Genomic DNA, 113,714 nt, shown 5'->3' on the forward strand with positions numbered 1-113,714 from the left:
GGTGTGCTGCATGCACGGAAAACCGGCATCGGCTGCGATATCGATGCGAGCCTTTTCGATGTTGCGCTGCATCAGCTGACCTATCCGGGAACGTGGCACCTGAACGAGGGCGACGTCCCCACTCGCCTGTCGCGCGGCTCGCATCTTTCGGTCGCGCCCGTGCAGACGTTCCCGACCAGCGATGGCTGGATTTTCGTGGCCTGCATGATGGAGAAGTTCTGGCAGGTGCTGCTGAAGCTGAGCGGCAACGAAGCGATCGGCGCCGATCCGCGTTTTGCGACGCCAGCCGCGCGCCACGCTCATCGCGATGCCTTGACCGACGCGCTCGATCCGATCTTCGCCAGCCGCTCGACTGCGGACTGGCTCGCGTTGTTGTCGGGACATCTGCCCGTGGCGCCTGTCTATGACGTCACTCAGGCGCTCGCCAATCCGTTCGTCGAAGAGGTCGGCATGATCAATCGGGTGCCGCATCCGTCGAAGCAGGATTTTCGGATTCTGTCGAACCCGCTCAAGGTGAACGGCCAGCGCCTCGCGCAGCAGGTCTGTGCGCCGCTGGGGCATGACGACGCTGATCTGCTCGGTCCGGTCTTGTCGCACGATGCGGCGCGGTAGGAGGCACGCATGAAACTCGAGGGTCTGCGCGTCATCGATCTTTCGATGTTCCTCCCCGGCCCGTATCTCACGCTGGCAATGGCCGACCACGGCGCCGAGGTCGTGAAGATCGAGCCGCCGGGCATCGGCGATCCGGGCCGCGAGATCGGCCCGGTGGAAGGAAGCTCGACCGTATTTTTCCGCAATCTCAATCGAGGCAAGCGCAGCGTCACGCTGGATCTGAAAACGGCAGCGGGGCGCGAAGCACTGTTGAAGTTGTGCGAGACCGCGGACGTTTTTGTCGAAGGTTTCCGGCCGGGCGTAATGGCACGGCTCGGCATCGATTACGCAGCCGTGAGCGCGCGCAATCCTCGCATCGTCTATTGCTCGATCAGCGCATTCGGCCAGGACGGACCGTACGTGCAGCGGCCGGCCCACGATCTCGCCGTGGAAGCACTCAGCGGCGCGCTCTCGATCAATCTGGGCAACGACGGCCAGCCGGCGATTCCCGGCTTGCCGGTCGCGGACATCGTCAGTTCGCTTCAGGCCTTGTCGGGCGTGCTGATGGCGCTGTACCGGCGCGAGACCACCGGCCGCGGCGACTACCTGGATATCTCGATGCACGAATGCATCCTGGCCGCGAGCCCCAACGTGGCCGGCAGCGTGTTCGCCGAGAAACGCGACTACGTCGCGAAGGATCAGCGCAGTCTCGGCGGTTCGGCGTTCTATCAGATCTACCAGACGAAGGACGACCGGCACCTGGTGCTGGGCGGTCAGGAGATCAAGTTCGTGCGCAATCTGCTCGGGCGTCTCGAGCGCATGGATTTCGTGCCGTTGTGCGAGGCGGGCCCGGGACCGCATCAGAAACCGTTGATCGACTTTCTGCGCGAGACCTTTCGCAGCAAAACGCTCGCGCAATGGGAGCAATGGTTCGACGGCATGGATGTGTGCTTCGCGCCGGTGAAAACCTTGCGCGAAGGCTACGACGACGATCACGCGCAGGCGCGCGCAATGGTTCTGACCGACGAACACGGACGCGAGCAGCTCGCGCCCGCGATCCGTTTCAGCAATGAGCCGGCCCGGCCGAATCTTCGGGAACCCGCCCTCGGCGGCGACACCGAAGCGGTGCTCGAATCGGGCTGGCTCGCCGACAGGAAGAAACCACGATGAGCGACTTATTCGATCTGGCAGGCTATGGCGAGAACCCGGTCGGCTTCGGCAGCACGCCGGCGGTGCTGGTGGTCGACTTTCAGCGTGCGTTCACCGATCCGGCCATGCCGGCGGGCAAGTCCCCGCACATTCACGCGGCCGTCGAACGAACCGTTCCGCTTCTGGCGGCGGCGCGCAAGGCCGGTGTGCTGGTGGCGTCGTGTTACACGGCGTGGAGCAACGAGCGCGGCATGATCCCGTGGAAAACGACCGCGGTCCGCACGGGCATGTTTCACGGCGATCCGGCCACCGAGATGGACCCGCGCGTCTATGACCGCAGCTACGACGTCAATCTCGTCAAGGCTGGTCCGTCGATTTTCTTCGGCACGCCGCTCAGCAGCATCCTGCAGCGCAACGGCGTCGATACGGTCGTGATCACCGGCTGCACGACTTCGGGCTGCGTGCGCGCGTCGATCATCGATGCGTTCTCGCACGGCTTTCGCACCATCGTCGCCGCCGACTGCTGCGGCGACATGGAGGCGGGACCGCATGAAGCCAACCTGCTCGACGTAGGACGCCGGTACGCCGACATCGTCGATTCCCAGACCTGTATCGCGCGCTTCGAGCAGATCGCGCGTGCGGCCGCTTAACGATCCCGGACGAGGACTCCTATGCCAGTAGCAAAAATCAACGATCACAGCATGTACTACGAGGTGCAAGGCGAGGGCGAGCCGATCATCCTCGCGGGCGGCTGGGGCACGTTCTGCCACGGCGGCGAGAAGCAGCTGCCGTGGGGCCTCACCGAGCGCTACAAGGTCATCATCTTCGATCATCGCGGCATCGGCGAAAGCGGCGACGACCATGCGGTTCCGCCTACCACCGCGCTCTATGCGCAGGACGTGATCGGCCTCGCGGCGCACCTCGGCGTCGAACGCGCGCATCTGGTCGGGCTGATCGGCATGGGCGCCTGCATCATGCAGGAAGTCGCGGTGGCGAAGCCGTCGCTCGCGCGCTCGATGGTCAATACCGGCTGCTGGCTGTACTGCGATCGCTATCTCGCCGATCAACTGAAGATGCTGTTGTGGACGCATCGGGATTTCGGCTTCCTGCCGTTCCAGAAGATCGTTTCGCTGCTGTCGTTCGAGCCCGAGTACTACGCGAAGAACGTCGATCGTCTGCTGGGCGAGGACGGCGTGTGGGGCGAGCTGAATGGCCGGATCGACACGCATCGACGGCTGATCGAAGCCTGTCTCGATCACGATATGCGCGGGCGCGCCGATCAGATTCGCGTGCCGACGCTCGTGCAGCACGCGGGGCTCGATCCGGTCACCGGACCGCGCACCACCAAACCGATCGAACACGCGATCCCCGGCGCCGTGGGTCTCGACATGCCGGAGGCGAGCCACGTGATCGCGGGAAGCAAACGGAAGAAGGAGTTCGCCGAAGCATTACTGGACTTTCTCGGCCGTCATTAACGTCCCCGACGAAGATCGGAGCGACACCTGGAGGAGCACAAGGAAATGGCAACTATCGTCAATTCTGGAGCCCGGCTCGATCGGCTCCCTATCTCGCGGTTTCACTGGCGAATGCTCATGTTGATCGCCGCGGGCGGGTTCGTCGATGCGTTCGACGTCTATCTGCCTTCCAGTGTCGTCGCGGCCGCCGTCAAGGACGGCTTCACGGACCTCGCGCACGGCGCGATGTTCATATCCGCCGGCTTCTTCGGCATGTTGATCGGTGCGGCCAGCTCGGGCTGGATCGGTGACCGTTACGGGCGCCGGGCGTCGTATCAGATCAATCTCGCGATCTTCGGTATCGCATCGTTCGCTGCGTGTTTCGTGCCGAACATGTGGTGGCTGATCGTTTGCCGCTTCGTCATGGGACTCGGTCTTGGCGCGGAGCTGGTGGTCGCCGCCGGCACGCTGTGCGAGTTCATTCCGCCGAAATACCGCGGCCGCTGGGGCGCGCTGCTCGGCATGCTGATCAACATCGGCCTGCCGGCCGCGAATGCCGCGGGCTATTTCATCATCCCGCACAGTTCGTGGCGCGCCATGTTCCTGCTGGTCGCGGTGGGCGGCGTGCTGGTGTGGATCATGCGGCGGCACATGCCCGAGTCGCCTCGCTGGCTCGAATCGCGCGGACGCACGGAAGAAGCCGAGGCGACGCTCGCGGCGATCGAAGCCGAGGTGATCGCGCAGCACGGCAGCTTGCCGCCCGTTGGCGTGGTGCAGGATCTCACGACCACCTACGTGCCGCTGCGCGCGCTGTTCTCGCGAGCGCTGCTCGGACGCACCGTGGTCGCCTCGCTGGTGCAGGTGGCGGTGAACGTCTCGGTGTACGGAATGATCGCGTGGATTCCGACGTTCCTCGTCAAGCAGGGCATGTCGGTGGTTTCGTCGCTCGGCTACACGACTTTGATGACGGCGGGCGGACCGACCGGCGCGCTGCTCGCTTTCTTCATCTCGGACCGCATTCCGCGCAAGGTCTCGATGATCGGCTCGGCAGTGGCGATCATCGTTTTCGGCACTATTTATCCGACGCTCACCAATCCGACGCTGCTGACTTTTATCGGCTTCTGCCTCGTCAGTTCGATCTACTACCTGGTGGCGGTCGGCTTCTACTCCTATGCCCCCGAACTGTTTCCCACTGCGTTGCGGCTGCGTGGCGGCGGTTTCGCCAACGTGTGCGGCCGCTTCGCTTCGATCCTGATGCCGTACGTCATCGTGATGCTGTTCGAGCATTTCGGCGTGAAGGGCATCGTCGCGATGGTCGTATCGGTGGCGGTCTTGCTGATCATCGGTGTGGCGCTGTTGCGCGTCGAAATGCGCGACGTGTCGCTGGATGCATCGGATCGGGCGATCAACGATGCGAGCGACCTGATCCCCACGTCGCCCGCGCAATTCCAGCGCTGAAGACGATGGTCCGACGATGCGCGGAGCAGGCCGTTCGACTCGAACTCGAACAACGTGGGAGCGTGGCATGACAACGACGCAACTGAATTCACCGCGCGGCGCGCTCGGTGATATTCGCGTGGTGGAGATGGGACAACTGCTGGCCGGCCCGTTCTGCGGCCAGTTGATGGCGGATTTCGGGGCCGAGGTCGTGAAGATCGAGGCGCCCGGCGTCGGCGATCCGATGCGCGACTGGGGGCAAGAAAAGCTCAAGGGCGGATCGCTGTGGTGGCCGATCATCGCGCGCGGCAAGAAATCGGTGGAGATCGACGCGCGGCAGCCCGAAGGACAGGCGATCATTCGCAGCCTGATCGAACAGGCCGACATTTTCATCGAGAATTTCCGGCCCGGCACGATGGAACGTTGGGGTCTGGGCTACGACGAACTGTCGAAGATCAACCCGCGCCTCATCATGATTCGCGTGTCGGGCTACGGACAGACCGGGCCGTATTCGCAGCGGGCGGGCTATGGCTCGATCGGCGAGGCGATGGGCGGCTTGCGCTACGTGGTCGGCGATCCGTCCACGCCGCCGTCGCGCATGGGCATCTCGATCGGCGATACGCTGGCCGCCACCTTCGCCTGTATCGGAGGCTTGATGGCGCTTCACGCGCGCGAGCGTACCGGCCGCGGGCAGATGGTCGACAGCGCGATCTACGAAGCCGTGCTGGCAGTGATGGAGTCGCTGGTGACCGAATACGACAAGAGCGGCTACGTGCGGGAGCGAACGGGCGCGATCCTGCCGAACGTCGCGCCATCGAACGTGTATCCGACCAGGGACGGCACCTTCGTGCTGATCGCGGCCAATCAGGACGGCGTGTTCAGGCGGCTGGTCGCCGCGATGGGACAGCCCGAACTGTCCACCGACCCGGCCTACGCGACGCACACCGCGCGCGGATCGAATCAGGCCGCGCTCGACCAGATCATTGCCGACTGGACCGCCACCTTCGATCGCGAAGCACTCGGCCGCGTGCTCGATGAAGCGGGCGTGCCGCGCGGCGACATTTTCCGCGCGGCTGAGATGCTGGAGGATACGCATTTCAAGGCGCGCGAGGCGATCATCGAAATCGTCCATCCACGCTTTGGCACGTTGAAAATGCAGAACGTGGCGCCGCGCCTTTCGGATACGCCCGGGAGCATCCGAAGCGTTGGTCCCGAACTCGGTGAGCACAACCACGAAATGCTGGTCGAGCGACTCAGACTCGATGTAGATACCGTGCGCGAGTTGCAAGAGAAGCGGGTGATCGGCCGGGTCATGATCGAACAGGCGAAGGTGAGTTGAACGTCGGCTGTGGATTGGGCGCTTCTGGCGCGGATTGCATTGACTCGCGCTGAACGGATGACACTTTTCATCTATCGTTACGCGGGTACGATACTGGATGAGGCTGGTGATCGAACACGCCGGGAGAGGTTGATCGCTTCGTTCGAATGCAGGGTGTTGCGGGTGTCGCGATGCGGCCACGATGCGTCATTCGCAGAGACCGTCGCGCAGACGTTCGGACGTTCGGTCCACCCGGCAAGCGGACATTTAATTCGCGAGGACTAGCGGGTGGGGATTAAGGCTTCCGGGCATCCTGTCTCAGTCCCGCACTCGACGACGTGTGCCTGGAGAGCGGCACCCCGGTCAATACAATATTGGCGTACTGGACGTTGCGAAGACACCGCGTCGGATCGTCCGGCGCGACGTTGAACCATTGGAGGCGCGCGGTGGCTTAGACCGAGCCGGGAGTAGCCGGGAGGAGTGACCCCGCAACGTGCGGAAACGCACCTATGTAGAGGAGAGTCGTCACGAGAAGCACTCCTTTTTACTTCAAAGGGCCGGTCGCATTCTTCAGTTGGCCCTAGTAAGGAGAAGGCGCGACTGTATCCAATGGACGAACAGGCGGTGATCGACTCAGAGCCGCATCTCGAGCGGTTTCTGCGCGAAATTTTGGCTAAATCGGACGCGGAGAAGATCTATTTGGTTGCTCACAGCATGGGGAATCGTGTGTTGACCCGCGCTCTCGTGAACATCGCGATTTCCAATCCAGAGGGCGCTGGACGTATAAAGCGAATTATTCTCGCTGCGCCCGATATATCAACCCGCGAATTTACGCAGCAAATCGCACCGGCTGTATTCAAGCTCCGAGCGCCCATCACGCTTTATGCGTCCTCGAACGACGAAGCTCTAAGGCATCCCAGGAATGGAATGGTGGTGGTGCTCGCGCGGGTCAATCCGGTAAGGACCTAGTGGTACTGAGAGGTATTGAGACGATAGATGCCTCAAATATCACTACTGATTTCATGGGGCATTCCTACTATGCCGAGGAACGAAGCATTATCACGGACATGCATTACACCGTAAACTATGGAATGGACTCGTCGAGGAGATGTTGCTTGCGACCAATGCCTAATGCCTCGTCGCCAGAATATTGGCTTTTCAAAAGATGATTAAGGACCTGGGAACTCACTCCGACTATGGGACGGCGCCGGTGTTTAGTAGCGTGTCGCGACGTGGACCAGTTCGCTAAAGTGGGCACGTCTTGAGGAAGGGAGTGCTATGGCTAGATGTATGACCCTCACCCGACGACGGCCTTTCGGGCAACATGACTCGTATCGGCGACACGCCAAATTCAGGCGCAAAGGTAGACGCGATTCATCCTTGCGCGCAGCGCCTGTGGAAGTGAGTAACTATAGGAATGAACGATGGCGACGAAGACAATGGACAGCCACGGCGTCGATGCGTTCAGAGGGTATGTGGACATCGAAGACCTCAACCGCAATCTTCAAGCTCGATCGGATCTTTTGCTAACTTAATGCTCGAAAAGCGGCGAAATCGGGGAAGGTTTTGTCCGCACAACACGACTGCACGAATGGCTGGCATACCGTGAAAGCTGCCACCGTCGTCTGAAACGATCCGGCGGACCGCTCTGGGCCGTCATGAGGCATTGAAGAGCATCGTTGAAAAGCAACAGCTCGGGGATTTCAAAGCAACAGCCGCCTGACACAGCCTTGCTGACGAGCCTTTGAACGGCAACACACGGTAAGGTGCCTACTTCAACTTGAGTTCCTGCATTTCAGGTGCGGATGGTCGAGGTTGGTCGGCCCGAGGTCCGCATCACCCCGCCGAACGACTCCGTCAACGTGAGCTGCGGGAGTTTGGCGGCGTTTGGGCGCCGCTGAGCACGTTCGTCGCTGCCGCGCTCTCAGAAAGAACCTGGTTTGGTCGCCCGTGTCCGAAGGCTTGGTCAGAACCAGGGCTGCTTGACCGAAATAGTTCAGGACCAGGGCGGGGAAGACGAGCAGGAGCGCCACGACACCGGACGGTGATCGCTTTCATGCACTTTGATCCGATTCGCGCGCTGTACTGGAGCGCGGTTATCAATGGCGTCACTGCCGTGCCAATCATGTTGATCCTGACGCTCATGGCGTGCAGTAGGCGCGTAATGGGCGAGTTCGCCGTGAAAGGAATTCTGTCCTGGGGCGGATGGCTCGCTACGCTCGCCATGGCGATAGCGGCGGTCGGGGCCTGTGTGCCGGGCTAGGCTCAATGCCACCTTTAAAAGGCGACGTTCGCAGCGGCCAGGTTGGTCGCGAACCCATTCGGCCCTGCGACCTGCTTGAAGCGGGCAGATGACTTTCCTAGTTACGCAGTCGTTCCTTCTGCGGCCGGTCGCGCAGGAGCAGTGGCATCAAACGCCGGTTGGCTGTTTGCGCCGCCCACTCGCAATATGCGGCGCTGCCGAGCACCCAGCCCTTCAGGGTCGATTGCATCAGGTTATCGACCTCGCGTTCGTCAGGAGGTTGTGCGCCCAAAGCCCGGTATGCCCGGTAGCGCTCGAGCGGCGTATTGCCGAGCGCGCCGTAAAGTGGATGGTCCTTGATAAAGCTATCGACACGCAGCCCGATATGGTGCGTATAGCTCGACCACCGGTAGCTTCCCGGGTCGGCTACAAGTCGGCTACGCACCGGCGCATGATCGATAGCTTGGCTCGCGAGCAGGAAGTACCGCTCGGGCTCAATCACTGCTGCGCCGTACCCGCCGCCCCATACCGCACCGCGGCGCCCATGGCGGCGGTTGAAGGTCTCGACATACCGACGGCTGACGGCCTGCATCGTAATGGCCACGCTCGACTGATATGAAGGGGTGACGAGGAACTGTACCGCCTCAGGCATCAGCACCCACGCGTGCACGGCCAGATCGGCGACGCGCGCTGCGTCTGCCAGGCAGGAGAGGAAGTACAGATAGTCTCCTTCGTCCAGGAAGGCGGGGCCGGTGAACCCCTGCAAGATAACGTGCTGTGGTTGTGCTGGGACGTAGTGGCGTGCGAGCCGTGTCATGCTGGATGAACCGGAAATCCGATATGGAAAAGCGATCTGACAGATATCAGATGCGTGACGGTGCGTAACGTGGATACAGGACGAAATTCTATCGATCACCTGCATATGTTGGCGTCGCGAAAAGACCTTTTTTCTGGCCTCTTTTCGCTGATTTGGCCGGCGCAGCCAGTGTTGCAGAACAGGATGCGCGGAGGATGGGCCGAAGCCTTCGGCCTAAACGCAGTGGACGTCCAGGACATGGGTTACCGCCAGTTCTCGACAGGGGGGGCGACGGATCAGTGCCCGGAAGGCTCAGCCTCGATCCGCGCCGCCATCCGCCGTGACCGAAGGGCCCGCGCATTCCATCTCTGCACCACAGGCCGCGAAGGCGCTCAGAAAGCGGTCGACGACTTGCCGATCCCGCATGAACGACAGAAATTCTCTCAGGCTTCCGAGCCAGTCCGGATCGATCCGGCGCAGTCGCGCCAGCGCTTCCTTCGCTTCGTCCATCCGTCCCAGTTCGGCGGCAGCGACGACCGTGGAACGCAAACAAGGCGGAAAATCGGGCAGATGCGCGGCGGCGCGTCGCAATTCGGCCGAGGCCTCTTCGCGACGGCCCGTTAGCAGCAGGATGGTACCGAGCGCGGAGCGCGGTCCTGCCGCGCTGAAGGGGTCGAGCACGATCGCTGGCTGCAATGCCAGGAGCCCTTCGACGGCCTCGCCGCTGACCAGCAGCGCTACCGCGGCCATCGTACGTGTGCCGATGGCTGACAGGGTACTGAGCCGCACCGCCAGCCGGGCATTCTCGACCGCCGTATCCCATTGCTTCGAACGGGCCAGTGCATAGGCGAATGCAGCCAAACAAAAGCCGGACCGTGGCTTCAACTCGACCGCCTGGCGCGCGGAATCCAGCGCCCTTCGGCGTTCGGAGGCTCGGTCCTGCCCCTGCGCGACGTGCAGGCGATTCATTAGGATCATGGCGACGAAGGCATGCGCGATCGCGATCCCGGAATCCATCGCAATAGCCCGCAGGAAGTGCCGTTCCGCCTCGTGTTTCTCTTCCTCGCCGCCACGGCCGTAGAGCGCGGCGCCCAGCCGGACGAAGTCATAGGATCTGAGCGCGTGTGCCGGTTTCTGCCGGGCGCGGCGCAATCCTTCTCCCATAACCAGCGTTTCCAGCCGGGCGGCGAGGGCGGCCAGTGCCGTCTCTCGTTGGTCCGGCGGGGGCAAGGTCAACTGATCGGCCCACAAGACGCGGTCGTTATCCGCCTCCTCCAGCAGCAGGGAAAGCTGCGCTTCCTCCCCGCTGCGCCGCACCGCGCCCGACAGGCGAAAGCTCTCGGGTGGCAAGGGCTGCGTCATCCGTGTCTGGACCAGAATCGTCTCGGACCGGCTGAAGGTCATCAGCAACTCCGCGCCGAGGGCACGGGCGAAGCGCTGGGCCTCGACATCGTCCGATGCCGGCTCGAGCGCCTCGAATAACAGCAGATCGCCATCCGGCGGCACTGCGCCTGAAATCGGCAAAAGGGTCGTGGATGCCGAGGCGGGAACGTCGGCGGCGGCAGTCTCTCGCAGCACAGCCGTCGTCAGCAGGTAACCGCGCCGGGGTACGGTACGCAGCACGACGGTTGCGCGATCGCCCAGCGCACGCCGCAGATCGCCCACGCATTGCGTCAGACTGTCATCGGTCACGGCGAGGTTGGGCCAAAGGGTGTCGAGCAGTGCCTCACGCGGATGCAACACGCACGGGCGTTCGAGAAGATAGAGCAGCAGCGCGAACGCCTTCGGGCGCAGCATGATCTCGGCGCCGCGCGCATCGTGCAGCGTACCGCTCGCCGTGTTCAGGGCGAATTCGTCAAACCGGATAACTGCGCGATCATCGGCACCCATGGCTGAGTTGCTCCCGTTCGTCTCGGCAAATCATATCCGAACGCGACCAGGCCGCGATCTCGGCAAAAGTTCGGCTGATGTTCGGGACTTTCATCCCCCCGGAACCTAGCCTTGCTCCATTCGGGAAGGCCGCGCGCGGGCTATCCAGTCATGCTTGGCATCACGAAGTTCAGGGCGCAGTCGAGAGCCTTGCTTACGTGTGCGGCCACATGCCGGGCAAGCTCGGCCGGGATGACTTGAGCCGGCAATTTTCGTACGTAAATTGACGGCTACTCGATCGAAACGCCGCGCTGCACGGGCCTTGCCGTCGCCTACAATGACATCGCCCCCCCGCGTTAGGCGGTTGCCTGCAGGCGCCGGGTTGCGATGGCTGGATCAGCGCGCGTGAGCGCCCGTGGGGAGCTGGATGCCGTGATGGACCGCGCGGTGGTTACCGATGCGTATGGTCTCGAAGCTGTCCGTGAACCTGCATGACGCGGTGAAGACGTCCTACGAATCCTGACGCCGGCATGCCGGCTTTGCCTTGGAACTCACCATGACGCCCATGTCACGCCGTCAGGCGCTCCAGACCGTTGCCGCGTTCGGCGCGCTGGCGGCGCTCCCCAGCTGGGCCAGCGATGCCCGGGTTAGTCTGCCCATCCCGCCGGAACGCAGGCCGGACGCGCAGGGCGTCATCGCCTTCGACGCCCGCAGCGGCAGCCGCCGCTTCCTGTCGGGCCGGAACACGCCGACCTACGGCTATGACGGCGACTTCCTGGGCCCGGCGCTGCGCGTGCGGCGCGGCCAGGCGGTGACAATCGACTTCACCAACCGCCTGCCCGAGCCGACGACCGTGCATTGGCACGGGCTGGTCATCCCTGGCGATGTCGATGGCGGTCCGCACCGGCCCGTGGCACCCGGCGAGCGCTGGCGGCCGACGCTGCCGATCGACCAGCCCGCCGCCACGCTCTGGTTCCACCCGCATTTCTATCCGACCACCGCAGCGCAGGTGATCAAGGGCCTGGCCGGCCTGTTGATCGTCGACGACGAGGAGGCGGACCGGCTGGCGCTACCTTCGCGCTGGGGCATCGACGACATTCCGCTGATCATCCAGGATCGCCGCTTTCGCAGCGACGGCGCCTTCTTCGATGCGATGAACATCATCACGGCGATCAACGGCTATGTCGGCACGCGGCCGCTGGTCAACGGCGCAAACTATCCGGAGGCACGCACCGCGCGCGGCTGGGTGCGACTGCGCGTGCTGGACGGGTCCAATGCGCGCAGCTACCGGCTGAGCGCCTCGGACGGTCGCGCGCTCTTCGTCATAGGGTCGGACGGTGGACTGCTGGAGCGTCCGGTGAAAGTGAACGAGCTCGTCCTGCACGCGGGCGAGCGCTTCGAACTGATGGTGGATTGCCGCTCCGGCAAGCCGTTCGACCTGGTCGCGCAGCCCGAGAGTGAAGCCATCATGCGGCTGCCGCCCTTCGATGCGCCGCTGCGCCTGCTGACGATCCGGCCGACGGGAGCGGAAGGAAAGGGCAGGCTTCCCGACGTGCTGGCGAGCTTGCCGTCATTGCCGGCGGAGCCGCCCGCTGTCAGCCAGGCGCTGGTCATGAACATGTTCCGCGATGAGGCCGGCATGATGCCGCTGATGAAGGTCGGGCTGATGATGGGCATGACGATGCCGGGCCCCGTCGCACCTGAGGTGGTCGCCCGCGTTACCCGGCTCATCGAGGGCGATCCTGCCTTGCCGATGGCCGAGCAGCTTGCGCTCAACGGCGTCAACGGCAAGCCCTTCGCCCTGAAAGAGCCGGGCTTCACGGCCGGCCGCGGCGACCTGCTGCGCTGGCGGGTTTCCGAAGGCGACGACAAGATGCTGCATCCGGTGCACATCCATGGCTGCCAGTTCCGCATCCTCTCCGAGAACGGGCGACCGCCGCAGCCGCATCGGGCCGGGTGGAAGGACATCGCACCGATCACGAATGCGGGCGTGAGCGAGCTGCTGCTGAGCTTTCCTCACCCGGCCGCTGCCGACGCGCCCTACATGGCGCACTGCCACATCCTGGAACATGAGGACTCCGGCATGATGGCGCAGTTCACGGTGGCGTAGAGCGCGCGGGGCGGTCTGGCTATCATCCACGACGTCCACCCGGCGCTTCCCGATGTCCGACGGCTTCACGCTGCGATGGTGCGTGCTGGCGTCGTAGTCGGTGATTTTCGGGGCTTAAGAGCCGTCTGTGCCCAGATTGCCTCACCCGACGTTCGCTAGCATCGGCCGGCTCGACTCCACGCGCGCTTCGCATCAGTAGCGGCACGCTGCTGCCACCGTCAGCCTGCCTTCTTCCGCTATGTCGATTAACTATCGCCAGCGGCAAAACGCCATCTCCCGTCCATGCCTCGCAGGTATGGAGACCAGCCTATAAAGTCTTTCTCGCGACGGCCTGCACAGCCTATCTTTCGTGTCCATCGGCGGCGCAACCCTACGCGCCGCCACCGCAAAGACAGGCCGAAAGGAAGACGACATGAATGCCCTCGCAGGAAAGACCGCTGTCGTCACGGGCGCCTCGCGCGGCAGCGGCCGCGCCGCCGCTCTGGCGCTTGCGAGAGCCGGGGCGCAGGTCATCGTTCACGACGGTCGCGGCGCGGGCGAGGCCGAGACCGTCGTGCGCGAGATCCGCGGCATTGGCAGCAGGTCCGGTGCGATCGTCGCAGACCTGACGACGCGTGAGGGACCGTATCGGCTCGCGAGGCAGGTCCGCGCTATCGTGGGCGACCGACTCGACATCCTCGTCGCGAACGCGGGAATGTCGACGAGCGACGTCATCGGCGACATGTCCGCCGACGATTTCGATCATCAGATCGCGCTCAACGTCCGCGCGCCGTTTTTTCTCGTCCAGCAGTTGCTTCCCATCATGTGCATGCGAAGCAACGTCACGTTTCTTCTTCTGCCAGCGCGTCAAGCCGCGGGTGGACGTCACGCAGTCGACGCGGCGATCGGCGGCGCCATTCAGACATTGGTCGGGCATTTCGCCTTCGCTCTGGGCGGCCGCGGCATTCGCGTCAACGGAGTCGCGGAAAGCCTCGTAGAGGGGGATAAGCCAGCGTTGGCTGAACAGACACGCGAGGGCGGCGCCAATGACGTTGGCAGCGTCGTCACATTCCTCGCATCCGACGCGGCGCGCTGGGTCACTGGTGAAGTTGTGCGAGTCAATGACCGAACCACTGGCTGAAGAAAGCTATCGATATTCCATCACATCCAAAAGGAAAAGGATCATGAACCCGTCCGAAAATTGTCGATCCACCCAGTCACCGGAATGGTTTGCAGTCCTCTCGGTTGCCTTGAGCGCGACTGTATTCTGCACGACCGAGTTTCTTCCCGTAGGCCTCCTGCGCTACATCAGCCAAGGACTCGCCGTCAGCGAGGGCGCTGCCGGCATCATGGTCAGCGCGCCCGGACTGCTGGCCGCCATCGCCGCGCCTGCGGTGACGGTCGCGGTGCGGCGCGTCGATCGCCGGCGCGTGCTTCAGGGCCTGGGACTCATCCTGGTCGCATCGAACCTGATCGCCATGCTTGCGCCGAATTTTCCCGTTCTCGTTTTCGCGCGCGCGTTGTTCGGTATCGGGATCGGGGGATTCTGGGCCATCGGGGCGGGCCTGGGTGCGAGGCTGGTGGCCGAACGGCATATCGGGCGCGCGACCTCGCTGATATTCGCCGGCGTATCGCTCGGCATGCTGATCGGCGGTCCCGCTGGCGCACTGATCGGAGAGCTTGCCGGCTGGCGCGCGGCATTCGGGGCCGCGCTGGCGATGTCGCTCCTCGCGTTGCTTGTACAAATGGCGGTGCTGCCCGAGCTTCGCGTGATACAGCGCATCAGCGGGCGCGACTTGCTGGGCATTCTGGCAACGCGGCCGGGGCGAGTCGGGCTCGTGGCGATGATGCTCGCGCTCTGCGGCCAGTTCGCGACCTACACCTACGTGACGCCGTTCCTGGCGACGGTCTCGGGGTTCGACGGCAAGACGATCTCGTCGCTGCTGCTCGGCTACACGCTGATCGGCCTGTTCGGCAATTTCATCGGCGGCGCAGGGGCGCAACGCGATGTGCGTACGACCTTGCTCGCTACGATCCTGTTCATCGCGCTCCCGGTGGCGGTGCTCCCTGCGCTCGGCATCCATCGCATCTCGGCGATCGCGGCTCTCGCGGTGTGGGGCGTGTCTTACGGTGCGATGCCAGTCGCGTTGCAAATGTGGATGGCGCAAGCCACTCCCGACATGCGCGAGGGCGGCATGGCGCTGTTCGTCGCGGTCTTCCAGATCTCGATCGCGCTCGGCTCGTTCGCGGGCGGCGTGATCGTCGACCGTTACGGACTGTTCGACGCGATGTACTCGGGCGCCGCGCTGTGTGTGCTTGCGATGCTCGCCATCATGCTTTTCGGCCGGTCGGCGCGCACCGCCGCGGAAACAGCCGCTGCGAACTGACTGCCTGAACGAGCGACGATCGTCAAGCCGATCTATGGAGACTGACATGACCAACACATCTTCGGAGCGCAACAAGGCGCTGTTGCTGGAAGCCTTCGACACGCTCTTCAACAAGCGGGACTACGCAGCCGCAAACCGTTTCTGGTCCGAGCACTATATCCAGCACAGCGCGCACATCGCGCCCGGACGCGACGGCCTGTTCGATCTGATCCGCACGTTGCCCGATACCTTGCGCTACGAAAACCAGCTCGTGGTGGCGGAAGGCGACTATGTCATCGCGCATGGTCGCTTCTCCGGCAACGGGCGTGCGGCGGCGTGGATCGCGGCCGACATCGTACGCTTTGAAAACGGAAAGCTGGCCGAGCACTGGGACGTTTTGCAGGAGGAGGCAACCGAATCCCAAGCCGTCAGCGGACTTCCGATGTTCGGCGACCGGTTTCCAGACTGATCCCACGCGCGGCAGCACGTTGTTAGCCATGCCTGTCACGCATGGGGCGCTGCCTCAAAAGTCTTTTTCAAGCGTGCGCGATGCGCCTACATTGAGCATCAGCAGGCAACGCATCAGCGGATGCCCCATACGTTCCAGATATGAGTCACCTGACTTTTTCCCGAACTCAAAGGATGACAGCCATGACCCGCCATACCCATCACACAGCACCCACGCAGTACGTCGAAGCGAACGGCATCCGTTTCGCATACCGCCGGTTCGGGAATCCGCAAGGCGTGCCGCTCATCATGAACATTCACTTCACCGGCACGATGGATCACTGGGATCCGGCCGTCACCGACGGTCTCGCCCAAGGCCGCGAAGTGATCCTGTTCAACAACGCGGGCATCTCCAGCAGCTCGGGCAAGGTGCCGGAATCGATCGAGGAAATGGCGGCGAACGCGGCGGCTTTCATCGATGCACTGGAATTGAAACAGGTCGACGTGCTCGGCTTCTCGATGGGCGGTCTTATCGCGCAGCAACTCGCAATCACGAGACCTCCGCTGGTGCGCAGGCTGATTCTCGTGGGTACCGGCCCGCGCAGCGGTGAAGGCATGGCTTCGCTGACTCCGGAGGCACAGGAGATCTTCGGCGTGAGTTATGACGAGCCCGACCACCTCTGGCTACGCGTGCACTTCGCGCCGTCTGCCTCGAGCCAGACAGCGGGGCGCGCTTTCCTCGAACGGTTTCGTCTGCGCAAGGAAAACCGCGATCCCGAAGCGAACGACAAGGTCGCGCCGGCTCAGCTCGCCGCGCTCGCCAAGTGGGGCGCCGCGCGCGAAAACCCGTATGCCTATCTGGAGGCCATCACGCAGCCGACACTCGTCGTGAACGGCGACAACGACGTGATCATCTATTCGATCAACTCGTGGATCCTGCAGCAGCACATACCCGATGCCCAACTGATCATCTATCCCGATGCGAATCACGGCTCGCTGTATCAGTATCCCGAGCGCTTCGTCACGCACGTTGCGCAGTTTCTCTCGGAACGCCCGTACGCCTGAGCACAACCGCCGACGTCCTCGCCAATCATCCTCAGGAGTTTGATCATGACCAGTCTGACCGGAAAAACCGCGCTCGTCACGGGCGCTTCCCGCGGCATCGGCCGGGCCATCGCCCTGGCACTGGCCAAGGCCGGTGCGCGCGTACTCGTTCATTTCGGTAGCGCTGAAGACGCCGCGGATTCAGTCGTCGAAGCGATTCGCGCCGCGGGTGGCAATGCCGACAAGGTAGCGGCGGATTTGCGCGCCGCGGATGGCCCGCACGAGCTTGCAAAACGGGTGCGCGCGCTGGCCGGCGACCGGCTGGATGTTCTGATCGCGAACGCGGGCATCTCCAAGGCGGCGGCCATCGAAGAGACGACCGTCGAAGATTTCGACAACCTCTTCGCGGTCAACGTGCGCGCGCCGTACTTTCTCGTACAGCAATTGCTGCCGATGTTCGGCGAGGGCAGCAGCGTCGTGTTGCTGTCGTCGCTCGCGGCACGCAGCGCCGTGAACAATCTGTCCGCCTACGCAGCGACCAAGGGCGCGATCGATACGCTCGTGCGGCACTTCGCATCCGCGCTCGGCGAGCGCGGCATTCGTGTCAATGCGATTGCGCCGGGTGTCGTCGAGACGGACATGTCGAACTTCGCGAAAACCGATGCGGGCCGCAACTTCACGCTCGGCATGCAGGCGCTCAAGCGTGTGGCCCAGCCCGACGACATCGCCGGGGCCGCGGTTTTCCTGGCATCCGATTTAGCCCGCTGGGTCACAGGCGATACGCTGCGCGTCGACGGCGGCTCGAAACTCTGACATCTGCGTGATGCGGTCCTGTACGCGCTGAAACGCGCTGAAATGTGCTGATGTCACGGCAGCAGGAAGTCACGCCCATCGTGGCATCGCAGGCCCGGCGGTACAATCGGATGCGCGCTGAACCGGTGAATGAAGAGAGCGCCCCGGATTCACGCTCGATCCCGGTTGTCCGCACCTCGTCACGAGGAGGCCCGCATGAACGCGTGCATGCCGCATCACGATGACTTCGCTTTCGGGACGACGATCGTCGCGCCGCGCCGCCGAGAGGTGTTGCATCGCGGAATCAGAGTCGACATCGGCGAGCGAGCGTTCGACCTGCTCCTCGTTCTGGTGGAGTCGCGTGGTTCCGTTGTGAGCAAGGACGAGATCATCGCGAGCGTGTGGCACGACCGCGTCGTCGAGAACAATACCGTCGAAGCTCAGGTTTCCGCGCTTCGCCGTGCGCTCGGAGACGATCGGGCGGCAATACGTACGGTGACGGGGCGCGGATACCAGTTCACCGCGGAACCGCTCGCGCCAGCGAGGGAATCGGACCAGTCAACTGCCATGCGAGCGGACGGTCCGTTTTTTCCGGGCTCGCGGCTGCCTGCCGCGATCAGTCCTCTCATTGGTCAGGAAGCGGCCGTGCGCGAGATTTGCCGTGGCCTGCAAACGCATCGTCTGGTCACGCTCGTGGGTACCGGCGGTGTGGGAAAGACGCGGCTGGCGCTCGAAGCTGCGCGTCAGGCGGCGCCTCTCTTTGCCGATGGCGCGTTCATGGCCGAACTCGCCGCAACCACATCTGCGGACCATATCCCGACGACCGTCGCCGTCGCGCTCGGTTTTCCCCCGGGCGATGGAACGCCTTCGCTCGACCGGCTCGCGCCGGGCCTGATCTCGCGGCATCTGCTGCTCGTTCTGGACAACTGCGAGCATCTGATCAATGGTGCCGCGAGGATCGCCGAGCGGCTGCTGCATATCGCCCCGCGAGCGACCGTGCTGGCGACGAGCCGCGAGCCGTTGCGCATCGATGGGGAACTGCTTTATCGCGTTCCTTCGCTCGACGTGCCGCCGGACGACGATTGCGACGGTGCGCTCCATTACAGCGCGGTGCGTCTCTTCGACGAACGCGTGAGTTCGCGCGCCGTCAGTCTGGATACACGTGCGGCGTTGCGGCTGAAATCGCAAATTTGCCGACAGCTCGACGGCATTCCGCTCGCGCTGGAACTTGCCGCTGCCTGCGTGCCGGCGTTCGGTCTGCAGGGTGTGGCCGACCGGCTCGGGAATCGCTTCCAGATCCTCACGCACGGCGCGCGCACGGCGCTCCCGAGGCAGCAGACGCAGCGCGCCACGCTCGACTGGAGCTATGGCCTTTTGTCCGACGATCAGCGATCGGTGCTGAATCGGCTGAGTCTTTTCTCGGGAACGTTCACGCTGGCATCAGCGCAGGAAATGGCGAGTTGCGCGGCGCTTTCCCCGGACGCCGTTGTGGCGGCTTTGATGCAGCTCGTCGACAAATCGCTTGTTTCAGTGGTTCCTGGCAGCGGCTATGTCCGGTATCGGTTGCTGGAATCGACGCGTGCGTACGCGCGGGACGCGCTACGCGAGAGCGGTGCGATGCGTGAATGGTCGAGGCGGCACGCAAGCTACTTCCTCGAAATCTTCCGGGCCGCCGAGCGGCAGACAGAGGTGCGCGCCGATGTCGACTGGAAAAATGGCTATGCGCCGCATCTGGACGACCTTCGCGCCGCGATGCTGTGGGGCTTCAGCGCCGAAGGGGACATGCCGCTGGCAATCGAACTCACGGTCGCCGGCATTCCGTTTCTGATGCATCTGGCGCTGCTTCAAGAGTGTCTCGAGAAAGTCGACGTGGCCTTGGAATGGCTGTCGGTCGAAGGCGGTCCGGTTGACGAGCGGCAAATGAAGCTTCACGCGGCGCGCGGGATGTGTCTGCTTTGTCATACCGTCGCAGCCAGCACCAGTGATGCCTTCGAATCAGTCGTGGAAATCGCGGCGCGGGTCGGTAACCCGGATTATCAACTGCTGGGCATGTGGGGGCGCTGGATGTGCCACTACCTGAATGGCGAATACGCGCGGGCCATCCCGCTTGCTCATCGGTTCAGTGACCTCGCATCGACGTCGGCTTGCAAATGCGATCAGCTCGCAGCCTGTCGTCTGAATGGCATGTCGCATCTATTCGGCGGCGATCTTCAGGGCGCGCTCGTGAACCTGGAACGCGCATCGAATGATCCTTCGCCGCTGACGCGCGCGCAACGGATGCGCTTCCTGTACGACGAGAAGATGCTGTCTCACGCATCGCTCGCACTCACGCTGTGGTTCATGGGGAATGTGGATCAGGCGCGGCAGGCAGCACGACAATCGCTCGATGATGCGCGAGAGTTCGACCATCCCGTCTCGATCTGTTACGCGCTGAGCGAAGCCGTTTGCACGCTGGCCGTATTGTGTGGTGACGATGCCGCGCTCGAGGAGGCCGTCGCGCCTCTCGTGGTGGAAACGCGGCGTCACAGTATTTCGACCTGGCGCGCCCGTGCGCGGATGTGGCAAGGACTGCTCGACCTGCGCGCGGGCGACACGGCCGCGTTCGGCCGGACCATCTCCCCGGCGATGACGAACATCGGTTCGAAGCGCTTCTACGTGTCGCTCTCGCCTTACATCACGGCGCTGGCCGAGTCGTTGTGCAGGCGGGGCATGATTGCCGAGGCGGCCGAGGTCATCGACGCGTCGCTGACACGCGCGGTTCGCACCGACGACCGGTGCGCTCTGCCCGAGCTGTGGAGAGCGAAGGCGGAGATACTGGTCGCCAGCCGGGGCGACGAGGCGATACCGGCGGCCGAATCGATTCTGTGCGAAGCCCTTCAGATGGCGGGGGAACTCGGCTTCGTCGCGTGGCAGTCGCGTTGCGCGATGAGTCTCGCGAGGCTCCGGCACATGAAAGGCGACGCGCAAGCCGCGCTGGAGGCCATCTTTCCCGCGACGCGGCAGTCCGCGGACGCGGGCGCGACACGGGCCGGCGCAGCGCTTACCGGCGCTGAGGCCAAGCACCGAAGCCGCGCGCACGGGCACTGAGCGCGCGGCATCGGTCATGCCTTCGACGATGAACGCGCCGACACCTTGTCATACCACGCCTGCAGCGCGTCGAACCCCGCGGGAATGGCGAGCTTCATGCCGCCCGCCGCGAAGTCGATCGTCACCAGCGTCGTGATGTCCGCCACTGAAAACGCATCGCCCGCGACGAACGGTATTGTCTTGAGCCGGTCATTGAAATCGCCGAAGAAGTTCGCGACGCGCAGCTTGCTGCGCTCGACGATTTCGGGAATCTGCTCATACCCATGCGGACCCGACAGCGCCCGGCCGTTCAACCCGGGGACGGCATTCCTGACGCCCTCCATCACTGCCGAGAATCCGTCCAGTTCAGCACGTCGTTCCCACATGGCGACGAGCGCCTTCGTCGTTGGCGTCGTGCCCAGCAGCGCGGGCGTCTCGGGGTAGGCCTCTTCGATGTAGCGCCAGATTGCCGGGACTTCGCCAATCGCAGTGCCGTCTCGGAGCACGAGCGTGGGAACCTGCCGGCGCGGGTTGATTGCGACGTAGGCATCAGAAAATTGCTCCTTCGCGCCGAGGTCCACCGGTTTAATTGGAAATTCGATGCCTTTCTCGGCGAGGAAGATACGGACCCTGCGAGAGTTGGGGGAGGCCTTGGATTCGAAGAAGGTGAGATCGGTGTTCATTGTCTGTTATCCAGAAACGTCGCTTATATGGTGTTTTGCCGGCTGAGCAGGAAGGCGAATACGCGCTGAGCGTTCAGCCTGCGGTCTTGCCGCCGTCGACGGTGAGAATCTGTCCCGTGACGAACGCAGCACCTTCATTTGCCAGGTAGAGCACGGCCGCGGCGATGTCGTCGGGCCTGCCGATTCGCGCGAGCGGCACCGTTGCGGCGAGCGCTGCCTTGTTCTCCGGCGTGCTCGTGAAACGGTCCAGCATGCCTGTGTCAGTGGGACCGGGCGCGACAGCATTGACACGAACGCCCGCCGATGCGGCCTCGAGCGCGGCCGATTTCGTAATGCCTTCCACTGCGTGCTTGCTGCCCGCATACACCGAGGCGAACGCGGCGCCCTCGTGACCATAAGTCGAAGATATGTTGACGATACTTCCGGCTTGCTGCGCGGTCATCACGCGCAGTTCGTGCTTGAGACTCAGCAACGTGCCGAGCACGTTGGTGTCGAAGGTATCGGCATAACTCTCGGCGGTCTGCTCGACCACTGGCCCCGGCCGGCCTTCCGTGCCGGCATTGTTGACTGCGATGTCGAGCCGGCCAAAGCGGGCAACGGTTTCATCGACTAGGCGACGCACGTCTTCGTCGCGGCGTACGTCGGCCTGTACAAAGAACGCTTCTGCGCCTGATTCGCGGAGTTCTGCCTCGAGCGCCTCACCCTGTGAGACGCGGCGGCCCGACACGACGAGGCGTGCGCCCGAGCGGGCAAACGCAAAAGCGGTTGCGCGGCCGATGCCGGTGAGGGCGCCAGTGATAAGGACTACGGATTGGGTCATTTGTGGCTCCGATAGAGTAGATCATGACAAATGCAAGTCGCCAGAGCTATGGCACCCAGGTGCGCGCGTCGAATTCATCGCCCGATTTGCAGCGTGCGTCGACGGGAAACGAGAAAAACTGGAAGACCGCGATCTGTTCAGGTCCGCCGGAATGCTCTGGCTCCTGCACGCAGATTAGCGGTTAGGCCTTCAGACGAGAAAGACTTTCGAGGCTCGTCTCCATGCCTGAAAAGCATAGGCTTAAAGGCGTGAGGAGCCCGCAAAGCATGAAATGGTTGCACGGCGGGTTGGTACGAACTCACCGTCGCGATCATCCACAGGCACTATCAACTTTGCTGCATCCTGCTCGGGTCGACATCGATGAAGGCGCGATCGCTGCGAATCTCGCGGTGGCGCGCGACTCGCGGGCGATGCGAATGCCTGGTTCGTCGGCCGGCGGGGAACGCGTCGCTATCCGGGAGTTGACCGATGCAGTACGCGTGCCGGTCACGGAGTTGCTTCCGCGCCTCGTCCGAATGTTGCCTCAGATCGCCCACGTTTGATTTGGAAAGAGCGACCGAACGCGGTGCGGCTTTTAAAGCGCCTGAATCTGCACCACCGCACCCGGCTTACCCGATACTAGCGGAGCGATCACAAGATAGCGGCGTCTGTCGCGATCCGTGGCGTCCCCCGGTGCGACGACCTGGCGAATCTGGCCCAGCGCATTGACAATTGCAGCGCCGGCCGGGTTCGTCGTGAAGTTGGCGAGCGGCTCTACGTTGCCGGTGCCGTCGAGCTTGTCCGAAAAACCCAGCACGTAGGACTGCTTCGGCTGCAACCCGGTGACGGCAGCCTGGAGAACCTGAACCAGTCCCTGATCGAACAGAGTGACGGTGGTGGGGGCGTTCGCGGCGCCCCCCGGTTTGCCCGTGGCAGCGGGCATCAGCGCGAGATGGATGGTTTGCCCAGCCAATCCGAGCGCTTGTATATTCTGGGTGCCATCGCCGTCCGGCACGGCATTCGGCACATAGGCGACCGCCTGTGGCGCCTGCCCGATCGCTACATTGGCGATGACCTTGTTCGTTAGCGTATCGATGGCAGTCATCATATCGGCGTTCTCGAGCCCAACGTAGACGCGGCTGCCATCGCCTGACGGCCAGATGCCATGCGGCAAGTTGCCGACCGGAATCGTCGCGACCTGCGAGAAATCGTCGGTCCGGAAAACCTTCACCTGATTAAGCCCACCCACGGTCACGTAGGCAAACATCCCATTTGCGTTGTGTACGATGTTGACGTGATTGGTGATCGGACCGGTGTCGATCGTTTTCAGCAATGCGAAGGGCGGGTGCGCATCGAACACCTGGGTCTTTCCTATATCCTTCAGCGTGAACCAGACCTGCTTGCCGTCCGGCGTCGCCGCGAGGTCGGGACAGAAGGGGCTTGCCTGCATGACCTTGCCAACAATCTGGTGGTCGGCCACTGAGATCACCTCGGTCTCGGGATTGAACGACGAACACACATATCCATACTTGCCGTCCGGAGAAAAGATCTGCATGCCGGGCCCCGCGGGAACGGTGATGCGCATCTTTTCTTCAAAAGTCTTGCCGTCAAGGACGTCGACATAGTTTTCACCGCGCACGGTCACCCAGACTTCCTTGCCGTCCGGCGTGAAGAACGCCTCGTGCGGGGAGCGGCCGACGTAGGTGACATGCCTGATCGCGTTCGTCTGCGTGTCGATGAACGTGACGGAATTGGAACCGATCGACACGACTGCGAGTGTGTGGTGGTCCGGCGAGAAGCCCATGCCGTGCACGAGCACCTGCCCACGGTACAGCGGGCTGAAGCTGGCGGGCGCCGGATCGCCGAGGCGAATGACCCCGACCAGGTGGTTATCCGCAGGGTCGGTCACGGAGACTGTGTTGGAGAACTGCTCGGCCGCATACACGCGGTCATGGTGGCTGACCGGGATGTCCGGATCGGCCAGCAAACCTGGCGCCTGGCCAGCCAGCACGGACTGCGCTGCGGCGAGGGCGAAGACCGCCAGGGCGGTCACGACACTGGACGTGGTTTTCATCGAGACTCCTTCTGCATGTTCATGTGAGCCGTGTCATGAGACATCGAATGCGACGCTGCCGGGGCGGATGCGTGCGTCGGCTGGTCGGATGCAGGAGCGCGCGCCGGCAGCGGCTGACCCAGCCCGAGCCGCATCGCGACGATTTCCTGCTGTTGCTCGACCACGATCTCCTGGGCAATGCGGCGCAGTTGTTCGTTGCGTCCATAGCGCAGCTCGGCCTGCGCCATGTCAATCGCGCCCTGATGGTGCGGAACCATCATCGCCACGAAGTCCTGATCGACGTCGCCTGTCGGCTTGATGGACATGTCGTCCATCATCTTTGTCATCGCCTTGTCGTTTTCGGCGAGGAAGGGTGCCTCTTCGACGCTCGTATAGGAGGGATCGGCCGCAAACGCGACAGCAGATGTGCCCACTGTCGCGGCGAGGACAACGAGTACGAACGACGAGCGTTTGAGCGGGCGAAGGAAGGAACGCATGGGCGGAACTCCTTTACGCGGATGGGCATCGCCTGGGCGTGGCTACTGTCCAGTATCGACACGTCGAATGAAACGTTTTGAGCCAGCTTTTGACGCCGAGCGAACGTCCGGACGGCGCGGGCACCCGGACGCCCGCGACCGTCTGCACCGTCGCAGGCGTGCTTTGCAAAGCTTAGTGCGAAATCGACTCCAGCGACTTCCCGCGCGTCGCCGGTCCCAGAACGGCAATCACCAGGGCATCGATGCCCATGCATGCGGCGATCAACAGAAGCGCTGCCGACACACCGCCGCCGCGCAACGCATAGGCGACCAGAAAGCCGCTGAAGATGCCGGAGAGCCGGCTCCACGCATAGACGAAGCCGATCGCCCGAGCCCGCACGCGCGTCGGATAGAGCTCCGACTGATAGGCATGGAAGTTGTACGACAGTGTCGTTGCGCCGAGCGTCACCAGCGCGCCGGCCAGCACCGTCAGGCCGGGCGTGCGCGATTGCGCAAAGCAGAGTCCGGCGATGGCCACCAGCAGCGCCGAGCCGACGATCTGCCATTTACGCTCGACACGATCTCCGTACCACATCGCAATGAGCGGCCCGCAAGGCATGACGAGCGTGATACCGAGCGTGTACGCGAGGCTCGCGGTCACTTCGATTCCCTGATGCATCAGGAAGGTCGGCACCCAGTTCGAGAAACCGTAGAGCCCGACCGTCTGGAACACGTGGAAGATGGACAGCATCAGCGTGCGCGAACGATACGGCGGACGGAATATCTCGCTGAGGCGGCCCTGTTCGACCACCTCTCCGGTCTCCGCAGCAGGCGAGGGCAGCGAAGCGCCCGATTCGCGCGCGACCCGTGCTTCGAGCGCTTCCATTACCGCGTTCGCTTCCTCGTGGCGGCCACGCGCGGCGAGCCAGCGCGGGCTTTCCGGCACGCGCAACCGGACCACCCAGATCACGACTGCGCCCGCTGATCCCATCAATACGACCCAGCGCCAGCCGTCGAAGCCGAACGGTGCCAGCGGGACGAGCCGCCACGCGAGACACGCGATGACCGGGACTGCGAGATAACGTGACGAGCTGATTCAGCGCGAAAGCGCGGCCGCGCACGTGCTTCGGCACCAGCTCGCTCAGGTAACTATCGATCGTCACGAGCTCGACGCCCAGTCCGATGCCGACCATCAGACGCCAGAAGTTCAGGCCGAGCGGCGTGGTCTGGAATGCCATGATGGCGGCCGACGCGGTGTACCAGAGCAGCGACAGCGTGAACACCGAGCGGCGGCCGGGCCGGTCCGCAACGGTGCCGAACATCATCGTGCCGATCAGCAGGCCGAGAAACGAGGCGGCGATGAAGCTGGCCACGCTGTCGAAGCTCAAAAAGCCGCTCGACGTGACATGCAGCAGTCCTGAACGGATGATGCCCGGTGCGATGTACGCTGTCGCGAACAACTCGTAGAACTCGAAGAAACCACCGAGCGAGATGAGCACGACCAGCGACCAGATCGTGCGCGTCGCCGGCAGCCGGTCGAGCCGCGCGCCGATCTGTCCGGTGGTTTCCCGCGCGGCGTCGGTGGCGACGGCCGGCGCGCCCGCATAGCGGCGGTCGATGTCGCGCAAGGTGGATTGCGTCGATGACATGGCAGTACAACTCTTATCGTCGAGATTCCAGTTATCGGTGAGGCTGCGGCCAGCCGGTTCTTCTTGATAGCGGTCGTACAGACGACGCCGGCTCGAGCGGCCGGTAGGGGGTCGGTTTCGAGCGACCGCGTCTGGCGGTGACCGGCCAATGCGCGTTGTTCGACGCTCCGCCATCTGGTTCCGGCCGCATCCTTTAGCGGTCGCTCACGGATCGGCGCCGGCCAAATCAGAGCAGATGGCCTTCGCGATTTCCGGGGGCGAGATCACCGCAAGCGGATCTGACAAATTCACTCACTCGGCACTGGGAAAACGCCGCCGACGCGACAGGCGTCGCTTATCGTGGCTATGCGACAGACCATCTGCTGATAGCGAAGCGATTGAGCAGGCGAGTGCAGCACGGCGAGTTCGCCGAATTCCCGTCCCGACTCTGCTACAAGCATTCCTGCGCTTGCTCAGGTAACGCGCACGAACTCCCCTTCGGCGAAGAACCACGCCGACATCGTCCGTGCGAGTTCGAGCACGACCTCCGCGTCGGTCCGGCCGGGGGACGCGCGCACGTGGAACGAATGATCTGCGTCGTCTACCACATGCAGCGTGGCGCGTGGCCCCAGCGTCTCGACGACCGACCTCAGCAGGGGAAGCTCGGCCAGCTTGTCGCGCGTGCCCTGCAGGAAGAGAATCGGCACCGTGACGTCCGCCAAGTGCCGTGCCCGCTCCACGCCGGGCGTGCCCGCCGGGTGCAGCGGGAACGCGACGAAAGCGAGGCCACGCACGCCGTCGAGCGGGGAGATGGCTTGGGCTTGGGACGTCATGCGACCGCCGAACGACCTGCCGCCCGCGAAGAGCGGCAGGGCTGGCAGCCGCCAGCGGGCCTCTGCGACGGCTGCCTGCACGGCAGCATGTGCCACGGCTGGCGAGTCCACCCGCTTGGAGCCCCGCTCCATGTACGGAAACTGGTAGCGCAATGTGGCGACATTGGCCGCCGCAAGCGCGTCGGCCAACGACGACATGCCGGCGTGCTGCATGCCCGCCCCGGCACCGTGCGCGAAGACATATAAGGCTCGCGCGTCCTCCGGCACTCGGAGGAGCGCAGAGACCTGAGAGCCGTCGGGCAGTGCCAGGGAAAGCGATTCTGGGTCGTCCATTGTATTCAGGTCGTGTCGTTGTGGCCTTTGCGCCGATGCATCAATGAGGCATCGGGGAGCGTTTGTGGCGGCCTCCGCCAAGGCATTGCGCACGTGGAGTTTGCCGGCCGATCCGTGGAGCGCGCCCATCGTGAACGGCGCTGCAGTCGCGATGCGTCGGTTGACGACCGCAAGCCCGACCGCAACGTGATCCGCGCTTTAAGGGATTTGCGTAATAGCACGCCTGCATCATTGTCAGCGAGTTGTTACGACACTGCAATCAGCGTCAAAGGAAGTTCTCGAAGGGCAGTTCATTTATCTGGCTCTCTGGAAGAGCATGTCCGGCTGCAAAAAGTTCTGGGTTCGGCCACGGAGGGTCATTCGATGTCCAGCGCTGAATTGTCGACAATCGGTGGGTGGCAATAACAAGCCCGTTGACCAATCATGGAGAGATCTACCTTCGAATGTCGCGACCGAATCTCCAGCAACCGTAATCGCGGGCAGGGAAGCTCCGTTGCCTCGCGCGGACGAACAGTATGTGCCAAGCACACATCCAACAGATTCTCTGCTCTGCCCATTAAATCGCATATCATCGGCACGTCGACTCGACCTTGCGCGTCAAGAATAGGAAAGTCGCGGAACGTGGCGACGGTCATCGTCTTGCCGCTCCCAAACTTGGAAGGGCGAGTGGCTTCCAGTTCCAGGGAAGGAGCTAATGCGAGGATGACCTTATGCCATTTCTTCCGCAAGACCTTAAGATCCTCCTTGCGTGTTGTGTCGAGCTTGACGTAAAGACCGAGACGGGCCGTCGACGCCTCCACTTGTAAATAGAGCTTGACATCCTCTTCCGCTTTCTTTCCGCCCCAGAAGAATGCGAATAGCCCGCCGCCCTTGTTCGCCACATAGCGCCATCGCGCCGAAGGAAATGCCTGTTGCAACGCCATAAGGAAACCCATCCGCGCGTTGGCCGTCCAGTCTTTATAGGCGAGCTCCTTATAACTCTGAACCTCCGCCTCGATGCGTCGAAGACGTCGCGTGAAATCCAGTACGATATCGCTTCGATCCTGTGCAAAACTGCCGACTGGTCCTTCCAGAAGCGCGAGCAGGTCGAGACGACTGAATACGTGATAGCCGGCGTCCCGGACCTGTTTATAGGCACCTCATTACACATAAGTCGCGACGGTGGCACGCCGCGAAAAGTCGTTTACGGTCAATGACATAGCGGGTGGGGTTGTAAACTCTTTCGGACTGGCGTTAACTCTTGCATTTTGGGCGGCACATGACGCAAGAGAAATCGAGCTGGGCAGCGGCAGAACTCAAGGGCATCGATTTGGGCGACCAACGCCTGAACAAGCGTGCCGTGCTATTGGCTGAGCGGCTGGCGGAGAAGCCGACGGCGAGCATACCCAACGCATGCGGCGGCTGGGCGGAAACGGCAGCAGCGTACCGCTTCCTGTCGCAAGATGAGTTGGACTGGCGCGACATCATGGCGCCACATTGGCAGAGTTCGACCGAACGAATGCGGGCGTGCGAAGTAGTGCTATGCATCCAGGACACCACGCAGTTGGACTTTAACGGTCAGACCATCACAGGGTTGGGACCGCTGTCGTATGAGGCGCAACGCGGGCTGTATCTGCACCCGACTTACGCGGTGACGCCATCGCGCGAACCGCTGGGCGTGCTTGACGCGTACATGTGGGCGCGCGAGCCGAAGGGTGCGGACGGTGTGCGCCCCGGCATCAAGGAAAGCACCCGTTGGACCGAAGGATATGAGAGGGTTGCCGAACAAGCGGCCGCACTGCCTGCCACGCGACTGGTTTATGTGGCTGACCGGGAATCGGACATCATGGCGCTGATGGTCAAAGCAAAGGAGTTGGGCCACCCGGCGGATTGGTTACTGCGCTCGCAGCACAATCGCACCTTGCCTGACGGCGGCAAGCTGTGGGACCAAGTGACTGCGGGTGAGCCGGCGGGCAGGATTCACTTTACGCTGGCAGCCCGTCAGGCTCAGCCTGCGCGCGCGGTTCGGCAGCAGGTGTGGGCGCAGCGGGTTGCGTTGACTGATGCTGCAGGCGGCGTGGTGAGTGCTACTTGCATCGTCGCCCGCGAGGTCGACCCGCCGGCAGGCGTCAAGCCGATCGAATGGCGCCTGCTGAGTAACCGCGATGTGAACGACCTGGAGGCGGCAGCGCAGCTTATTGATTGGTACCGCGCGCGCTGGGAGGTGGAACTATTCTTTCATGTGCTCAAGAACGGCTGTCGGGTCGAGGCGTTGCAACTCGCATCGATGGCACGGCTTGAACGTGCCTTGGCGCTGTTCATGGTGGTGGCATGGCGCATTGCTCGGTTGATGCGACTCGGTCGAACTTGCCCGGACCTGGATGCAGCGCTCTTGTTCGAGCGAGATGAATGGCGCGCGGCATTCATTCTCAACAAGAAGAAACCGCCGAAGAACTCACCGCGTCTGAATGAGGTCGTGCGCTTGGTCGCCATGCTCGGCGGATTCCTGGCGCGCAAAGGCGACGGCGAACCCGGAGTCAAAACCATCTGGCAAGGCCTGCAGCGAGTGACGGATTTCGCCGCCGGCCTCAAGTACGCCCAAGAACTCGGCGAATGACTTATGTGTAATCAAATGGTTTATAGGTGCACTGGTTGCCGGTTTGAAGATAAATTAGAATGATCCGCTTGCCTTCCTCGCCGTAACCTCGCTTCGCGACAACCTTTCTATACCTTGCGAGTTGGTCGGAGTGCTCGGTGGTGCCAACCTTGTCTTCTAGAACAATCGCGATGCTCTCGTTCACCTCAACGAGGATATCAATGCTCTGGACCTGGCGTCGCACCTTGACGCTTCGAATCTGCGGTGGCGGCGAGGCCGTATCATCCTTAGCGAATATCGCACTAAGGAACGCGTGCCCAAGGGCCTGAATCTCCGAACGGTCCTTGCCGCGCTCCGGGTCCGCGTGGGCCAGAGCCCAGCACAAAAATGCATCCTGCGACAGTTCCGAGGGTGCGAAGTCAAACAGATTCGGCTGCATGCGGGTCCAATCCGTAGCAATGGAATTGAGTGGCACTAGCCCGACAGAGGCTGTGCTCCATGTCATAACGCGTCATTAGTACGTCGTCAGCTTCGTGCAGTCGGCCCGGCCATTGGAGCCCGCTCGCACATAGCACATCTGGCCCGTTTCCTTGTCAAAAAGAAGCCAGCCCTCGCTGTCCTGACGTTGGACGGTCCAGTTACCTTGAGTCGGCATGAATCGGAGCTTGTCCATTCCATCCTTGAAGGCTTCCGCTAGGATAATGCTGCAGATCACAGCCGAGATTGCATAGATAAATGCGACTTTCACGGATGACTACCCTTCGTATTCATTGGTCGGCGATGTTGACCGAGTTCTTTTTTGAGATGCGATTGTACGCCCAACGATCCGATGCAAAAAGTCGCGGCTGGGCATCTTCGGATCTTGCGGCGACGCTCGATGACGGGGAACTCGGCCATCCTTCCAATGTTTTTGGCTGAGTCAGAAGGTGGAGTAAGAAGGTGGAAGATGCCATGTAGTAACGCCTTGAAAAAAGCGCCGTTCTCCCCTCAGACAAATGAGGGGAGCCCGAGCTTCTCCCGGCGGTCAATCATCGACTGTACAAATCGAAATTGTGAGTTGGCGATTGCAGGAAACGGCCCATCCGCTGCGCGAGCTGTCAACGACGACAATCCGCCATATTGCCGACGCCAAGGAAAGCTCGTCGAGCGTCCGCAAAGGCCGACCTCCCGCCTTCCAATGCGACTCGACGAACGTCCGTTACGCCTTAAGAGCCGCCCAAATCGGCCCTAGTTGCCGCAACGAGTCGACAAGCGCCGCCCCCGCAAATCCGCGAACAACCACTAAACAACACGCGCAAAAAACCGAGCCCAAACTAACCCGACTGCCACCCTCCGATCATCCACATTCACCGCCCCTAATAACCCCTCTCCCACCCACCCCCAAGCGATTTACACAACGTAACGAGATTCTCCGCAGCCGTCGCCTTACTCCGCTCAAGATCACTTTGCGCCGCGAGCAATTGCTTCTGCACATTAAGCACGTCCAGATAATCAAGCGCCCCAGCCTTATATCGCTGTTGCGCGACCCCAAGCGCCCGTTCATTCAAACTCACCGCCGAAGCCAGCCGATCACGCCGCCGCTGCTCAGCGTCATACACGAGCAGCGCATCGTCCACCTCACGCCAAGCCTCAAGCACCGTGCGTTTATAGAGAATCGCCGCCTCCTGCTGCTGCGCTTCCCGAAGCTGCAACGTGCCCTTCAACCGCCCACCCTCAAAAATCGGAAACGTGATCGAAGGCCCGACAACAAATTGCCCCGACGCCCAATCGGCAAGACTGGAAAGCTGAAGACTCTGAAACCCCGCACTCCCGTTCAACGAAATACGTGGATAGAAATCGGCCTTCGCCATGCCGATCGACGCCGTGGCCGCGTGCAGTTGCGCATCGGCCTTCTTGATGTCCGGCCGGCGCTCCGCCAGCTCCGATGGAAACCCGATAGGCACCTGGGCAGGCAGCTTCGGCACATCGCGCGCATCGCTCAGCATGTCCCGCAGCGCGCCGGGCTGCTCGCCGAGCAACACGCCGATCGCGTTGATCGTCGTATCGCGGCGCGATTCGAGCGTCGGAATCAGGCTCTCGATCGTTTCCATTTGCGCCGAAGCATTGGCGACATCGAGGTCCGTCGTGACGCCTTCGCGCACGCGGATTTTCGTGAGCCTCACCGCATCGCGAGCGATATCGAGGTTCTGCTTCGTGATCTCGAGCAGCGACTGCGTATCGCGCAATTCGATATAGTCGCGCGCGAGTTCCGCACGCGCCGACAGCAGAATCGCATTGCGATCTTCGAACGAAGCATCCGACAACGCGCTCGCGGCTTCGACACCGCGCCGCACGCGACCCCAGATGTCGAGTTCCCAGGAGGCATCGAAGCCAGCCTGATACAGGTTGTAGGCGGGCGAGCCCTTCGAGCCCGGCATCCCCGATACACCGAGCGGCGCGTTCCCCGACGCCGATTGCGGCTGGCTTTGCGACGGCGTAACCCCGAGCAGCGAAAGAATGCCGTTCTCGCTGCCGCGCTCGCGGTTATACGACGCCGCGCCGTCAAGCGTCGGAAGCCCGGCCGCGCCCGCAACGCGCTGTTCCGCGCGGCTTTGACGCAAACGTGCGGACGCCGCGGCCACGTCGAGGTTATCGTCGGCGAGGCGCTTTTCCAGCGCGTTCAGCACGGGATCGTCGAACAGCGTCCACCAGTCCGGATTGAAGTCCGCTTCCACCGTCCTGCTCGATGCCTGCGCCGTCTGCGTGCGCTCGAAGACATCCGGTGTCGCGGTCTTCGGGTGCTCGAAGTCCGGCCCGACCGTGCAGCCCGCCATCGTCAGACAAGCCAGGATGGCGAGCGCGATCGCGCGCAGGGAAGTGTCGTTCTCGTTCATTTCGCACCTCCTTCTTGCGCAAGCGTCTCGCCGTGCCGGCCGACCGCCACTTCCGCCTCGACCGAAAGACCCACGCTCAACGCCGATGCGGCTTCCTGCCCGCGATCGATCGTGATCTTGACCGGCACGCGCTGGACGATCTTCGTGAAGTTGCCCGTCGCGTTGTCCGGCGCGATGGGCGCGAAGCTCACGCCGGTGGCGGGCGCGAGACTATCGACACGGCCTTTGATGACCACGCCGGGAAAGCTGTCGATCCTGATCCGCACGCTCTCTCCGGGCCGCATCTTCGTGATCTGGTTCTCCTGAAAGTTGGCGACGACATAAGCATCCGCGAGCGGAACGATGGCGAGCATCGGCGCGCCCGCCGTGACGAATGCGCCGACGCGCGCGGAGCGCCTTCCCACCTTGCCGTCGACGGGCGCGTGAATCTCCGTGTACGACAGGTTCAGCTTCGCCTGCGCGAGCGCCGCTTCGGCGCGTGCCAGCGCGCCTGCCGCCTTGTCTCGCTGGGTGCGCAGCACATCGAGGTTCTGCTCGGTCGTGGTCAGCGCGGCGCGGTCGTGGGCCTGTTGCGCGAGCTGCTGCGCGAGCGTGCTGGCCGCGCGCTGCTGCTCCTGCGCGGTGCCCGCGCCCGTGTCCGAAAGATTTTGATAGCGCGATGCGTTGGCCCGCGCGAACTCGATGGCGGCGTCGTCGGATCGCAGTGTCGCGCGCGCCTGATCGACGAGCGACGGATGCCGCGCGATTTCGGCATCGAAGTTCGCGACGGCAGCGCTCGCCGCGCTCACGTCGGCCTGCGCACTCATCAGCGCGGCGCGGAAATCGCTATCGTCGATACGCACGAGCACCTGGCCCGCCTTGACCGATTGATTGTCGTCGACGAGCACATCGGCAATCTGGCCGGCGACTCGCGGCGCGACGAGCGTGAAATCGGCCTGAACATAGGCATCGTTCGTGGATTGGCTGGTCGAATCGGAAAGAAGCTTGACGCCCGCCCACGCGACGACGGCGAGCGCGATCACCGGCGTTGCAATGCGAACGAGTCTGGAACGAGAGCGGAGGATGGATGACATGAAAGCCTCCCTTAATGGGAAGAGGGCGGCGTAGCGGTCCACGGCGGAAAGATCCGCACGGGCAACACCGGAACGAGGAGAAGAAGCGCGATGGCAACACACGCCATCACGCGATAAAGATCGGCGGACATCAGCACCAATGCCTGTTCATGCACGCGATGGGCGAGTTCGCTGAGACCACTGGCCGTATCGATACCCTGACTCGTGACGAGCGCCCGATTGCCGAGCTGATCCACGAGCATGGTCGAATGGAAACGCTCGCGAGCCGTGCCGAGTCCTTCGATCAACGCGGTCGCCGCAGCGGCGCTGAAGGTCTTGAGCGAGTTGAACATCGCGGAGGCGAAGGGGCCTTCGGTCGGCGGCAAACCTGTGGTAACGCCCATCAGGATGGCGAGAATCACCATCGGTTGCGCGGCGATCTGCAAGGACTGAAGCAGATAGAAGTTGTCGCGGATCCATTCGGACGTCATGAAGCTTCCCATCAGGCAGGTCGCGATCATCAGCGAGAGACCGCCCGCCATCACCCAGCGCGAATCGACGCGCTTCAGGTTCAGCAGCGCGGCCGTCAATGGCAGCGCAAGCAGGAGCGGAAGGGCGACCAGCAACGACAGCGGCGCCGTCTGCAGCGGCCGGTACGCGTGAATCCTCGCGAGATGCTGCCCCGGTATCGCGGCCACGCCGACCAGCAGGATCACGGCGCCCGCGAGCGTCGTGAGCCCATGCGCGAAGTTTCTTCGCGACAGCAACTGGAGCTTGAAGAACGGCATCGGATGAAACCATTCGTTGACGAGAAACACCGCCAGCAACGCTGTTCCGCCGATGAACATCACGCGTATGAAATCCGAATTCAGCCAGTCCAGACGATCGCCTTGCAATAGCCCGATCACGAGCATCGCGATGGCCGGGCCTCCGGTGAGAAACCCCGTCCAGTTGAAGGAGCGAATGCGTTCGAGCTTGAGCGGATCGTCGGGAAGGCCTTGCCGGATCGCGATGCAACTCACCACGCCGAGCGGCACGATCTGCCAGAAAGCCATCTTCCAGCTCGCATACTCGGTCCACAACGCGGCGAGGGGCGTTCCGAGCGCCGGCCCGAAGGTCGCGGTCATCGCGTATCCGGCAAGCCCGTATAGCTTGATCTTCGGCGGCAGATAACGCAGCGCCACGATGATGAGCATCGGCGGCAGACAACCGCCGGCGATGCCCTGCAACGCGCGCAACGCATAGAGCGCCGGAAGGTTCGGCGCGAACGGACACAGTACGCCGAAGAACATCGTGGCCAGTACGGCGCCGATAGTGAATCGCTTGAGCGTGAACGTGATGCCGAACCACGGCGCAAAGACCATCGTCGCGACGTTGGCCGCTTCGAACAAGGTGGTGAGCCAGGTCCCGTCGTCGTGTCCGATCGAGAGCGCGCCCTGAATGTCGGCCATCGCGAATGCGGTGACCTGCTCGTTCAGTATCGCGAGCAGCGACGCGAGCAGCATCCCGATCAGACCCGCGGCGAGTCGCCGCGAGAGCGCGGGCTGTTTCACGGGCGCACGTTCGGCGGTTGCTTCGCGAGGCGCGTCGAGAACGGATTCGGTCGTGTTCATATGCGTGCTCATCACATCCTGCGTTGTGCCTCTTCGAAGTATTGCGGCGCTTCGCGGCGATCGAACATGCCGTACTCGCGGATCACGCGAATGTGGCGCATGCGCACGTCGCTCGGCAGCGTCGCTTCGCGTGAGAACGCATCGGCGGCGGTTTGATCGCGCCATGTCGCCACGGCGATGACATTCCCCGGCGCGAGCAGCGCATCGAATACATCCCATGCGACGAGGCCGGGCGCTGCCAGATCGAGGCCCAGCGATTCAGCGACGCCTTGCGCGCCTGCCTGCTTTATCCACGCGGGCTTGCGGCTCGCATCGAGCAGCGTCACGGCCTTGCCTTCACCAATTTCCGTGGCATCCAGACGCTGTTCCAGCAACGCTTGTCCTTCGGGAATATGCGTGTCCGCGACGACCTGACCGATGCGCAGACGATAGTCCGCGAACACGCGGTCGCGCGCGGCCTGCATGGTCTTGTGATGCCGAGCCTCGGTACGCCAGCGCACGAGCGACTTCTCATCGCGCCAGCTCGATAACGACAGCAGCCAGCCGTCGCGGGTCAGGCTCGCGTAGCGCATGTTGTCGATGAACCCATCGATCTTTTCGAGCTCGGGCCGCAGCATCTTCGCCATGCCGAGGTAGGCGTCGAATTGCTCGGGAACGGGATTGACTTCCAGCATGGCAGAGAACATATGAGGCTCTTCGATTAGTTAGTGAAACGATGCAAATCGATGGGGCATATTCGCCGCGCATCGCGTAGCTTTATTGTCGGCGACGAAACTTCGATGTTGAAGGACGAGCGACAGCGCAATCGGGCCAATGAATGTGCCGATTCGGCCACGATCATCGAATCCGCACGCAACGGTTCGCCATCGGCCAAAGTGCGCCCGATTCGGGCCATGTCGATGCGCTGCTCACCGCTTCGCGGGACATGCTGCCTACAATCGCAACGCAAACAGCTTGTGAGCGAGATTCGGAATGGACAGATTGCGTGAGATGGAAGTGTTCGTCGCCATCGTCGATGGCGGCGGTTTCACGAGGGCATCGGAAAAGCTGGGCTTGTCGACGGCGGCGGTTTCGCGTGCGCTCAACTCGCTCGAAGCACGCATCGGCGCTCAACTCGTCGCGCGCACGACGCGTTCAGTGCGGCCAACCGATGCAGGCACGGTGTATCTGGACACCTGCCGGCAGGTGCTCGATGCCGTCGCGGATGCGGACGCGAGCATCGGCGCTTATCACGTCAAGCCGGTGGGAACGTTGACCATCTCGGCGCCCGTGCTCTTCGGCCAGCGATTCGTGGCGCCGCTCATCAATGCGTTCGCGTTGCGTTATCCGGATGTCGGCATCCATGCCGTGTATGTGGACCGGACCACGCGCTTGCTGGAGGAAGGCGTGGATGTCGCCATTCGCATCGGTCATCTCGGTGACTCGACGACGTTCGCGGTGCCGTTGGGTTTCGTGCGGCGTCGGACGTACGCCGCGCCGGCCTATCTCGAAGCGCGCGGCGAACCTGTTCATCCGAGGGAATTGACGCGGCATGACTGCGTGTCTTTCACCGGCGTCACGCATCCGCACGAATGGGTGTTCGCGGAGCGGGGTGCGAGGTTGCCGGTGCGGCTTCAGCCGCGCATGATCGTCGATCTCGCGCCTGCTGCGATCGCCGCGGCGCGCGATGGCGTCGGCATCACGCAGTTGCTTTCCTATCAGGCGGCGCCCGACGTGTTGAGACGCAGACTGAAGCCGATATTGACGGCATTCGAGACCGATCCGGTGCCCGTAAGCGTGCTGCATGTGGAGCGTCGCGGCGCAAGCGGAAAGGTTCGCGCGTTTCTGGAATTCGTGACCGAAACCTTGCGCAAGAACGCTCAGTTGCGATGCGGGCACAGAGAAAAGGCGCCGCGCGCTTACGCCGATCGCGCGGCGTGATCCTCATCTGCCGATGCAACGGTTGTGTGAAGCTCGCGATATGCACTCACCAATGCATCGAGGCTGAAGGAGCGATTCAGACCGCTCGGGTTCGGCAATACCCATGCATGGACGCCGCCGAACGGTTCGGCCTGAAGTCCCCATGCGATATCGCGCTTGCCGGTGATGGCCGACAGCGCCATCTTCCCCAGAAACGCGATATACCGCGGCGCGAGATGCGCGATCTTCTGCTCGAACGCCGAGGCCGCGGCCTCGATCTCGGACCGCGACAACTCATCGGCGCGCGCGGTCGCACGCGCGACTGCGGTGGTGAGGCCGTATCCGTATCGAAGGAACGTGCGATCTTCTTCGGGATGCAACTGCTCCGGCGTGAAGCCGGCGAGATGCACGACCCGCCAGAAGCGATTGCCTCGTCCCGCGAAGTGATGGCCCGTCGATGCGGCGAGCATCCCCGGATTGATGCCGCAGAAAATCACCGATAACTTCGGCGCGACGATATCCGCAAGAAAGGGCGAGGTGTCGGTCACAGGCGTCGTGCTCATGCAGGACTATGCGGCTTCCGCCAGTTCCTCCAGCACGAATTCCTCGGCGACGTCTTCATGAGCCAGCGGCATCGGCAGCGTGCTGATTTGCGCCGTGCCACGAAACCGCTCGCGATACTGCTTCGGCGTGACGTTCAAGCGCCGGGAGAAAGTCGTGCGCATGTGCGTGGCGTTATGAAAACCGCACTTGAATGCGACGGTCTTGAGCGGCGCATCGCTCGATTCGAGCAGCTTCCTCGCGGTATCGACGCGAACCTGTTCGACGAACGCCGATGGCGTCACCTGCGCGTACTTCGCGAACACTCTGGAGAACGTGCGACGGCTCACCGAAACGGCGCTGGCGAGCTGCTCGATGGAAAGCGCATCGCCGATATGATCCGTCACATACTGATGCACCTTGCCGATGATCGGCGCTTCTTCCTTGTCCGCCGCGACATAAGGGCTGTACTGCGACTGTCCGCCTTCGCGCTGAATGTAGACCACGAGGCGCTTGGCGACGCGAACCGCCTGTTCGTGTCCCCAGTCTTCCGCCACGAGCGACAGACACAGATCGATGCCCGCCGACACGCCGGCGGAGGTGAAAAGGCGGCCGTCGCGAATGAAGATTTTGTCGGGCTGCACGCATGCGCGCGGGAACGCCTTGCCGAGGCGGCCCGCATCGGCCCAGTGCGTCGTGACCTGCATGCCGTCGAGTAAGCCGGCATGGCCCAGCACGAACGCGCCGTTGCAGACCGAGCCGAACCGCGCGGCGCCGCGCACCTGCTTTTGCAGCCACGAGATGAATTCGTGCGGCGGGTTCCAGTCGGGCAGGTTCGGTCCGCCGGCCACCAGCAGCAAGTCGTATTGCGTATCGGAATCGAGATAGCCAACGGGAACGACGATCTGCATCCCGTTCGAGCACGTGACCATGCCCGCTTCGCGCCCGACGAGCGAGACTTCATAACGCTGATGATCGGGGAGATGCGTGTTGGCTTCCGCGAACACGTCGAGCGGGCCTGCAACGTCGAGTGCCTGCACGCCGTCGAACAGAACAATGGCGACTTTCATGCCGTGACCTTCGTTAAGTAGGAGCTTCAATCGCTGGGGACGGCCCAGTCTATCCCAACGCTCGCGCGCGAAGTACGCCTTGCCCGGTAATTGACTTTTGCTTCGATGTAACAAGCGAGCGCCTGATCGCGCCCAAGCGGGTGTGGCCCAAATCCGGCATCGACTGGCCAGACAACGCGCCAAATGCATGAGCCGCAGCGAGCGCGGCTGACTAGACTTCATCTCGAGAAAGCATTCGAAGGATAGTCATCATGTTGATCGAGACACATCAAAACTCATTTCTGTTCGGCGCCAACGCGCCGTATGTCGAAGAGCAGTACGAAGCCTATCTGGGCGATCCGGCTTCGGTCACCGATGAATGGCGCGCCTGGTTCGATGCGCTGAACGATATGCCCGCCATCGACGGAAGCGATCGCGATGACGAGCCGCACGCGCCCGTGGTGTCGAGCTTCATCGAGCTTGCCAAAGGGCGGCATGACACGCCGATGTCGCGCGATGGCGGACTTGCGCTTGCAAGAAAGCAGGTCGCGGTGCAGGCGCTCATCGCGGCGTTCAGGACGGTCGGCACGCGCACGGCGCGTCTGGACCCGCTGCAATGGGAGCCGCCGCGCGCGCTTGTCGAACTCACGCCCGCGTACTACGGTTTGACGGCGGCGGACATGACCACGCGATTCAGCACCGCCGACACGTATTTCTTCGACGAGGACGCGACGCTCAAAGAGATCGTCGCTGCGCTGGAGCAAACCTACACGGGCACGCTGGGCGCGGAATTCATGCATCTCACCGACGCGAACGAACGGCGCTGGTGGCAGATGAGACTCGAATCCACGCGGGCGAAGCCATCGTTTTCGACCGCGGACAAGCGCCGTTTTCTCGAACGCCTGAGCGCGGCCGAGGGACTCGAAAAGCATCTTCACACGCGCTATGTCGGACAGAAGCGTTTTTCGCTCGAAGGCGGCGAATCGCTGATCGTATTGCTCGATGAACTCGTGCGATACGGCGCGTCGAAGAAGGTGCGCTCCGTCGTGATGGGCATGGCGCATCGCGGACGCCTGAACGTGCTGGTCAACGTCGCGGGCAAGCCGCTCGACGCGCTCTTCGACGAGTTCGAAGGCAGGCACGCGGACACGCTTCCGGAAGGCGACGTCAAATATCACAAGGGCTTCAGCACCGTCACGCAAACCGCCGACGGACCGGTCGAGGTCGTGCTCGCGTTCAATCCGTCGCATCTGGAAATCGTGAATCCGGTCGTGCAGGGCATGGCGCGCGCGAAAGCGGATGCGATCATGTCCGACGATGCCGGCAGCGTGCTGCCCGTCGAAATTCACGGCGATGCCGCGATGTCCGGTCAGGGCGTCGTGATGGAAACGCTGAGCCTTTCCTACACGCGCGGGCATGGCACGGGCGGGACCGTGCATGTCGTCGTGAACAATCAGATCGGCTTCACGACCTCGGACCCGCGCGATACGCGCTCGTCGTTCTATGCGACCGATATCGTCAAGCTGATCGAGGCGCCGGTTCTGCACGTGAACGGCGACGATCCGGAAGCCGTGGCGATGGCCGTGCGCCTCGCGCTCGACTATCGCACGGAGTTCAGGCGCAGCGTGGTGATCGATCTCGTTTGCTTCCGCAAGCACGGGCATCAGGAGCAGGACACGCCCGCGATCACGCAGCCGTTAATGTATCGCGCGATCGCGGCGCATCCCGGCGTGCGCACGCTCTACGCGCGCAAGCTGATCGCGCAAGGCGCGATGACGGCGGAGCAGGTCGAGGCGCTGGTCGGCGCACGGCGCGAGGTCTTCGATCAGGCGCGCGGCAGCGAGGTTATCGAAGCATCGGGCGCAGCGGATGCGGCTATCTCGACGCGCTACGAGCCGCCCTCGCCGGAACAGGTGAGCGTATTGGCGCGACGCATCTCCAGCGTGCCCGATGGCTATGAGCTTCATCCGCTCGTCAACAAGCTGCTCAACTCACGCCGCGACATGGCGAGCGGAAAGAAGCCGCTCGACTGGGGCATGGCCGAACATCTCGCGTTCGCTTCGCTGCTCCACGCGGGCGTCGATGTGCGTCTGAGCGGACAGGACAGCGCGCGAGGCACGTTCAATCATCGGCATGCGATGCTGCATAACCAGAAGCGCGCGAGTCGTGCCGACGGCGTGTTCATTCCGCTCGATCACGTTCGCGACGTGCAGGGCCGCTTCACGGTGACAAATTCGATTCTCTCCGAGGCAGCCGTGCTCGCGTTCGAATACGGCTATTCCACGGTGAATCGCGATGCGCTCGTGATCTGGGAAGCGCAGTTCGGCGACTTCGCGAATGGCGCGCAGGTCGTCATCGATCAGTTCATCGCGGCGGGCGCCGCCAAGTGGGGACAGCGCAGCGCGTTGACCTTGCTGCTGCCGCACGGGCAGGAAGGCGCGGGACCGGAGCACGCATCGGCGCGGCTCGAACGATATCTGCAACTGAGCGCGCAGGACAACATGCGCGTGACGCAGCCGACGACGCCCGCGCAAATGTTCCATCTGCTGCGCATGCAGGCGCTTGCTTTCGATCGCCGTCCGCTCGTCGTGATGACGCCCAAGTCGCTGCTCAGGCACGCGGAAGCGGTCAGCACGCTGGACGACCTGGCTCACGGCGCGTTCCGTGAACTCCTGCCCGATGAAGCCCTGGACGCGGCGCGTGACGGCAACGTGGAGCGTGTCATCGTTACTTCAGGGAAGGCGTATTTCGAGCTGCTCGACTATCGCCGCAAGCACGGCATCGACGATACGCCGATCATCCGCGTCGAACAGCTTTATCCGTTTCCATCCGACGGACTCGCGGCGGTGCTCGCGCGCTATCCGAACGTGAAGCGCGTGATCTGGTGTCAGGAGGAAGCGCGCAATCAGGGCGCGTGGAGTTTCGTCGAGCCGCAGTTGCGTGAGATTCTGCCAGCGGGCGCGACGCTGTCGTATGTGGGACCCGCTGCTTCCGCATCGACGGCGCCGGGCTATCACGGCGAGCATATCGCGCGACAGAGCGATGTCATCACGCGTGCATTCGCGAAGTGAGGCGGCGATGACCCAGCACATCGACGAGGCGATTTCAGGCGCCGACATCATCCTGCGCGTGCTTGCCGAACAAGGTGTCGATACCTTGTTCGGATACAGCGGCGGCGCCATCCTGCCGACCTACGACGCGGTCTTCCGCTTCAACGAAATGCATGCGGACGAGCCGCAGAAGCAGATCCGCTTCGTCGTGCCGGCCAACGAGCAGGCGGCTGGCTTCATGGCGGCGGGCTATGCGAGAGCCAGCGGCAAGGTCGGCGTATTCATGGTGACGTCGGGTCCGGGCGCGACGAACGCGGTCACGCCTATCGCCGACTGCAACGGGGATTCGGTGCCCGTCGTGCTCATCTGCGGACAGGTGCCGCGCGCCGCGATCGGCAGCGATGCATTTCAGGAGGCCCCGGTCTTCAACATCATGTCGGCGTGCGCGAAACAGGTCTTTCTCGTGACCGATCCGGACAAGCTGGAACAGACGCTGCGCACCGCGTTCGAGATCGCGCGCACGGGACGGCCGGGGCCGGTTGTCGTGGACGTGCCGAAGGACATCCAGAACTGGAAGGGCGTGTATCGCGGGCAGGGCACGTTGCAGCTTCGCGGCTATTCGGAGCGTCTTCGTCAGATGGCGAAGGGCGATCGTCTCGATGAACGCAAATGCGCTGCATTTTTCGATCTGCTTGCACAAAGCAGGCGGCCGCTTCTGTACGTGGGCGGCGGAGTGATCGCGTCCGGTGCGACGGCCGAATTGCGCCGCTTCAGCGAACGCTACGAGATTCCTGTCGTGACGACGTTGATGGGACTCGGCGCGATGCCCGCCAAACATGAGCGTGTGCTCGGCATGCTGGGCATGCACGGCGCTGCGTGCGCGAACTACGCGGTGGAAGACTGCGACTTCCTGATCGCCGTGGGTGCGCGATTCGATGACCGCGTCGCCGGTGGCCGTCCCGATGCGTTCGCACCGGGAGCGCGCCATGTCGCGCATATCGACATCGACGAAGCGGAGATCGACAAGGTCAAACGGACGCACTGGAATCACGTAGGCGACGCGAAACGCGCGCTGCTTTCGCTGATGGAGCACGGTCCGGCATCGCGGGCGCCTTCCGACTGGATCGAGCGTGTGAACGATCTGAAGCGCACTCACGGCATGAACTACGATCGCGACAATCGCGCGATTCAGCCGCAATGGGTCATCGAGAAACTCAGCGACATCACCGGCGGGCGGGCGATCATCAGCACCGGCGTGGGCCAGCATCAGATGTGGGCCGCGCAGTTCTTCGATTTTGTCGAGCCTCGAAGCCTGCTGACGTCGGGAAGCATGGGAACGATGGGCTTCGGATTGCCCGCGGCGATCGGCGCGCAGTTCGCGCGGCCGGATGCGCTCGTGATCGATATCGATGGTGACGGCAGCATCCGCATGAATGTCGGCGAACTGGAAACGGCGAGCACCTACGGCGTGCCGGTCAAGGTGCTGCTGCTCAACAATTGCGGCGACGGGATGATCCGGCAGTGGCAACGGCTCTTCTACGACGGACGCATGTTCGTGAGCGACAAGGCGCTGCACCGCAAGGATTTCGTGCTGGCGGCGCAGGCCGATGGTTTCGAATTTGCCTGTCGCGTCCGGACGCCGGGCGAACTGGAAGACAAGCTGCGTGACTTCGTTGCGTTCGATGGTCCGGCCTTTCTCGAAGTGATGATCGATCAGAACGCCGACGTGTTTCCGATGGTCGGACCGGGGCAGAGCTATTCGAGCATGATCACGGGTCCGTTCATCGCATCGCGGTCCGGGCAGGAGACGGTTGTCCCGGCCGCGAAGGGCGAACCTGCGGCGGACATGTTCTGAAATGAACGCCGATCTCATCCACAAGGCGCTCGCGAATCCTTTGCGGCGCGAGATTCTTGCGTGGCTGAAAGCGCCGGAAGGTTTCACGCAGGCGCAACCCGCATTCGATGGCGGCGTGCCCCTGAGCGCGATTCAGGCACGCAGCGGGCTCTCGCAATCGACCGTTTCGGCGCATGTCGCGTCGATGGTCGAAGCGGGGCTGCTCGTGTCGAAACGGGTGGGATCGTTTCTGCTTCTGTCGAGGAACGAGGAGGTTATTGCGGCGTTTGTGAGGGAGGTGGTGCGTGGGCTGTGAGAATCGCGATTGCCGGCTTTCAAACTCCCAATATCCGGGACGACCCGAATTGCCGCGAACAACGACCCCGCCCTATTATCAAATCCCGCTGCTTTTCGCGGCCAGAGGTACCCCCGGGTCATGTGTCCTGAAGCGCGCGCTGAAATCATGCGCGCCCCTGCCTTCAACCGACGCCGACCTACATCAGTTATTCGAACGATCGGGAGACAGGTATGCTCAGCGCACACGAATTTGCAACCCTCATGCTAGTCAAGGACGCCGCCGATCAGATCGGCGACCGGCACGAACTCGACACGCTTCTCGAACGCCAGCTCATCGCAATGGAACAACTCGTGAGCGGCGCCCGCCTGCCTCGCATCACGGAAGACGGCGACCTGCTTCTGCGTGCGGTGCGGCGTCTTCATTGAATCGACCGGCGGGCTCGCCGCCACCTTTACGCTGCCAGCCGTTCCTTGTGCGCCGCGACGAGTTCCGCCTCGTCGCGTAACGCCTTGCGTACCGAGGCGCGCGTTTCGATGCGCTCGATATACGCCTTCAGGTTCGTCAGATGATCCAGATTGACGCCTGAGCGTTCGTGCCACATCGTCGCCCACACATACGCATCGGCGACGGTGAACTGCTCGCCCGTGAGATACGCGCGGCCATCGGCGAGACGCGCGTCGAGTTTGCCGTACGCCTTGAGCAGCTTGTTGCTGTGAAACGCGATGCCTTCCGGCCTCATCAGCTTGCGCATGAGCGGGATATGCTTCTGCGCGATCTCGGTTGCGATGAACGTCAGCAACTGATCCATGCGCGCGCGCTCGATCGTTCCGTGTTTCGGGATCAGTCCGGACTCCGGATGCTGGTCCGCGAGATATGACGCGATCGTGATCGTTTCCGTCAACGGTTCCGCTTCGCCGTCGATCTGGAGCGCGGGAACATAGAGGAGATCGTTCACTTCGGCGAAGTCGGACTGATCGGACGTCGTCTTGCCGAACACATCGAAGTGCACGAGTTCGGGCGCGAGACCCAGCTCGTTGGCGACGGCTTGCACCGCGAGCGAACAAGTGGCCTGAGCGATAAAGAGTTTCATGGTGTGCCTTGTATCGGTGAAGGAGTGCCGGGAGTGCTTCCCGTTGGAATGAAGTATCGCGGGAATCGTCGCGCCGATAAACGCCGCCGCGGGCGTCGCACAGTCGCTCGCGCGGAGACAATCGGCATGGCGGGCGACGTCCGGGCAACGCTGCTACAGTGCTTTGCACCAACAAAAGGGGCGAGCAATGAGCGAGCGCGTCGATGCACCGATCAACGAAATCGCCGTCTTCGTGGCGGTCGCGCAAACCGGCAGCTTCACGCGCGCCGCGGAAGAAATGGGCAACAGCAAGTCGAATGTGGGCAAGGCCGTGCAGCGGCTGGAAGCGCGGCTCGGCACGCGGCTCTTTCAGCGCACAACGCGCGCCGTGCGGCTCACCGAGGATGGCGAGACCTATCTGCAAGCCGCGCGCGATGCGCTCGACGGACTGCGCGAAGCCGAGCAGCAACTCGCGGCGCGTCGCTCGGAGCCGGCCGGACGTGTGAAGATCGACGTGCCCGCGGGCTTCGGCAGGCTGCTGCTGCCGAGCTTTCTCGAGTTTCGCGCGAAGCATCCGAAGGTGACGCTGGAGCTTGCGTTGACCGATCGCATGTCGGACCCGATCGGCGAGGGATGGGATGTCGTCGTGCGCATCGGCGCGCTGCCCGAGGACAGCGAACTGACGGTGCGCAAGCTCTGCGATCTGCGCAGCGGCCTGTATGCGTCGCCGGAGTATCTCGATCGCAAAGGCACGCCCGAGAACATCGATCAACTGGGTGATCACGACGCCGTCATTTTCCGTGGTCCGATGGGGCGGCTGCGCTCCTGGTCCTTGCGCGACGGCGAGTCGGCGAAAGAGTTCGCGCCGCAGCCGGTGCTCGTGCTCGCGGACGGTCAGGCGCTCGTCGAGGCGGCCGTCGCGGGCTTCGGCATCGCGCAAATTTTCGATCGCGTGGCGTTGCCGCATGTGCGCGCAGGCAGGCTCGTGCACGTGCTGCCCGAAGCCGATGTCGACGGACCGCCCGTGCACGCGATCATTTCGCTCGGCCAGAAGATGGCTGCCAAGACACGCGCGGTCGTCAATCATCTTGCCGAGACCTTGCAGCGCACGGCGTAATCGCGTCAGTCGAGCAACGCGGGTTCTCGCGCTTTCTCTTCGGCCTGCACGCGCGCTACGGGTGAAGCAGCCGGAGTCGACCGGTTGCGCCTGTCGCGCAGCGGCTTCGAACCGGACAGCTTGCGCAGGATCACATAGAACACGGGCGTGAGCATCAGGCCGAAGAACGTCACGCCCAGCATGCCGAAGAACACGGCGATGCCCATCGCGCGGCGCATTTCCGAGCCCGCGCCCGTCGACATCACGAGCGGCACGACGCCCATGATGAACGCGATCGACGTCATCAGGATAGGACGCAGGCGCAGCCGCGACGCCTCGATGGCCGCCTGCACGATCGAGCGCCCCTGCATCTCCAGTTCGCGTGCGAACTCGACGATGAGAATCGCGTTCTTTGCCGACAGCCCCACGAGCACCATCAGGCCGATCTGCGTGAAGATGTTGTTGTCGCCGCGCGTGAGCCACACGCCGGCGAGCGCGGACAGAATGCTCATCGGCACGATCAGCAGGATCGCGAGCGGCAGCGTGACGCTTTCGTACATCGCCGCGAGCACGAGGAACACGAGCAGCACGCTGATCGGAAACACCCAGAACGCGGCATTGCCGGTCAGGATCTGCTGATAGGTGAGATCGGTCCATTCGAAACGGATGCCGCGCGGAAGCGTTTCCTTAGCAATGCGCTCGACGGCCGCCATCGCCTGACCCGACGAGTAGCCGGGCGCCGGACCGCCGTTGATATCGGCGGCGAGAAAGCCGTTGTAGCGCACGACCATCTCCGGGCCATATGTCGGCGTGACTTTCACGAGCGACGACAGCGGCACCATCTCGCCGCGCTCGTTGCGCGTCTTCAGTTGCAGGATGCTGTCGGCGTTCGCGCGGAAGGGCGCATCGGCCTGGGCGCGCACCTGATAGACGCGGCCGAACTTGTTGAAGTCGTTCACGTAGAGCGAGCCGAGATAGATCTGCATCGTGTCGAACACATCGGTAACGGAGACGCCGAGTTGCTTCGCCTTCTCGCGGTCCAGCTCCACATTCAGTTGCGGCACGTTGATCTGGTAACTCGAGAACGCAGGTCCGAGCTCGGGCGCCTTCGCGGCCGCCGCGAGAAAGGCTTGCGTCGCCTTGTTCAACGCTTCGTAGCCGAGCGCGCCGCGATCCTCGATCTGCAGCTTGAATCCGCCGATGGTCCCGAGCCCCTGAACCGGCGGAGGCGGGAAGGTGGCGATGGCCGCATCCTTGATCGCGCTGTACTGCGCGTTCAGACCCGCGACGATATCCGCGCCCGTTTCTCCCTTGCCGCGTTCCTTCGAAGGTTTCGCGACCGAAAACACGAGACCGCTGCTCGACGAGTTCATGAGGCCCGTGACGGAAAGCCTCGGAAACTCGGGCGTGTGAATGACGCCGGGTTGCTGGCGCGCCATCCGGCCCATGTCGCTCACGACCTTCTCGGTGCGATCGAGCGATGCGCCCGCGGGCAGTTGCAGGATGCTCACGAAATAGTCCTTGTCCTGCGCGGGAACGAAGCCTCCGGGCACGATCTTGCCGAAGAGGACCGTGCCGCCGAGCAGCACGGCATAGATCACGCTCATCGCGAGCTTGCGGTTGATGATGCCGCGCACACCGCTGCCATAACGCTCCGAGCCGCGATTGAACACCTGGTTGAAGAGCTTGAAGAACGGTCCGAATACGCGATCCATCGCGCGTGTGAGCCAGTCCTTCGGCGCGTGATGATCCTTCAGCAGCAGCGCGGACAACGCGGGCGAGAGCGTGAGCGAATTGAACGCCGATATCACCGTCGAGATGGCGATGGTCATCGCGAACTGCTTGTAGAACTGTCCCGTCAGCCCCGACATGAACGCGAGCGGCACGAACACCGCGACGAGCGTCAACGCGATCGCGATGATCGGCCCGCTCACTTCGCGCATCGCTTCATACGACGCTTCGAGCGGAGACAGTCCGGACGCGATATTGCGCTCGACATTCTCCACGACCACGATCGCATCGTCGACGACGATGCCGATCGCGAGCACCATGCCGAACAGCGATAGCGCATTGATGGTGAAGCCGAACGCGAGCATCAGCGAGAACGTGCCGACGATCGACACCGGCACGGCGAGCAGCGGAATGAGCGATGCGCGCCATGTCTGCAAAAACACGATCACGACCAGCACGACGAGAATGACCGCTTCGAAGAGCGTATGCACCACCGCGTCGATGCTCTCGCGCACGAACTGCGTCGGGTCGTAGACGATCTCGGCCTTCACGCCTTCGGGCATGTCCTTCTGCAGCTCGGCGGTGATCTTGCGAATATCGTCGGAGATTTGCAGCGAGTTCGCATTGGGCTGCTGGAAGATGATGATCTGCACCGCCTTCTTCCCGTCCATGCCCGCGCGCAGCGCATATTCCGACGCGCCCAGCTCGACGCGCGCGACATCGCCGAGATGCGTGACGGCGCCATCGGGTGAAGTCTTCAGGATGATGCGGCGAAACTCGTCTTCCGATTTCAGACGCCCCTGCGCATTCACGCTCAGTTGCAGCGGAACGTGGGTCGTCATCGGCGCGCCGCCGACGATGCCCGCCGCGACCTGCACGTTCTGCTCGCGGATCGCTTTCACGACATCGGTCGCGGTCATGTTCTGGCGCGCGACTTTTGTCGGGTCGAGCCACACGCGCATCGAATAATCGCCCGAGCCCCACAGCACGACTTCACCGACGCCGGGCACCTGCGCGAAGCGGTCCTTGATATTGATGAGCGCATAGTTGCGCAGGTAGGTGAGATCGTAACGATCGTTCGGCGATACGAGATTCACGCCCATCGTGAGCGTGGGCGATGACTTCACCGTGGTCACGCCGAGCCGCTGCACGTCTTCGGGAAGGCGCGGCAACGCCTGCGACACGCGGTTCTGCACGAGTTGCTGCGCCTTGTCGGGGTCCGTGCCGAGCTTGAAGGTGACGGTCGTCGTCATGTTGCCGTCGCTGTTCGCCTGCGACTGCATGTACAACATGTTCTCGACGCCGTTGATCTGTTCCTCGATCGGCGATGCAACCGTCTCCGCGATCACCTTCGGATTCGCGCCGGGATACTGCGCGCGCACGACGACCGAAGGCGGCACCACCTCGGGATACTCGGCAGTGGGCAACTTGGTGAGCGCGATGAGTCCCGCGAGCAGAATGACCACCGACAGCACGGCCGCGAAAACGGGCCGGTCGATGAAGAACCGTGAAATGTTCATGATGAGTCTCTTGCCTGATCGGCGAATGCCGCCGCATCGAAATGTCGCAATGAGCGCGAGTATGTCGGCTAGGCGCGGGCGGATAAACGCCCGTCAGGGAGACGCTTTGGAGAACGGCGCGCGACAATCGGGTTGTGCGGCAAACGACTTCAGGCATCGCGGCGGCATTGCGCCGCCGCGTCATCGAGACGTCGGCGATTCAATGCTGCGGCGCGCCCTCCCACGCGGGCAGCGTCGCGCCGTGATACACGCTCAGAATCGACGAAGCGACATTGGTCTGCTGATAGCTTTCGACGAGCGCCTTGACCCATGGCGCCTGCGCATCCTTCGCATTGACCGCGATGAAGTTGCGATACGCATTGCCCGGCACCTGCTCCTGCGCGATGCGTTCCTGCGGAATCTTGATGCCTGCCTTGATTGCCCAATCGGTGTTGACGACGGCGGCGTCGAGATCGCCGATCGCACGGCCGACGATGCCCGCATCCAGTTCCTTGATCTGCACGTGCTTGGGGTTGCTCGCGATGTCGCGAGCGGTCGGCAGGAGGCCGACGTTGTCGCGCAGCTTGATCACGCCGTTGGCCTGCAACAGCAGGAGCGCGCGGCCTTCGTTGCTCGGGTCGTTCGGCACGCCGATGGCCGCGTTCTGCGGCAGCGCATCGACCGATTTCCATTTGCGCGAATACAGGCCGATCGGCTGCACATAGGTGTAGCCCACGGGCACGATGTCGTAGTGGCGCGCCTGGATCTGCGCATCGAGATAGGGCTTGTGCTGGAACGAGTTGGCGTCGAGGTCGTGCTGCGCGAGCGCTTCGTTCGGCTGCGTGTAGTCGGAGAAGGTCGTGACCTTCACCGTGATGCCGTGCTTCGCGGCATTGGCGGCGACGGCGCGCCACACATCTTCGTCCTCGCCGGACATGATGCCGACCCGCACGGTCTGATTCGCCGCGAACGACGGCTCTGCGCTCACGACGCCGCACGCGAGCAGGATCGAGAACAGAGTGGCTTTGAATGAATGCTTGATCTTCATGATGCACACGCATGCTATTGAGGGAAGCGTGATGCTAGAGGCGCGGCGCGTGCGCGACAAATAACATCGGGCGCTATCGATATGCGTGACGATTGAGATTCGCTGCGAGCGATATCGATATCACGATTTCTCGTTTAGCCGCGCAGGCGGGCGTTGATAGCATCCTCGGAGTGGCATCGGTAAAGATGCCTTCGATCAACGAGGAACTACGCATGTCCGACCGAAAGAACACGCCCTCTCTTCCCGCGCGTCGCCGCACGCTTTTCACGCTCGCCGCGCTCGGTGCGGGGCTGTCGGGCGGACTCGCCGGGCGCATCGCGCAAGCCGCCGACGCGCCGAAGACACTGCGCATCGGCTATCAGAAGTACGGCAACTTCGTCGTGCTCAAGGCGCGCGGATCGCTCGACAAACGCCTGGCAGCACAAGGCATCGCCGTGCAATGGCTCGAATTTCCCGCCGGGCCGCAACTGCTCGAAGGGCTCAACGCGGGCGCGGTGGATATCGGCACGGTCGGTGAAACGCCGCCGATCTTCGCGCAGGCGGCGGGTGTCGATTTCGTCTATATCGGACACGAGCCGCCCGCGCCGCGCGCCGAGGCTATCGTCGTGCCGAAGGACTCGAAGCTCCAGTCGGTCGCGGAATTGCGCGGCAAGAAAGTGGCGCTGAACAGAGGATCGAACGTTCATTTTCTGCTCGTCGAGGCGCTCAGAAAATCGAACCTCGCCTGGTCCGATATCCAGCCCGTCTATCTCGCGCCCGCCGATGCGCGCGCCGCCTTCGTGCAGGGCAGCATCGACGCATGGGCGATCTGGGACCCGTATCTCGCCGCCGCCGAGAAGCAGGCCAGCGCCCGTCAGCTCACCGACGCGAGCGGGCTCGTGCGCAACGTGCAGTACTACCTCGCGACGCGCAAGATCGCCACGGCGCAGCCGCAGCTCGTGCATACGGTGCTCGAAGAACTCGATCAGGTCGATCGCTGGGCGCGCGAGAACGTGCCGGCCGTGGCCGCGCAACTGTCGCCGCTCGTCGGGCTCGATACCGACATCCTCGAAACCGCGCTCAGGCGCACGTCGTACGGCGTGCAGCCGATCGAGCCGGCGACGCTCGCGTACCAGCAGCAGATCGCCGATACCTTCACTGGGCTCAAGCTGATTCCGAAGAAACTCGACGTGACCGAGGCGCGCTGGAACGTCGCCTGAGCGCGTTCCGGGCGTTAGCACGATCACGCATATCCTTCGCGCGAATCGATGGTTCGGCTGCGCGCGGCGCGTCGTTAGACTCGTCGGAGCGCCGCTGCCATCGTGCGCGGCAAGCACTCATTCAACACACGACGAACAGACGAGGCAGATTCCGCGATGAATGTTTTCTGGTTCATTCCCACTCACGGTGACAGCCGCTATCTCGGCACCTCGCAAGGCGCGCGCGCCGCGAATTACGACTACTTCCGCCAGATCGCGGTCGCCGCCGATACGCTCGGCTATGAAGGCGTGCTCTTGCCCACGGGCCGTTCCTGCGAGGACGCCTGGGTGGTCGCGTCGAGCCTCATTCCGGCGACGAAGCGTCTGAAGTTTCTCGTTGCGATCCGTCCGGGACTGAGCTCGCCGGGATTGTCGGCGCGCATGGCATCGACGTTCGACCGGCTCTCGAACGGGCGTCTGCTCATCAACGTCGTGACGGGCGGCGATCCGAACGAGCTCGCCGGCGACGGCGTCTTCCACGATCACGACACGCGCTACGAAATCACCGACGAATTCCTCACCATCTGGCGTGGCCTGCTCGAACAGTCGCACGATAACGGCAGCTTCGATTTCGACGGCAAGCATCTGCAATCGCAGGGCGGCAAGGTGCTGTATCCGCCGGTGCAGAAGCAGCATCCGCCGCTGTGGTTCGGCGGTTCGTCGGCGGCGGCGCATGACATCGCGGCGAAGCACATCGACACGTATCTGACGTGGGGCGAGCCGCCCGAGGACGTCGGGAAGAAACTGGCCGACATCCGCCGCCGCGCCGCCGACGAAGGCCGCTCGATCAAGTTCGGCATTCGTCTGCATGTGATCGTGCGCGAGACCGAAGAGGAAGCATGGGCGGACGCCGACAAGCTCATCAGCAAGCTCGACGACGACACCATTCGCCGCGCGCAGGCGCAGTTCGCGAAGATGGATTCGGAAGGCCAGCGCCGCATGGCCGCGCTGCATGGCGGCAGGCGCGACAAGCTGGAGGTGTATCCGCATCTGTGGGCGGGCGTCGGGCTCGTGCGCGGCGGCGCGGGCACCGCGCTCGTCGGCAATCCGGAGCAGGTCGCCGGCCTCATGAAGCAATATGCGGAACTGGGCATCGATACCTTCATTCTCTCGGGCTATCCGCATCTGGAAGAGTCGTATCGCTTCGCCGAACTGGTGTTTCCGCTGTTGCCGCGCAAGCAGCGCGAGCAGGCGAGCGGACCGCTGTCGGGGCCGTTCGGCGAAGTCATCGGCACGTCGGAGCTGCCGAAGGTATCGGCATCATGACGCTGAATGCCATCGCTCGCCGCGCGTTGCCTTGGCTCGTGCCGGTGCTGATCCTGATCGCATGGGAAAGCGCCGCGCGCACCGGCGGGCTTTCATCGCGCGTGCTGCCCGAACCGCTCGCGGTGGTGAAGGCGGCATGGACGCTGATCGAATCCGGCGATCTGTGGGCCAACGTCAAGGTCAGCGCGGGCCGCGCGCTCGCGGGCTTCGCGATGGGCGGCGGCATCGGCTTCGTACTCGGGCTGGCGACGGGACTTTTCAAGCCCGCCGAAGTCGCGCTCGACTCGACCGTGCAGATGATCCGCAACATCCCCGCGCTCGCGATGATTCCGCTGCTGATCCTGTGGTTCGGCATCGGCGAGGAAGCCAAGCTCGTGCTGGTCGCGCTGGGCGTGTTCTTTCCGGTCTACGTCAACACGTATCACGGCATTCGCTCTGTCGATCGCGATCTGATCGAGATGGCGAAGAGCTATGGTCTGTCCGGCTTCGCGTTGTATCGGCATGTGATTTTGCCGGGCGCGTTGCCTTCGATTCTAGTCGGCGTGCGCTTCGCGTTCGGCCTGATGTGGGTGATGCTGATCGTCGCCGAGACGATCTCCGCGCAATCGGGCATCGGCTACATGACGATGAACGCCCGCGAATTCCTGCAAACCGATGTCGTGGTGGTCGGCATCCTGCTCTACGCGCTGCTCGGCAAGTTCGCCGACATGGCCGCGCGCGCGATCGAACGCGCGACGCTGCGCTGGCATCCGGCCTATCAAACGAAGGCGCAATCATGAATCTGATCGATATCGATACGCTTACGCCCGTATTCAGGCGCGCCGAAACGCAACCGCATGCGCGCGCGCCGTTCGCGGGCCGCGATCTCGCCGTCTCGCTGCGCGGCGTGGAAAAGCGCTTCGGCGAGCGCAAGGTGCTGGATCAACTGGATTTCTCGATCGAGCGCGGCAGCTTCGTGTCGATCGTCGGACGAAGCGGCTGTGGCAAGTCGACCTTGCTGCGGCTCGTCGCCGGTCTCGATCAGCCGACGGGCGGCGTCGTGCAGCGCAACGCACCGGCGAGCGCAAGCGAACTGCAGGTGCGCATCATGTTTCAGGACGCGCGCCTCTTGCCGTGGAAGAGCGTGCTCGACAACGTGATGATCGGACTGCCGCGCAGCAAGCGCGACGACGCCCGCGCCACGCTCGCCGAAGTGGGCCTTGCCGAGCGCGAGAAGGACTGGCCGTCGCGCTTGTCGGGCGGGCAGCGCCAGCGTGTGGCGCTCGCGCGTGCGCTGGTGCATCGGCCGGATCTGCTGCTGCTCGACGAGCCGCTCGGCGCTTTGGATGCGTTGACGCGCATCGAGATGCAGGGGCTGATCGAGCGGCTATGGCGCGAACACAAGTTCACCGCGCTGCTCGTCACGCACGACGTGCAGGAAGCGGTGTCGCTCGGCGATCGCATCGTGCTGATCGATGCGGGGCGCATCACGCTCGATACCGCGGTCTCGTTGCAAAGACCGCGCACGCGCACCGCGCCGGGTTTCGCCGAACTCGAAGAGCAAGTGCTTTCGCGCGTGCTTCAACGCGCCTGATTGTGCGGCTGTTCGACTTTTCGCACGGCCCGTGCGGATTGAAGTGGATTATCGATCGGCGCTCCGCTCGCTATTCTGTGGGCTTTGAAGGAGCGTGAGCCATGTCGAAGGAAAAGATCGCGATCGTCACGGGCGGCAGCCGCGGGCTTGGCCGAAACACGGTGCTGAGCCTTGCCGCGCGAGGCATCGACAGCATCTTCACTTATCACAGCAATGAGGCGCAAGCCGGGCAGGTCGCGGCGCTCGTCGCCGGGACGGGCCGCAAGGCGCGCGCGCTGCAACTCGATACCGGCGACACGAGCGCCTTCGACGCCTTCGTGAACGATGTGCGCACGACGCTCGCCGACTGGGGCGCCGACCGTTTCGACTTCCTCGTCAACAACGCAGGCACGTCGCATCACAACAGCATCGACAAGACGACGGAAGCCGAGCTCGATGCGCTCTACACCGTCCACTTCAAGGGCGTGTTCTTCCTCACGCAGAAGCTGCTGCCGCTGATTCGCGACGGCGGGCGCATCGTGAATATTTCCTCGGGCCTGACACGCATCATCGTGCCGGAGAGCGCGCCTTACGGCTCGATGAAAGGCGCGGTCGAAGTGCTGACGAAGTACATGGCGAAGGAACTCGCGCCGCGCCGCATCGCCGTCAACGTGGTCGCGCCGGGTGCGATCCAGACCGATTTCAGCGGCGGCATGGTGCGCGACAATCCCGAGCTGAACAGGCGCATCGCCGACATGACGGCGCTCGGCCGCGCGGGCCTGCCCGACGACATCGGACCGATGATCGCGTCGTTGCTGTCCGAGGACAATCGCTGGGTCAATGCGCAGCGTATCGAAGTGTCGGGCGGGATGTCGATCTGAACATCGCGCAAGCGAGCGCGGGCCGCGCTATGCGTCCAGCGGCACCGCGCTCACACACTTAAGCTCGTCGAGACACACGCTCGACTTCACGCCGCTCACGCCGGGAATGCGCATCAGCGTATCGAGCAGAAACTCCGACAGCCCCTTCAGATCCCGCGCAATCACCTTCAGCATGTAATCGATATCGCCGGTCACGGCGAAACATTCCTGTATCTCCGCGAGCTTGGCGACGACGTTCTTGAACTTCGCGAGATCGCGCACGTGGCCGCGTTCCATCGTCACCTGGATGAAGGCCACCACGCCGAAACCGAGCGCCTGCGCATCGAGCCGCGTCTCGTAGCCCTTGATCACACCCAGTTCCTCCAGCCTTCGATGACGCCGCAGCGTCTGCGCGGGCGACAGATTGATCGCTTCCGCCAGTTCGAGATTGGAGATGCGTCCGCGGGACTGCAGAATCCCGAGCAAACGCAGGTCGATACGATCGAACTCGATAGTCTGCAATTTTCTTTCTCCGATGAGCCCAATCACGAAATCCGGACGCGGAAACTAGGGTTTGTCTGCGCGTCTTAGGAAATCATATTGTGCCGTATCAAATTTACACTGATTCCCCTAAATTGAGCACAGGAGAGAGACACGTGGCACATGAGGGACACGGCACGCTCAAGCGCGGCCTGAAGAACCGTCACATTCAGCTGATCGCGCTCGGCGGCGCGATCGGGACCGGGCTGTTTCTCGGCATCGCCCAGACGATCAAGACGGCCGGACCGTCGGTGCTGCTCGGCTATGCGATCGCGGGCATCGTCGCTTTTTTCATCATGCGTCAGCTTGGCGAGATGGTCGTCGATGAGCCCGTCGCGGGATCGTTCAGCCACTTCGCGGACAAGTACTGCGGGCAATATGCGGGCTTTCTGTCGGGCTGGAATTACTGGGTGCTCTACATTCTCGTGTCGATGGCCGAGCTATCGGCGGTCGGCATCTACGTGCAGTACTGGTGGCCGGGCATCCCGACGTGGGTGTCCGCGCTCGTGTGCTTCTGCGTGATCAACGCGATCAACCTCACGAGCGTGAAGTCGTATGGCGAGCTGGAGTTCTGGTTCGCGATCGTGAAGGTGGTCGCGATCGTCGGCATGATCGGCTTCGGCGGCTGGCTCCTCGTCTCGGGCGGCGCAGGACCGGAAGCGAGCGTGACGAACCTGTGGCGTCATGGCGGCTTCTTCCCGAACGGCGTCTCGGGTCTCGTGATGGCGATGGCCGTCATCATGTTCTCGTTCGGCGGACTGGAGCTCGTTGGCATCACCGCGGCCGAAGCGGACGATCCGTCGCATACCATTCCGCGCGCGACCAATCAGGTGATTTACCGCATTCTGATTTTCTACGTGGGCGCGCTCGGCGTTTTGCTTTCGCTGTATCCGTGGCAGAAGGTCGTGACCGGCGGCAGCCCGTTCGTGCTGATCTTCCATGCGATGAACAGCAACTTCGTCGCGCACGTGCTCAATGCGGTGGTGCTCACGGCGGCGCTGTCGGTCTATAACAGCGGCGTGTATTGCAACAGCCGCATGCTCTACGGCCTCGCGCAGCAAGGCAACGCGCCGCGCGCGCTGCTCAAGGTGAACAAGCGCGGCATTCCGCTCATCGCGCTCGGCGTTTCCGCCATCGCGACGGCAGCGTGCGTGCTCATCAACTATCTGATGCCGGGCAAGGCGTTCGAGTTGCTGATGGGCCTCGTCGTGTCGGCGCTCATCATCAACTGGGCGATGATCAGCCTCATCCATCTGCAATTCCGCCGCGCAAAGGCGCGCGCCGGTGAGACGACGGTGTTCAAGAGCCTCGGCTATCCGCTCACCAACTATCTGTGCCTCCTGTTCCTCGGCGGCATTCTCGTGGTGATGTGCCTGATTCCCGATCTGCGCATGTCGGTCTATCTGATTCCGGTGTGGCTTGTGGTGCTGGGCGTGGGTTATGCCGTTCGCAACCGTCGTCGCGCGAGTGCGGCGTTGTCGCGCGTCTGAAGGAGACAGTCATGTTCGAACACATCGATGCCTATCCGGGCGATCCGATCCTCTCGCTGAACGAAGACTTCGCGAAGGACGCGCGCGAGAACAAGGTCAATCTCAGCATCGGCATCTATTACGACGACGAAGGCCGTCTGCCCGTGATGCGCGCCGTGCGCGAGGCCGAAGCGCAGTGGCTCGTGCAACCCGCCGCGAAGCCGTATCTGCCGATGTCGGGGCTTGCAGCGTATCGCGACGCCGTGCAGTCGCTCGTCTTCGGCGATGACTCCGTGGCGCGAGCCGAAGGCCGCATCGCGACCGTGCAGACGCTCGGCGGCTCCGGCGCGCTCAAGGTCGGCGCGGACTTCATCAAGCGCTATTTCCCCGGCTCGCAAGTCTGGGTGAGCGATCCGACGTGGGATAACCATCGCTTCATCTTCGAGCGCGCGGGCTTCACGGTCGGCACGTATCCGTACTACGACGAAGCGAGCGGCGGCCTGAAGTTCGACGCGATGCTTTCGGCCATCCGCGATCTGCCCGCCAAAAGCGTGGTGCTGCTGCACGCGTGCTGCCACAACCCGACCGGCGTCGATCTGACCGATGCGCAATGGGTGAAGCTGATCGAAGCGATCAGGCAGCGTGATCTGTTGCCGTTCATCGACATGGCGTATCAGGGATTCGGCGCCGGGCTCGATGCGGACGCGTTCGCGATTCGCGAGCTCGTGCGCCAGAACGTGCCGGCGCTCGTCGCCAATTCGTTCTCGAAGAACTTCTCGCTGTACGGCGAACGTTGCGGCGCGTTGTCGGTGGTTTGCGAGTCGGCGGAATCGGCTCCTCGCGTGCTGGGGCAGTTGACGAGCGCCGTGCGCGCGAACTACAGCAACCCGCCGACGCACGGCGCGATGATCGTCGCGCGCGTGCTCACGACGCCGGCGCTGCGGCAATCGTGGGAAGAGGAGCTGGCGTCGATGTGCACGCGCATCGCGCGCATGCGCGGCGAGATTCACGCGCGGCTGCGCGGCAACGTGCCCGACGCGATGCTCGCGCGATATCTGGCGCAGCGCGGGATGTTCACCTATACGGGGCTTTCCGCCGCGCAAGTCGATGTGCTGCGCGAGCAGCACGGCGTCTATCTGATTCGTTCGGGCCGGATGTGTGTCGCGGCGTTGAACGAACGGAATGTGGACGCGACGGCGAGCGCCATCGGCGAAGTGCTTTCGAAAGAGATCGCGTAGCCGCTCATTTTCACCTCATTCTCCATAAGCACACTGCATCCATCGCTCACAAAGGAGGGATGCAGTCATGGAAACCTGTGAAAAAGCGGCCTATCGGTCCTATGTCGATGTCCTGCTCGACCATCTCGATGCGCACGCCGATCGCGCGGTGCTGCGCTATCTCGATGAGGACGTGACGGGCGGCGCGCTGCGCGCATCGATCTATCGCTATGCGCGGGCGCTCGCGTCGTTCGGCATTACGCGCGGCGCGCTCGTCGCGATCTTCGCGCCGAATTGCCCCGACGCGCTCGCCATCCGTTACGCGACGAACCTGCTCGGCGCGGCGACGATGTTCCTGCCCGCGATCGCATCGGCCGAGCAGCGCGCGGCCTTCGTGACGCGCATGCAACCGGCATTGCTTGTCGCGTTCGCGGAGACAAAACATCTTGTGCCCGAGCGCAGCGGCGCGCGTCTCGCTTATGTCGGCACGGGCCCGGCGCGTTCGCGTCTGGACATGCGCGCACGCGTGCAGCACGATGTGCCCGTGCAAAGCCGCGCACGGCGCGATGATCTCGCGGTGGTCGTGTCGTCGGGCGGCTCGACCGGCGCGCCGAAAGCGAGCCGCCGCAGCTTCGCGGTGTATTCGACGATGGTGAGCGCGCCGAGTCCCGAGGACCGCCGTCAGCTCGTCAACGGGGCGCTCGCCTATCTGTCGCAAGTGCTCGTCGATAACACGTTGATGGGCGGCGGCACGGTGGTGCTGAAACCCTCCTACGATCCCGCCGACACGCTCGCGACGATCGAAGCCGAACGCATCACCGATGTGCTCCTCGTCGAGCCGCAACTCTTCGAAACGATGGATCACCCGGACGTCGATCGGCGCAATCTGTCGTCGCTGCGCTCGATCGCGCATATCGGCGGATCGGCGCCCGCGATTCTGCGGCGGCGCGCGATCGCGCGGCTCGGACCCGTGCTCACGCATATGTACGGGGCGAGCGAGGCGGGGCTCGTGAGCGTACTGACGCCATCGGATTATCTGGCCGATCCCGGTTTGCTGGACACGGCGGGCCGCATCCGGCCGGGCGTCGATGTGCGCCTGCGCCGCGCCGATGGCAGGTTCGCGCGCGAGGGGCAGCACGGCGCCATCGAGGTGAGATCGAGGGCGGTGGCGCAGGGCTATTACCGGCAGCCGATCGAAGCGGCGCAGAAGTTTCGCGACGGCTGGTGCCTGACGGGCGATATCGGTTTCATCGACGAAAACGTGCATCTGCATGTGCTCGGACGCGCCGCCGATGTCGCCGAAATCGATGGCGCGGTCATTGGACCGGCGCGAATCGAAACGCCGCTGTGCGCCTTGCCCGATGTCCGCTACGCGCGTGCCGTGGCATCGGCGGATGTCGCGCGCGGATATCTGTGGGATGTCGTCGTCGTGCCGTGGGCGGGCAAGCGTGTCGATATCGCGCGATGCATACGCACGCTCGAATCGGCGTGCGGCGTGGACGTTGCGAAGGCCGTACGGATGGCCGCCGTGCAACGCGTGCCGCTCACCGAGCAGGGGAAGGTGAATCGCGCGGCGATCGGGCGGTTATGCAGGGACGCGTCGAATGCGGGCGTCGTCAGCGAGGAGAGGCCGCGCGCTTCGCCTTCAGCAGTGCCAGCATGACCCGATCGCGCTCCGTTTCCATCGACGCCGACGACCGGCCATCGAGCGCCGTCTTCATCTCTTCGACGACTTTGCGCTGAAGTTCCGGCGTCAGTCGCGGCGTGCCGAGGTCATCCCACCAATCCTGCATCGGCGGGCCGAGATGATCGAGCGTATGCGCAATGCCCGCTTCGCCACCCGAGAGATGCAGGTTGGCGAACGGTCCCGACACCGCCCATCGCAGGCCGGGACCGTACGCGATGGCATCGTCGATATCCGCGACACTCGCCGCGCCGATCGACACGAGATGAAACGCCTCGCGCCGGAGCGCCGCCTGCAATCGATTGGCAATGTGGCCCTTCAGCTCCTTTCGCGGATGGATGGGACGCTTGCCGATCGCCGTGTAGAAGGCCATCGCGCTTTCGAGCGACGCGGCCGACGTGACCTCGCCGCCGATCACCTCGACGAGCGGAATCAGATGCGGCGGATTGAACGGATGTCCGAGCACGACCCGCTCCGGATGACGGCACGCGCGCTGCATGCGGCTCATCAGGAGACCGGACGTGCTCGATGCGATCACGACATCATCGGGCAGCGCCGCATCGATTCGTTGTAGCAGATCGAGCTTCAGGTCTTCGCGCTCGGGTCCGTTCTCCTGCACGAACTGCGCGCCGGACAGCGCGCTCTCCAGATCGTCGTGGAACGTGAGATTCGCTATGGAAGCGCCTTTGTCCAGGCCGATCTCTTCGAGCGTCGGCCAATGCCGTGCGACGGCCGTCATCAGCCGCTCGCGCGCGCCGGGCGCAGGGTCCGTCGCCGATACCGCGAGCCCGCGCGCCAGAAAATACGCGGCCCAGCTCGCGCCGATCACGCCTGTGCCGACAACCGCCACGCGTTCGATACCGTTCGCCATCATGTTCAATGCTCCAGGCAGGCAACGCCGGCTTCCGCGCGCAAAGGCTTAAGCCCGATGATCTCGCGCGCCTCGTCGGGCGTGGCCGGTTCGTATCCCATCTCGCGCACGAGTCGCACGAGCCGTTCGACCAGTTGCACGTTCGTCGCCAGTTGGCCGTGCCGGTAGTACAGATTGTCTTCGAGCCCGACGCGCACGTGTCCGCCCAGCAACAGCGAGTTCATCGCGGCGGGCAATTGCGCCGCGCCGATCGCGCTGACATTGAAGACGGTATGCGCCGGAAGATGATCGACCATCGTCTGCAACAAACGCGGCGTGTAGGGCAGCGCGCCCTGAAAGGCATTCGCGCCGATGACGATGTTGATGAAATGCGGCGCATCGTCGAGGCCTTCGTTGAGCGCGCGCTGCACGTCCTGAACGATATCGGCGAGTCCGAACACTTCCCATTCGGGCTTTATGCCGCGTTCCTTCATCATGCAGGCGATCTGCCGGATGCGCGACGGCGGCGTCGCAACGAGAATCTCCTTGCCTTCGAAGCTCGCGATCACGGTTTGCGCATCGAGCGTGCACATTTCGACGCCATCGCCCTGCATGCCTTTAAGGCGCTCTTCCCACATGATCTCCCACAAGCCGTTGTCCAGCTCGCGGACCATGTCGCCGTTGATGCCGCCGCCCGTGGAGTTGTTCAGGACGATGTCGCACTTGGCGCGGATCAGACGGTTGATCTCGCTGTAGATCGCGGGATCGCAGGTGGCCTGATCGTCCGGACGGCGCGCATGCACGGCGACGACGCTCGCGCCCGCGTTGTAGCAGCGGTAGGTATCGTCGGCGATTTCGCGCGGCTGTGTCGGCAGATTCGGGTTCATCGTCTTTGTCGCCATGCCGCCCGTGGGCGCCACCGTCACGATGACTTTGGGTTTGCTCATGATCTTTCTCTCCAGATATAGGTTTTGATTTAAGGACGCTTCAGTTCGCGCCCGGACCGACGCGAAGCGCGCGCTTCGGCAAACCGATCAGCGTGGTCAGGCAACCGGCGAGCACGACCGCGGTCAACGCGAACAGACCGAGCTGAATGCTGCCCGTCGCGCCCTTGATCCAGCCGATCAGCGTCGGGCTGACGAAGCCGCCGAGGATGCCGAGCGAGCTGATCACCGCGATGCCCGCCGCCGCTGCACTGCGGCCGAGGTATGTCGGCGGGATCGACCAGAAGAGCGAACCGCCGCCGAAAATGAAGAACGATGCGATGCACAGCAGCGTCATCACCATGCCGACGCCCGAACCGGCGAACGACGTCGATGCCAGCGCGATCACCCCGATGGCGAGCGTGCCGCCCACATGCCAGCGACGTTCACCGAAACGATCCGAACTGCGGCTGATGATGAGCACGCCGAGCGCGCCGAAGAAATAAGGCACGGCGGTGCACCAGCCTATCGTCGACAGACTGGCGATGCCGATGCCCTTGATCATCGTCGGCAGCCAGAAGGTCAGCGTGTAGACGGCGCATGCGCAGCAGAAGTAGATGAAGGCGAGCACGTAGGTCATCGGATCGGCCAGTGCGGCGAGGAGCTTGCCGTGGCCGCCGTGTGCGGCGTCATCCTTGTGATCGGCGCTCATGGCCGCGCGCACTGATTCCTTCTCGGCATCGTCGAGCCACGACGCTTCGGCGGGCTTGTTCGGCAACATGCGATACAGCAGGAAGCCCATCAGCACGGTCGGCAGGCCTTCGACGATGAAGAGCCATTGCCAGCCGTGCATGCCGCCAAGTCCTTCCATGCCGCTCATGATCGTGCCGGACAGCGGGCCGCCGAGCACGCCGGTGATCGGCATGCCGAAGAGAAAGAGTCCCGTCACGCGGCCGCGGCGCTGGCTCGGATACCAGTACGTGAGATACAGGATGATGCCGGGAAAGAAGCCGGCCTCGAAGATGCCGAGCATCAGGCGGATCGCATAGAACTGCCACGGCGCCGAGACGAACGCGGTGGCCGCCGAAGTGAGGCCCCAGAGCACCATGATTCGAAGAAACGTCAGCCGCGCGCCGATCTTTTCGAGCAGCAGGTTGCTGGGCACTTCGAACAGCAGATAGGTGACGAAGAAGATGCCCGCGCCGAGACCGTAGACGGCATCGGAGAACGCGAGATCCTGCTTCATCTGCAGTTGCGCATAACCGATGTTGATGCGGTCGAGAAACGCGAATACGTAAGCGATCAGCACGAGCGGCATGACACGCAGACTGATCTTGCGAAAGACCGCGTCTTCTTCCGAGCGGCCGATTGAACTCTCGATAACCGCCGCGCTGCTCAGCGAACGAATGCGATTCATTGCGTGTCTCCCTGTCTTGTATGACACGCATTATTTCGACATCCGCTTATGGCAACTGTCGATCGGGCGACAGTCCGGGTCAGCGTATACGCGAAGCACTCATTGCGCGATGTCCTGCAACCCCGGCAGGTCGAGTATGACGATTTCGCCGTATTCGGCGCGCACGAGGCCGGCGCTCTTGAAGCGGCTCATCGCCTTGTTGCAGGTCTGCCGCGACACGGCCGCGAGGTTTGCGAGTTCCTCCTGGGAAATGCGCAAATGATTCGTGCCGCCCGGATTCGACAGCGGATGAATCATGCCGACGAGCGCCCGTGCCACGAGGCTGTCGGTATCGAGCAGTCCGTGCGCGGCGGCGACGGCCATGAACCAGTGCAGGCGTTCGTTGACCTGCAACAGCAGGAACTCGTTGAACGAGGGTTGACGTTCGCGCAGCCAGTTGAACGTGGCGGACGGAATCTGTGCGACACGGCTGTCGCGCAGCGCGATGAGATCGGACTGGCGCGGCGCATTGCGAATCAGGGTGCCTTCGCCGAACCAGCTTCCGACGGACTGGCCGCCGAGGGTCACGGTCTGTCCGTCGCGTGCGGTGATCGACCACTTGATGAGGCCTTCGAGCATGCCGAACCACATGTGCTGCCGCTCGCCATGATGCCCGAGCACCTGACCCATCGCGACGACGCGCTCCGAGGCTTCCGCGCGCACGCGCGCTCGCGCGGATTCGTCGAGCCGCGCGAACCACGCCGACTGCGCGAGCAGTTCGTCGAGCGTGAGCGATGGAACCGGCATGCGCTTGGGCCGGGTCATCGGGTCGCGCTCACGATTGTCGCGGGATCGACAGTGTCGCGAAGCCGGGACGTGCACAATGAAGGTAATCGAAGGGAGGCCATGAGCTCATGAGCAAGGAAACTATCTACCGTATCGACGTGCAGTTCGGCGATTGCGACCCGGCGGGAATCGTCTTCTTCCCGAACTTTTCGCGCTGGATGGACGCCGCCTCGCACGATTATTTCATCCAGTGCGGCCTGCCGCCGTGGCGCGCGATGACGGACCTGCCGAACTGCATCGGCGCACCGCTTCTGGAGATGCACACGCGCTTCCATACTTCCGTCACGTACGGGGAAACCGTCGAGGTTCATAGCAGCATCGAGGAATGGCGCGGCAAGGTGTTTATCCAGCAACATCGCATCATGCGCGGCGACACGCTGATCTGCGAAGGCCGCGCGACGCGCGCATTGTGCGTCAAGCAGTCGGACGGACGCCTCAAGGCCGTTCCGATCCCCGAGTTCATCCGCGCTGCCTGCGTATGACGGAGACTTCCATGACGATATCGACCGCTCAACGCGTGCTGGTGACCGCCGGCGCGAGCGGCATAGGCCGCGCCATCGCGCAGGCGTTCGTAGCCGCGGGCGCGAAGGTCTGCGTCTGCGATCTGGACGTAGCCGCGCTGCAGGCATTGCGTGCGCAGATGCCGGACGTCGTGACCCTGGTATGCGACATCGGCGATCGCATCGCCGCCGCGCGCATGGTCGATGATGCCGCGGCCGCGCTCGGCGGCATCGATGTGCTCGTCAATAACGCGGGCATCGCCGGTCCCGCCGCGAGTGTCGCGGACATGGACCCGGACGCGTGGGAAAACGTGCTGCGCGTGAATCTCACCGGCACCTTCATCGTGACGCAACATGCGATTCCTCATCTGAAGCAGTCTCGCGCGGGCACGATCGTCGTCATGTCCTCGCTTGCCGGCCGGTTCGGCTATCCGAACCGCAGCCCTTATGCCGTGACCAAGTGGGGACTCGTCGGGTTCACGAAGACGCTGTCGCGCGAGCTCGGCGAATTCGGCATCCGGGTCAACGCCATTCTGCCCGGCGCGGTGGAAGGTCCGCGCATTCAGCAGGTGCTCGCGGGACGCGCATCGGTGAGCGGCCGCAGCGTGGCCGAGGAGGAAGCGGCGGCGCTCGCGAATCAGTCGGTCAAGCACTTCGTCGATCCGGCGGATATCGCCGCGCTCGCGGTATTCCTCGCATCGAGCGCGGGACGATCCATCTCCGGTCAGATCATTCCCGTCGATGGAGACTCGCAAAGCGCCTCTTGAGTCAGCGCGTGTGCTTCGTCCGTCCGAGAATCAGATGGGCGAGCGTGCCGAACACGATCCCCCAGAACGCGGAACCCAGCCCCAGAAAACTCATGTTGGACGCCGTAGCGATGAACGTGATAAACGATGCTTCGCGATGCGCCTCGTCCTGCACCAGCCCGACGACGTTCGCCACGATCGCGCCGAGCAGCGCGAGGCCGGCGAGCACGGCGACGAATGCATTGGGCAGCGCGGCGAACAGCATCACGACCGTTCCGGCGAAACATCCGCCCACGAGATAGAAAAGTCCGTTCGCGATGCCCGCGATATAGCGGCGCTTAGGATCGCGATGCGCATCGGGTCCGGTGCACAGCGCCGCCGTGATCGCCGCGATGACGATCGTGATGCCGCCCGAGAACGCGACCAGCATCGACGCGAGGCTCGTCGTGAGGAGCACGGGCCGCGTCGGCGTGTGATAGCCGGAGGCTCGCAGGATCGCGAAGCCGGGCAGGAACTGACCCGTCAGGCTGACGATGACGAGCGGGACCGCGAGACTCACGGTCGATTGCCAGGTCCACGTCGGCATCGTGAACACGGGGCGCGTGAGATGAAAGCTGACCGACGAAAAATTCGTCAGGCCGAGCGCCACGGCGAGCGCGCCACCGGAGAGCAGAACCAGAATGAGGCAGTAGCGCGGCGCCCATCGGCGGAAGACGAGGAAGCTCGCGACCATCCCGAGCGCGAGCCACGGCGTGACGGCCACCGACTTGAACACGTTCGTGCCGAACTGAAAGAGTATGCCGGCCATCATCGCGCAAGCGATGCCTTTCGGTATGCGCTTGACGATCTGGTCGAACCATCTCGACACGCCGAGCGCGAAGATGCACGCACCCGCGACGATATACGCGCCGATCGCCTCGCTCACCGGCATGCCGGGGAACAGCGTGACCAGCAAGGCCGTGCCGGGCGCGGACCACGCCGTGATGATCGGCTGCTTCAGCCACCAGCTCAATGCGATGCCCGAGACGGCCGCGCCCATCGAAATGGACCAGACCCACGACGCGAGCACGTCGTTGCCGACATGCGCCGCGTGCGCGGCCTGAAAGAAGATCGCGAGCGGCCCGGCATACGAGATGATGACGGCAAGCAGCCCGGCGCTCACCGCCGCCACGGACCCGCTGCCTTTCGGCGCGGCCGACATCAGACCGGGTTCCGGGTCTCGCTTCATGAAATCCTTTTGCCGTGTCAGCGGATGGACGAAGGATGACGCGCGAGCGCCGTGACCTTCATCGTCATATAGGGAAACAAGGGCAGGCCCGAAAGGATGGTGTGCAGTTCATCGTGCGAATCGACATCGAAGACGCTGTAGTTCGCATACTCGCCGACGACACGATGCAACTGCTGCCATTTCCCTTGCCGTTGCAGCTCCTGCGAGTATTCCTTCTCGCGCGCCTTGATTTCATCGGCCTTCGCGGCGGGCATGTCGTGCGGCAGATGTACGTCCATTCTTACGAGATAAAGCATAGTGTCCTCGATCAGGTGTTGAGTGTGAGCGTTCTGAGCGTTCAGTGCTTGTCGCGGCGATAGAACGCGAGCTTTTCTTCATCGATCTGAAGACCGAGGCCCGATCCCTCCGGCATGTGCAGATCGAAGTCGCGATACTGCGGCCGTGCCGTGACGATGTCGTCCTTCAAGAGCAGCGGCCCGAACAGTTCGGTGCCCCACGCGAGCTGCGGCAGCGCGCTGAAACCATGCGCCGATGCAATCGAACCGATGCTGCCTTCGAGCATCGTGCCGCCGTAGAGCGACACACCCGCCGCATCGGCGATGGCGGCCGTGCGCATCATTCCGTAGATGCCGCCCGACTTCGCGATCTTCAGCGCGAACACGTCGGCGCATGCATGACGCACGAGTTCGAGCGCGTCTTCCGGTCCCGTGACCGCTTCGTCGGCCATGATCGGCACGATGAAGCGCGCCGACAGCCGTGCGAGCGCGCCGCGCTGCTCACGCGGCGTCGGCTGCTCGATGAGATCGATGCCCGCCGCTTCCAGCGCTTCGATGCCGAGCGCCGCATCGGTTTCGTTCCAGGCCTGGTTCACATCGACGGTGACCTTGGCGCGGTCGCCGAGCGCGGCCTTGATCTTCGACACATGCGCGACATCGTCGCGAACGCCGCGCCGGCCGATCTTCAGCTTGAACGTGTTGTGGCGGCGTTCGGCCAGCAGCATTTCGGCTTCTTCGATATCGCGCTGGGTATCGCCGCTCGCGAGCGTCCAGAGCACGGGCAGCGTCTTGCGGACCGCGCCGCCGAGCAACTCGGACACCGGCACGCCCAGGCGCTTGCCCTGCGCGTCGAGCAGCGCCGTTTCGATCGCGGACTTGGCGAAGCGGTTGCCGCGCGCGATCTTGTTCAGCCTGAGCATCGCGCCGTTGATATTGGTCGCATCCTGTCCGACGAGCGCGGGCGCGAGGTAAGTATCGATGGTCAGCTTGATGCCCTCGGGACTTTCATCGCCGTAAGACAAGCCGCCGATCGTCGTGGCTTCGCCAAGGCCCTCGATGCCGTCGCTCGTGCGCAGACGGACGATGACGAGGGTTTGCTGCTGCATCGTCGCCATTGCGAGTTGATGCGCGCGAATGGTCGGGAGGTCAACCAGAATCGCTTCGACGGATGTGATTTGGGCGTTCATACCTGGAATGTCGGAAAGGAAGGGTTGCTGCAGTATTGCCCGCCCATTTGCCGCCTGTCCAACACCGTTGACGTCTAGTGCCATACCCCGAAGGTATGACGCGCGTCATCACCCGCGATCGGTGCGCGGCGTATAGCTGATGTGCTCCTCCTCGTACAGCCGGTAGACGAGTTCGAGCATTTCCTTGATGTCGCGCGATTCGTCGAGCGCGCGCATGCTCATGATGACGGGGGAGGTGAGCGTCGGGTCGTCGAGTTCCCGGTAGATCACGTCGTCGCGCTTGAGGCCATTGACGCTGCTCGGCACGACGGAAACGCCTTCGCCCGCCGCGACCAGACCCAGCGCGATCTGCAACTCGCGCACTTCGTAGATCTTGCGCGGCGCGAGCGCGCGGTCCTGGAAGGCCGCGAGCACCTGATCCGCGTAACTGGGGCGCGGCGCCTTCGGGAAAATGATGAGGGTTTCGTTGGTCAGGTCGCGAAGCGAGAGAATGGGCTTGCCGAGCGAGAGCGCATGACCGACGGGAAGCGCGACGATCATCTGCTCCTCGCGCAGAATCACGCGGCGGATATTCGCATCCTCATGACGAATGCGGCCGAAACCCACGTCGATGCGGCCGTCCTTGAGCGCGCGGATCTGGTCCATCGTCGACATTTCGTGCAGACTGAGTTCGACGGTGGCGTTCTCGTCGCGAAAGCGCCGGATGATCTTCGGCAGCATCCCATATAGGGTCGAGCCCACGAAACCCACCGAAAGGCTGCGTTCGATATTGCCTACGCGACGCGTCATCGATTCCAGCTCGGCGGTCTGCGCGAGCAGTTGCACCGCGTGCGAATAGAAGAACTTGCCCGTCTCCGTGAGCTTCAGCGGCCGGGAGTTGCGTTCGAATAGCTGCACGCCGAGCGTCTCTTCGAGCTGCTGTATCTGACGGCTCAAAGGCGGTTGGGCGATATGCAGTCGCTGCGCGGCGCGCGTGAAATTCCGTTCTTCTGCCACCGCTACGAAATAGCGGAGATGCCGCAGCTCCATCTCTATACCTCCTGGATATGGCCCAATACTAAATCAGTGTTGGACTGGCCTTCTTTGCGTCCATTATCCTGCCTTCACGCTCTGTTTCAACACCCGACCATACCTTCCGAGCATATTCGTACCGGTGTTGAAGCAAGGGTTAACCCCCACCATAAAATTGCGAGATTCAGGAGCAGACATGAGCATCAAAGTGTTCGATACGAAGGAAGTGCAGGACCTGCTGAAGGCTGCTGCCAACCTCGGAAGTCAGGACGGCAGTGCTCGCGCGAAGGAGATCACGCATCGCCTGTTGAGCGACCTGTTCAAGGCGATCGACGACCTCGATATGACGCCCGATGAAATCTGGGCCGGCGTCACCTACTTCAACAAGCTGGGTCAGGATGGCGAAGCGGCGCTGCTGGCCGCCGGCCTCGGTCTGGAAAAGTATCTGGACATCCGCATGGATGCCGAGGACCGCGAGGCGGACATCCACGGCGGCACGCCGCGCACCATCGAAGGCCCGCTGTATGTGGCCGGTGCGCCGGTGCGCGATGGCGTGTCGAAGATCGATCTCGATCCCGATGAAGATGCCGGTCCGCTCATCATTCGCGGCACGGTCACCGGCACGGACGGCAAGCCCGTCGCGAATGCGGTGGTCGAATGCTGGCACGCCAACTCGAAGGGCTTCTATTCCCACTTCGACCCGACCGGCGCGCAGAGCGACTTCAACCTGCGCGGCGCGGTCAAGACGGGCGCCGACGGCACCTACGAATTCCGCACGCTCATGCCCGTGGGCTACGGCTGCCCGCCGCACGGCGCGACGCAGCAGTTGCTGAACACGCTCGCGCGTCATGGCAATCGTCCGGCGCACGTGCACTTCTTCGCGACGAGCGAGAACCATCGCAAGCTGACGACGCAGATCAATATCGAAGGCGATCCGCTGATCTGGGATGACTTCGCCTACGCGACCCGCGAGGAACTGGTGCCGCACGTCGTCGAAAAGACCGGCGGGACGGCGCTGGGACTCAAGACCGACGCTTACAAGGAAATCGCGTTCGACATCCAGTTGACGCCGCTGTTGCATGGCAAGGACAACCAGCTCGTCCATCGCCCGCGCGTATCCGCCACGGCGTAATCGCCCGGCACGCGCCCGGAGCGGCGACAGTTCTGTCGCCGCTCGACACTCCGCAAGAATCATTCGATACCGATGCAAGCGCTCCATGACCGGAGCCGCATAGGGAGAGCACACATGTCCGCCATTACCAACAAAGTCAGCCAGCTCGACGAACTGCTGCAAACGGCCGTTCAGGACGACAAGGAAAACGGTGTATTCCGCTGCCGCCGCGATATCTTCACCAACGCCGATCTGTACGAACTCGAGATGAAGCACATCTTCGAGAGCAACTGGGTGTATCTGGCGCACGAAAGCCAGATTCCCAACAACAACGATTACTACACGACGTGGATCGGCCGCCAGCCCGTGGTCGTCACGCGTGACAAGACCGGCGAACTGCACGCGGTCATCAATGCCTGCGCACACAAGGGCGCGATGCTGTGCCGTCGCAAGCATGGCAACAAGGGCAGCTTCACGTGCCCGTTCCACGGCTGGACGTTCTCCAATACCGGCAAGCTGCTGAAGGTGAAGGACGAGAAGACCACCGAATATCCGATTCAGTTCAATACGCACGGCTCGCACGATCTGCGAAAAGTGCCGCGTTTCCAGAGCTATCGCGGCTTCCTGTTCGGCAGCCTCAACGCGGATTCGATGCCGCTCGAAGATTATCTCGGCGAGACGAAGGTCATCATCGATCAGATCGTCGATCAGGCGCCGGACGGCCTCGAAGTATTGCGCGGCAATTCCTCGTACATCTACGACGGCAACTGGAAGATGCAGATGGAGAACGGCTGCGACGGCTATCACGTCAGCACCGTGCACTGGAACTACGCCGCGACGATGGGCCGCCGCAAGGTCGAAGGCACGAAAGCCGTCGATGCCAATAGCTGGAGCAAGTCGGTCGCGGGCGTGTATGGCTTCGATCACGGGCACATCCTGCTGTGGACCAAGACGATGAACCCGGAAGTGCGCCCGGTCTATCAGCATCGCGAGGAAATCAAGGCGCGCGTGGGCGAAGAGAAGGCGGACTTCATCGTCAATCAGACGCGCAACCTGTGCCTCTATCCGAACGTGTTCCTGATGGATCAGTTCAGCACGCAGATTCGCGTGGTGCGCCCGCTGGGTGTCGACAAGACCGAAGTCAGCATCTTCTGCTTCGCGCCGAAGGGCGAGAGCGCCGAGGACCGCGCGATTCGCATTCGTCAGTACGAAGACTTCTTCAATGTCTCGGGCATGGGCACGAGCGACGATCTCGAAGAGTTCCGCGCCTGCCAGTCGGGTTATGCCGGCATCACGGCGATGTGGAACGACCTGTCGCGCGGTGCGCCGCTGTGGGTTCACGGTCCGGACGACAACGCGAAGAACATGGGTCTCAAGCCGCTCATCTCGGGCGAACGCAGCGAGGACGAAGGCCTCTTCGTCGTGCAGCATGAATACTGGGTGAACGTGATGCGCGACGCCCTGAAGAAGGAACAAGCGGAGGCATTGGCATGAGCTTCGATTACCACACAATCTGCGCGACGCTGTATCGCGAAGCACGTTTTCTCGATGACCGTCAGTGGGACGAATGGCTGGGCTGCTACGCGGAAGACGTCACCTACTGGATGCCCGCGTGGGACGACGACGACCGCATCACCGACGATCACGAAAGCCAGATCTCGCTGATGTATTACCCGGATCGCGGCGGCCTCGAAGATCGCGTGTTCCGCATCAAGACCGAGCGCAGCGGCGCATCGATGCCCGAGCCGCGCACGAGCCATAACGTCACCAACGTGGAAGTGCTGGCCGAGCGCGAGAACGAAGTGGATGTGCGCTACAACTTCGACACGCTGAGTCATCGCTACAAGATCACCGATCATTTCTTCGGCACGATCTTCGTGACGCTGCGCAAGGTCGACGACATTCTGGTGATCGCGCACAAGAAAATTGTGCTGAAGAACGACTATATCCGTCAGGTGCTCGACGTCTACCACGTCTGATGCTCCCGGTGATGAGACAGTAAGTAGGAGGCAACATGTCCAGCTACAACATTGCACTGAATTTCGAAGATGGCGTCACGCGGTTCGTCGAATGCAAGGCGGGCGAGAAGGTGCTCGACGCCGCTTTCCGCGCGAAGATCAATCTGCCGATGGATTGCTCCGACGGCGTGTGCGGCACCTGCAAGTGCCGCGCCGAAAGCGGCAGCTACGATCTCGGCGACGACTACATCGAAGACGCGCTCTCCGACGACGAGAAGGAAGGCGGTCTCGTGCTCACCTGCCAGATGGTGCCGTCGAGCGATTGCGTGATCGCGGTCCCGGCGTCTTCCACGGCATGCAAGACGGCGCAAAGCAAGTTCGCCGCGGCGGTCACGAAGATCGAGCCGCATAACGATGCCGCCGTCGTGCTCGAACTGGACGTGGATGCCGCCACACCCGCACCGGTTTTCCTGCCGGGCCAGTACGTGAATATCGATGTGCCCGGCAGCGGCCAGCATCGCTCGTATTCGTTCTCGTCCGCGCCGGGTCAGACGAAGATCAGCTTCCTCATCAAGAAGATTCCCGGCGGCGTGATGAGCACGTGGCTCGAATCCGCACAGGCGGGCAGCATGGTCGAATTGACCGGCCCGCTCGGCAGCTTCTATCTGCGCGCCGTGGAGCGGCCGCTCTTGTTCCTCGCGGGCGGCACGGGCCTGGCGCCGTTCCTCTCGATGCTCGAAGTGCTCGCGCGCACCGGCTCGCAGCAGAAGGTTCACCTGATCTATGGCGTGACGCGCGACCTCGATCTGGTGCAGGTCGAAGCGATCGAAACCTACACGGCGAAACTGCCGAACTTCACGTTCAGCACCGTCGTCGCCGATGCGGATTCGAATCATCCGCGCAAGGGCTGGGTGACACAGCACATGCCGGCTGAATCGCTGAACGACGGCGATGTCGATGTGTACCTGTGCGGTCCGCCTCCGATGGTCGATGCGGTGCGCAAGCACTTCGACGACAACGGCGTGAAGCCCAACAGCTTCCACTACGAGAAATTCACGCCCAACGCCGCGCCGGTGACCGCATGAACGCACAACGATTTGCCGGCAAGGTGATGGTCGTGACTGGCGCGGCGCAGGGCATCGGACGCGGCGTGGCGCTGCGTGCGGCCGCCGAGGGCGCGAAAGTGCTGTTCGTCGATCGTGCGGATTTCGTATCCGAAGTGGCGGCCGAAGCGGAGAGCGCGGATACTGCCGGCTTTATCGCCGACCTCGAAACCTATGAAGGCGCGGCATCCGCGATGGCTTTCGCGGTGAGCAGGTTCGGCGGCATCGATATTCTCGTGAACGGCGTCGGCGGCGCGATCCGCATGCGCCCGTATGCGGAGTTCGAGCCCGCGCAGATCGACGCCGAGATTCGACGCTCGCTCATGCCTACGCTCTACGCCTGCCACGCGGTGTTGCCGCATCTGCTCGAACGTGGCGGTGGAACCATCGTGAATGTGTCTTCGAATGCCACGCGCGGAATTCGACGCGTGCCGTATTCGGCCGCGAAGGGCGGCGTCAACGCGATGACGCAGGCATTGGCGATGGAATACGGCGAACACAATATCCGCGTGGTTGCCGCAGCGCCCGGCGGAACCGAAGCGCCTGCCCGACGCGTCCCGCGCAACGCGAGCGGGGACAGCGAGCAGGAAAAAATCTGGATGGGCGAAGCGGTGAAGCAGGTTACCGAATCGACCTTCTTCAAGCGCTACGGCACCCTCGAAGAGCAGGTTGCGCCGATCCTGTTCCTCGCTTCGGACGAAGCGGGCTATATCACGGGCGCGGTGCTGCCGGTCGCCGGCGGCGATAACGGTTGATAACGGTTGAGTGTGCAGGAGACGCATGCCATGAGTGAACACAAAGCTATCGTTCCACCGGGAATGGAAGCGGTGTACGAGAAGATTCGCTACGCGCCTGCAGTCCGGGCAGGCAACACGATTTACGTGTCCGGGCAGATCGGCCGCGATGCGGCGATGCAACTGGTCGAAGACCGCGAAGCGCAGATCGTGCAGGCCTTCGAGAATCTGAAGCTCGTGCTGGAAACGGCGGGCGCGTCGTTGAGCGATGTCGTCGACGTGACCACCTTCCACACCGACATGCGCGATCTGCCCTTGTTCATGCAGGTGCGCGAGCGCTATCTCAACACGCATCCGCTTCCGGCGTGGACGGCTGTCGGTGCGCATATGCTCGGTGGCGCGGCCGGTTATATCGTCGAAATCAAGGCGATCGCGGTTTTGCCAGAAGCGGGGAAATGAACGCGCGCGGCGGGGCATTGCATGAGGTCGTGTCCGTGCTGCCGGATCGCGCGGACGACCTGGCGCGTCTCGCGATCCTGCTCGCGGACGGCGAGCCGATCGTCACTGTCATCGGCAAATACAACCACGGCAAGAGCCGTCTGCTTAACGAGTTGATCGGACGGGACACGTTTGCCGTCGCGGACAAACGCGAGACGGTGAAGCTATCGGACAGCGTCCATCAGGGTGTGCGCTGGCTGGATGCACCGGGCCTCGATGCGGACGTCGGCACCGAAGACGATCGTCACGCGTTGCACGCCGCGTGGCTGCATGCGGATATCCGCCTGTTCGTGCATGCCGCGAAGGAAGGGGAACTCGACGCGAAGGAGCTGGCCTTGCTCGCCGAACTCTGCGCTGACGGTGAGCGGTCGAAACGTCAGACGCTCTTCGTGCTGTCGCAAGTGGACCAGCTTGCCGACGATGCAGAGTTGCAGAAAGTCAGCCACGCGATCGGTGCGCAATGGCCTGACATCGATTTGAATGCTGTATCGTCGACGCGTTATCGAAAGGGGCGGGACGAAGGCAAGAAGCTGATGCTCGAAAAGAGCGGCATGCCTTCGCTGCGCGCGACGATCGACGCCGCGCTCGCTCGCGTGCCGGAAGCACGCGCGCATGAAGCCGCGCTGTTGTTCGACGAAACCCGCGAGGAACTGGCGCAGCTTCTGATCGCGCAGGAGAAGTTGCTCGATGATTTGCGCCAGACGCAGCGGCAACAGCGCGTGGACTTCGATCATGGATTGAAAAGCGTCATCGACAAAGTAAGCGGCGATATCGACGCGATGCTGAACGCGCTCGGTACGGACCACGCTTCAGTGCCGGATACCGCGAAGGACGCTTATGCGATCACCGCGGGCAAGCTCGAACGCGCGCATATACAGATCGCTTATTCGCGTGCGTGTATCGCAATCGATAGCTTTCTCGCGGGGCATGGCGTAATCGGCTTGCCATCGGAACAGGAAACGGTGGCGCGCGCGCTCAATTCCGTTATGGTGGCGGTCATGGGCGTGTCGGTGAAATTTCGCAAGGACTTGCGCAGGATGTTCTGCACGGATGCGGGCCGCGAACGGATGCAGCGCGACTTCGCCCATTACTTCGAGTTGTCGGCGGACAGGAAAGCATTGGCTGCGCGGATCTTGCAAAGCGAATCGATGATCGATGCCTTGAACAAGGCATCGAATGCATTGCGCGCGCTGGAAGGCGCCACATGAAAGCGGACGCGAGCAACGAGCAACGCTTCATCGCCGATGTCGATGCGTTCGAATTCATCGCGCATGATCTCGGGCGCATTCTGCATTCGATGGAAGACTGGCTCGCGCAACTGGGCGCGAGTCTGCAATCCAGCCGCCTCGTATGCGCAGGGCTTAACGAGCAGGGCGCGCTGGCGAAACATGCGGAGACGATCAACGCGGTAGTGCAGAAAAGCATGCTGGCCTGGTCGCAACAATGGGCGCATCTCGAACCCGCGCAGGCGCTCGCCGAAACCTTCGACGATAAAGTTCTGCTGCTCGTATTCGGCAAGTTCAACGCGGGCAAGAGCTCGTTCTGCAATTTGCTCGCCGATCGATTCGCGGCGCACGGCAAGACGGTGGAGTACTTCTATCTCGATGCGGGGCGTATCGTCGAGACGCCGGAACGCTTCAGGGAAGGCGTGACGGAAACTACCGCGCGACTTCAAGGCGTACGTCTCGCGGGAAAGCTGGTTCTCGTGGATACGCCGGGATTGCATTCGGTCACGCCGGAAAACGCGGCGCTCACTCAACGCTTCACCGATAGCGCCGATGGCGTGTTATGGCTGACGAGTTCCACATCGCCGGGACAAGTGCAGGAACTGGATGAACTCGGCCGCGAACTGCATCGCAACAAGCCGCTGCTGCCCGTGGTCACGCGTAGCGACGTGTACGAGGAAGACGAGATAGACGGTGAAATCGTCAAGTGCCTGCGCAACAAGACGCCGGAGAACCGCGCCGAGCAGGAGGCTGACGTAAAGATTCGCGCGGAAGAAAAACTCGTGTCGATGGGCGTTTCCACTAGTCTGCTGAAGACGCCAGTGTCGATCTTTTCGTATCTCGCGCGCGAGCAGCGACAAACACAGGCGGCAATGAGCGATGCGGGATTCGAAAGGCTCTACGCGGCATTGATGGCGATTGCCGAAGAGACGTTGGCTTATAAGCGGCGCAAGCAGGCCGAAATGTTCCTGCATCATCTGGAAGAAAACGTGATGAGCGCATTGTGCTGCGACGTGTACGCGTTGCTTGCTAATCTGCGCGCGTTATCGGATGCGGCTATCGTGGCGCTCGAACAGCAGCAGGAACAGATCGCGAATGCCGTGTGGCGCAGCATCGCTCCGACGTTGCCGGCATTGCTCGATGCGCATTCGTCCTCACGCGACGTGAAAGCTATCGTCGATCGCTTATCGCAGGCGATCTTCGAATCGTTTTCGCGCGAGGCGAATGAGCGGCTTCATGATTACGTCGTCGAACCGGACGTCTCGCTCGCGGTTATTCACCTCGATGACGATGCCGCGTTCGATGACACCGTCGCCGGTATCGACTATCAACGCCTGCATGCCGCGCTGGGCAATGCGATTCGTCAGCACGTCCCGCGCCTTTGCCGCAACGCGGCCGCGCAATGCGAGGCTTCGATCGAACGATTGATCGATCAGGCCGCGCGATTGCAGGACGTTTTCCAAACACATGAAACGAAGCTGCTCGATCTGAAAGACCGGCTTCGCGCCGAATTCAATTAAGCGAAAGCGGATAACTTCTTCATTCCCGAAAGGTATAGCCGGGCACCAATTCGGTATTGGACGGTGGATAACCGGCTCGCCTATCCTGAGCCGACTAACCCATAAGAACGTCAGCGCGGTAATTCATCAGCCAGCCTCTGCTTTGCTGCTCTTCGAACGCGGCAAGGTAAACGCGCGCGCGTGCATCGAGCCGTCGAATCAATCGAAATAGAAAATCGCGGAATTAAAGCAAGTCCTACATTAAAGGAGACACCATGCGTCATATCGACGTTCAAAAGTTATGCGACGAAGCCCGGTTCAGGAAGTTTCATTTGCTGCTTCTCTGCTGGTGCGCGCTTATCATCATTTTCGATGGATACGATCTCGCCGTCGTTGGAATCGCACTTCCATCGATCATGAGCGACATGGGCATTCAACCGACGAGCGCCGGATTCATGGTGAGTTCCGCCTTGCTCGGCATGATGCTCGGCGCGGTGTTCCTCGGAACGATCGCCGACAGAATCGGCCGGGTGCCCGCAATCGTGATTTGTCTCCTCCTGTTCAGCGTATTCACGGCCGCCGCGGGATTCACACGCGACCCCGTGATCTTCGGCATTGCGCGTTTTCTCGCGGGACTCGGCATCGGCGGTGTCATGCCGAACGTCGTCGCGCAGATGACGGAGTATTCCCCGCGCAAGATCCGCAGCACGATGGTGACGGTGATGTTCAGCGGATATTCCATCGGCGGCATGCTTGCGGCGCTCGTCGGCAAGGCGATGATCGAGCGCTACGGCTGGCAATCGGTGTTCATTGCCGCGGGCTTTCCGGCTCTGCTCGCACCCGTGATCCTGAAGTACATGCCCGAGTCGCTTGCGTTCCTGATTCGAAACAATCGCGCGGATAACCTGAAACGCTTTCTTCCGCGCGTCGACCCCGCATACGTGCCGCAGCAAGACGATAACTTTTCGCTCTCCGACCGCGAAGCCGTCCCCGGCTCGACGATCGCGCGACTCTTTGCCGAAGGTCGCGGGTTGAGCACGGTCATGTTGTGGATCGCGTTCTTCATGTGCCTCTTCATGGTCTACGCGCTGAGTTCATGGCTCACAAAGCTTATGGCGAGCGCCGGACATAGCCTCGGCTCGGCCCTCACGTTCGTGCTCGTTCTGAACTTCGGTGCGATGATCGGTGCGATTGGCGGCGGATGGCTCGCCGACCGCTTCAACATCAAATACGTTCTCATCGCGATGTACGCGCTCGCGGCCATCTCCATCAGCCTGCTGGGCGTGAAGGTACCGATCGGCGTGCTGTTTTTCCTCGTCGGTCTGGCGGGCGCATCGACCATCGGCACGCAGATCGTCACCTATGCGTTCGCTGGCCAGTTCTATCCGATGGCCATTCGATCGACGGGCATCGGCTGGGCGTCGGGCATCGGGCGCAGCGGTGCGATTCTCGCGCCCATCGTGATCGGTTTTCTCGTGAGCCGCGCGTTGCCGCTTCAGCAGAACTTCGTCGCGATTGCCATTCCTGGCGTCATCGCGATGCTGGCGGTGTGCCTGATCGATTCGCGCCGTTCACCGCGGAAAGCTGGCGCCATCCCCGCTGCGCAGGCCGATCCGGTTTGAAGCAATTGCGCGCGCCCCGCAATCATTCCTTTCGAGGTTTCGGCTGCCGGGGCTTCTGTGGCTCGGAAGGGGCGCCGCGTTGCGTCGGCGCCCTCGTGCATGCATCCGGCGGCGTGGCATAAGGCACGTCGTCGCAGCAGCACGCGTAGACCGGAAAGCCATACGCGTTCGTGCGGACGATGGTTGTCGGCCCGTGCAGCGGGCATACCGCTTTCATGGCGCCTCCTGAAATCCGATATCGACGTCTCTATCGTACACGGCGCACATCAATGCGACATCAGCACCGGCACGGTCATCGATTGCAGGAAGGTGCGCGTCGCGCCGCCGAGCACGAGTTCGCGCCAGCGCGCATGACCGTAGCCGCCCATCACGACGAGATCCGCGCCGAGATCGGCGGCGCGCGATAGCAGGATGTCGCCCGCCGACGCATCCGCGCCGCTCGCGCCCGACACGATATCGACCTCCACGCCATGCCGCGCGATGCACGCGGCGATGTCCGCGTCCGCGATGCGTTCATCCGTTTTCTCATCGACCTTGACGATGGTCGCGCGCCCGGCGGCCTTCAGCAATGGCAACGCGTCGTGGACGGCTCGCGCCGCTTCGCGGCCGCCATCCCACGCGATCATCGGAAACCGGCCGATGGAGGGAAAGAAACCGGTGCAGGGCACGAGCAGCACCGGACGTCCGGCCGACAGGATGAGATTTTCGCGAAAGCCGTCGCCGATATAGGACTCGGGATCGCCGGGATCGTCCTGGCCCGCGATCACGAGATCGGCGCAGCGCGCGTGATGCGGCACCGCATGATCCGCCGGTTCGGCTGGCGCGAGCCATTCGCCCGATACGCCCGCACGGTTCAACTCCGCGTGAAAGAGCCGCTCCAGCGCGCCGGCCTGTTCGCGGCGCACGGCCGCCCGCGCTTCGTAGTAGGCGGCGGTGCCGGCCATCACATTGAACGCGCGCGCGTTCGGCTCGAAAACCGAATAGAAGCCGATCACATACGCGTCGCATTGCCTCGCGAGTTGCAGCGCGGTTTCCAGACGGGGATGGGCGCGCACGCTCGTATCGAGATGCACAAGGATCGTCTTGTAGCTCATCGAATGACTCCTGGAGTCCGCTGAGAGTTGATGGTCCCGAGTCTAAGGAGACGTTGCCTTTATTCGCTTGACTCAGATCAACGGAAGCGGCGTCGCGCACCGATGCGCTTGCGCTTGATTCAGGTCAATTGCGCAGACAAGCAGCGCGATAAAGTGAGTGCGTTCGCCGCGCCATGTGCGCGAACGCATCGCACAGACGTGAAGGACGAAAGACGATGTACCGCAATATCCTGGTTGCGCTCGATGGCAGTGAATGCTCGCAACGCGCGCTCGACGAAGCGATCCGTATCGGCGCGCTCGCCAAGGTGTACATCGTCTTCGTCATCGACGTGGCCGCGCTTTCGTCGTTTCCCGCGCAGTATCGCGTGAGCGTGCGCGAGGACGGCACGCGCACGCTGGAGACCGCGCAGGCGCGTGCGATCGCTGCGGGCGTCGACTGCGAAACCGAACTCGCCGAAACGCGCAACGTGACCGACACGATCGCGAAATGCCTGCAGCGACGCGCGGCGCATATGCCCGCCGATCTCGTCGTGATGGGCACGCATGGCCGGACCGGATTGCGGCGGCTTGCGCTCGGCAGCGTCGCCGAAGCTTTCGTCAGACGCTCGACGTGTCCCGTGCTGCTGATGCGTGCGCCGAATGGTGAGGGCAAGGATGGGTGAGGATCATCGGCCTGACAGGAGAAACAATCACATGGGCCTCGGAATGCAGATCGCCTACCTCGGCTTTTCCGGCTCGAACGTGATCGAACGGGAAGCGGGCGTCGAACTCGTGCGGCTTGCGGGCGTCGCCGCGGATATCGTCGATTGCCGGCTCACGATCAAAGCCTGTCCCGATCCGTCCGGTCAGCCCGTCTACGATGCGCAACTGGTGCTCCTCACGCGCGATTCCGAGCAGGTCACGGTGCAACGCAACACCGACGCCGACCCGACCGTGGCGATGCATCACGCCTTCGACGACGCCGTGCGAATCCTGCGCGAGCGGTATTGATCCAGATCAATACGCAGCGCGAATTCATGGCCGAGACTCAGTGGATATGCGCCGCAGGTCGAAACCATTGCGAGGTATCGGCATGAACATCACATTTCCCAGCCAGCCGCCCGTCTATCAGGGCGATGTCCCTTCACTCACGTTCGCCGCCTTCGCCGATGGCGAGCGCATCGCGTGCACCATTTCCGCCGAGGCGCTGGAAGATCACTTCGGTGCTGCGTCGTGGCGGGAGGAAGATTTACAGCAGGCTTTCGAGAGCCATCGCTCGTCGATCGAAGGGGCCGCCGAGCATGTGCTGAGCCGCGTCGGCGGCACATCGGTCATGCTGCGCAGCGGATTTTTCCGCTTCCGCCAGGCACGCGCTCAGACTTCTTCGAGCCGGGCCTGATCGAGAATCCGCACGTCGCGGCCGCGGGCATCGATCACGCCGGCTTTCTGCAACCTGGAGAACATGCGGCTGACGGTTTCGATCTTCAGGCCGAGATAGCTGCCGATTTCCTCGCGCGTCATGCGCAGGACGAACTGCGCCGGCGAATAGCCGCGCGCCTTCATGCGCGTCGAGAGATTGAGCAGGAACGCCGCGACGCGCTGCTCCGCCGTCATCGTGCCGAGCATCATCATGAGGTTGGATTCGCGCACGATTTCGCCGCACATCACGCGATGCACGTGATGCTGGAGCGCCCTGACTTCGCGGCACAGCAATTCGAGCAGATCGAACGGAATGATGCAGACGACGCTGTCTTCCAGCGCGATCGCATCGCACGTGTGACGATCGGCGCTCACGCCGTCGAGCCCGAGCGCGTCGCCCGGCAGATGAAAACCCGTGACTTGCTCGTGGCCTTCGCGGTGCATGACGATGGTCTTGAAGCACCCGCTGCGCACCGCATAGAGACTCTGGAACGGATCGCTGCAACGAAAGAGCGTTTCGCCGCGCCGCACCGAGCGCGTCGAGCAGATGATCGCGTCGAGACGTTCGTAATCGACCGGCGATAGATCCGACGGCATGCAGATGCGCTGCATCGAGCATGTCGAACAACGTGTGTTCGTGCGCTTCACGTCGGCTCTCGTGCCGAGAGTCTCTGCGCTCGCGGGAATCATGCTGCGCCTCCTGTCGGGCGGATCGCGCATCGATGCGCGATTCTGAATGCCACGCATCGGATTATTGGCCGCTTCATCTCGAAAATAAATCGGCGCTGGCGGATCGTGCTGTAGGCGTTCGGGAAGCCGTGTAGGGAAACGCTGACACGCGTCGATCGGGATCAGGCGCCGTCGTCGTCGAAGAGTTGATGGCGCACCGCGTAACGCACGAGCGCGGCTTCGTGCGGCATGCGCATCTTGTCGAGGATGCGCGCCTTGTAGGTGCTGACGGTCTTCGCGCTCACACACAGCGCCTCGCCGATATCGCTGATCGACTCGCCCGCGCACAAGCGCCGGAACACCTCGAACTCGCGGTTCGACAGACGCTGATGCGGCAGCGCGTCGGCGGGTTCGCTGAGGCTCTGCGCGAAGCGTTCGGCCATCGCGAGGCTCACGTAGACGCCGCCCGACGCGACCTTGCCGACCGCCGCGACCAGTTCCGCGCTCGCGCTTTCCTTGGTGATGTATCCCGACGCTCCCGCCTTGAAGGCGCGCGCGGCGTATTGCTGTTCAGCGTGCATGGTGAGCACGAGGATGCGCATGGCGGGCTTTTCGTCCTTGATCTGCTTGAGCAGGTCGAGGCCGCCGCGGCCCGGCATCGAAAGATCGAGCACGAGGACGTCGGCATCGGTCGCGCGTGCGAGCGCGAGGGTGGCCGGTCCGTCGCTCGCTTCGCCGGCGACCTCGAAGCCGTGTGCGTTCGCGAGGATGTGGCGCAGGCCGTCGCGCACGAGTGCATGGTCATCGGCAATCAGCACTCTTATCGTCATCGATGCGATTCCTTTTGTCGACCGACTCGCGCGGAGTTCGAGTTTACCGACGACAGCCTCGTAGCGGTTGACTCAAATCAAGGGAAGCCGTCGCCGGCGCGATGCCCGAGCGGAATCTCCGCGCGAATGCGAAAGCCTTCGCCGGGCGCGCTGCGAAACGCGATGACGCCGCCCAGTTGACGCACGCGCTCGCCCATGCCGAGCAGGCCGAACGCGCCGGCGGCGCGCCCGCGCGTGACATCGGCGCCGCAGCCGTCGTCTTCTATGGTCAGCGTGCAGCGCGACTGCGCGCAGACGATCGCGATGCGCGCCTCGCTGGCCCGCGCATGGCGCACGATGTTCGTGAGCGCTTCCTGAACCAGCCGGAAGACCGAGGTGGAGGCGGTCGTGTCGAATCCGTCTTCCTCGCCTTCGAGATCCAGGTGAATCGTCAGATCGTAGCGCCGGCGAAAGTCGCAGGCGAGCCAGTCGATCGCAGCGAAGAGACCGAGGTCGTCGAGCACGGGCGGACGCAGGCCTGCCGCGATGCGCCGCACCGAGCCGATGATCGTGTCGATCTGCGCGAGCGATTGCTTCGCGATATGCGCATCGTGCGCGCCGGTGTCGAGAAGGGAGATCTGCATCTTGAGCGCGGCGAGTTGCTGGCCGAGATCGTCGTGCAATTCGCGGGCGATCGACGCGCGCTCGTTTTCGAGCGCGCTCTGCACGTGCGCGGAGAGTTCGCGCGCGTGTTGCAGCTCGGTGAGCCGCAACCGGTCGGTCATGTCGCGCGTGACCTTGGCGAAGCCGAGCAGATTGCCGCGCGCGTCGTGCAGCGCGGTGATGACGACGTTCGCCCAGAAGCGGCTCGCATCCTTGCGTATGCGCCAGCCTTCGTCTTCGACGCGCCCGGCCTGCGCCGCTATCGCGAGTTCGCTCTGCGGTTTGCCTGCCGCGATGTCCTCGGGCGGATAGAAGACGGAAAAATGACGGCCGACGATTTCCCGCGCGTCATAGCCCTTGATCCTTTTTGCGCCGTTGTTCCATGTCGCGACGTTGCCGTGCGCGTCGAGCAGGAAGATCGCATAGTCTTCGACGGCCTCCACGAGAAGCCGGAAAGACGCATCCGTCTGCAGCGAGGGCGAGAGCGGCGCGCGTGGATCGACGGGTTCGGTTGCGGGTGCGTTCGTCATCGTTGCAAGGGGCAGGCGCGCAAGCAACGTGCGACGCGCTGCAATGCTATTGCGTAGTCAGCCGGAAAGGCGGCATGGGCAGTTCGTCGCCATCGAGAAAGGCGGTCGCGCAGCGCACCGCGAAACCGAGCGCGCCGTCCTTGCTTGCGAACGCGCCGAGATTGCCGAGCGAGGTGGCGTGGCCGTCCTCTTCCAGAATCGACGCGGTCGCGACGAACGCATTGCCCACACGAGTGACGGAGGGCTGAAAAGCCGCTCCCCGATGATAGATGATCATAGATTTGACTTGTCGGAATGGTCGGAGGCGCGGGCGGCGTGCATGCCGCGAGTTGCGCCCGGGATCAGGCGTGCTGGTCAACGCGGGCGCCGCTGGAAGGGCGTGGGTGCTGCATGGACTGCCGGTGATCGATCTCGGCCATGCCATACGCAAATGCGTAGCGGACCGCGCCGGTCGCGCTGGCGAATTCGCCGAGCATGCCGCTCGAGCGGCGCGTGCCGTCCGGTTCCCGGACGATGAGCATCGCCGCATAGCGGTCCTGCTCCAGCACGGCGGTCGCGCTCAGCACATGGCCTTTGTAGATGACATTTTCTGATTGGGTCATCGTTCTCTCAGGTTCTATGTTTTCGGTGGAGTGGCACTTGTGATGCCCTTCATTCCGTAAGCAATAAGCCTAACCGTTCAATTTTTGTCGGCTTATCCGATTTAAGCTTTTTTACTTTTCTCCGGCGTGTGCTTAACTCAGAGGGAAGGGCGCACGGGAGCGAGACCGACCGTTCCGACAAATCCTAGCCGTCCCCCGACGATCTTTTCCCGTATTAAGCCGCCGCAGACAATAATCGCGAGCATCGGGGGCCGGCCGCTCGTCCCGAAACGGAGATCCGCAGATGAAAGGGCATTTATCGGTTGGCGTGACCGCAGTTGCCATTGCAGCGATCATCGGCGGATGCAGCGGAGGCAGTTCCAGCTCCGATCCGTCCGCGACATCCGGAGGCGCGGCATCGGCATCGTCGCCGGCTGCGGCGTCGAGTCCGGCGACGCCGGCATCGTCGGCATCACCCGCATCGTCGGCGTCGCCGGCAAGCGGCGCGAGCGCACCTTCGGGCGCGAGCACGCCCGCGACGACCCGGCCGTCCGCATCGACGCCGATGGACGTCACCACGTATCACAACGACATCCGCCGCACCGCGCAGCAGCTCGCCGAAACCAAGCTCACGCTGGCCAACGTCAACAGCTCGACATTCGGCAAGCTCGGCTTCTATACGGTCGATGGCGCCGTCGATGCCCAGCCGCTCTTTCTCGGCAACGTGCCGATCGCGGGCGGCACGCATAACGTGCTGTATGTCGAAACGGAGAACGCGAGCATCTACGCGTTCGATGCCGACACGGGCGCCGTGCTCTGGCACGTCTCCACGCTGCTCGCGGGCGAAGTTCCGAGCGACGATCACGGTTGCGACCAGACCACGCCGACCATCGGCATCACGGCGACGCCCGTCATCGATCGCACGAGGGGGCCGAATGGCGCGATGTATGTCGTCGGCATGTCGAAGGACAGCGGCGGCGCGTATCACCAGCGCATTCATGCAATCGACATCGCGACAGGCGCCGAGCTCTTCGGCGGTCCGACCGAAATCACCGGTTCGTATCCCGGCACCGGATCGGGCAGCGTGAACGGCGTCGTGCCCTTCACGCCCGGCCAGTACATCGAGCGCGCGTCGCTGCTGCTCATGAACGGCGTCGTCTATACGGCATGGAGCTCGCATTGCGATGCCTTGCCGTACACCGGCTGGGTCATCGGCTACAGCGCGGATACGCTCAAGCAGACAGGCATCGTCAACGTGACGCCGAACGGCCAGATGGGCGGCATCTGGATGGGCGGCGCGGGCCTCGCATCGGATGGCACGTCGATCTATTTCCTCGACGGCAACGGCACCTTCGATCCGACCACCAACGCGCAGGAGATGCCCAACAAGAACGACTTCGGCAACGGCTTCCTGAAGGTCACGCCGACGCCGACGCTGGCGCTTCAGGTGAGCGATTACTTCGAGCCGTCGGATACCATCGCGGAATCGAACGCGGACCTCGATCTCGGCTCGGGCGGCGTGCTGGTCCTCCCCGATGTCACCGATATCAACGGCAACGTGCAGCATCTCGCGATAGGCGGCGGCAAGACGCGCGTGTTGTACGTCGTGAATCGCGACTCGATGGGCAAGTTCGATTCGAACGCCGATCACATCTATCAGCCGCTGTATTCGACGATCACCGGCCCTGTGTTCACCGCGCCCGCGTTTTACAACAATACGATCTATATCGGTCCTGCGGGCGATCACCTCAAGGCGCTGCCGGTCGTGAACGCGGTAGTGGCGACGGTCGCGTCGAGTCAGACCACGAGCCCGGCGGGCAACTGGAATTTCCCGGGCTTGGCGCCCGTCATCTCCGCGAACGGCAACACGAACGGCATCGTATGGGGCGTCGAGAACACCACGCCCACTGCCGTGCTGCATGCGTACAACGCGGGCAATCTCGCGACCGAGTTGTACAACAGCAATCAGGCGGGCACGCGCGATCAGTTCGGCAACAACAAGTTCATCTCGCCGACCATCGCGAACGGCAAGGTCTATGTAGGCACGAAAACCGGCGTCGTCGTATTCGGCTTGCTATGAAGCGTTCCGCGCGAGGAAGTGCCGCATCGGGATAAGATCGCGGAACTTCAACCCGTGGAGCGTTTTTCATGCAACTGACCCGTCTTCTCGTTCCGACCTTCTTGCAGACGCTGAAGAACCTGTCGACATGGCTCGACAAGGCCGCCGCGCATCAGCAGGAAAAGGACGCGAATCCCGATGCGCTCGTGACCCTGCGTCTCGCGCCCGATATGTATCCGCTCGCGGCGCAAGTGCGCTTCGTGTGCTTTCAGGCGCAGGAGCCGGCGTATCGATTGCGCGGAGAAGCCGTGCCGCCGACCTTGCGCAGCGTGCGTGAAGAAGGATGGAAGTCGAACGAGCAGCCCGGCTCGTTCGCCGACGCGCAGGCGCGCATCGCGGAAGCGATCGCGTTTCTTTCAGGCCTTGCGCCCGATGCCCTCGATGCCGGAGCCGATGCGCAGATCGCGCTCGATCTGCCCAACGGCATCGTGTTCGATATGACCGGCGAGCAATACGCGCGCGACTGGTGCTTGCCGCAGTTTTATTTTCATGCCGTGACCGCGTACGCGATCCTGCGCAATCACGGCGTGCCGCTCGACAAGCCGGATTACATCGCGCACATGTTCGCGTATATCCGGCCCGGCACGTTGCCGCAGGGTTGAAACGCCGGCGGATTACGCGTTCGACATCACGCCGCGTTTGTCGTCGGCGCAATCCTCGTTGCCGTGACGCAGGCGCGTGCTGCACACCGCGGCGAACAGGAGCGCGACCGCGAGACACACGAGCCCGTTCATCGCGCGGCCGGTCGTCTGCTCGATGATGCCCATCACCGTCGGTCCGACGAAGCCGCCCAAGAGGCCGCACGAATTGACGAGGCCGAGACCGCCCGCGAGCGCGCTGCCCGAAAGGCGCGACTGCGGGAACGTGAAGATGATCGACTGCACGACGAAAAACATCAGCGCCGAGAGGCACACGCCGAGCAGGCCGATCACCGGCGAAGCCCATGCCGCGATCAGCATGCCCGACGCCATGATGACGAGTCCGGCGATCAGGATGCGACGGCTCTTTGACGAATCGCTCGCGAAGCGCGGCAGCGTGGCTGCGCCGATCGCCGCGGCGACCCACGGCGTCGCGCTGAGCATGCCGATCATCAGCGGAGAAAATTTCCCCGACGCGCCGATGATGCCCGGCAGGAAAAAGATGACCGTGTAGATCGTCAGCTGATGGCAGAAGTAGACCAGAATCGCGAGCCACACCTGACGATCGCCGAGCACGCTGCGCAATGCGCCCGCGCCGTGGCCGCCGCCCTGCGCGTCCTGTTCGGCGGCGAGTCGGCGTTCCAGCGCGACGGCTTCATCGCGTGAAAGCCACGACGCGCTCGTCGGACGATCGGGCAGCATTTTCCACACGACGAACGCCAGCAGGATCGCGGGCACGCCTTCGATCACGAAGAGCCATTGCCAGCCGTGAAAGCCGAGCCGGCCGTCGAGTTCGAGCAGCGCGCCGCCGAGCGGGCCGCCGACGATATTCGCCACGCACACGCCCAGCAGGAAGTAGCCGGTAGCGCGGGCGCGTTCCTCGCGTCCGAACCAGTACGTCAGATAGAGCATCACGCCGGGGAAGAGTCCGGCTTCGGCCGCGCCGAGCAAGAGGCGCATCACATAAAACGATGTCTCGCCGGTGACGAAGGCCATCGCGACGGACAGCGCGCCCCATGTCACCATGATGCGCGTGATCCAGAAACGCGCGCCGACCTTGTGCATGATCAGGTTGCTGGGAATCTCGAAGGCCGCATAGGTCAGGAAGAAGAGACCTGCGCCGAGTCCGTATGCGGCGGCGGAGATGCCGAGATCGATGCTCATCGAATGCTTCGCGAGCGCGATGTTCGTGCGATCGAGAAAGCTGATCACATAGACGATCACCAGCAAGGGCATCAGCTTGCGCAGCATCAGGCTGTTGAGCGATGCGTGCGACGCGCTCGTCGTGTTGGGCTTGGACATGATGACTCCCGGAATCAGAAGGGGCGCGCGAGGCGCGCGGGCAATGCGGTGTCGGGAAGGCGTTTCAAGAAAGTGTCTCCGTTAAGCGTTGTATTTTTAATGGCGAGCGCACGCGCCGGTCACTCGGCGCGTGCGTTTGAAAATCAGAAGTTCACGTTGTCGCCGCCCTTGAGCGACAACATCTGCCGCGCTTCGGCGGGCGTCGCGACTTCGAGCGACAAACCTTCGATGACTTGACGGATCTTGCGCACCTGCGCCGCGCTCGACTCGGCGAGCTGACCCGGCCCGATCCACAGCGAATCTTCGAGACCCACGCGCACGTTCGATCCCTGCGCGACGCCGATCGAGCCGAGCGGAATCTGATTGCGACCCGCGCCGAGAATCGACCACACATAGTCGTTGCCGAACAGCCGGTCCGCGGTGCGCTTCATGTGCGCGAGATCTTCCGGATGCCCGCCGATGCCGCCCAGCAAGCCGAACACGCTCTGCACGAAGAACGGTCCCTTGACGAGCCCGCGATCCACGAAGTGCGCGAGGTTATACAGATGCGAGATGTCGTAGCACTCGAACTCGAAGCGCGTGCCGTTGGCCGAGCACGACGTGAGGATGTATTCGATATCGGCGAACGTGTTCTTGAACACGAGATCGCGGCTCTTCTCGAGATGCTGGCGTTCCCAGTCGTGCTTGAGATCCTTGAAGCGGTCGAGCATCGGATAGAGACCGAAGTTCATCGAGCCCATGTTCAGCGACGCCACTTCCGGCTGAAAGTGATGCGCGGGCTTGAGGCGTTCCGCGACCGTCATGTGCGGACTGCCGCCCGTCGTCAGGTTGATGACGGCATCGGTTTGCGACTTGATGCGCGGCAGGAAGCGCTGGAACACGGCGGGGTCTTGCGTCGGGCGTCCGTCTTCGGGATCGCGCGCATGCAGATGCAGAATCGCCGCGCCTTCCTTCGCCGCCGCGAGCGCGGCGTCGGCGATCTGGTCGGGCGTGACCGGCAGATACGGCGACATCGACGGCGTATGGATCGCGCCCGTCGGTGCGCACGTGATGATGACTTTGCGTTTCGTTGCCATGTTTTCCTCTTGCTTCAAAGCGTTTCGACGTTGCCGCAGACGGAGAGCGCCTGACCCGAGACCGCGCTGCCGGCGGGCGAACTGAGATACAGCACGCTCGCGGCGATTTCCTCCTGCGTGACCATGCGGCGCAGCGAAATTTTCGCGAGATATTGCTTTTCCATTTCTTCGTAGCCGATGCCGAGCTGTTTCGCGCGCGCGGCGATCACGCCTTCCATGCGCGGACCCTTGACGATGCCCGGCTGCACCGCGTTCACGCGAATGTTGTCGGGACCGAGCTCGATGGCGAGACTCTTCGCGAGGCCGACCACGGCCCATTTCGTCGCGGAATAAGGCGTGCGGAAGCCATAGCCGAGACGTCCCGCCACCGACGACATGAACACGATCACGCCGCCATCGGTCGCCTGACGCAGCATCGGCACCGCCTCGCGCGAGAAGTAGTACTGGCTGTTCAGATTCACGTCGATGGTCTTTTCCCAGTCGTCGGAATCGATCGCGTCGATGCCGCCCGTCGGCCCCGCGATACCCGCGTTGTTGATCAGCACGTCGAGGCCGCCGAGTTCACGCCGCACGTCTTCGAAGACGCGCTTCACATCGTTCTTGTTCGCGACATCCGCGCGCGTGCCGGTGATCGACGGCGAAACGGTCGAAACCGCGTCGATGGCTTTCGGATCGACATCGCAGACATGCACGCGCGCGCCTGTCGATACGAACGCCTTCGCGATCGCGAGACCGATGCCCGACGCGCCGCCCGTGATCAGCACACGCAGGCCTGCGCGCGGAACGAGCATTTTGGTGAAATCCATCGAACGACTCCTTTCTGGTTATGTTTTGCGGGACGTGCGCCGTCCTCGCTCAAGCGATTAGTAATACTGATGATCGTATGAAGAGGCGCGCGTTGCGCCTTCGTCGTTCAGCTTTGCGCGTGACGCCGCATGCGCGGTTCCTGCGAACGCAGACGCGCTTCGAGATCGCTCGCCGCGTCGCGAATGTCCTTTGCGATACCTTCGCGCGCGGCGGCGCCGTCGTGTTTCCACAGCGCATCGATGATCTGCCGGTGCGCCTGCATCGACACGCGCATGTGCGCCACGTCGGGCGCGACCATGTTCAGGAACGGACCGATGCGCATCCACATGTTCTGGATCGTCGCGAGCGTCATCTCGCTTGCGCCGTGCCGATAGATGCTCGTATGGAACGCGAAGTTGCAGCGCAGATAGGCGCGGGCATCGTCGGCTTCGACGTGGGCATCCATTTCGTCGAAGATGCGCTGCACGGCGGCGACGTCGTCGTTCGTCATGCGCGCCGCCGCGCGCTCCGCGACGCAGCCTTCCAGCGCGATGCGCACGTCGCGCAGTTCTTCGAGCAGGTCGAGCGTCATCGGCGGGACCATCAGGCCGCGCGACGGGCCATCGACCAGAGCACCTTCCGCGCGCAGTCGCGTGAGCGCGGCGCGCACGGGCATCGTCGAGAGGCCGACTGCTTCGGCGACGCCGCGCAGGCTCAGCGGCTGGCCGGCGGCGAAACTGCCGCTCATGATCGCTTCGCGCAGTTGCTGATAGACCTTGGTCGCCATCGTTTCCGTGGCGATGACTTCGAGTTGCGGCATGGGTTGCGTCAGGGATCGGGGCGACACGTGCATTTCCTTGCTGATCTTTGATCTGTGATCACAGTTTGATTTCGGCATCGTTTTAAGTCAATCTACGATGCATCAGGGATAACCCGACATGCCTCGCGACGCATTCAAGCCGAAAGCGCGATCGTTGGGCACAATGCTTGCGAAATCCCGAACCGCGACATCCTCCCCATCCAACCCGCAATGCGACCCGCCGACCCGGACGTTTCTCCCGCCCTCGAATGCCGCCGACTCTCGAAGAAGTACGGCAGCGGCCGCATCGTGCTCGACGCGCTCGACTTCGCGCTGGGGGCGGGCGAGTTCGTCGCGATCATGGGCGATTCGGGCGTCGGCAAATCCACGCTGCTCAATCTGATTGCGGGTCTCGATACCGCCGACAGCGGCGACGTGCTGATCGACGGCACATCGATCTCCACGCTCTCCGACGACGCCGCCACGCGCTTGCGCCGGCAAAAGCTCGGCTTCGTGTTCCAGGCGTTCCATGTCCTGCCGCATCTGACGCTCTATCAGAACGTGGCGGTCCCGCTTCTGCTGAACGGCATGCCGCCCGCACCGGCGCGGGCGATGCTCGCGGCGGTCGGCTTGGACGGACGCGGCGACGACATGCCGCGCCAGCTTTCCGGCGGCGAACTGCAACGTGTCGCGATTGCGCGGGCGCTGGTGCATCGGCCGCGCCTTTTGCTCGCCGACGAACCTACGGGCAATCTCGATCCGCAGACCGCGCACGAAGTGCTCGAATTGCTGCGCGCCGAAACGAAGGCGACGCAAGCCGCGACCGTGATGGTCACGCATTCGGAAGCGGCCGCCGCATTCGCCGATCGCATCGTGATTCTGAGCGACGGCGCATTGCACGCCGCGACGCTCGCACGATGAGCGCTGTCGCCGTCACGCGCCGCGGTTTCGACACGCTCACGCGCTGGCTGCTCGGCGCGCAATGGCGCAGTCATCGGGGCCGCGCGCTGGTCGCCATGCTGACCATTGCGCTCGGCGTCGGGCTGGGATATGCGGTGCAGCTCATCAACGGCGCGGCGTTCAACGAGTTTTCCGCCGCCGCGCGCAGTCTCTCGGGGCAAGCGGACTTGCAGGTGCGCGGCGCGCAGCCTTTCATCGACGAGAACGTCTATCCGCAACTCGCGACGCATCCGGGCGTCGCGCTCGCGAGTCCGGTGCTCGAAGTCGATGTCGCCGTGCCCGGCAAGAACACGCCGCTCAAGGTGCTCGGCATCGACGTGTTCCGCGCGAAACGCATCGCGCCGGATCTGACCGGCGTGCCGAGGCCGGATGCATCGCTCGATGTGCTCGACGGGGACGCCATCTTTCTTTCGCCTGCCGCAGAAACCTGGCTCGGCGCGCACGATGGCCGGCATGTCGAGTTGCAGAGCGGCACTTCGCCGGTGACGCTGCGTGTCGCGGGCGGCATCGCGCGCACGCGTGCCGGGCAGCGCATCGCGGTGATGGACATCGCGGCCGTGCAGACGCATTTCGCGCTCGCGGGCAAGCTCTCGCGCGTCGATCTGCAACTGGCGCGCGGCGTCGATCGCGATGCGTTCCGGCAGACGCTGCAACGCGAACTCGGCGGGCGGCTCGTCGTCACGGAAACGCAGGATATCGAAAGCCGCACCGACCGCCTGTCGCGCGCTTATCGCATCAACATGAACGTGCTGGCGCTCGTTGCGCTGTTCACCGGCGCGTTTCTCGTGTTTTCCACGCAGGCCGCGGGCGTCGTGCGCCGCCGCGCGCAGTTCGCGATGCTGCGCGTGCTCGGCATGACGCGCGCGTCGCTCGTTCGGCAGATCATGCTCGAAGGCGCGCTGCTCGGCGTCGTGGGCGGCGTGCTCGGCATCGCGCTCGGCTTCACGGTCGCGGCGCTCGCGCTGCGCTTTTTCGGCAGCGATCTCGGCGGCGGATATTTCCCCGGTGTCGATCCGCGCATCGCCTTCGAGCCGGTCGCCAGCGCGATTTTTCTCGCGCTCGGCATCGGCGTTGCGCTCGCGGGCACGCTCGTTCCCGCGCTCGAAGCGGCGCGCGCGCGTCCCGCGCCGGCGTTGAAGGCGGGCAGCGAGGAAGCCGCGCTCGCGCCGCTCGGCACGCCGTGGCCCGCGCTCGCATGCCTGGCGCTGGGCGCCGCGCTGACGCAGGCGCCGCCTGTCTTCGATACGCCCATCGCCGGATATGTCGCCGTCGCGCTGCTGCTCGTCGGCGGCATCGCGCTGATGCCGCGTCTCACGGCGATCGTGTTTCGCCGCGCGCCGATGCCGCGCAACGCCGTCGCGGCGCTCGCGCTCGCGAGGATCGCGAATGCGCCGGGACAGGCGTCGATCGCGATGGGCGGCGTGCTGTCGAGCTTCACGCTGATCGTCGCGATGGCGATCATGGTGACGAGCTTTCGCGTGTCGGTGGAAGACTGGCTCGCGCATCTGCTGTCGGCGGATCTCTATGTGCGGATGGCGTCGAGCGGCGACACGGGCGGCTTGCGGCCCGATCAGCAGATGCAGCTCGCCGCCGCGAACGGCGTCGCGCACGCTGCGTTCACGCGGGCGTCGAAACTGACGCTCGATGCCGCGAAACCGCCCGTTGCGCTGATCGCCCGCGAACTCGACGCCGCCGATCCCGGCGCGAGCTTGCAGATGACCGGCGACGTGTTGCCGCCGTCTGCATGGCGCGCCGACGAGACGCCGGTCTGGGCTTCGGAAGCGATGGCCGATCTGTACGGCTATCGCGTGGGCGAGCGCGTGGGCTTGCCTGTCGGCGGGGCGAACGAACGCATCGTCGTCGCGGGAATCTGGCGCGACTACGTGCGGCAGACGGGTGCGCTGCAAATGCGTATCGCCGATTACCGTCGGCTCACCGGCGACACGACCGCGACCGATGTCGCGATCACGTTGCGCGCGGGTTCGAGCGCGGCGCAGGTCATCGACGCGATCAAAAAACTCCCGTTCGGCGACGCGCTCGAATTCTCGCAACCGGGCGAGATTCGCGCGCGCACGCTGACCATCTTCGATCGCAGTTTTGCCGTGACGTATTTGCTGGAAGCGGTGGCGATCGTGATCGGCCTGTTCGGCGTCGGCGCGACGTTTTCGATGCAGACGCTCGCGCGTTCGCGCGAATTCGGCATGCTGCGGCACGTAGGCGTGACGCGCGCGCAGATCCTCGTGTTGCTGGCATCCGAAGCGGGATGGCTCACGCTGCTCGGCATCGCGATGGGCTGCGTGCTCGGCTTCGCGATCAGTCTGATCCTCGTGTTCGTCGTGAATCCGCAGTCGTTTCACTGGAGCATGTCGCTGCATGTTCCGTGGACGATGATCGCAATCATCGCGTGCGTGATGCTGGCGTCGTCGTGCGCGACGGCGGTGCTGTCGGGCCGGCGCGCCGTGTCCGTCGATGCGGTGCGCGCCGTGCGGGAGGACTGGTGATGCGCGTCCTGCTGCTCGCGTGGCTGTTTTCGTCGTTGACCGCATTCGCCGATGAACCGGTGTTCGCGCCCGTCACGCCGGGACACGCGATCGAATGGCCGACAGATACGGGGGCGCATCCGTCGTATCGCACGGAATGGTGGTACGCGACCGGCTGGCTCGAAACGCCCGATCATCGGCCGCTCGGTTTTCAGATCACGTTCTTTCGCTCGAACACGGGAAAGAAGCAGGGCGGGAGCGCGTTCGATCCGTCGCAACTGATCATCGCGCACGCGGCGTTGTCCGATCCCGCGTATGGACGGCTCGTACACGATCAGAACGTCGCGCGGCAGGGCTTCGGCCTCGCGTATGCGAAGGACGGCAACACCGACGTCAAGCTCGACGCGTGGCGCATGACGCGCGAGGCAGATGGCCGCTATTCGGTCATTGCCGATGCCGCGGGTTTCGCGCTCCATCTCACCTTCACGCCGACGCAGCCGCCGATGATCCAGGGCGAGCAGGGCTATTCGCGCAAGGGGCCGTCGCCGGAACGGGCGAGCTACTACTACAGCGAGCCGCAGTTGCAGGTGACGGGCAGCGTGACGCGGCCATCGGCATCGGGGAAAACGAATGCGAGCGTCGCCGTGACGGGTCGCGCGTGGCTCGATCACGAATGGTCGAGCACGCTGTTGTCATCCGATGCGGCGGGCTGGGACTGGCTCGGCGCCAATTTCGACGACGGCGCCGCGCTGATGGCCTTCAAGGTCCGCGCCCGCGACGGCCATGCGGTCTGGGCGCACGCCGCGCTGCGCGAGCCCGACGGTCGAATGCGGCAATTCGGCCCGGGCGATGTCGAGTTCACGCCCGAGCGGCAATGGCGCTCGCCGCGCACGAATACGGTTTATCCGGTGGCGATGAACGTGCGCGTCGGCGGGATGCGCTGGCGGCTGACTCCGCTCATCGACGATCAGGAACTCGACTCGCGCGATTCGACCGGGGCGCTGTATTGGGAAGGCGCGGTGACGTTGGACGGCGATGGCGGGAATGGGCGCGGGTATCTCGAACTTACCGGCTATGCGAAGACGGTGGAAGTGGAGAAGCGCTGAGTGCGATGCCGAAATGCGGTATCATTTGAGCTATCAGCAAGCATCATATGATGCCGAGGTGGTCAGAATGATACTCGTATCCCCCGAAAGAATCGCCGCGGTGATGGCGCTCAAGCCCGTTCCTCATTCCGTCGCGGAACTGGACGAGCAGATTCGTGGCGGATTGCCGAAATCCGCATTGAAGGAAGGGGTCGAACATGCGACGCGCAGCGCCGAAGAACGTCGCGCGCTGCTGGCGCGCATCGTTCCGGAGGCGACCTTCAAGCGTCGCCGCGATCGTTTGAGTCCCGATGAATCGGAGAGGACGGAGCGGCTCGCGCGCGTCGTCGCGACCGCGCAATACGTGTGGGACGACGAGGACGATGCACGCGAATTCCTCAATGTTCCCCATCCGATGCTCGAAGGGCGCACGCCGCTCGAGGTGTCGCTCACGGAACTCGGCGCCCGGCGCGTCGAAGAGTTGATGTGGAAACTCTTCTATGGGCTGCCTGCGTGAACGCTGCAAGAAAGCAAAAAGAACAAGGCGCGGGTCAACGGAGGCTGTTCCGCATTGCCGATGGGCGCTACCCGGTCTGGAACGGCACGGGAGCCATGCTGGTCGGGGGGCGCTTCAATAGTCCGGGAAAGTTCGCCATCTATGCCGCCCTGAATTTCGCGGGCGCGATGCTCGAAGTGCTGGTGCATGCACGCATCGGCAAAGTGCCGAAGACGCATGTCTGGGTCGAGGCGACCGTGCCCGACGATGTCGGCATCGAGCGCATCGAAGCCGCCGATCTGCCCCGAGGATGGGACGGCCCGGATTTGCGCATTGCGCGTCGAATCGGCGATCAATGGCTGGATGAAGCGAGGTCGGCCATCCTGTTCGTGCCATCCGTCGTGGCGCGCGCGGAGTACAACGCGATCGTGAATCCCGCGCATCCGGATGCCGCCAGGTTCGACGTGTCGAAACCGCGCCCGGTGCTGTGGGATCGGCGGTTGTTCGAAACTCGCGCTTGAGAAGGCGCACCCTGAGCGGCTGACGCTTCAGGCCACAAGCCCGACCACTTCGCGCACGCCCGCCGAAACCCAGCGGCTCTTGCCCGCGCGCTTCGCCTCGTAGAGCGCGTTGTCGGCGTCACGCAGCACGCCGTCGAGCTCGTCATGATGATGGTCGAACATCGCAATGCCGATGCTCACGCCGATTTCGAGCGTCACGCCGCCATCGGTGAGAAACGGCTTCGACAGTTCGCGCACGATCACATCGGGCAGCGCGAGCGGATCGGCGTGCGGCGGCGTGACGATCACGAACTCGTCGCCGCCGAGCCGCGCGACCAGCGATCCTTCGCCCGACAGATGCCGCAAGCGCCGCGCGACGAGCGCGAGCAGCGTGTCGCCGACTTCGTGGCCGTGCGCATCGTTGACGGCCTTGAAGCCGTCGAGATCGAGATACAGCAAAGCAGTGCCCGCGCTGTCGCGCGCATGCCCCGCTACGCGCGAACGCACCGCCTGAAAGAGGCCCGCGCGGTTCAACAGGCCGGTCAGTTCGTCGTGGCGCGCGCGGCGGTCGTTTTCCTGCTCGGCTTTCATCGTCGAGACGAGCATGCCGTTCAACCGCCATGCCGCGGCGCTCATCGCGAAGAGATAAAAGGGGATTTGCAGCAGCGTGAGCCAGAGCGTCGGCTCGCCCGCCAGCACGGCGCCGATGCAGCACGGCCCGAGCGACAGGAAGATCATCACCGCGACGAGACGCGGCGCGCCGAAATTGCGGAAGCAGATGCCGCCGACCATCGCGGCCGCGGATAGAAACGAGAGCGTCGAGGCGATCCAGTCGCCCGATAGCACGGAGACGAGCGCGCCGTAGCCGACCGTCGCGCCCCACAGCGGCGCGAGCAGCACGTAGGTGTCGGTCAGCGTGGATTTGCGCGCGCGCGCCCGACGCCGGGCGACGACGAGCACGCACAGCCGCACGAGGCACACGGCGATTTCGAGCGCGAGCCAGATGTGGAACGCGGTCGTCGGATGCCGGCGAGCCAGCACCCACGCGACGGCGACCGTATTCAGCACGCCGCCCGCGAAAATCGGCAGCGTCCCGAACAGGCTCCCGACGAGGGCGACACGGATCGCGCGGGGGATATCGGCTCCCGCGTGCAGCAACCACGTTGCCGCACGTCCGCGCGGCAGGGTGAACACCTCAGTCTGTTGGTCCATGTTGGATTCCGGCGGCGGTCCGGCGATGGCTGAACCCTCGCGGGAAAGCCGGACCACATATCGGATAACGGTCGTTCGGATCGAAACTTTAGGCAGGCGGCCGCTGGCGAACGCATGCAATGAAGTTTGCACGCGCGATAAAAAATATTGATTCGACGGACGTTCTTGACATTTTGTCCGCCTCGCGGACTCCCGCGCCCACACAGGGAATGCGCCGAAGTCGGGCATAAACTTACAACCTCCTGACGCGCAGGGGCTATGTTGAGAATGATTCGCGTTTACGCTAGCTTTGCGGCTCCTACGAAAGTGGAGCACGATTTATGGCTTACATGCGCGTCCAGCCGGCATCGTCGAAGCGTTCTTCGATCTCGCCGCCGCCTTCGAATCTGTCTCTCGATGCGTACTGGCATCGGCTCGATCCGGTCGCGCCCGAAGCGGTGCCTGAGCGGCCGTCGGTCGAGCCGAGCCTGCTCGATATCGCCGTCGCGAACCGGCAGATGCTCGTGAACATGGCGCGCGGCGTCGTCGGTTGCGCGAGCCGCGCCGAGGACGTGGTGCACGACGTCTTCGTCAGTCTCATCGACTTGCCGCAGCAGGACGCGGTGCGTCAGCCGATGGGCTACATCGCGCGCATGGTGCGCAACGCGTCGATCGACGCATGCCGACGGCAAAGCCTCGAAAACATCTATCGCGCGGACGAGGAAGACGGCTTCGACGTGCCCTCGCAGGAACTCACGCCCGAAGCACGCGTGCAGGCGCGCGACACGCTGCGCCGCGTCTGCGATGCGCTCGCGCAGTTGCCCGACCGCAGCCGCACCGCGTTCGAAATGGTTCGCCTCGGCGAAGAGACGCTGCAGAGCACGGCGCGCGCGCTGAACGTCTCGCAGACGCTCGTGCATTTCATGGTGCGCGACGCGCAGCAGCATTGCGCCGATTGTCTCGATGCGCGCGAACGCAATGTCGCGTGCCCTGTGTTCGTCGGCGGGCGGGCGCGTCGGCGGTAAAAAAGCGCGCGTCTCGAACGTCTATTCGATGAAGGCCCATTTCGCATCAGAGAGACCCATCACCATGACGCAACAGCAAAACCAGAATCACGCAGCGGACGATCTCGTCTACACGGTCGTCATCAACGACGAAGAGCAGTACTCGATCTGGCCGACCTTCCGCGAAGTGCCCGCGGGCTGGCGCGAAGCCGGCAAGCGCGGCGCGAAGGCCGATTGCCTCGCGTACATCGAGAACACGTGGACCGACATGCGGCCCGCGAGCCTGCGCCGTCACATGGACGCGCTCAACGCGCAGGCGAAGGCGCGCCTCAACTGATTCGCACGCTTCGAGGATTCAGCATGACCGAACTATCCGTGACCGCGCCCGATCTGGCCGATCTGCGCATCGAGCCGGGCCTGCCGGTCGTCGTATCGCCGCGCGCGGGCGCCGACATGACGCTCGCCGACGCCACGCCGCTGCTGCAACGAATCGTCGCCGAGTCGCTCGAACGCGCGGGCGGCGTGCGCTTCACCGGCTTTCGCGTCGAGTCGATCGAGGCGTTCCAGCGCTTCGCCGCGTCGTTCGGCGATCCGCTGATCGGCTATGAATTCGCATCGACGCCGCGCAGCCAGGTCGAAGGCGCGGTGTATACCTCGACGGAATATCCGCCGCATCGCTCGATTCCGCTGCACAACGAGCAGTCGTACACGCGCGAATGGCCGATGCGCATCTGGTTCCACTGCGCGCTCGCCGCACGCTCGGGCGGCGCGACGCCGATCGCGGACAGCCGCGCGGTGTATCGCGCGTTGTCTCCATCGCTCGTCGAACGCTTTGCGAAGCGCGAACTGCTCTATGTGCGCAACTTCGGGCAAGGGCTCGATCTGCCGTGGCAGAACGCATTCGGCACGGAAGATCCGCGCGAGGTCGAGCGAATCTGCGCGGCGCGCGGCATCGCCTGCGCATGGCGCGACAGCGAGGACGGCGAACGGCTGCTGCGCACGGAAGAGCGTTGTCAGGCGGTCGCGCGCCATCCGCGCACGGGCGACATGGTCTGGTTCAATCAGGCGAATCTCTTCCATCTTTCGACGCTCGACGAAGACATGCAGGAAGCGCTCGTCGATGCCGTCGGGCTGGACAACGTGCCGCGCAACGTCTTTTACGGCGACGGCGCGCCGCTCGAAGCCGATGCGCTCGCCGAAATCCGCGCCGTGCTCGACGATGAACGCATCACGTTCCCGTGGCTCACGGGCGATGTGCTGATGCTCGACAACATGCTGAGCGCGCACGCACGCGATCCGTTCGAAGGACCGCGCAAGGTCGTCGTCGCGATGGCGCAGAGTTATCGCGAGGCGCGATGACCGTTCGTCCGGCGCTTCGCGCGCGTTCATTGACGGTCGGTTATCGCGACGACGTCGTACTGGAGAACCTCGATATCGATATCGCCGCGGGCCGCGTCACCGCGCTGTGCGGTCCGAACGGCTGCGGCAAGAGCACGCTCTTGCGCACGCTCGCCGGACTGCAGCCCGCGCGCGCGGGCATCGTCGACGTGAACGGCAAGCCGGTCGCATCGATGCGCCGCCGCGAGCTTGCCCGCACGCTCACGATGCTCGCGCAGTTCAACCAGATTCCGGCGGGGCTCACGGTGCGCGAACTGGTCGCATATGGGCGCTATGCGCACGGCGGCTGGATGCGCGGCCTCACGCGTGCGGACCACGCGGCGATCGATGCGGCGCTCGATGCGAGCGGACTCATCGACGACGCCGCACGCGATGTCGCCGCGCTCTCGGGCGGCGAGCGGCAGCGCGCGTGGATCGGGATGGCGCTCGCGCAGGAAGCGCCCATCGTGCTGCTCGACGAGCCGACGACGTATCTCGACATCCATCATCAACTCGACATCCTGCACGAACTGCGAAGGCTCAACCGCGAGCGCGGACTCACGATCGTCTGGGTGCTGCACGACCTGAATCAGGCGGCGGCGTTCTCCGACGAGATCGTGCTGATGCGCGCGGGACGCATCGTCGCGCAGGGCTCGCCCGAGGCGATGATCGATCCGCGTCATTTGCAGGAGACCTTTGGCGTGCGCATGCTGCGCGTCACGCATCCGCAGACCGGCGCGCCGATGTGCGTGCCCGCTTACGAAGGCATCGGGCAAAGGGATATCGCTGCATGACGACGCTCGCTACCCGACGCCGCTGGCGTCACAAGGCCTCGTTCTGGCGGCGCGTGTCGCTCGTGATCGAGCTGATCGTCGGACGGAAGATCGCATGACGACGCATGTTTATGCCAACGCGTCGCCGCATCGCGTGGCTGCGCGCAATCGCGTCGGCGTGATTGCGGCTGCGTTGATCGCGACGATTCTCGCGCTCGCCGCATGGCGTCTCGGCCCGCAATTTCGCGCATGGCTCGATGCGCCGCCGGGCAGCGATGCCGCGCAGCTCGCGCATGTTTTCCTCTTCGATCTGAGTGCGCCGCGCGTCGCGGCGGCGCTCGTCGCGGGCGGCTGTCTCGCGGTCGCGGGCGCGCTCTTTCAGGCGCTGACGCGCAATCCGCTCGCCGCGCCCGATCTGCTCGGCATCACCGGCGGCGCGCAACTCGGCCTGCTCGCGGCGATGATCGTGCCGCAGATCGTCGGCGCGGCGTCGGTGCCGCTGCTGTTCGTGTGCGGACTCGCGGCGGCGGGCTGCGTCGCGGCAGCGGCGGGCGGCTGGCGCGCGACGCCGCTGCGGCTCGTGCTCGCGGGCAGCGTGTGCATGCTGCTCTTCTCCGCGATCTCGACGCTCCTGCTCGCATTGTTCGAGCAGACGGTCGTCGGGGCGTCGTTGTGGGCGAGCGGCAGTTTGTATCAGCCCGGCGCGTCGGGATTGCTGTCGGCGCTCGCGTGGCTCGTGCTGCCGCTCGCCGCGTTGCCCTTCGTGATGCGTCCGCTCGATCCGCTCGCGCTCGGCGACGATGCCGCCCGTGCCGCCGGCGTGAGCGTCGATGCGACGCGCCTCTTCGCGATGACCGTCGCGGTCGGCTTCGCGAGCGTCGCGGTGGCGATCGCGGGGCCGCTGTCGTATGTCGGGCTGATCGCGCCCAATCTGCTGCGCATGATGCGCGGCGCGAAGTCGTCGAAGCTGGCGGCGCTCGTGCCGCTTTCGGCGCTCGCGGGCGGCGCGCTCGTGCTCGCCACCGACAGCGCCGTGCTCGCGCTCGATCTCGATTCGACCTTGTCGACGGGCGTCGCGATCGCGTTCGTCGGCACGCCGCTGATGCTCGCGATGATCCGCAGCGGCGCGGCGTGGTCCGACGCGCTGCATGCGGGCCAGGTGGGTGAATCGGTGAAACGCGGCATGCGCGCGGTGCGGATGTTGTCGGCGCTGCCGTGGCCCGCGCTCGCGGCGCTGCTCGTCGTCATCGGATGCGCGGTGCTCGTCATCGGCGCATCCATCGGTCCGACGATGCTCGGTCCCGCGCGCTGGATCGATGCACTCACGCATCGCGACGACATCGCCCGCATGCTGCTCGAACTGCGCGTGCCGCGTCTCTTGTGCGCGGTCTTCGCAGGCGCGTTGCTCGCGGCGAGCGGCGTGCTGATGCAGAGCATCGTGCGCAATCCGCTCGCCGGTCCCGAAGTGCTCGGCGTGACGCAAGGCGCGGGACTCGCGACGCTCGCCGCGCTGATGATCTGGCCGCTCGCCGGTCATCTCTTTCTCGCCGCTGCCGCGCTCGTCGGCGGCGGTGCGACGCTCGTCGTCACGCTGCTTTTCAATCGACGGCATCAATACGCGCCGCTCGCGGTGGCGTTGACGGGCATCGTCATCGGCACGCTGTGCACGACGCTCGCGCAATGGCTCATCACGCAGCAGAGCGTGCAGCCGGCGCGCTTCGTCGTGTGGCTGGTCGGCGGCACGTATGGGCGAAGCTGGGGCGAGGTCGCGACGATCCTGCCATGGTGCGTGCTGGCGCTTCCGGTGTTCGCGCTGATCGCGCGCCCGCTCGACCTGCTCGCGCTCGGCGACGATCAGGCATCCGCGCTCGGATTGCCGATCGCGTTGCTGCGTCCGCTCGTGCTCACAGTGGCGACGTTCGCCGCGTGCGCGGCGGTCGCGGCCGTGGGACCGGTCGGATTCATCGGTCTGATGGCGCCGCATCTCGCGACGATGCTCGGCGCGCGTTCGCACGGCACGCGGCTCTGGCTCGCGGCGTTGCTGGGCGCGCTGGTGCTGGCCGCCGCCGATCTCGCCGCGCGCACGCTGCTCGCGCCGCGCGAGATTCCGGCGGGCGTGCTGACTGCCCTGATCGGCGCGCCTTACATGCTGGCGCTGCTCGTGATGGAAACGCGCCGCGACAAGGGACGAGGCCGCGCGCGATGAAGCCCGAAGCGCGCAGCTTCGCCGCGTTCGCGCCGCCCGAACTCGCGCCGTATCTGCAAAACGTGTGGCTCGGCACGCCGGATGAATGTCCCGGCGATGACGCCGTGCGCATTCCACTGACAGCGCTCGTCGATCATCGCGATGCATTGCTCGCCGCGATGATCGCGCTCTACGGCGGCGATGCCGGGCTGCACGCTCGTGCGCTGCTGTCGCAGTGGAGCAAGTACTACTTCGGACTTGCCGCGCCCGCTGGCGTGGCGGCGGCGCGGCTGCTCGGCCGTCCGCTCGACATGTCGCCCGAACGCACGCATCTCGTGCTGAAGGAAGGCATGCCCGTCGCCCTTCATTTCGATGCCGATGCATTGCGCGCGCCCGACGCCGATCCCGCGCGCCGCTATACGAGCCTCGTCGCGCATCTGGATAGCGTGATCGGCATGATCGCGGGCATGACGAAGATCGCGCCGCGTGTGTTGTGGAGCAACGCGGGCAATCTGCTGGATTATCTGCTCGCGAATTGCCCATCGATTCTGAGCGACGCGGATATCGACCCGACATGGCTCTTCCGCGCGACCGATGCCAACCCGCTGCGCGTGCCGCTCCGTGACACGACGCCGCGTTCGCCGCTCCTGCCCAACCCGTTCCGCGCGCGCCGCGTGTGCTGCGTGCGCTATGAAATTCCTGGAGAGACGCAACTGTGCGCAAGCTGCCCGCTGCTTTTGACGATGCGCGACGACGAACTAGCGTTGCAGGACGCCATCCGCTGAAGCGCGCGGTATGGTTCGCGGCTTGTCTGTGCATCGCGCTGGCGGGCCGTCATGCGTGCGCAGACGAAAACAAGGCATGCGCGCCGCTCGCCGGCAATCCGACGGTCTCGCAGTTCAGCAAGACGATGACCGTGCATCCGAAGCGCATCGTCGTGCTCGAATTCATGTTCGCGGAGGACGTGGCCGCGCTCGGCATGACGCCGGTGGGCGTGGTCGATCCCGAGTACTACGACGGCTGGATCGGCTACGACAGCGCGCGCTTCAAGGGCGTGCCGACGGTCGGCACGCGTCAGGAGCCGAGCCTGGAAGCGATTGCATCGACGCGGCCGGATCTGATCATCGGCGTGGGATACCGTCATGCGCCGATTTTCGCGGCGCTCGATCGCATTGCGCCGACGGTGCTCTTTCAGTTCAGTCCCGATGTCGAGAACGGCAACGGCGACGGCGCGCGCACGCAGCTCGAATGGACACGCAGCATCTTTCACACGATCGCGTGCATGACGGGGCGTGAGCAACAAGCGCGCGATGCCGACGCGAAACTCGATGCGGGTCTCGCGCGCCACGCGGCGCGTTTGAAAGAGGCTGGTTTGACGGGCACGCGCTTCGCGCTGTTGCAGGAACTCGGCTTGCCCGACCGATACTGGGCCTATACGGGCAACAGCACGGCGGCGGGCGTGGCGCGCGCGCTTGGCGTTCGTCTGTGGCCGGAGAAGCCGACGCGCGAGGGCACGGTGTATCTGACGTCGGCGGACTTCTTGAAGCAGCCGGATGTGGCTGTGCTGTTCGTGACGGCTTCGGGTGCGGACGCGCCCGTCGATACGAAACTCGATTCGCCCGTGTGGCGCTTCGTGCCCGCGAAGAAGGAAGGGCGCGTGACGCTCGTCGAACCGAATATCTGGGGATTCGGCGGGCCGATGTCGGCGTTGAGGCTGGGGGATGTGATTACGGAGAAGTTGCTGGCGTTGCCGAAGCGGTGACAAAAAAACGGGGCATCGCGCCCCGTTCCTTCACCCCATCGTCCCATTCGCGGCCACATCCACCACCGCCGACCTCACCCCACTGCGCGTCTCGTTCACCACCATCCCGTTCTCCAGCTTCAGCACCCGATCCGCGAGCGAAAAATACCGGTCGTCATGCGTCACGACGATCACCGTCTTCCCACGCGCACGCAACTCGGGCAACAACTGCTCGTAGAACACCGCCTTGAACGCCGGGTCCTGATCCGCGGCCCATTCATCGAAAAGATAAAGCGGCCGGTCTTCCAGATACGCGACCACCAGCGCGAGCCGCTTGCGCTGACCGGTCGAAAGCGAACGCGTGGAGAACGCGCCATCGATCACCTTCACCTTGTGATCCAGCGCGAGCCGCGCGACAAGCGCATTCGCGCGCGCATCGGCGGCGGCGCGCGATGCATCATTCGGATCGACGATGCCGAGCAGCGCATCGAAAAGATGGAAGTCGTTGAACACGGCCGTGAAGCGCTCGCGATACGCGGCGCGGCTCTCGGCATCGACAGCCTTGCCATCGACTTCGATCACGCCCGACTCCGGTTCATAAAGCCCCGTCAGCACTTTCGCGAGCGTGGTCTTGCCGCTGCCATTACCGCCGACGATGAACACGAGCTCGCCCGGCCTGAACGTCAGATCGACGGGACCGATGCGGAACATGCGCTCGTCGCGCTCATGAAAATACGAGTGCGTGACGCCGCGCATCGTGAGCGTTTCGAACTTCGCATCCTGTGTCGATGAAACCGGCGACGCCTGCACGCGCAGACTGCCAAACTCCGCCATCACCTTCTCGATGCGCGCGAGCGAAACACGCGCCGCGTTCAGCGTTGGAATGTTGTTGAGCAGACCATCGAGCGGCACGAGCATGAAGAGAAACACGACGACATAACCCGCCGTCGAGCCTGCATCGGCACGCACGCCAAGCGATGGCCAGAACGCCGCCGCGCCAAGAAAGCCGTAGAACAGAAAGATGATCCAGCCAACGCCGACCGCATACGCGCTGAACGCACGCCGGCGATGATCGCGCACTTCACCGATCGCCGCGCCCAGTTGCCCGTCGACGAACTGTTGCGAGCGCGTGCGATGCAGCTTCAGTTCCTTCGCCCCCGCGAACAACGCGCCGAGATAGCCGAACAGTTTGTCCTGCGATTGCCCCGCGGCTTCGAGCGATGCGATCGCGCGCTTGTCGCCGAGGTGATAGCCGAGCGAGCCCGTTACGATGGCCGCGAGCGCGAGCAGGCACACCGGCCACGACAGCCACGCGAGATAGCCAAGGCAGCCGAACACGATCGACCCGTGCATGACGATGTTCGGCAACGCGAAGAAGAGCATCGATACGTTGGTGGCATCGTCGGTCAATACGGATTGCACGGGCGCTGCGCCGATGCGCTCGACATCGCGCAGTTCCGCCGCCGCCACGCGTCGCGCGACGTGTTCGCGCAACTGCGCCATCGTGTCCTGCGAGAGCCGCGCGAACAGCACGCCCGATATCACGCGCGTGAAGAGCGCGATCACCGCGCATAACGCAAAGCGCCAGGCGAGCGCGCCATCGGCGGAAGAGGGCGTCGACAGCGCGCGATTGAGCGTCGCGACGAGCATCACGCTCGCGATGCCGTTCATCACACAGGCGACGAGCGCGGTTGCGAACGCGCCGCGCGAGCGCCTGAGCAACGCAAGGATCAGGCGCGCCGCGGGCTTCTGCGTGGCGGAGGAATCTAAAGGCTCGTTGATGGCAGTCATTGGCAAGGCGTCGCTGAAGTCGGGAAAGCGGTGCGAAGGCACCTCTACATAGAGACGTTTCAGCGCAGCGAATCTTTAGCACCAGCAAAGCGGTAAATATTTTCTCGCGCGAATCGTCATCCCGAGTGAAGCCGCACTTTCAGCGGCCCACCGTTCATGCCGCAGCTTTTTCCGATGCGGCCAGAACCGAAGGAATTCATGCCGATGACGAGTTTCCCGACCGCGCTGCATCTTCGTATCAAGAACCTTGCGCGCCTTCAACCCGATGCGCCCGCGCTCGCATTCAACGCACATGACGACGCGCGTCTCTCACGCGGCGAACTCGACGCTCGCGCGTCCCGGCTTGCGGCGCGATTGCGCGCGGCCGGCGTCGGCACGGAAGTGCGCGTCGGCGTGTGCGTCGAGCGTTCGTGCGAACTGTTCGTCGCGTTGCTTGCCGTGCTGAAGGCGGGCGGCGTGTTCGTGCCGCTCGATCCGCATCATCCCGCCGCGCGCCTTGACTGGATCGCGAAGGATGCGGGCCTCGCGCACGGCATCGTCGATGCCACCGCCGACGATGCGATGCGCGCACGTTTCGCGCAATGCTTCGACGTCCATCACGATCACGCCGATGCGCCCGCGCTCGATGACGACACGCCCGTGCATCCGCGCGCCGCGGCATACATGATCTACACGTCGGGATCGACGGGCTTGCCCAAGGCCGTCGTCGTCGAGCATGGTCCGCTCGCCGCGCATTGCGACGCGCTCGCGACTGCGCTTTGCATCGGCGAGGGCGATAGCCTGCTGCATTTCGCATCGGTCAATTTCGATGCCGCGCACGAGTGCTGGCTTGCGCCGCTCGCGGTGGGCGCGCGCATCGTCATTACTGCGCCGCCGCCGTTCGCGCCCGAAGCGGCGCATGCGTTGATCGAGCGCGAAGGCGTGAACGTCGCCGCTTTTCCGCCCGCGTATCTGCGCGAATTCGCGGCGCTTGCCGAACGCAAGGGCGTGCCCGCGACGTTGCGCGTGCTCGCGTTCGGCGGCGAGGCGCTCTCACGTGAAGCGTTCGCACGCGTGCGGCGCGTGTTCGCGGCGCAGCGTCTCATCAACGGTTACGGGCCGACAGAAGCCGTCATCTCGCCGATGCTGTGGCCAGTCGAGCCGCACGTCACGCCCGATCTGAGCGATGCCGATGCCTACGCGTCGCTGCCCATCGGACGCGTGATCGGTCCGCGTGTCGCGCGCATCGACGATGGCGAGTTGCTGCTCGGCGGCGTGTGCATCGCGCGCGGTTATCACGGACGCGCGGCGCTGACGGCCGAACGCTTCGTGCCGGATGCTTCGGGCGAGCCGGGCGCGCGCATCTATCGCACGGGCGATCTCGCGCGCGAACGCCCCGATGGCGCCTTTGACTATCTCGGGCGCATCGACGATCAGGTGCAGATTCGCGGCGTGCGCGTCGAGCCTGCGGAAATTGCGGCGTGCTTGCGCGCGCATCCATCGATTCGCGATGCCGCCGTGCTTGCCGAATCGACGAATGGCCGCGCGCAACTAACCGCCTGTCTCGTCATCGCACATGAAGCTGCGAGCGATGCCGCGTTGAAGACGTATCTCGCGGAACACTTGCCCGCAGCGTGGCAGCCGCATCGCTATGTGCGGCTCACGCGCCTGCCTTATACGTTGAACGGCAAGCTCGATCGCGATGCGTTGAAGACTCAGATTGTGTCAGCATCGGCTGTGCGTGGCGCGGAGTACATCGAACCCGCGACCGATACCGAACAACGTCTCGCGCAAACCTGGCAACGCATTCTCGACGATGCCGCGCCCATCGGCCGCGCGGATCGCTTCTTCGAGCGTGGCGGCGATTCGCTCGCGGCGATGCAGTTGCAGGCGGCGATTCGCATCGACTGGCGCGTGAACCTGCGTCTCGACGCGATCTTCGACGATCCATCGCTGGAAGCACTCGCCGCGCTGATCGACGCAAGCGAGGTAGAGGCGAGCGATACGGTCATCGTAAGAAGCGCGGCATCGACGAACGCGCGTCACGTCGATCGACCGTCATCGTTCGCGCAGCAACGCTTCTGGGTGCTGGCGCAAACGCGCGATGCGGGCTCGGCGTATCACATCGCGGGCCATTGGGATATCACCGGCAAGCTCGATGCAAACGCCTTGCAGCGCGCACTCGATCATGTGATCGGGCGTCACGAGGCATGGCGCACGACACTCGTCGAGAACGACGACGGTATCGTCATGCAGCGCATTCACGCGTCTTTGCCGGTGACGATCGCGCGTGTGAACGCCGATGCAATCGATGATGCACAAGCGCTTGCGCAACGTCACGCGAGCGAAGCGTTCGATCTGTCGAATGGTCCGCTGTTGCGCGCGACGCTCGTAACGTTCGGCGATGAATCGCATCGTCTGATGTTGACCGCGCATCATGCAATCACCGATGGCTACAGCTCGCGCATCGTCTTCGAAGAACTCGCGCACGCGTATGGCGCTTACGTGCAGGGCGAAGCGCCGTCGCTGCCCGCGCTGGCGATTCAATACGCGGACTACGCGCAATGGCAACGCGATCTGGTCGATGGCGAAGAGGGCGAGCGTCAACTCGGCTTCTGGCGCAAGGCGCTCGATGCGGCGCCCGAACCGCTCGTGCTGCCCTACGATCGCACGCGTCCCGCTGAACGCGATCATCGTGGCGGACGTGCGTCGTTGCGCTTGTCCGTCGAGACATCGAATGCGTTGCGTGAACTCGCACGCGAGAGGCACGCGTCGCCGTTCGTCGTGCTGCTATCTGCGTTCGATGCATGGCTCCATCGGCTGACCGGCGCAAACGATTTCGTTGTCGCGACGCCGGTCGCGCATCGGCAGCGGCCCGAGACTGCATCGCTCATCGGGCTGTGTCTGAATACGCTGGCCTTGCGCGCGCGCGTCGATTCCCATCAATCGTTTTCCCGTTTGCTCGACGACGTGCGCACGCATGCGCTCGATGCTTTCGCGCATCAGGACGTGCCGTTCGATCGCGTGCTCGATGTTGTGAAGCCGCCCGTCGCGCGTGGCGACGAGTGGCTGCGCGTGAAATTCGCCCAGCAGTTCGATGCCGAATTGAAGGCGGCGCTACCGAACGCAACGGCAATCGCGACGCCCGGTCCCGATCTCGCGGCGCGCTTCGATTTCGCGCTCGATTTCACCGACGATGCGCGCGGCATCGAACTCGTCGCGGCTCATGCGCGCGATTGCATCGATGACGCCACCGCGCACGCATGGCTCGCGAGCTTCGCGACGCTCGTCGCCGATGCGGTGCGCGATCCTTCGCGTGCGATCGCATCGCTCGATTGCACGACGCAACGCGAATCGCAACGCGGCCGCGCGCTGACATTCGCCGTCGACGATATCCTCGCGCTGATCGCACAGCATGCGGGCGCGACGCCGCATCGCATCGCGCTCGCCGATGCGCATACGCAAATCAGTTACGCCGAACTCGACGACGCATCGAACCGCGTCGCGCTCGCGTTGCGTCAGGAGGGCGCGCAGGCCGAGCGCGCAGTGGTGGTGTGCATCGAACGTTCGGTGCGCTTCGTCGTCGCGCTGATCGGCGCGATGAAGTCGGGTGCATACGCGGTGCCGCTCGATCCGTCGATGCCGCAAGCACGCCTCGATGCCGCAATCGAAGCGTGCGGCGCGCGCCTCGCGCTCGTCGCGACGAACGACGACAACGCGCCGCCTGCGCTCGGCAACGCGCAGTTGTTCGATGTCGATACGCTCGCGCACGATGCATCGCTCGCGAATGCCGCTGCGCAACGTGTGCAGCCCGCGCCGGAACAAACCGCCTACGTCATCTTCACTTCGGGTTCGACGGGCACGCCGAAGGGTGTCGCCGTGCCGCATCGCGCGCTTGCTGACTACGTGCAAGGCATGCTCGATGAACTCGCGTTTGCACCCGACGTATCGATGGCGATGGTCTCGACCGTCGCCGCCGATCTCGGTCACACGACGCTCTTCGGCGCGCTGTGCTCGGGGCGCACGCTGCATCTGCTGCCCGCTCGATGCGCATTCGATCCGGACCGTTTCGCCGCCGAGATGCGCACGCGCGAAGTGGGCGTGTTGAAGATCGTGCCGAGTCATCTGCACGCGCTCCTGGAAGCTCAGCATCCCGCCGACGTATTGCCTTCGCATGCGCTCGTGACGGGCGGCGAGTCCTTGCCGTGGGCACTCGTCGATCGTGTCAGGGCGTTGAAGCCATCGTGTCGCGTGATCAATCACTATGGTCCGACCGAAGCGACGGTCGGCGCAATCGCGTGCGAGGCATCCGCATTTGCCGACGATGAACGCAACGCGCAGGGCGCGCCGCTCGGCCGTCCGTTGCCGAACGCGTGCGCCTATGTCTTCGACGCATCGGGCGCGTGCGTGCCGCCGGGCGGTATCGGCGAGTTATATCTTGGCGGCCCGGGCCTAGCACGCGGTTATCTCGGACGTGCGGCCGCCACCGCCGAGCGCTTTGTGCCGCATCCGTTCGCGCACGGCGAGCGGCTTTATCGCACGGGCGATCGTGCGCGTCTGCGCGCAGATGGACGCATCGCGTTCCTCGGGCGTCTCGACGATCAGGTCAAGATTCGCGGCTATCGCGTCGAACCGGGCGAGGTCAGCGCGGCGTTGCGCGCGATCGAAGGCGTGGCTCAGGCCGAGACCTTGCCGATCGATCGCGATGGCCGTCTGCAACTCGCATCGTTCGTGAGCGGCACGGCGCAAAGCGAAGCCACGCTGCGCGATGCGCTCGCCGCACGCTTGCCCGACTACATGGTGCCCGCGACGATCATCGTGTTCGACGCGCTGCCCGTGACGGCCAACGGCAAGATCGACCGTGCCGCGCTGCGCGATATCGCGATGAAGCCAGTCGAAACCGCCGCAACGAGCGACGCACCGCAAGGCGAAGTCGAAGAAACGATCGCATCGGTGTGGAAGGACGTGTTGAAGGCGAAGCACATCGGCCGCGACGATAACTTCTTCGAGCTCGGCGGCGATTCGATTCTCGTGCTGCAAATCATCGCGCGCCTGCGCAAACGCGGCCTTCGCGCGACGCCGAAGCAGATCTTCGACAACGCGACGGTCGCGCAACTCTCCCGCGTCACGAAGCCGATCGATACGGCCGAAGCGAGAGCGCCCGTCGCCGCAACGAAGCAAGCGGATGAAAACGTGACGCTCACGCCCGCGCAATTGCGCTTCTTCGCGCTGGATATTGCGCAGCGCGGCCACTGGAACCAGTCGATCGAATTCGATGCCCACGCATCGTTCGATCTCGATGCCTTCGCGCGCGCCTTCGATGCGCTGCTGACGCATCACGAGATTTTCCGGCAACGCTTCGAGCGCGACGCCGCGACGAACGCATGGCGCATCGTGCAGGCTTCGAAGGCGTTCGACACGTTGCCGCTCGCCGCCGTCGCCGCACACGACGAAGCCGATGCGCTCGCGCAATTCGATGCGATCCAGCGCACGCTCGACATTTCACGCGGCCCGCTGGCGTGCGCGCTCGCCGCATCGCTGCCCGACGGGCGCACGAAGCCGTACCTCGCGATTCATCATCTGATCGTCGATGGCGTGTCGTGGCGCATCCTTCTCGATGATCTGCTCAATGCCTATCGCGCGGCGGAAACGCGGGGCATCGCGAGCCTCACGCGCACCGGCGCAAAGGCGTCGCAATGGGCGGCGCGGCTTGCGAAGGCTGCACGCGATCCGCAATCGCCGTTCGCCGGTGAAGCCAAGTACTGGACGACGCAACTCGCGACAGGCGATGACCTGCATCTCGATCACCCGCAAGCGAAGGCGACGAACGCCGATGCCGCCGTCATCGAACAGACACTCGATGTCACGCTCACGCGCGCCGTGCTCGCCGAAGCGAACGCCGCCTATCGCACGCAGACGGTCGCACTGCTGATCGCCGCGCTCGCACATGCGATCGGCAAGACATGCCGTATCGAGCTCGAAGGACATGGCCGCGAAGCGGTCTTCGACGACATCGATGCAAGCCGCACGCTCGGCTGGCTGACGAGTCACTATCCGGTGTCGGTGCCGGTGGAAGCATCGCCGGTCGCCACGCTCGCCGCCGCGAAGGACACGTTGCGCGCCGTGCCGCACAAAGGCCTCGGCTTCGGCGTGCTGCGCCATTACGGCGACGACGCGACGCGCGCATCGCTCGAAGCATTGCCGCGCCCGCGCGTGACCTTCAACTATCTCGGCCAGTTTGAAGCACAGAACGCGCGCGACGCCGCGTTCACGCCGCATTTCGGCGGCGCGGGTTGTGAGCGCGATCCTTCAGGCCCGCTCGGCAATGCACTCGCGATTCATGCTTACGTGGACGACCGCGACGAACGCACGCTCAAGCTGCACTGGGTCTACGGTTCGACGCAACTGGAGCGCGCGACGATCGAAGCGCTCGCGCAGCGCTTCGAGAGCGCGCTTAC

101 protein-coding genes and 2 pseudogenes (2 of these 103 running past the window's edge) are annotated in these 113,714 nt (G+C 63.8%); 61 read left to right on the forward strand and 42 right to left on the reverse strand.

The annotated features are described in order from the left end of the window. The 7 genes from ACEN42_RS31105 to ACEN42_RS31135 form a co-directional block, all read left to right on the forward strand. Nucleotides 1-612 carry the 3' portion of a CaiB/BaiF CoA transferase family protein gene (locus ACEN42_RS31105; RefSeq protein WP_371883486.1) on the forward strand. Its footprint begins 549 nt before the window's first position, so the window shows 612 of its 1,161 coding nt (coding positions 550-1,161); its start codon lies off the left edge, out of view; its stop codon occupies nucleotides 610-612. 9 nt (nucleotides 613-621) lie between these two features. Then, nucleotides 622-1,761, forward strand: coding sequence for a CaiB/BaiF CoA transferase family protein (locus tag ACEN42_RS31110; protein WP_371883487.1), 1,140 nt, complete (start codon nucleotides 622-624; stop codon nucleotides 1,759-1,761). Then, on the forward strand, nucleotides 1,758-2,390 hold the full coding sequence (locus tag ACEN42_RS31115) for an isochorismatase family protein (protein ID WP_309882214.1): 633 nt from the start codon (nucleotides 1,758-1,760) through the stop codon (nucleotides 2,388-2,390). The genes ACEN42_RS31110 and ACEN42_RS31115 overlap by 4 nt, the downstream gene beginning before the upstream one ends. 21 nt (nucleotides 2,391-2,411) lie before the next feature. Beyond that, nucleotides 2,412-3,215 carry an alpha/beta fold hydrolase gene (locus tag ACEN42_RS31120; RefSeq protein ID WP_371883488.1) on the forward strand — a complete coding sequence of 268 codons (804 nt, stop codon included), beginning with the start codon at nucleotides 2,412-2,414 and terminating at the stop codon, nucleotides 3,213-3,215. Between the two features lie 45 nt (nucleotides 3,216-3,260). After that, entirely contained in the window at nucleotides 3,261-4,652 is a 1,392-nt protein-coding gene (locus ACEN42_RS31125) for an MFS transporter (RefSeq protein ID WP_371883489.1), read from the forward strand. 67 nt (nucleotides 4,653-4,719) lie between these two features. Beyond that, nucleotides 4,720-5,970 (forward strand): CaiB/BaiF CoA transferase family protein, encoded by a 1,251-nt coding sequence (locus tag ACEN42_RS31130; protein ID WP_371883490.1) that lies wholly within the window; start codon nucleotides 4,720-4,722, stop codon nucleotides 5,968-5,970. Nucleotides 5,971-6,558: 588 nt separating this feature from the next. After that, nucleotides 6,559-6,918: an alpha/beta hydrolase gene (locus ACEN42_RS31135; protein WP_371883491.1), complete on the forward strand. Its 360-nt coding sequence runs from the start codon at nucleotides 6,559-6,561 to the stop codon at nucleotides 6,916-6,918. Between the two features lie 806 nt (nucleotides 6,919-7,724). Here ACEN42_RS31135 and ACEN42_RS31140 read toward each other — a convergent pair. Then, nucleotides 7,725-7,982, reverse strand: a complete 258-nt coding sequence (locus tag ACEN42_RS31140; RefSeq protein WP_371883492.1) for a hypothetical protein — start codon at nucleotides 7,980-7,982, stop codon at nucleotides 7,725-7,727. A 14-nt stretch (nucleotides 7,983-7,996) separates the two neighbouring features. Between ACEN42_RS31140 and ACEN42_RS31145 the strand changes: the two are divergent. Next, a pseudogene (locus ACEN42_RS31145) lies at nucleotides 7,997-8,212 on the forward strand (divalent metal cation transporter); the annotation flags it as partial. 97 nt (nucleotides 8,213-8,309) lie between these two features. Here the strand turns inward: ACEN42_RS31145 and ACEN42_RS31150 are convergent. Continuing rightward, complete coding sequence (locus ACEN42_RS31150) at nucleotides 8,310-9,008, reverse strand: transposase (protein WP_371883493.1); 699 nt, start codon at nucleotides 9,006-9,008, stop codon at nucleotides 8,310-8,312. Nucleotides 9,009-9,299: 291 nt separating this feature from the next. Further along, a complete protein-coding gene (locus ACEN42_RS31155) occupies nucleotides 9,300-10,877 on the reverse strand; it encodes a winged helix-turn-helix domain-containing protein (protein ID WP_371883494.1) in 1,578 nt (525 codons plus the stop codon). A 535-nt stretch (nucleotides 10,878-11,412) separates the two neighbouring features. Here ACEN42_RS31155 and cueO point away from each other — a divergent pair. The 7 genes from cueO (at nucleotide 11,413) to ACEN42_RS31190 (ending at nucleotide 20,681) form a co-directional block, all read left to right on the forward strand. Continuing rightward, nucleotides 11,413-12,966 carry a multicopper oxidase CueO gene (gene cueO / locus ACEN42_RS31160; RefSeq protein ID WP_371883495.1) on the forward strand — a complete coding sequence of 518 codons (1,554 nt, stop codon included), beginning with the start codon at nucleotides 11,413-11,415 and terminating at the stop codon, nucleotides 12,964-12,966. A gap of 412 nt (nucleotides 12,967-13,378) precedes the next feature. Next, nucleotides 13,379-14,086: an SDR family NAD(P)-dependent oxidoreductase gene (locus ACEN42_RS31165; protein WP_371883955.1), complete on the forward strand. Its 708-nt coding sequence runs from the start codon at nucleotides 13,379-13,381 to the stop codon at nucleotides 14,084-14,086. Between the two features lie 43 nt (nucleotides 14,087-14,129). Continuing rightward, on the forward strand, nucleotides 14,130-15,332 hold the full coding sequence (locus ACEN42_RS31170; RefSeq protein WP_371883496.1) for an MFS transporter: 1,203 nt from the start codon (nucleotides 14,130-14,132) through the stop codon (nucleotides 15,330-15,332). A gap of 46 nt (nucleotides 15,333-15,378) precedes the next feature. After that, nucleotides 15,379-15,780: an ester cyclase gene (locus tag ACEN42_RS31175; RefSeq protein WP_371883497.1), complete on the forward strand. Its 402-nt coding sequence runs from the start codon at nucleotides 15,379-15,381 to the stop codon at nucleotides 15,778-15,780. A 182-nt stretch (nucleotides 15,781-15,962) separates the two neighbouring features. Continuing rightward, the gene (locus ACEN42_RS31180; RefSeq protein ID WP_371883498.1) at nucleotides 15,963-16,823 is read left to right on the forward strand and encodes an alpha/beta fold hydrolase; all 861 of its coding nucleotides are present in this window, start codon (nucleotides 15,963-15,965) and stop codon (nucleotides 16,821-16,823) included. Between the two features lie 45 nt (nucleotides 16,824-16,868). Next, the gene (locus ACEN42_RS31185) at nucleotides 16,869-17,615 is read left to right on the forward strand and encodes an SDR family NAD(P)-dependent oxidoreductase (protein WP_371883499.1); all 747 of its coding nucleotides are present in this window, start codon (nucleotides 16,869-16,871) and stop codon (nucleotides 17,613-17,615) included. Between the two features lie 195 nt (nucleotides 17,616-17,810). Continuing rightward, nucleotides 17,811-20,681, forward strand: coding sequence for a winged helix-turn-helix domain-containing protein (locus ACEN42_RS31190; RefSeq protein WP_371883500.1), 2,871 nt, complete (start codon nucleotides 17,811-17,813; stop codon nucleotides 20,679-20,681). Between the two features lie 14 nt (nucleotides 20,682-20,695). Here the strand turns inward: ACEN42_RS31190 and ACEN42_RS31195 are convergent, their stop codons facing one another. Both ACEN42_RS31195 and ACEN42_RS31200 read right to left on the reverse strand, forming a co-directional pair. Then, a complete protein-coding gene (locus ACEN42_RS31195) occupies nucleotides 20,696-21,343 on the reverse strand; it encodes a glutathione S-transferase family protein (RefSeq protein WP_371883501.1) in 648 nt (215 codons plus the stop codon). Nucleotides 21,344-21,416: 73 nt separating this feature from the next. Beyond that, nucleotides 21,417-22,163, reverse strand: coding sequence for an SDR family NAD(P)-dependent oxidoreductase (locus ACEN42_RS31200; protein WP_371883502.1), 747 nt, complete (start codon nucleotides 22,161-22,163; stop codon nucleotides 21,417-21,419). A gap of 266 nt (nucleotides 22,164-22,429) precedes the next feature. On the opposite strand from ACEN42_RS31200, the gene ACEN42_RS31205 reads away from it, so the two are divergent. Next, nucleotides 22,430-22,705: a hypothetical protein gene (locus ACEN42_RS31205; RefSeq protein WP_250485962.1), complete on the forward strand. Its 276-nt coding sequence runs from the start codon at nucleotides 22,430-22,432 to the stop codon at nucleotides 22,703-22,705. A 32-nt stretch (nucleotides 22,706-22,737) separates the two neighbouring features. Here the strand turns inward: ACEN42_RS31205 and ACEN42_RS31210 are convergent, their stop codons facing one another. The 5 genes and pseudogenes from ACEN42_RS31210 to ACEN42_RS31230 form a co-directional block, all read right to left on the reverse strand. Beyond that, on the reverse strand, nucleotides 22,738-24,216 hold the full coding sequence (locus ACEN42_RS31210; RefSeq protein WP_371883503.1) for a YncE family protein: 1,479 nt from the start codon (nucleotides 24,214-24,216) through the stop codon (nucleotides 22,738-22,740). After that, nucleotides 24,213-24,692 (reverse strand): DUF305 domain-containing protein, encoded by a 480-nt coding sequence (locus ACEN42_RS31215; RefSeq protein WP_371883504.1) that lies wholly within the window; start codon nucleotides 24,690-24,692, stop codon nucleotides 24,213-24,215. Before ACEN42_RS31215 ends, ACEN42_RS31210 begins: the two co-directional genes overlap by 4 nt. Before the next feature lie 172 nt (nucleotides 24,693-24,864). After that, nucleotides 24,865-26,320, reverse strand: a pseudogene (locus ACEN42_RS31220) (MFS transporter). Nucleotides 26,321-26,772: 452 nt separating this feature from the next. Continuing rightward, nucleotides 26,773-27,465 carry an alpha/beta family hydrolase gene (locus ACEN42_RS31225; RefSeq protein WP_371883505.1) on the reverse strand — a complete coding sequence of 231 codons (693 nt, stop codon included), beginning with the start codon at nucleotides 27,463-27,465 and terminating at the stop codon, nucleotides 26,773-26,775. Nucleotides 27,466-27,821: 356 nt separating this feature from the next. Then, on the reverse strand, nucleotides 27,822-28,388 hold the full coding sequence (locus ACEN42_RS31230; RefSeq protein WP_371883506.1) for a hypothetical protein: 567 nt from the start codon (nucleotides 28,386-28,388) through the stop codon (nucleotides 27,822-27,824). Between ACEN42_RS31230 and ACEN42_RS31235 the strand changes: the two genes are divergently transcribed. Both ACEN42_RS31235 and ACEN42_RS31240 read left to right on the forward strand, forming a co-directional pair. Beyond that, nucleotides 28,377-28,661 (forward strand): hypothetical protein, encoded by a 285-nt coding sequence (locus ACEN42_RS31235; protein ID WP_371883507.1) that lies wholly within the window; start codon nucleotides 28,377-28,379, stop codon nucleotides 28,659-28,661. The genes ACEN42_RS31230 and ACEN42_RS31235 overlap by 12 nt on opposite strands. 62 nt (nucleotides 28,662-28,723) lie before the next feature. After that, complete coding sequence (locus tag ACEN42_RS31240; RefSeq protein WP_371880870.1) at nucleotides 28,724-30,061, forward strand: IS4 family transposase; 1,338 nt, start codon at nucleotides 28,724-28,726, stop codon at nucleotides 30,059-30,061. Between the two features lies 1 nt (nucleotide 30,062). Here ACEN42_RS31240 and ACEN42_RS31245 read toward each other — a convergent pair whose 3' ends face one another. From ACEN42_RS31245 to ACEN42_RS31270, 6 genes are all read right to left on the reverse strand, one after another. After that, nucleotides 30,063-30,479: a PD-(D/E)XK nuclease family protein gene (locus tag ACEN42_RS31245; protein WP_371883508.1), complete on the reverse strand. Its 417-nt coding sequence runs from the start codon at nucleotides 30,477-30,479 to the stop codon at nucleotides 30,063-30,065. 75 nt (nucleotides 30,480-30,554) lie between these two features. After that, the gene (locus tag ACEN42_RS31250) at nucleotides 30,555-30,695 is read right to left on the reverse strand and encodes a hypothetical protein (RefSeq protein WP_374191220.1); all 141 of its coding nucleotides are present in this window, start codon (nucleotides 30,693-30,695) and stop codon (nucleotides 30,555-30,557) included. A 700-nt stretch (nucleotides 30,696-31,395) separates the two neighbouring features. Beyond that, nucleotides 31,396-32,913 (reverse strand): efflux transporter outer membrane subunit, encoded by a 1,518-nt coding sequence (locus ACEN42_RS31255; RefSeq protein ID WP_371883509.1) that lies wholly within the window; start codon nucleotides 32,911-32,913, stop codon nucleotides 31,396-31,398. Then, on the reverse strand, nucleotides 32,910-33,986 hold the full coding sequence (locus tag ACEN42_RS31260) for an HlyD family secretion protein (protein WP_371883510.1): 1,077 nt from the start codon (nucleotides 33,984-33,986) through the stop codon (nucleotides 32,910-32,912). The genes ACEN42_RS31255 and ACEN42_RS31260 overlap by 4 nt, the downstream gene beginning before the upstream one ends. 11 nt (nucleotides 33,987-33,997) lie before the next feature. Next, a complete protein-coding gene (locus ACEN42_RS31265) occupies nucleotides 33,998-35,578 on the reverse strand; it encodes an MFS transporter (protein WP_371883511.1) in 1,581 nt (526 codons plus the stop codon). Between the two features lie 11 nt (nucleotides 35,579-35,589). After that, nucleotides 35,590-36,264, reverse strand: coding sequence for an antibiotic biosynthesis monooxygenase (locus ACEN42_RS31270; protein ID WP_371883512.1), 675 nt, complete (start codon nucleotides 36,262-36,264; stop codon nucleotides 35,590-35,592). A gap of 286 nt (nucleotides 36,265-36,550) precedes the next feature. Here ACEN42_RS31270 and ACEN42_RS31275 point away from each other — a divergent pair, with 286 nt between their 5' ends. Then, a complete protein-coding gene (locus ACEN42_RS31275; RefSeq protein ID WP_371883513.1) occupies nucleotides 36,551-37,498 on the forward strand; it encodes a LysR family transcriptional regulator in 948 nt (315 codons plus the stop codon). Here the strand turns inward: ACEN42_RS31275 and mug are convergent. Next, nucleotides 37,477-38,040, reverse strand: coding sequence for a G/U mismatch-specific DNA glycosylase (gene mug / locus ACEN42_RS31280; protein WP_371883514.1), 564 nt, complete (start codon nucleotides 38,038-38,040; stop codon nucleotides 37,477-37,479). The two genes, ACEN42_RS31275 and mug, sit on opposite strands and share 22 nt — an antisense overlap. A 6-nt stretch (nucleotides 38,041-38,046) precedes the next feature. Beyond that, a complete protein-coding gene (locus ACEN42_RS31285; RefSeq protein WP_371883515.1) occupies nucleotides 38,047-39,087 on the reverse strand; it encodes a GlxA family transcriptional regulator in 1,041 nt (346 codons plus the stop codon). 251 nt (nucleotides 39,088-39,338) lie between these two features. Here ACEN42_RS31285 and ACEN42_RS31290 point away from each other — a divergent pair, with 251 nt between their 5' ends. The 4 genes from ACEN42_RS31290 (at nucleotide 39,339) to ACEN42_RS31305 (ending at nucleotide 44,673) form a co-directional block, all read left to right on the forward strand. Beyond that, nucleotides 39,339-42,137, forward strand: coding sequence for a 2-oxoglutarate dehydrogenase E1 component (locus ACEN42_RS31290; RefSeq protein ID WP_371883516.1), 2,799 nt, complete (start codon nucleotides 39,339-39,341; stop codon nucleotides 42,135-42,137). Nucleotides 42,138-42,144: 7 nt separating this feature from the next. Continuing rightward, entirely contained in the window at nucleotides 42,145-43,971 is a 1,827-nt protein-coding gene (gene ilvB, locus ACEN42_RS31295; protein ID WP_371883517.1) for a biosynthetic-type acetolactate synthase large subunit, read from the forward strand. A 1-nt stretch (nucleotide 43,972) separates the two neighbouring features. Further along, nucleotides 43,973-44,266: an ArsR/SmtB family transcription factor gene (locus ACEN42_RS31300; RefSeq protein ID WP_371883518.1), complete on the forward strand. Its 294-nt coding sequence runs from the start codon at nucleotides 43,973-43,975 to the stop codon at nucleotides 44,264-44,266. A 212-nt stretch (nucleotides 44,267-44,478) separates the two neighbouring features. Continuing rightward, nucleotides 44,479-44,673, forward strand: a complete 195-nt coding sequence (locus ACEN42_RS31305; RefSeq protein WP_035505105.1) for a hypothetical protein — start codon at nucleotides 44,479-44,481, stop codon at nucleotides 44,671-44,673. Nucleotides 44,674-44,699: 26 nt separating this feature from the next. Here ACEN42_RS31305 and ACEN42_RS31310 read toward each other — a convergent pair whose 3' ends face one another. Then, nucleotides 44,700-45,338 (reverse strand): glutathione S-transferase family protein, encoded by a 639-nt coding sequence (locus ACEN42_RS31310; RefSeq protein WP_371883519.1) that lies wholly within the window; start codon nucleotides 45,336-45,338, stop codon nucleotides 44,700-44,702. Nucleotides 45,339-45,525: 187 nt separating this feature from the next. Between ACEN42_RS31310 and ACEN42_RS31315 the strand changes: the two genes are divergently transcribed. Further along, nucleotides 45,526-46,434: a LysR substrate-binding domain-containing protein gene (locus tag ACEN42_RS31315; protein ID WP_371883520.1), complete on the forward strand. Its 909-nt coding sequence runs from the start codon at nucleotides 45,526-45,528 to the stop codon at nucleotides 46,432-46,434. A gap of 5 nt (nucleotides 46,435-46,439) precedes the next feature. On the opposite strand, the gene ACEN42_RS31320 is transcribed toward ACEN42_RS31315, so the two are convergent. After that, nucleotides 46,440-49,664, reverse strand: a complete 3,225-nt coding sequence (locus ACEN42_RS31320; RefSeq protein WP_371883521.1) for an efflux RND transporter permease subunit — start codon at nucleotides 49,662-49,664, stop codon at nucleotides 46,440-46,442. Nucleotides 49,665-49,863: 199 nt separating this feature from the next. Then, the gene (locus tag ACEN42_RS31325; RefSeq protein ID WP_371883522.1) at nucleotides 49,864-50,691 is read right to left on the reverse strand and encodes a MetQ/NlpA family ABC transporter substrate-binding protein; all 828 of its coding nucleotides are present in this window, start codon (nucleotides 50,689-50,691) and stop codon (nucleotides 49,864-49,866) included. Between the two features lie 212 nt (nucleotides 50,692-50,903). Between ACEN42_RS31325 and ACEN42_RS31330 the strand changes: the two genes are divergently transcribed. From ACEN42_RS31330 to ACEN42_RS31350, 5 genes are all read left to right on the forward strand, one after another. After that, the gene (locus ACEN42_RS31330; RefSeq protein WP_222946409.1) at nucleotides 50,904-51,890 is read left to right on the forward strand and encodes a sulfonate ABC transporter substrate-binding protein; all 987 of its coding nucleotides are present in this window, start codon (nucleotides 50,904-50,906) and stop codon (nucleotides 51,888-51,890) included. Between the two features lie 156 nt (nucleotides 51,891-52,046). After that, nucleotides 52,047-53,195, forward strand: a complete 1,149-nt coding sequence (gene ssuD / locus ACEN42_RS31335; protein ID WP_371883523.1) for an FMNH2-dependent alkanesulfonate monooxygenase — start codon at nucleotides 52,047-52,049, stop codon at nucleotides 53,193-53,195. Further along, entirely contained in the window at nucleotides 53,192-53,974 is a 783-nt protein-coding gene (ssuC, locus tag ACEN42_RS31340) for an aliphatic sulfonate ABC transporter permease SsuC (protein ID WP_187604464.1), read from the forward strand. The genes ssuD and ssuC overlap by 4 nt, the downstream gene beginning before the upstream one ends. After that, a complete protein-coding gene (locus ACEN42_RS31345; RefSeq protein ID WP_250485981.1) occupies nucleotides 53,971-54,768 on the forward strand; it encodes an ATP-binding cassette domain-containing protein in 798 nt (265 codons plus the stop codon). The genes ssuC and ACEN42_RS31345 overlap by 4 nt, the downstream gene beginning before the upstream one ends. 101 nt (nucleotides 54,769-54,869) lie before the next feature. Continuing rightward, nucleotides 54,870-55,628 (forward strand): SDR family NAD(P)-dependent oxidoreductase, encoded by a 759-nt coding sequence (locus ACEN42_RS31350; RefSeq protein ID WP_371883524.1) that lies wholly within the window; start codon nucleotides 54,870-54,872, stop codon nucleotides 55,626-55,628. Nucleotides 55,629-55,655: 27 nt separating this feature from the next. Here the strand turns inward: ACEN42_RS31350 and ACEN42_RS31355 are convergent, their stop codons facing one another. Next, nucleotides 55,656-56,129 carry an Lrp/AsnC family transcriptional regulator gene (locus ACEN42_RS31355; RefSeq protein ID WP_035505088.1) on the reverse strand — a complete coding sequence of 158 codons (474 nt, stop codon included), beginning with the start codon at nucleotides 56,127-56,129 and terminating at the stop codon, nucleotides 55,656-55,658. Between the two features lie 134 nt (nucleotides 56,130-56,263). On the opposite strand from ACEN42_RS31355, the gene ACEN42_RS31360 reads away from it, so the two are divergent. The 3 genes from ACEN42_RS31360 (at nucleotide 56,264) to ACEN42_RS31370 (ending at nucleotide 60,496) form a co-directional block, all read left to right on the forward strand. Further along, a complete protein-coding gene (locus ACEN42_RS31360) occupies nucleotides 56,264-57,637 on the forward strand; it encodes an amino acid permease (protein WP_371883525.1) in 1,374 nt (457 codons plus the stop codon). An 11-nt stretch (nucleotides 57,638-57,648) separates the two neighbouring features. After that, nucleotides 57,649-58,854 (forward strand): amino acid aminotransferase, encoded by a 1,206-nt coding sequence (locus tag ACEN42_RS31365; protein ID WP_371883526.1) that lies wholly within the window; start codon nucleotides 57,649-57,651, stop codon nucleotides 58,852-58,854. Between the two features lie 67 nt (nucleotides 58,855-58,921). Then, nucleotides 58,922-60,496 carry a class I adenylate-forming enzyme family protein gene (locus tag ACEN42_RS31370; protein ID WP_371883527.1) on the forward strand — a complete coding sequence of 525 codons (1,575 nt, stop codon included), beginning with the start codon at nucleotides 58,922-58,924 and terminating at the stop codon, nucleotides 60,494-60,496. Here ACEN42_RS31370 and ACEN42_RS31375 read toward each other — a convergent pair. From ACEN42_RS31375 to ACEN42_RS31390, 4 genes are all read right to left on the reverse strand, one after another. Continuing rightward, on the reverse strand, nucleotides 60,450-61,391 hold the full coding sequence (locus ACEN42_RS31375; protein ID WP_371883528.1) for a 3-hydroxyacyl-CoA dehydrogenase NAD-binding domain-containing protein: 942 nt from the start codon (nucleotides 61,389-61,391) through the stop codon (nucleotides 60,450-60,452). The genes ACEN42_RS31370 and ACEN42_RS31375 overlap by 47 nt on opposite strands. A gap of 2 nt (nucleotides 61,392-61,393) precedes the next feature. Further along, nucleotides 61,394-62,314, reverse strand: a complete 921-nt coding sequence (locus tag ACEN42_RS31380) for a 3-keto-5-aminohexanoate cleavage protein (RefSeq protein WP_238215239.1) — start codon at nucleotides 62,312-62,314, stop codon at nucleotides 61,394-61,396. 40 nt (nucleotides 62,315-62,354) lie between these two features. Further along, the gene (locus ACEN42_RS31385) at nucleotides 62,355-63,707 is read right to left on the reverse strand and encodes an MFS transporter (RefSeq protein WP_371883529.1); all 1,353 of its coding nucleotides are present in this window, start codon (nucleotides 63,705-63,707) and stop codon (nucleotides 62,355-62,357) included. A 99-nt stretch (nucleotides 63,708-63,806) separates the two neighbouring features. After that, a complete protein-coding gene (locus tag ACEN42_RS31390) occupies nucleotides 63,807-64,511 on the reverse strand; it encodes a Crp/Fnr family transcriptional regulator (RefSeq protein ID WP_250485989.1) in 705 nt (234 codons plus the stop codon). An 89-nt stretch (nucleotides 64,512-64,600) separates the two neighbouring features. Here ACEN42_RS31390 and ACEN42_RS31395 point away from each other — a divergent pair, with 89 nt between their 5' ends. Further along, nucleotides 64,601-65,014, forward strand: a complete 414-nt coding sequence (locus ACEN42_RS31395; RefSeq protein ID WP_371883530.1) for an acyl-CoA thioesterase — start codon at nucleotides 64,601-64,603, stop codon at nucleotides 65,012-65,014. An 11-nt stretch (nucleotides 65,015-65,025) separates the two neighbouring features. Then, nucleotides 65,026-65,799 (forward strand): SDR family oxidoreductase, encoded by a 774-nt coding sequence (locus tag ACEN42_RS31400; RefSeq protein WP_371883531.1) that lies wholly within the window; start codon nucleotides 65,026-65,028, stop codon nucleotides 65,797-65,799. A gap of 1 nt (nucleotide 65,800) precedes the next feature. On the opposite strand, the gene ACEN42_RS31405 is transcribed toward ACEN42_RS31400, so the two are convergent. The 4 genes from ACEN42_RS31405 to ACEN42_RS31420 form a co-directional block, all read right to left on the reverse strand. After that, nucleotides 65,801-67,006 (reverse strand): benzoate/H(+) symporter BenE family transporter, encoded by a 1,206-nt coding sequence (locus tag ACEN42_RS31405; protein WP_371883532.1) that lies wholly within the window; start codon nucleotides 67,004-67,006, stop codon nucleotides 65,801-65,803. A 17-nt stretch (nucleotides 67,007-67,023) separates the two neighbouring features. Then, nucleotides 67,024-67,302, reverse strand: a complete 279-nt coding sequence (gene catC, locus ACEN42_RS31410; protein ID WP_035505070.1) for a muconolactone Delta-isomerase — start codon at nucleotides 67,300-67,302, stop codon at nucleotides 67,024-67,026. Nucleotides 67,303-67,343: 41 nt separating this feature from the next. After that, nucleotides 67,344-68,468, reverse strand: a complete 1,125-nt coding sequence (locus tag ACEN42_RS31415) for a muconate/chloromuconate family cycloisomerase (protein ID WP_371883533.1) — start codon at nucleotides 68,466-68,468, stop codon at nucleotides 67,344-67,346. A 108-nt stretch (nucleotides 68,469-68,576) separates the two neighbouring features. Further along, nucleotides 68,577-69,497 carry a LysR family transcriptional regulator gene (locus ACEN42_RS31420; RefSeq protein WP_371883534.1) on the reverse strand — a complete coding sequence of 307 codons (921 nt, stop codon included), beginning with the start codon at nucleotides 69,495-69,497 and terminating at the stop codon, nucleotides 68,577-68,579. A 178-nt stretch (nucleotides 69,498-69,675) separates the two neighbouring features. Here ACEN42_RS31420 and catA point away from each other — a divergent pair, with 178 nt between their 5' ends. The 9 genes from catA (at nucleotide 69,676) to ACEN42_RS31465 (ending at nucleotide 79,230) form a co-directional block, all read left to right on the forward strand. Further along, nucleotides 69,676-70,611: a catechol 1,2-dioxygenase gene (catA, locus tag ACEN42_RS31425; RefSeq protein WP_187604451.1), complete on the forward strand. Its 936-nt coding sequence runs from the start codon at nucleotides 69,676-69,678 to the stop codon at nucleotides 70,609-70,611. Between the two features lie 114 nt (nucleotides 70,612-70,725). Further along, entirely contained in the window at nucleotides 70,726-72,084 is a 1,359-nt protein-coding gene (locus ACEN42_RS31430) for a Rieske 2Fe-2S domain-containing protein (RefSeq protein WP_238215227.1), read from the forward strand. Further along, nucleotides 72,081-72,569 carry a benzoate 1,2-dioxygenase small subunit gene (gene benB, locus ACEN42_RS31435; protein ID WP_238215226.1) on the forward strand — a complete coding sequence of 163 codons (489 nt, stop codon included), beginning with the start codon at nucleotides 72,081-72,083 and terminating at the stop codon, nucleotides 72,567-72,569. The genes ACEN42_RS31430 and benB overlap by 4 nt, the downstream gene beginning before the upstream one ends. A gap of 35 nt (nucleotides 72,570-72,604) precedes the next feature. Then, nucleotides 72,605-73,633, forward strand: coding sequence for a benzoate 1,2-dioxygenase electron transfer component BenC (benC, locus tag ACEN42_RS31440; RefSeq protein WP_371883535.1), 1,029 nt, complete (start codon nucleotides 72,605-72,607; stop codon nucleotides 73,631-73,633). Next, nucleotides 73,630-74,406 (forward strand): benzoate diol dehydrogenase BenD, encoded by a 777-nt coding sequence (benD, locus tag ACEN42_RS31445; RefSeq protein ID WP_371883536.1) that lies wholly within the window; start codon nucleotides 73,630-73,632, stop codon nucleotides 74,404-74,406. Before benC ends, benD begins: the two co-directional genes overlap by 4 nt. A gap of 30 nt (nucleotides 74,407-74,436) precedes the next feature. Beyond that, entirely contained in the window at nucleotides 74,437-74,844 is a 408-nt protein-coding gene (locus ACEN42_RS31450; protein WP_371883537.1) for a RidA family protein, read from the forward strand. Next, nucleotides 74,841-76,091, forward strand: a complete 1,251-nt coding sequence (locus ACEN42_RS31455) for a GTPase (protein WP_371883538.1) — start codon at nucleotides 74,841-74,843, stop codon at nucleotides 76,089-76,091. Before ACEN42_RS31450 ends, ACEN42_RS31455 begins: the two co-directional genes overlap by 4 nt. Then, a complete protein-coding gene (locus tag ACEN42_RS31460; protein WP_371883539.1) occupies nucleotides 76,088-77,629 on the forward strand; it encodes a dynamin family protein in 1,542 nt (513 codons plus the stop codon). Before ACEN42_RS31455 ends, ACEN42_RS31460 begins: the two co-directional genes overlap by 4 nt. A 254-nt stretch (nucleotides 77,630-77,883) precedes the next feature. After that, the gene (locus ACEN42_RS31465; RefSeq protein ID WP_371883540.1) at nucleotides 77,884-79,230 is read left to right on the forward strand and encodes an MFS transporter; all 1,347 of its coding nucleotides are present in this window, start codon (nucleotides 77,884-77,886) and stop codon (nucleotides 79,228-79,230) included. Nucleotides 79,231-79,496: 266 nt separating this feature from the next. Here the strand turns inward: ACEN42_RS31465 and ACEN42_RS31470 are convergent, their stop codons facing one another. Continuing rightward, on the reverse strand, nucleotides 79,497-80,324 hold the full coding sequence (locus ACEN42_RS31470) for a universal stress protein (RefSeq protein WP_371883541.1): 828 nt from the start codon (nucleotides 80,322-80,324) through the stop codon (nucleotides 79,497-79,499). 215 nt (nucleotides 80,325-80,539) lie between these two features. Between ACEN42_RS31470 and ACEN42_RS31475 the strand changes: the two genes are divergently transcribed. The 3 genes from ACEN42_RS31475 (at nucleotide 80,540) to ACEN42_RS31485 (ending at nucleotide 81,702) form a co-directional block, all read left to right on the forward strand. Beyond that, nucleotides 80,540-80,986, forward strand: a complete 447-nt coding sequence (locus tag ACEN42_RS31475; protein ID WP_371883542.1) for a universal stress protein — start codon at nucleotides 80,540-80,542, stop codon at nucleotides 80,984-80,986. Between the two features lie 31 nt (nucleotides 80,987-81,017). Next, nucleotides 81,018-81,314 (forward strand): hypothetical protein, encoded by a 297-nt coding sequence (locus ACEN42_RS31480; RefSeq protein ID WP_371883543.1) that lies wholly within the window; start codon nucleotides 81,018-81,020, stop codon nucleotides 81,312-81,314. Between the two features lie 82 nt (nucleotides 81,315-81,396). Further along, the gene (locus ACEN42_RS31485) at nucleotides 81,397-81,702 is read left to right on the forward strand and encodes a DUF1488 domain-containing protein (RefSeq protein WP_035505033.1); all 306 of its coding nucleotides are present in this window, start codon (nucleotides 81,397-81,399) and stop codon (nucleotides 81,700-81,702) included. On the opposite strand, the gene fnr is transcribed toward ACEN42_RS31485, so the two are convergent. The 5 genes from fnr to ACEN42_RS31510 all read right to left on the reverse strand — a co-directional run bounded on the left by fnr (nucleotide 81,678) and on the right by ACEN42_RS31510 (nucleotide 84,995). After that, a complete protein-coding gene (fnr, locus tag ACEN42_RS31490; protein ID WP_371883544.1) occupies nucleotides 81,678-82,412 on the reverse strand; it encodes a fumarate/nitrate reduction transcriptional regulator Fnr in 735 nt (244 codons plus the stop codon). The two genes, ACEN42_RS31485 and fnr, sit on opposite strands and share 25 nt — an antisense overlap. A gap of 161 nt (nucleotides 82,413-82,573) precedes the next feature. Beyond that, nucleotides 82,574-83,221 (reverse strand): response regulator, encoded by a 648-nt coding sequence (locus tag ACEN42_RS31495; RefSeq protein WP_371883545.1) that lies wholly within the window; start codon nucleotides 83,219-83,221, stop codon nucleotides 82,574-82,576. A 77-nt stretch (nucleotides 83,222-83,298) separates the two neighbouring features. Beyond that, entirely contained in the window at nucleotides 83,299-84,393 is a 1,095-nt protein-coding gene (locus tag ACEN42_RS31500) for a PAS domain S-box protein (RefSeq protein WP_371883546.1), read from the reverse strand. A 46-nt stretch (nucleotides 84,394-84,439) separates the two neighbouring features. Further along, entirely contained in the window at nucleotides 84,440-84,670 is a 231-nt protein-coding gene (locus tag ACEN42_RS31505; RefSeq protein WP_187604437.1) for a hypothetical protein, read from the reverse strand. Between the two features lie 64 nt (nucleotides 84,671-84,734). After that, nucleotides 84,735-84,995, reverse strand: a complete 261-nt coding sequence (locus ACEN42_RS31510) for a hypothetical protein (RefSeq protein ID WP_250486008.1) — start codon at nucleotides 84,993-84,995, stop codon at nucleotides 84,735-84,737. A 283-nt stretch (nucleotides 84,996-85,278) separates the two neighbouring features. Between ACEN42_RS31510 and ACEN42_RS31515 the strand changes: the two genes are divergently transcribed. Together ACEN42_RS31515 and ACEN42_RS31520 are read left to right on the forward strand one after the other, a co-directional pair. Beyond that, entirely contained in the window at nucleotides 85,279-87,054 is a 1,776-nt protein-coding gene (locus ACEN42_RS31515) for a pyrrolo-quinoline quinone (RefSeq protein ID WP_371883547.1), read from the forward strand. 68 nt (nucleotides 87,055-87,122) lie between these two features. Beyond that, nucleotides 87,123-87,695, forward strand: a complete 573-nt coding sequence (locus tag ACEN42_RS31520; RefSeq protein ID WP_371883548.1) for a DUF1993 family protein — start codon at nucleotides 87,123-87,125, stop codon at nucleotides 87,693-87,695. 12 nt (nucleotides 87,696-87,707) lie between these two features. On the opposite strand, the gene ACEN42_RS31525 is transcribed toward ACEN42_RS31520, so the two are convergent. The 4 genes from ACEN42_RS31525 to ACEN42_RS31540 all read right to left on the reverse strand — a co-directional run bounded on the left by ACEN42_RS31525 (nucleotide 87,708) and on the right by ACEN42_RS31540 (nucleotide 91,715). Further along, a complete protein-coding gene (locus ACEN42_RS31525; protein WP_250486012.1) occupies nucleotides 87,708-89,033 on the reverse strand; it encodes an MFS transporter in 1,326 nt (441 codons plus the stop codon). Nucleotides 89,034-89,176: 143 nt separating this feature from the next. Further along, nucleotides 89,177-90,109, reverse strand: coding sequence for a 3-keto-5-aminohexanoate cleavage protein (locus tag ACEN42_RS31530; RefSeq protein WP_371883549.1), 933 nt, complete (start codon nucleotides 90,107-90,109; stop codon nucleotides 89,177-89,179). Between the two features lie 14 nt (nucleotides 90,110-90,123). Then, on the reverse strand, nucleotides 90,124-90,915 hold the full coding sequence (locus ACEN42_RS31535) for an SDR family oxidoreductase (RefSeq protein WP_371883550.1): 792 nt from the start codon (nucleotides 90,913-90,915) through the stop codon (nucleotides 90,124-90,126). Nucleotides 90,916-91,022: 107 nt separating this feature from the next. Continuing rightward, a complete protein-coding gene (locus tag ACEN42_RS31540) occupies nucleotides 91,023-91,715 on the reverse strand; it encodes a GntR family transcriptional regulator (RefSeq protein WP_284509118.1) in 693 nt (230 codons plus the stop codon). 210 nt (nucleotides 91,716-91,925) lie between these two features. Here ACEN42_RS31540 and ACEN42_RS31545 point away from each other — a divergent pair, with 210 nt between their 5' ends. From ACEN42_RS31545 to ACEN42_RS31565, 5 genes are all read left to right on the forward strand, one after another. Further along, entirely contained in the window at nucleotides 91,926-92,615 is a 690-nt protein-coding gene (locus tag ACEN42_RS31545) for an ABC transporter ATP-binding protein (protein ID WP_187604430.1), read from the forward strand. After that, nucleotides 92,612-95,155: an ABC transporter permease gene (locus ACEN42_RS31550; protein ID WP_371883551.1), complete on the forward strand. Its 2,544-nt coding sequence runs from the start codon at nucleotides 92,612-92,614 to the stop codon at nucleotides 95,153-95,155. Before ACEN42_RS31545 ends, ACEN42_RS31550 begins: the two co-directional genes overlap by 4 nt. After that, complete coding sequence (locus ACEN42_RS31555; RefSeq protein WP_371883552.1) at nucleotides 95,155-96,240, forward strand: lipocalin-like domain-containing protein; 1,086 nt, start codon at nucleotides 95,155-95,157, stop codon at nucleotides 96,238-96,240. The genes ACEN42_RS31550 and ACEN42_RS31555 overlap by 1 nt, the downstream gene beginning before the upstream one ends. A gap of 67 nt (nucleotides 96,241-96,307) precedes the next feature. Then, complete coding sequence (locus tag ACEN42_RS31560; protein WP_187604427.1) at nucleotides 96,308-96,736, forward strand: antitoxin Xre/MbcA/ParS toxin-binding domain-containing protein; 429 nt, start codon at nucleotides 96,308-96,310, stop codon at nucleotides 96,734-96,736. Nucleotides 96,737-96,831: 95 nt separating this feature from the next. Beyond that, the gene (locus ACEN42_RS31565; RefSeq protein WP_371883956.1) at nucleotides 96,832-97,236 is read left to right on the forward strand and encodes an RES family NAD+ phosphorylase; all 405 of its coding nucleotides are present in this window, start codon (nucleotides 96,832-96,834) and stop codon (nucleotides 97,234-97,236) included. 27 nt (nucleotides 97,237-97,263) lie between these two features. Here the strand turns inward: ACEN42_RS31565 and ACEN42_RS31570 are convergent, their stop codons facing one another. Beyond that, on the reverse strand, nucleotides 97,264-98,427 hold the full coding sequence (locus tag ACEN42_RS31570; protein WP_187604425.1) for a GGDEF domain-containing protein: 1,164 nt from the start codon (nucleotides 98,425-98,427) through the stop codon (nucleotides 97,264-97,266). Nucleotides 98,428-98,747: 320 nt separating this feature from the next. Here ACEN42_RS31570 and ACEN42_RS31575 point away from each other — a divergent pair, with 320 nt between their 5' ends. From ACEN42_RS31575 to ACEN42_RS31605, 7 genes are all read left to right on the forward strand, one after another. Further along, nucleotides 98,748-99,431: an RNA polymerase factor sigma-70 gene (locus ACEN42_RS31575; protein WP_187604424.1), complete on the forward strand. Its 684-nt coding sequence runs from the start codon at nucleotides 98,748-98,750 to the stop codon at nucleotides 99,429-99,431. A 64-nt stretch (nucleotides 99,432-99,495) separates the two neighbouring features. Then, entirely contained in the window at nucleotides 99,496-99,747 is a 252-nt protein-coding gene (locus tag ACEN42_RS31580; protein ID WP_035505183.1) for an MbtH family NRPS accessory protein, read from the forward strand. A 23-nt stretch (nucleotides 99,748-99,770) separates the two neighbouring features. After that, a complete protein-coding gene (locus ACEN42_RS31585; RefSeq protein WP_371883553.1) occupies nucleotides 99,771-100,769 on the forward strand; it encodes a TauD/TfdA family dioxygenase in 999 nt (332 codons plus the stop codon). Continuing rightward, nucleotides 100,766-101,581, forward strand: a complete 816-nt coding sequence (locus tag ACEN42_RS31590; protein WP_371883554.1) for an ABC transporter ATP-binding protein — start codon at nucleotides 100,766-100,768, stop codon at nucleotides 101,579-101,581. Before ACEN42_RS31585 ends, ACEN42_RS31590 begins: the two co-directional genes overlap by 4 nt. Before the next feature lie 94 nt (nucleotides 101,582-101,675). Next, on the forward strand, nucleotides 101,676-103,766 hold the full coding sequence (fhuB, locus tag ACEN42_RS31595) for a Fe(3+)-hydroxamate ABC transporter permease FhuB (protein WP_371883555.1): 2,091 nt from the start codon (nucleotides 101,676-101,678) through the stop codon (nucleotides 103,764-103,766). Next, complete coding sequence (fhuF, locus tag ACEN42_RS31600) at nucleotides 103,763-104,530, forward strand: siderophore-iron reductase FhuF (RefSeq protein WP_371883556.1); 768 nt, start codon at nucleotides 103,763-103,765, stop codon at nucleotides 104,528-104,530. The genes fhuB and fhuF overlap by 4 nt, the downstream gene beginning before the upstream one ends. Further along, complete coding sequence (locus ACEN42_RS31605; protein ID WP_371883957.1) at nucleotides 104,470-105,507, forward strand: ABC transporter substrate-binding protein; 1,038 nt, start codon at nucleotides 104,470-104,472, stop codon at nucleotides 105,505-105,507. Before fhuF ends, ACEN42_RS31605 begins: the two co-directional genes overlap by 61 nt. A 30-nt stretch (nucleotides 105,508-105,537) precedes the next feature. On the opposite strand, the gene ACEN42_RS31610 is transcribed toward ACEN42_RS31605, so the two are convergent. After that, nucleotides 105,538-107,277, reverse strand: a complete 1,740-nt coding sequence (locus ACEN42_RS31610; RefSeq protein ID WP_371883557.1) for a cyclic peptide export ABC transporter — start codon at nucleotides 107,275-107,277, stop codon at nucleotides 105,538-105,540. A 204-nt stretch (nucleotides 107,278-107,481) separates the two neighbouring features. On the opposite strand from ACEN42_RS31610, the gene ACEN42_RS31615 reads away from it, so the two are divergent. Beyond that, nucleotides 107,482-113,714, forward strand: partial view of an amino acid adenylation domain-containing protein gene (locus ACEN42_RS31615; RefSeq protein ID WP_371883558.1) — the 5' portion only. It continues 3,322 nt past the right edge of the window; the window shows 6,233 of its 9,555 coding nt (coding positions 1-6,233); the start codon lies at nucleotides 107,482-107,484; its stop codon lies off the right edge, out of view.

The sequence above is a fragment of the Caballeronia sp. S22 genome (assembly GCF_964261745.1).
In the GTDB taxonomy this organism is placed as follows: domain Bacteria; phylum Pseudomonadota; class Gammaproteobacteria; order Burkholderiales; family Burkholderiaceae; genus Caballeronia; species Caballeronia jiangsuensis.

Excerpts from the sequence above, each read along its gene's own strand:
- ACEN42_RS31110 (WP_371883487.1), top strand. The coding sequence starts at position 622 with ATGAAACTCGAGGGTCTGCGCGTCATCGATCTTTCGATGTTCCTCCCC.
- ACEN42_RS31115 (WP_309882214.1), top strand. The coding sequence starts at position 1,758 with ATGAGCGACTTATTCGATCTGGCAGGCTATGGCGAGAACCCGGTCGGC.
- ACEN42_RS31120 (WP_371883488.1), top strand. The coding sequence starts at position 2,412 with ATGCCAGTAGCAAAAATCAACGATCACAGCATGTACTACGAGGTGCAA.
- ACEN42_RS31125 (WP_371883489.1), top strand. The coding sequence starts at position 3,261 with ATGGCAACTATCGTCAATTCTGGAGCCCGGCTCGATCGGCTCCCTATC.
- ACEN42_RS31130 (WP_371883490.1), top strand. The coding sequence starts at position 4,720 with ATGACAACGACGCAACTGAATTCACCGCGCGGCGCGCTCGGTGATATT.
- ACEN42_RS31135 (WP_371883491.1), top strand. The coding sequence starts at position 6,559 with ATGGACGAACAGGCGGTGATCGACTCAGAGCCGCATCTCGAGCGGTTT.
- ACEN42_RS31150 (WP_371883493.1), bottom strand. The coding sequence starts at position 9,008 with ATGACACGGCTCGCACGCCACTACGTCCCAGCACAACCACAGCACGTT.
- ACEN42_RS31155 (WP_371883494.1), bottom strand. The coding sequence starts at position 10,877 with ATGGGTGCCGATGATCGCGCAGTTATCCGGTTTGACGAATTCGCCCTG.
- cueO (WP_371883495.1), top strand. The coding sequence starts at position 11,413 with ATGACGCCCATGTCACGCCGTCAGGCGCTCCAGACCGTTGCCGCGTTC.
- ACEN42_RS31165 (WP_371883955.1), top strand. The coding sequence starts at position 13,379 with ATGAATGCCCTCGCAGGAAAGACCGCTGTCGTCACGGGCGCCTCGCGC.
- ACEN42_RS31170 (WP_371883496.1), top strand. The coding sequence starts at position 14,130 with ATGAACCCGTCCGAAAATTGTCGATCCACCCAGTCACCGGAATGGTTT.
- ACEN42_RS31175 (WP_371883497.1), top strand. The coding sequence starts at position 15,379 with ATGACCAACACATCTTCGGAGCGCAACAAGGCGCTGTTGCTGGAAGCC.
- ACEN42_RS31180 (WP_371883498.1), top strand. The coding sequence starts at position 15,963 with ATGACCCGCCATACCCATCACACAGCACCCACGCAGTACGTCGAAGCG.
- ACEN42_RS31185 (WP_371883499.1), top strand. The coding sequence starts at position 16,869 with ATGACCAGTCTGACCGGAAAAACCGCGCTCGTCACGGGCGCTTCCCGC.
- ACEN42_RS31190 (WP_371883500.1), top strand. The coding sequence starts at position 17,811 with ATGAACGCGTGCATGCCGCATCACGATGACTTCGCTTTCGGGACGACG.
- ACEN42_RS31195 (WP_371883501.1), bottom strand. The coding sequence starts at position 21,343 with ATGAACACCGATCTCACCTTCTTCGAATCCAAGGCCTCCCCCAACTCT.
- ACEN42_RS31200 (WP_371883502.1), bottom strand. The coding sequence starts at position 22,163 with ATGACCCAATCCGTAGTCCTTATCACTGGCGCCCTCACCGGCATCGGC.
- ACEN42_RS31205 (WP_250485962.1), top strand. The coding sequence starts at position 22,430 with ATGAAATGGTTGCACGGCGGGTTGGTACGAACTCACCGTCGCGATCAT.
- ACEN42_RS31210 (WP_371883503.1), bottom strand. The coding sequence starts at position 24,216 with ATGAAAACCACGTCCAGTGTCGTGACCGCCCTGGCGGTCTTCGCCCTC.
- ACEN42_RS31215 (WP_371883504.1), bottom strand. The coding sequence starts at position 24,692 with ATGCGTTCCTTCCTTCGCCCGCTCAAACGCTCGTCGTTCGTACTCGTT.
- ACEN42_RS31225 (WP_371883505.1), bottom strand. The coding sequence starts at position 27,465 with ATGGACGACCCAGAATCGCTTTCCCTGGCACTGCCCGACGGCTCTCAG.
- ACEN42_RS31230 (WP_371883506.1), bottom strand. The coding sequence starts at position 28,388 with ATGGCGTTGCAACAGGCATTTCCTTCGGCGCGATGGCGCTATGTGGCG.
- ACEN42_RS31240 (WP_371880870.1), top strand. The coding sequence starts at position 28,724 with ATGACGCAAGAGAAATCGAGCTGGGCAGCGGCAGAACTCAAGGGCATC.
- ACEN42_RS31245 (WP_371883508.1), bottom strand. The coding sequence starts at position 30,479 with ATGCAGCCGAATCTGTTTGACTTCGCACCCTCGGAACTGTCGCAGGAT.
- ACEN42_RS31250 (WP_374191220.1), bottom strand. The coding sequence starts at position 30,695 with ATGCCGACTCAAGGTAACTGGACCGTCCAACGTCAGGACAGCGAGGGC.
- ACEN42_RS31255 (WP_371883509.1), bottom strand. The coding sequence starts at position 32,913 with ATGAACGAGAACGACACTTCCCTGCGCGCGATCGCGCTCGCCATCCTG.
- ACEN42_RS31260 (WP_371883510.1), bottom strand. The coding sequence starts at position 33,986 with ATGTCATCCATCCTCCGCTCTCGTTCCAGACTCGTTCGCATTGCAACG.
- ACEN42_RS31265 (WP_371883511.1), bottom strand. The coding sequence starts at position 35,578 with ATGAACACGACCGAATCCGTTCTCGACGCGCCTCGCGAAGCAACCGCC.
- ACEN42_RS31270 (WP_371883512.1), bottom strand. The coding sequence starts at position 36,264 with ATGTTCTCTGCCATGCTGGAAGTCAATCCCGTTCCCGAGCAATTCGAC.
- ACEN42_RS31275 (WP_371883513.1), top strand. The coding sequence starts at position 36,551 with ATGGACAGATTGCGTGAGATGGAAGTGTTCGTCGCCATCGTCGATGGC.
- mug (WP_371883514.1), bottom strand. The coding sequence starts at position 38,040 with ATGAGCACGACGCCTGTGACCGACACCTCGCCCTTTCTTGCGGATATC.
- ACEN42_RS31285 (WP_371883515.1), bottom strand. The coding sequence starts at position 39,087 with ATGAAAGTCGCCATTGTTCTGTTCGACGGCGTGCAGGCACTCGACGTT.
- ACEN42_RS31290 (WP_371883516.1), top strand. The coding sequence starts at position 39,339 with ATGTTGATCGAGACACATCAAAACTCATTTCTGTTCGGCGCCAACGCG.
- ilvB (WP_371883517.1), top strand. The coding sequence starts at position 42,145 with ATGACCCAGCACATCGACGAGGCGATTTCAGGCGCCGACATCATCCTG.
- ACEN42_RS31300 (WP_371883518.1), top strand. The coding sequence starts at position 43,973 with ATGAACGCCGATCTCATCCACAAGGCGCTCGCGAATCCTTTGCGGCGC.
- ACEN42_RS31305 (WP_035505105.1), top strand. The coding sequence starts at position 44,479 with ATGCTCAGCGCACACGAATTTGCAACCCTCATGCTAGTCAAGGACGCC.
- ACEN42_RS31310 (WP_371883519.1), bottom strand. The coding sequence starts at position 45,338 with ATGAAACTCTTTATCGCTCAGGCCACTTGTTCGCTCGCGGTGCAAGCC.
- ACEN42_RS31315 (WP_371883520.1), top strand. The coding sequence starts at position 45,526 with ATGAGCGAGCGCGTCGATGCACCGATCAACGAAATCGCCGTCTTCGTG.
- ACEN42_RS31320 (WP_371883521.1), bottom strand. The coding sequence starts at position 49,664 with ATGAACATTTCACGGTTCTTCATCGACCGGCCCGTTTTCGCGGCCGTG.
- ACEN42_RS31325 (WP_371883522.1), bottom strand. The coding sequence starts at position 50,691 with ATGAAGATCAAGCATTCATTCAAAGCCACTCTGTTCTCGATCCTGCTC.
- ACEN42_RS31330 (WP_222946409.1), top strand. The coding sequence starts at position 50,904 with ATGTCCGACCGAAAGAACACGCCCTCTCTTCCCGCGCGTCGCCGCACG.
- ssuD (WP_371883523.1), top strand. The coding sequence starts at position 52,047 with ATGAATGTTTTCTGGTTCATTCCCACTCACGGTGACAGCCGCTATCTC.
- ssuC (WP_187604464.1), top strand. The coding sequence starts at position 53,192 with ATGACGCTGAATGCCATCGCTCGCCGCGCGTTGCCTTGGCTCGTGCCG.
- ACEN42_RS31345 (WP_250485981.1), top strand. The coding sequence starts at position 53,971 with ATGAATCTGATCGATATCGATACGCTTACGCCCGTATTCAGGCGCGCC.
- ACEN42_RS31350 (WP_371883524.1), top strand. The coding sequence starts at position 54,870 with ATGTCGAAGGAAAAGATCGCGATCGTCACGGGCGGCAGCCGCGGGCTT.
- ACEN42_RS31365 (WP_371883526.1), top strand. The coding sequence starts at position 57,649 with ATGTTCGAACACATCGATGCCTATCCGGGCGATCCGATCCTCTCGCTG.
- ACEN42_RS31370 (WP_371883527.1), top strand. The coding sequence starts at position 58,922 with ATGGAAACCTGTGAAAAAGCGGCCTATCGGTCCTATGTCGATGTCCTG.
- ACEN42_RS31375 (WP_371883528.1), bottom strand. The coding sequence starts at position 61,391 with ATGATGGCGAACGGTATCGAACGCGTGGCGGTTGTCGGCACAGGCGTG.
- ACEN42_RS31380 (WP_238215239.1), bottom strand. The coding sequence starts at position 62,314 with ATGAGCAAACCCAAAGTCATCGTGACGGTGGCGCCCACGGGCGGCATG.
- ACEN42_RS31385 (WP_371883529.1), bottom strand. The coding sequence starts at position 63,707 with ATGAATCGCATTCGTTCGCTGAGCAGCGCGGCGGTTATCGAGAGTTCA.
- ACEN42_RS31390 (WP_250485989.1), bottom strand. The coding sequence starts at position 64,511 with ATGACCCGGCCCAAGCGCATGCCGGTTCCATCGCTCACGCTCGACGAA.
- ACEN42_RS31395 (WP_371883530.1), top strand. The coding sequence starts at position 64,601 with ATGAGCAAGGAAACTATCTACCGTATCGACGTGCAGTTCGGCGATTGC.
- ACEN42_RS31400 (WP_371883531.1), top strand. The coding sequence starts at position 65,026 with ATGACGATATCGACCGCTCAACGCGTGCTGGTGACCGCCGGCGCGAGC.
- ACEN42_RS31405 (WP_371883532.1), bottom strand. The coding sequence starts at position 67,006 with ATGAAGCGAGACCCGGAACCCGGTCTGATGTCGGCCGCGCCGAAAGGC.
- catC (WP_035505070.1), bottom strand. The coding sequence starts at position 67,302 with ATGCTTTATCTCGTAAGAATGGACGTACATCTGCCGCACGACATGCCC.
- ACEN42_RS31415 (WP_371883533.1), bottom strand. The coding sequence starts at position 68,468 with ATGAACGCCCAAATCACATCCGTCGAAGCGATTCTGGTTGACCTCCCG.
- ACEN42_RS31420 (WP_371883534.1), bottom strand. The coding sequence starts at position 69,497 with ATGGAGCTGCGGCATCTCCGCTATTTCGTAGCGGTGGCAGAAGAACGG.
- catA (WP_187604451.1), top strand. The coding sequence starts at position 69,676 with ATGAGCATCAAAGTGTTCGATACGAAGGAAGTGCAGGACCTGCTGAAG.
- ACEN42_RS31430 (WP_238215227.1), top strand. The coding sequence starts at position 70,726 with ATGTCCGCCATTACCAACAAAGTCAGCCAGCTCGACGAACTGCTGCAA.
- benB (WP_238215226.1), top strand. The coding sequence starts at position 72,081 with ATGAGCTTCGATTACCACACAATCTGCGCGACGCTGTATCGCGAAGCA.
- benC (WP_371883535.1), top strand. The coding sequence starts at position 72,605 with ATGTCCAGCTACAACATTGCACTGAATTTCGAAGATGGCGTCACGCGG.
- benD (WP_371883536.1), top strand. The coding sequence starts at position 73,630 with ATGAACGCACAACGATTTGCCGGCAAGGTGATGGTCGTGACTGGCGCG.
- ACEN42_RS31450 (WP_371883537.1), top strand. The coding sequence starts at position 74,437 with ATGAGTGAACACAAAGCTATCGTTCCACCGGGAATGGAAGCGGTGTAC.
- ACEN42_RS31455 (WP_371883538.1), top strand. The coding sequence starts at position 74,841 with ATGAACGCGCGCGGCGGGGCATTGCATGAGGTCGTGTCCGTGCTGCCG.
- ACEN42_RS31460 (WP_371883539.1), top strand. The coding sequence starts at position 76,088 with ATGAAAGCGGACGCGAGCAACGAGCAACGCTTCATCGCCGATGTCGAT.
- ACEN42_RS31465 (WP_371883540.1), top strand. The coding sequence starts at position 77,884 with ATGCGTCATATCGACGTTCAAAAGTTATGCGACGAAGCCCGGTTCAGG.
- ACEN42_RS31470 (WP_371883541.1), bottom strand. The coding sequence starts at position 80,324 with ATGAGCTACAAGACGATCCTTGTGCATCTCGATACGAGCGTGCGCGCC.
- ACEN42_RS31475 (WP_371883542.1), top strand. The coding sequence starts at position 80,540 with ATGTACCGCAATATCCTGGTTGCGCTCGATGGCAGTGAATGCTCGCAA.
- ACEN42_RS31480 (WP_371883543.1), top strand. The coding sequence starts at position 81,018 with ATGGGCCTCGGAATGCAGATCGCCTACCTCGGCTTTTCCGGCTCGAAC.
- ACEN42_RS31485 (WP_035505033.1), top strand. The coding sequence starts at position 81,397 with ATGAACATCACATTTCCCAGCCAGCCGCCCGTCTATCAGGGCGATGTC.
- fnr (WP_371883544.1), bottom strand. The coding sequence starts at position 82,412 with ATGATTCCCGCGAGCGCAGAGACTCTCGGCACGAGAGCCGACGTGAAG.
- ACEN42_RS31495 (WP_371883545.1), bottom strand. The coding sequence starts at position 83,221 with ATGACGATAAGAGTGCTGATTGCCGATGACCATGCACTCGTGCGCGAC.
- ACEN42_RS31500 (WP_371883546.1), bottom strand. The coding sequence starts at position 84,393 with ATGACGAACGCACCCGCAACCGAACCCGTCGATCCACGCGCGCCGCTC.
- ACEN42_RS31505 (WP_187604437.1), bottom strand. The coding sequence starts at position 84,670 with ATGATCATCTATCATCGGGGAGCGGCTTTTCAGCCCTCCGTCACTCGT.
- ACEN42_RS31510 (WP_250486008.1), bottom strand. The coding sequence starts at position 84,995 with ATGACCCAATCAGAAAATGTCATCTACAAAGGCCATGTGCTGAGCGCG.
- ACEN42_RS31515 (WP_371883547.1), top strand. The coding sequence starts at position 85,279 with ATGAAAGGGCATTTATCGGTTGGCGTGACCGCAGTTGCCATTGCAGCG.
- ACEN42_RS31520 (WP_371883548.1), top strand. The coding sequence starts at position 87,123 with ATGCAACTGACCCGTCTTCTCGTTCCGACCTTCTTGCAGACGCTGAAG.
- ACEN42_RS31525 (WP_250486012.1), bottom strand. The coding sequence starts at position 89,033 with ATGTCCAAGCCCAACACGACGAGCGCGTCGCACGCATCGCTCAACAGC.
- ACEN42_RS31530 (WP_371883549.1), bottom strand. The coding sequence starts at position 90,109 with ATGGCAACGAAACGCAAAGTCATCATCACGTGCGCACCGACGGGCGCG.
- ACEN42_RS31535 (WP_371883550.1), bottom strand. The coding sequence starts at position 90,915 with ATGGATTTCACCAAAATGCTCGTTCCGCGCGCAGGCCTGCGTGTGCTG.
- ACEN42_RS31540 (WP_284509118.1), bottom strand. The coding sequence starts at position 91,715 with ATGCCGCAACTCGAAGTCATCGCCACGGAAACGATGGCGACCAAGGTC.
- ACEN42_RS31545 (WP_187604430.1), top strand. The coding sequence starts at position 91,926 with ATGCGACCCGCCGACCCGGACGTTTCTCCCGCCCTCGAATGCCGCCGA.
- ACEN42_RS31550 (WP_371883551.1), top strand. The coding sequence starts at position 92,612 with ATGAGCGCTGTCGCCGTCACGCGCCGCGGTTTCGACACGCTCACGCGC.
- ACEN42_RS31555 (WP_371883552.1), top strand. The coding sequence starts at position 95,155 with ATGCGCGTCCTGCTGCTCGCGTGGCTGTTTTCGTCGTTGACCGCATTC.
- ACEN42_RS31560 (WP_187604427.1), top strand. The coding sequence starts at position 96,308 with ATGATACTCGTATCCCCCGAAAGAATCGCCGCGGTGATGGCGCTCAAG.
- ACEN42_RS31565 (WP_371883956.1), top strand. The coding sequence starts at position 96,832 with ATGCTGGTCGGGGGGCGCTTCAATAGTCCGGGAAAGTTCGCCATCTAT.
- ACEN42_RS31570 (WP_187604425.1), bottom strand. The coding sequence starts at position 98,427 with ATGGACCAACAGACTGAGGTGTTCACCCTGCCGCGCGGACGTGCGGCA.
- ACEN42_RS31575 (WP_187604424.1), top strand. The coding sequence starts at position 98,748 with ATGGCTTACATGCGCGTCCAGCCGGCATCGTCGAAGCGTTCTTCGATC.
- ACEN42_RS31580 (WP_035505183.1), top strand. The coding sequence starts at position 99,496 with ATGACGCAACAGCAAAACCAGAATCACGCAGCGGACGATCTCGTCTAC.
- ACEN42_RS31585 (WP_371883553.1), top strand. The coding sequence starts at position 99,771 with ATGACCGAACTATCCGTGACCGCGCCCGATCTGGCCGATCTGCGCATC.
- ACEN42_RS31590 (WP_371883554.1), top strand. The coding sequence starts at position 100,766 with ATGACCGTTCGTCCGGCGCTTCGCGCGCGTTCATTGACGGTCGGTTAT.
- fhuB (WP_371883555.1), top strand. The coding sequence starts at position 101,676 with ATGACGACGCATGTTTATGCCAACGCGTCGCCGCATCGCGTGGCTGCG.
- fhuF (WP_371883556.1), top strand. The coding sequence starts at position 103,763 with ATGAAGCCCGAAGCGCGCAGCTTCGCCGCGTTCGCGCCGCCCGAACTC.
- ACEN42_RS31610 (WP_371883557.1), bottom strand. The coding sequence starts at position 107,277 with ATGACTGCCATCAACGAGCCTTTAGATTCCTCCGCCACGCAGAAGCCC.